Genomic DNA, 113981 nt, shown 5'->3' with positions numbered 1-113981 from the left:
CCCACAGGAGCGACATGTCCCAGCATCCCGACACCCTTGCCGTCCACGCCGGACAGGAGGACGCCGACCCGGCCACGAATTCGCGGGCGGTCCCGATCTACCAGACCACCAGCTACGTGTTCGACGACACCGAGCACGCCGCCGACCTCTTCGCGCTGCGGGTGCCGGGCAACATCTACACCCGGATCATGAACCCGACCCAGTCGGTGTTCGAGACCCGCGTCAACGCCCTGGAGGGCGGCATCGGCGCGCTCGCGACCGCGTCCGGCGCCGCGGCGATCACCTACGCCGTGCTGAACCTGACCTACGCCGGCGACAACATCGTGTCGGTCTCGACGCTGTACGGCGGCACCTACGCGCTGTTCGCGCACACCCTGCCGCAGTACGGCATCGAGGTCCGCTTCGTCGACCCCGACCACCCGGAGAAGCTGGCCGAGGTCGTCGACGAGAAGACGAAGCTGGTCTTCGGCGAGACGATCGGCAACCCGGCGATCAACGTCCTCGACCTCGACGCGTGGTCGGAGGCGGCGCACGCGGCGGGCCTGCCGTTCATCGTGGACGCGACCGTCACCACCCCGATCCTGGCGAAGGTGTTCGACCATGGCGTCGACGTCGCCGTCCACTCGGCCACCAAGTACATCGGTGGCCACGGCACCAGCGTCGGCGGCATCATCGTCGACTCCGGGAAGTTCGACTGGACCGCGCACTCCGACCGCTTCCCCGGCCTCACCCAGCCCGACCCGGCCTACCACGGCGCGGTGTGGACGGACGCCGCCGGCCCGGCCGCCTACATCATCAGGGCGCGCACCGTACTGCTGCGCAACACCGGCGCGGCGGTGTCGCCGTTCAACTCCTGGCTGTTCCTGCAGGGCCTGGAGACCCTGCACCTGCGGATCGACCGGCACTCGGCGAACGCGCTGGCCGTGGCGCAGTACCTGGAGAGCCACGACAAGGTGGCCTGGGTGAACTACCCGGGGTTGGATTCGTCCCCGTCCAAGCCCGTCGCCGACCGGATCTTCACCGGCCGCGGCTACGGCGGCCTCCTCGCCTTCGGGCTCAAGGCGGGTCGCGAGGCGGGCTCGAAGTTCATCGAGTCCCTGCAATTGTTCTCCCACCTGGCGAACATCGGTGACGCCAAGTCACTGGCGATCCACAACGCGACCACGACACACTCTCAGTTGACCGAGGAGGAGTTGGTGGCGGCAGGGGTCGCGCCGGAGATGGTGCGGCTGAGCCTGGGTATCGAGTACGTCGATGACCTGATCGCCGACCTGGACCAGGCGCTGGCCCAGGTCTGACCACCGAGAACTCCCAGAACAGGAAGAGGACACATGGCGTACTTCGAGGACGCGACCCAGCTGATCGGCCGCACCCCGCTGGTGAGGATCAACCGCCTGTACGGCGACTCGCAGGCAATCGTGCTGGCGAAGCTGGAGTTCTACAACCCGGCCAACTCGGTGAAGGACCGGATCGGCGTGGCGATCATCGACGCGGCCGAGGCGTCCGGCGAGCTGCAGCCGGGCGGGACGATCGTCGAGGCCACGTCCGGCAACACCGGCATCGCGCTGGCGTTCGTCGGCGCGGCCCGCGGCTACAAGGTCGTCCTGGCGATGCCCGAGACGATGTCCAAGGAACGGCGCGCGCTGCTGCGGGCGTTCGGGGCCGAGCTCGTGCTCACTCCGGGGGCAGAAGGCATGAAGGGGGCCGTTACGCGCTCCGAGCAGATCGCCGCGGAGACCCCCGGCGCGATCCTGGCCCGGCAGTTCGCCAACCCGGCCAACCCCGACATCCACCGCAGGACCACCGCGGAGGAGATCTGGGCGGACACCGACGGCGCGGTCGACTACGTGGTGGCCGGCGTCGGCACGGGTGGCACGATCACCGGCGTCGGGCAGGTGCTGAAGGAGCGCAAGCCCGAGGTGAAGATCGTCGCCGTCGAGCCGGCCGAGTCCCCGCTGCTGTCGGGCGGCTCGCCCGCACCGCACAAGATCCAGGGGATCGGGGCGAACTTCATCCCCGAGATCCTCGACCGTTCGGTGATCGACGAGGTGCTGCCGCAGAGCTCGGAGACCGCGATCGAGTGGGCGCGTCGGGCGGCCCGCGAGGAGGGCCTGCTGGTCGGGATCTCGTCCGGTGCGGCGCTGGCGGCCGCCGGTGAGCTGGCCGCGAGGGAGGAGAACGCGGGGAAGACGATCGTCGTGATCATCCCGTCCTTCGGCGAGCGCTACCTGTCCACCGTCCTGTACGCCGACCTGCTCGACTAGTGCAGGACCTGCTCCGGCGGGTGTGGGCGCGCATCCAGGAGGACCTCGACACGGCCATGCGGGAGGACCCCGCCGCCACGTCGAAGCTCCTGGTCGCGCTCACCTACCCGGGCATCCACGCGGTGTGGAGCCACCGGTTGTGCCACCGGCTCTGGACGCGGTCGGTGGCGCTGCAACCAGTGGCCCGGATCCTCTCGCAGTGGTCGCGCGGTTTCACCGGCATCGAGATCCACCCGGGCGCGGTGATCGGGCGGCGGTTCTTCATCGACCACGGCATGGGTGTGGTGATCGGGGAGACCGCGGAGATCGGCGACGACGTCCTGATGTACCACCAGGTCACGCTGGGCGGACGCAGCCGGGGCCGCTTCAAGCGGCACCCCACGATCGGCAACCACGTCCTGCTGGGCGCGGGAGCCAAGATCATCGGCCCGATCACGATCGGTGACGGCAGCCGGATCGGCGCGAACGCGCTAGTGGTCAAGGACGTCCCCCCGAACTCGGTGGTGACCGGCATCCCCGCCAACACCACCCCGGGCGACGTCATCGCGTAAGTGCCGCGTCCCAGCTCCCTCAACCCACAAACGCTCCCGAAACTCGCAGACGCTCCCGAAATTTCGGGAGCGTTTGCGAGTGTCGGGAGCGTTTGTGTGGAGAGCGGCGGGTGGCGCGAAAGCGGGGACGGTTCTCGTTTCGCGCCACTTCCATGGCGACTCCGCGCGGTAGGTCGGGACGCGAGGACTGCGCGGCGGACGCGGACGCTGCGGCACTAGGCTGTGCGCGTGCAGAGCGACCCTGAACTCGAGCGGCTCCGCGGCTCCATCGACAACCTGGACGCGGCGATCATCTGCCTGCTTGCCGAGCGGTTCAAGATCACCCAGCAGGTCGGCGTCCTCAAGCGCGACCGCGGGCTGGCCGCGGCCGACCCGGAGCGCGAGGTGCAGCAGATCGAACGGCTGCGTGACCTCGCCCAGCGCGCGCACCTCGACCCCGAGTTCGCCGAGAAGTGGCTGACCTTCGTCGTCGCGGAGGTCGTCCGCCACCACGAGGCGATCGCCGCCGACTGATCGGCGGGTCGTGGCCCGCGTCTCGTCCACCACAAAGTGGACGGATCGTCGCGAGTACGCCGCAGAACCGCCCACCTTGAGACGGCCCGCGTCCCCGTCCACCACAAAGTGGACGGATCGTCGCGAGTACGCCGCAGAAGCGTCCACCTTGAGACGGCCCGCGTCCCGTCCACCACAAAGTGGACGCATCGTCGCGACTACGCCGCAGAACCGTCCACCTTGAGACCGCCCGCGTCCCCAGCCACCACCGACTAACGGCTGGCGCCAGCGACCAGCCAACCGTCGCCGCGGACGCGGTACCACAGGAAGGCCCAGCGGATCGCCATGAAGGCGGTGAACACCACCCACAGCACCGCGACGGCGAGCGGTGCGCCCTGAGCGGCCAGCCACGGCGTGAACCAGCGCACGGCGAGGACCAGCGGCAGGTAGGCCGCGAGCGTCGCAGCCATCGCGCCGGCCAGCCAGCGTCCATCGCCCGCCCCGATCAGCACCCCGTCCGCGACGAACACCAGGCCGGAGAGCCAGCTGGTCAGCCCGATCACGACCAACGCCGCGCCGAGCGCCTCCCGGACGCCGGGATCGGCGGTGAACAGCGCGGGGAGCACTCCATGGACGGCGACCAGCAGCGCACCGAGCACCACTCCTGCCCATACTCCCCAGCGAAGCATGGTGGACGTCGCGCTGCGGACGGCCGCCACGTCGCCGGCGCCCAACGCCTTGCCCGTGATCGCCTGGCCGGCGATCGCGAGCGCGTCCAGCACGAAGGCGAGGAACGACCAGATCGTGCCGGCCACCTGGTGCGCGGCCAGCGGGACGTCGCCCAGGCCGGCAGCCACCCACGTCGTCACCAGCAGGATCGCCCGCAGCGCGAGCGTCCGCACGAGCAGGGGGACGCCGGTCGTGGCTGCCCGCAGGACGCGTCCGGGCTCGGGACGCAGCGGAGCGCGCCCGGCCAGCGCCCTGCGGACGACGACCGCGACGAGCCCCACGCCCATCCCAGTCTGGGCGATCACCGTGCCCCACGCCGAGCCGGCGATCCCCCAGCCCAGGCCGAGGACGAGGAGCAGGTTGAGGGCGATGTTCGCCCCGAACCCGAGGACGGAGGCGACCAGGGGCGTCCGGGTGTCCTGGAAGCCGCGCAGCGCGCCGGTCGCGGCGAGGACGGCCAACATCGCGGGGATCCCCCCGGCGGAGATGCGCAGATACGTGGCGGCGAACCCGACGGCCTCCGGCGACGCGCCGAACACCCCGCACAGCGGCTCGGCGGCGAACCCCACCACGAGCGCGGTCGCAACGCCGAGCAGGAGGGCGAGCCAGATCCCGTCCAGCCCGGACGCGAGCGCGGCCCGCTCGTCGCCCGCCCCGACCTGCCGGGCCACGACCGAGGTGGTGCCGTAGGCGAGGAACACGAAGACGCCGGCGGCGGTGACGAGGATCGAGCTCGCCACGCCGAGTCCGGCCAGCTGGGCGGTGCCGAGGTGCCCGACGATCGCGGTGTCGGCCAGCAGGAACAGCGGCTCCGCCACCAGCGCGAGGAAGGCCGGTACGGCGAGGGCGAGGATCTCCCTGCTCTGGCTGCCCGGCGTGCGCACCCCGCCACGGTAGAGGACGTGGACGGCGCCCCGGGCGCGTCCCGCCATCACGGGAGCGGTCCTCGAGAGGTCGGTCCCGTCACCCCGGGTGCCGGACCGAGATCCCGGGTCAAGCCCGGGATGACAAGAAGGCACCTGTCATGCCGGGCTCGACCCGGCATCTCACCACGGACTCGACCGCACCCACACCTCCCCCGGGACGCGGGGGCGCGCCGCCCTAGACTGGGCGGCGACCACCCACCACAGGAGCCCGCCATGACCGTCAGCCCGGCGTCGGCGCTCCGTTCGGGGTGGGTGTGGCTCGGGTTCGTCGGGACCGTCGCGGTCGCGTGGGGCAGCTGCCACCCCGAGTTCTCGTTCTCGCCGGACGGGTGGCCCGCGGCCTGGGTGAACGCCGTCGGGCTGACCGCGCCGCTGCCGTGGAACCGCGTCCTCCTCGTCGCCGGGGTGGTCGCCCTCGCCGTGTCGTGGTGGCGGATCCGGCCGACCCGCACCCGCCAGCCCGTCCGCGCCGGCACCACGCTGGCGCTGTGGGCACTGCCGCTCCTCGTCGTACCGCCCGTGCTCAGCCCCGACGCCGTCCTGTACGCCGACCTCGGCTGGACGCTGTCCACCGGCGCCAACCCCTACCACGTCGGGCTCGCCACCTCCGGCGGCCCGTTCGCCCCCTTCGTCGACCCGCTCTGGGCGGGCAGCGGCGTCGCGTACCCGCCGCTCACCCTCCGGCTCAACGAACTCGTCGTCACCGCCACCGGCGCGCAGGCCTACTGGTCCGTGGTGGCGATGCGGATCCCCGCCCTGCTCGCCGTGGCCGCCATGCTGCTCCTCGTCCCGCGTATCGCGTCCCTGCTCGGGCTGCCGCGCCGCGGCGCCGTCTGGCTGGGCGTCCTCAATCCCCTGCTCGTCCTGCACTTCATCGGCGCGGCCCACAACGACGCCCCGATGGTCGCCGCCTCTCTCGCCGCCATCTGGGTCGCACTCCGCTGGCGCACGACCTGGGCGGCGTTCGCCCTCGCCCCCCTGCTCGTCGCCGTGGCGATGGCGTTCAAGCAGCAGGGCGGGCTGACCGTGATCGCCGTCGCCGGTCTCCCTGTCGCGGCAACCCTCGCCCGGCTCCCGCTGGCCCGCCGGCTGTGGCTGCTCGGGTGGCGCACCGCCGTGGTCACGGCCGTCGCGCTGGGCGGCTTCGTCGCGATCAGCATCGCGTCCGGCCTGGGCTTCGGCTGGACGGAGTGGCTCGACCTGATGGGCCTGGCCGGGACGCCGGCACCGCTCGCCCTGCTCTCCAAGGGCGGGGCGATCCTCTGGGCGAACGCCGGCGGCTCGTACACGGGGTTCCTGATCGTCGCGGGACGCGTAGGCACCGTCATCCTGCTCCTCGTCCTCGCCTGGATCGGCGTCCGCTTCTCCGACCGTCCGCTCAGCCTCGTCGCCTGGGGTTCGCTCGCCATCGCCGTCCTCGGCCAGGCCCTGCACCCCTGGTACCTGCCGTGGAGCCTCGCGCTGCTCGGCCTCGTCCCGCTGACCCGCCGCCAGCGCTACTGGGTGTTCGGTTTCGCCGTCGCCTTCTGCGTCTGGAACGCCCTCCAGACGGCGATCTGGCACGGACAGACGTGATCCCCGCCTTGTCCGCGGGTGGCAGGATCGCCACATGCGCGTAGCGATCGGAGGAAGTTCGGGCCTGCTCGGCACCGCGCTGTCACGCCGGTTGGTGGCGGGCGGCCACGAGGTGGTCCGGCTCGTCCGCGGCGACGTCACCGGCTCCGGCCAGCGCCGCTGGGACCCGGACGCCGGACGCATCGACGGCCCCGGCCTGGACGACGTGGACGCGGTCGTGAACCTCTCCGGTGCCCCGATCGCGGGCGCTCGCTGGACGAAGGACCGCAAGGTCGAGATCCGCCGCTCCCGGATCACGTCCACCCTGACGATCGTCACGTCGCTGGCGCCGGGCGGACGCTGCCAGCGTCTGCTGAACGCGTCCGCGATCGGCTACTACGGCAACACGGGCACCGAGATCGTCGACGAGTCCATGCCGGTCGGACGCGGCTTCCTGGCCGAGGTCGTCGCCGACTGGGAGGCCGCCGCCGCCCACTCGCCGGTCCCGACGGCGGTGCTGCGGACCGGGCACGTGCTGGCCAGGGAGGGGGGCTACCTCGCCCTGCAGTGGCCGATCTTCGCCCTCGGCCTCGGTGGGCGGGTGGGAAACGGCCGCCAGTTCCTGTCCTGGATCAGCCTCGCCGACCACGTCCGCGCGATGGAGTTCCTGCTCGCGTCCGACCTCACCGGCCCCGTGAACCTGGTCGGCCCGAACCCGGTGAGCAACGCCGAGTTCACCCGTGCCTTCGGACGCCACCTGCACCGGCCCACGCCGATGCCGCTCCCCCTGACCGCCGTCGGAGCGATCTTCGGGCGCGAGTTCGTCACCGACGCGCTCCTGGCCAGCCAGCGCATCCGCCCGGCCCGGCTGCTGGACGCCGGCTTCGAGTTCGAGCACCCGCGGGTCACCAAGGCGCTCGCCGCGCTCGGCTGACCGCGGCCGGGGAGACGTCGCGGCCGGGATAGAATGTCCACTCCACCGTGCTGACGACGATTGGGGACCTGTTGACCCTCCCGCTCACTCCGTCGGGCGTCCCGGAGCCCTTCGCTCCGCTCGGCCTCACCTTCGACGACGTGCTGCTCCAGCCCAACGAGAGCGACGTGATCCCGTCCGCGGCCGACACCACCACCCGGATCAGCAAGCGGATCGAGTTGCGGCTCCCGCTGGTGAGCGCGGCGATGGACACCGTCACCGAGTCCCGAATGGCGATCGCCATGGCCCGCGAGGGCGGGATGGGCATCCTGCACCGCAACATGTCCGCCGAGGACCAGGCCAGCCAGGTCGACCGGGTGAAGCGGTCCGAGGCCGGAATGGTCGACCAGCCGATCACCACCACCCTGGACGCGACGATCGGCGAGGTCGACGAGCTGTGCGGCCACTTCCGGATCTCCGGGGTGCCCGTCGTGGACTCCGACCTCAAGCTGCTCGGCATCGTGACCAACCGCGACATGCGCTTCGAGGACGACCCGAACCGTCCGGTCGGCGAGGTGATGACCCCGATGCCGCTGGTCACCGGCTGGCCGGGGATCAGCGCGGAGGAGGCCCTCCAGCTGCTCGCGAAGCACAAGATCGAGAAGCTGCCGCTCGTCGACGGGGACGGCCGGCTGCGCGGCCTGATCACGCTGAAGGACTACGTGAAGTCCGACAAGTACCCGCTGGCCAGCAAGGACCCGCAGGGACGCCTGCGCGTCGGCGCGGCGATCGGCTTCTTCGGGGACGCGTGGGAGCGCGCGATGATGCTCGTGGACGCGGGGGTGGACGCGATCATCGTGGACACCGCGCACGGCCACTCCCAGGGCGTGCTCGACATGATCCGCAGGCTGAAGGCCGAGCCGGCCGCCGCGGAGGTCGACATCATCGGCGGGAACATCGCCACCTACGCCGGCGCGAAGGCGCTGGTTGAGGCCGGCGTGGACGGGGTGAAGGTCGGCGTCGGGCCCGGCTCGATCTGCACGACCCGCGTGGTCGCCGGCGTCGGCGTCCCCCAGGTCACCGCGATCTGGGAGGCCGCCCAGGCCTGCCGCCCTGCCGGCGTCCCCGTGATCGGTGACGGCGGCCTGCAGTACTCCGGTGACATCGCCAAGGCGCTCGTCGCCGGCGCCGACACCGTGATGCTCGGCTCACTGCTCGCCGGCTGCGAGGAGAGCCCCGGCGAACTGGTGTTCATCAACGGCAAGCAGTACAAGTCGTACCGCGGCATGGGGTCGCTGGGCGCGATGGCCGCCCGCGGCCGCAAGGCGTCCTACTCCAAGGACCGCTACTTCCAGGGCGACGTGACCAGCGACGACAAGCTCGTGCCCGAGGGCATCGAGGGCCAGGTCGCCTACCGCGGCCCGCTCGCCGCCGTCGCGTACCAGCTCGTCGGAGGCCTGCGGCAGTCGATGTTCTACACCGGCGCGGGCACCATCGACGAGCTGCACGCCAAGGGCCGCTTCGTCCGGATCACCGCCGCAGGCCTGAGGGAGTCGCACCCGCACGACATCCAGATGACCATCGAGGCCCCCAACTACACCGCGCACTCCTGAGCAAGGGAGCTCAACCACCATGATCGAGATCGGCCGTTCCAAGCGTGCCCTGCCCGTCTACGGGTTCGACGACATCGCCATCGTCCCGACCCGGCGCACCCGCGGCATCGAGGAGGTGAACCTCGCCTGGAAGATCGACGCCCTCACCTTCGACTTCCCGATCGTCGCCGCACCGATGGACTCCGTGATGTCGCCGGTCACCGCGATCGCGATGGGGAAGCTCGGCGGCCTGGGCGTGCTGAACCTCGAGGGGCTGTGGACGCGCTACGCCGAGCCCGAGCCGCTGCTGGAGGAGCTCGCCGCGATCGAGGACCAGGTCGCGGCCACCCGGCGCATGCAGGAGATCTACGCCGAGCCGATCAAGGCCGAACTGATCACCGAGCGGATGCGGGAGATCAGGGAAGCGGGCGTCCCGGTGGCCGGCTCGCTGTCCCCGCAGACCTGCGCGGAGTACGCGAGCGTGGTCGAGAAGGCCGGTGTCGACTTCTTCGTGATCCGCGGCACCACCGTCTCGGCCGAGCACGTCTCGACCGTGTCCGAGCCGCTCAACCTGAAGAAGTTCATCTACGAGCTGGACGTCCCCGTGATCGTGGGCGGCTGCGCGACCTACCAGTCCTCGCTGCACCTGATGCGCACCGGCGCGGCCGGCGTCCTGGTCGGCTTCGGCGGCGGGGCGACCAAGCGCACCCGCAACGTGCTGGGCGTCGAGGTGCCGATGGCCTCCGCGCTGGCCGACGTCGCCGAGGCGCGCCGGGACTACCTCGACGAGTCGGGCGGCCGCTACGTGCACGTGATCGCCGACGGCGCGCTCGGTCGCTCCGGCGACATCGCCAAGGCGATCGCCTGCGGCGCGGACGCGGTGATGGTCGGCACCCCGCTGGCGAGGGCCACCGAGGCGCCCGGCCACGGCTACCACTGGGGCCCTGAGGCATGGCACGCCACGCTCCCGCGCGGTGAGCGGGTGAAATTCGGGGCCGTGGGCAGCTTCGAGGAGGTCCTGCTCGGTCCGTCCCACGTCGCCGACGGCACGATGAACCTCGTCGGCGCCCTGCGCAGGGCGCTGGCCACGACCGGGTACTCCGACGTGAAGGAGTTCCAGCGGGTCGAGGTCGTCGTCCACTCCTGACCCCGGACGTTCCCCTCCGCGCCCGGTAGGGTGCAGCTACCACGCGATCACCCCCGGCGAACTGGAGGCGTGCATGCCCCGGAAGCCGAGCGCCCCACCGCTGTGGGACATTGAACTACAGCTGCTGCGGGAAGGATCGGCGGCCTCGTGAAGCTGAAGCTTGAACTCCGCCAGGCGGACGGCGGGTTCCGTGCCGTCGCCATCACCGCCGAGGCCACAGCGACGGTGGCGGACGTCGCAGTCGCGATCAGGGCGGACCAGCTGCACCTGCCCACGCCGGCGGACGCCGGGCTCACCCTCCAGGTGCTGGGAGCCGACGACGGGGGCAAGGGGGTGCTTCCCCCTCGTGCCCTGCTTCCCGAGGCGGGCCTGCGCTCGGGCCAGCGCGTCCGGGTCGTGCAGTGGACGGACGCCGAAGGCGTGCCGCACACCGCGGCGGTCGCCGAACTCCGGGTCGTGCGCGGCCCGGACACGGGCAGGACCTTCCCGCTCTATCCCGGACCCAACGTGGTCGGGCGCCAGAGCGGCTGCGACGTGATGCTGAGCGACCCGCTGGTGTCCCGCAGGCACGCCCGCGTGAACGTCACCGAGGTGGTCGAGGTCATCGACGTCAACTCCGCCAACGGTGTGCTCGTCGACGGCGACGCGGTCGAGGCGCGCGTGCTCGGCCCCCGGGACGTCGCCAGGGTCGGCGACACCGAGTTCACCGTCCGGCTGACCGCGCCGGAGGCACAGGGCAGGGCCGGTTTCGACCCTGACTTCAACCGCTCACCACTGGTCCGCGTCCGCTACGAGGGCCGCACCTTCCAGGCGCCGAAGCCGCCGGGGCGTCCGAACCCCGGCCGGTTCCCGCTGATCGCAATGGCCGCCCCACTGGTGATGGGCGCGGTGCTGTACGCGTTCACCCAGAACCTGCTCAGCATCGTCTTCGTCGCGCTGAGCCCGCTGATCGCGATCGGCACCTGGCTCGACCGCCGCTGGACCGACGGCAAGAGCCGGAAGGCCTCCCGGGAGCGGTTCGGAGAGGACCTCGCCACGCTGTCCGCCGAACTGGACGAGGCGGCCCGCGCCGAGCAGGCCGCCCGGTGCGCGGAGGTGCCCGCCCTCGACGCCGTGCTCGCCGCCGCCGAGGAGCGCAACCCCGACCTGTGGTACCGGCGGCCCGAGTCCGACGACTTCCTCGCCCTCAACCTCGGCTACGGGCGGACCGCGTCCCGCAACCTGTTCACCCTCCCCGAGCGTGGCGAGACCGGCGCGGAGGACTGGGCGGCGCTGGAGGAACTGCGCGCCCGCGCGGAGTTCGTCGACGACGTCCCGATCGTCGCCCACCTGCGGGAGAGCGGGAACCTGGGCGTCGCAGGAGTCCCCGAGTGGCTGGTGCCGGTCGCCCGAACGCTCGTGGCCCAGCTCGCCTGCCTCCACTCCCCCGCCGAGCTCGTGGTCGCGGCGATCGCCGGCTCGGAGAGCTCCGCGCGCTGGGAGTGGCTGATGTGGCTGCCGCACGTCGGCTCCGCCCACTCCCCGCTCCACGGTCCCCACCTCGGGTCCGCCCCCGGCACGGTGCAGGCCCTGGTCACCGGGCTGGAGGAACTCGTCGCCGCTCGCAGGGAGGCGAAGGGATCGGTGCCGGCCGTGGTGCTCCTCGTCGAGGACGACGCCCCCGTCGAGCGCGGCCGCCTGGTCAGCCTGGCCGAGGACGGGCCCGCCGTCGGCGTCCACCTGCTCTGGCTGGCGGATCGGCACGAGCAGCTGCCCGCGGCCTGCCACGCCTACCTCGTCAACGACGACGTCGCCAAGACAACCACCGCGGGCTTCGTGAAGGAGACCCGCACGGCGGCGATCAGCCGCGTCGAGCCGCTGTCGGCAGAACGTGCCGGAGCCCTCGCCCGCCAGCTCGCTCCGGTCCTCGACGCCGGCGCACCCGTGCTCGACCAGTCCAGCATCCCGCGGACGGTGTCGTTCCTCGGGATGGCCGGGAACGCGCTCGCGACGGACGCCGGGGTGACCGTGGAGCGGTGGACGGAGGGCGGCTCGGTCGGCAGCGCCGCCGTCCGGGGCACAGCGAACCTCCGGGCCCTCGTCGGCCACGGCTCGATGGGCGAGCTCTCCCTCGACCTCCGCGCGCAGGGCCCGCACGCCCTCGTCGGGGGCACCAGCGGCGCGGGCAAGTCGGAGTTCCTGCAGACGTGGGTGCTGGCGATGGCAGCCGGCCACAGTCCCCGGCGCGTCACGTTCCTGTTCGTCGACTACAAGGGCGGGTCGGCCTTCGCCGACTGCGTGAACCTTCCGCACAGCGTCGGGCTCGTCACCGACCTCTCCCCGCACCTGGTCCGGCGCGCGCTGACCTCCCTGCGGGCCGAGCTGCGCTACCGCGAGCACCTCCTGAACCAGAAGAACGCCAAGGACCTCGCCTCCCTCGAGCGGACCGGTGACCCCGACTGCCCGCCGTCGCTGGTGATCGTGGTGGACGAGTTCGCCGCACTGGTCACCGAGGTCCCCGAGTTCGTCGACGGCGTCGTGGACGTCGCGCAGCGTGGCCGCTCGCTCGGCCTCCACCTGATCCTGGCCACCCAGCGGCCGGCCGGCGTCATCCGTGGCAACCTGCGGGCGAACACCGCGCTGCGGATCGCCCTGCGGATGGCCGACGAGTCGGACTCGGTCGACGTGATCGACTCCCCGCTCGCCGCGGAGTTCGACCCCCGCGTCCCCGGCCGTGCCGCCGTCCGCACCGGTCCGGGACGGATCTCCCTGTTCCAGACGGGCTACGTGGGCGGGTGGACGTCCACCGAACCCGAGCCGGCGCGGATCGAGATCGAGACCATGGCGTTCGGTGCGGGGATTCCGTGGGAGATCCCGACGGCACGGCCCGCGTCCGCTGTGGCGGAGGAGGGTCCCACCGACATCGCCCGGGTGGTCGCCCGGATCGGCGAGGCGGCCCGGAGGTGCGCCCTGCCCGCGCCCCGCAAGCCGTGGCTTCCCGAGCTGGACACCGCCTACCGGCTGGAGGAGCTGCTGTCCGGGACAGCCGGACGCGCGTCGGGCTTCCCGCTGCTGCTCGGCGTGGCCGACGACCCGCAGCACCAGGCCCAGCACCCGGTCGCCTGGAGCCCGGAGACCGAGGGCAACCTCGCCGTGTTCGGCGTCAGCGGCTCGGGCAAGTCCACCGTGCTCCGTTCCCTGGCCTTCGCCGCCGCCTTCCAGACCCGCGCCGAGCCCACCCACGTCTACGGGCTCGACTTCGGCACGGCGGGACTGTCGATGCTGGAGTCACTGCCGACAGTCGGAGGAATCATCGACGGGGCCGATCGAGAACGGACCGACCGGCTGCTGCGTCGTCTCGTCGAGACGCTCGACGACCGCGCAGCCCGCTTCGCCGCAGCCAGGGCGGGCTCCCTCCAGGAGTACCGCGGCCACGCCGGACGCGGCGACGAGCCGCGGATCCTGGTCCTGCTGGACGGGTTCGCCGCGTTCCGCGACGAGTACGAGACGACCTTCACGTCCTCGGCCACCTACGCCCGGTTCGGACGCCTGCTCACCGAGGGCAGGGGCGTCGGCATCCATGTCGCCATCGCCGCCGAGCGTCCCAACGCCCTCCCGCCCGTCGTGGGTGCGAGCGTGCAGCGTCGGCTGGTGCTGCGCCAGGCCGACGAGAACGCCTACGCCGGCCTGAACGTGCCCAAGGACGTGCTCACGTCCGCGCCCCCCGGCCGCGGGGTCTTCTCCGGCGAGGCCAACGAGGTGCAGGTCGCCGTGCCGGGCGGCTCGGCCACCCCGGCGAACCAGTCCGCCACGATCGACAAGCTGGGCGAGTGGCTGACCGGCCAGGGCGTCCCGCCGGCCCCGCAGGTGGGCCGGCTGCCCGGCCTCGTCCGGCAGTCCGAACTGCCGGACAGCGTGGACGGCCTGCCCGTGCTGGGGCTCGGCGAGGCGGAGCTCGCCCCGGTGAGCTTCCCCGCGCAGGGCGCGTTCCTGATCGCCGGCCTGCCGGGTTCCGGCCGCACGACAGCGCTGCGGGCGGTCGCGCACGCGCTGCACCGTTGGCGTCCGCTGCTGCCCCTCTACTACGTCGGCCCGCGGCGCTCGACCGTGCACTCCGAGCCGCTGTGGACTCAGGTGGCGACCGACCAGGACGCGATCGCGGCGCTGGCTGCCACCCTGAAGCCCCTGGTCGCCGTTCCCGCTGACGGCGAGGTCGAGCCGGGCCTGGTGCTCTTCTTCGAGGGCATCGGGGAGTTCGTGGGGACGCCGGTCGAGACCCCGCTGCTCGACGTCCTGAAAGCGGCCCGCCGCAATGGACACCTCGTCGTCGCCGAGCAGGACACCTCGGCGTGGGGCTCGGGGTGGCCGATCATCTCCGAGGTGCGGAACAGCCGCCACGGCCTGGTCATGCAGCCCGACTCCGCCGACGGCGACATCCTGTTCCGGATGCCGCTGCCGCGGGTCAAGCGCAGCGACTACCCCCCGGGCCGCGGCGTCTACGTCCGCGCAGGCAAGCAGTGGACCGTGCAGGTACCCCTGCCCGACTAGCTCCACCAGCCAGAACCCTGGACACGGTGCACCGTTGTTGACCGAACTCGGGCAGAAACGGTGCACGACGAGCCCCTACAGCGATCCCTGCTCGGACCACTGCCGGTCGTCCTTCGCCGCCGCGATCCACCGTCCCTGCAGCACGAGGGTGTCGGCCAGGGCCGTGATCGCGTCCCCCGCGTCCAGGTGCGGGGTGGAGAAGGCCACGTGGGCGACGGCGCTGGGACGCGGACCAGGCACGCCGATCCAGTAGTCCACCAGGAGCACGGGGACGTCGCTGCCACCGAGGTCCGGCTCGCCGGCGCGCACCCGGCTGTGCCGCAGCACCTGATCGCCGTCGACCCGGAGCCGGACGAGTTCGTCCGCCTCGCCGGCGTGGGCGAGCAGGCTCCCTGCCACTCCGTCGAGGGGGTCCACCCCGCCGACGCCGGGCCCGAGGTCGTGCCAGTAGGTCACCACGCTCACCGCAGCAGCCGCCTCGCTGGTGCGGGCGACCAGGAACGCGTACTGGCGCCCCCCGGCGGACGCGGCCTGCGCGGTCGAGCGACCCAGCCACTCCCGCATGTCGTGGCGCAGCGCGGCCCCGCGGTCGGAGAGCACCCTGGTCTGGTCCTTCACCAGTTCCTTGATCCGGCCCCGCCGCGACGCCTCGTCCGCGGTCAGGTCGATCGTCGCCCAATGGCCGTCCAGCGGCAGGGCGAACCCGACGACCTCGCCCCCGGGCTCCGCGGCGGGCCCGCTCCCGGGGTCGTCGGCGGGCACGTCGAGGATCGCCCGGAAGAGGTCGGCGGGGAGCTCGAGCGGCCGGGGTCCCGCCGCGTCGAACACGACCCGGGCGAGGTCGGACGCGTGCGCGGAGGCGAACTCGACCAGTGCCGCGCCCGGTCGGACCACGAACAGCCGCTCGTTCATCCCGGTGGGGAAGCGGGCGAAGGCCTCCGCTGACGAGAACACGTGCAAGTCGGGGGCGGCGTCCGCCTCGTCGGCGAATGCGCACGCCTCCAGGCCGCCGCCGGAGAGCAGCGCCGGCACGACCACGACGTCGTGGGCGAGCGCCTCCAGGACGGAGGGCAGGTCATCGGCCGCCAACGCGGCAGCGAGCCGGGGCGAGCCCAGCTCTGGCAGCGGCGCCACCGGGACGGCGCCCCGGAGCACGGCCGCGCGGGCGTCTCCGAGCGAGCCCGTGCCCTCCGGGTCGAGCAGCCGGAAGATGAGGTCGGAGTTGGTCTCCACAGTGCCCCCGACCATGCGGCCGCCCGGGGTCCCCTCCGCAGGTGGCGTCGTGATCAGCGAGGCGGCCGCGCCGGCACCTCCGGGCAGGTCGCCCAGGCCGAGGGCGCGGGCGGGTTCGGTGGCTCGCACCGGGAGCTCCTCTCCGCCGCTCGGGCGGGGCCTCGGGATCACTCCGCCCTGGGCGAGTTCGAGCCGGGGGGCTGCTGGCCGGTGCTCGTGAGCGCGTCCGCCCCCTGCTGGTCGAGGTCGACCCAGTTGTCCGCGACCGTGATCGCGGCGTCCCCCAGGGCGTTCATCGCGTCGACCATCTTCCCGCGGGTGTCGTCCCAGCCATGGGCGAAGTCACGGACGGTGTCGGCGAGACCGGGGTGGCCGACCGCGTCCGCGATCGCGTCGGAGTTGGCGTTGGCGCCGTCGAACTCCGCGGCCACGGACTTGAGGTCGTTCCCCATCGTCCGGATCGCGTCCACCTCGACGATCAGCGTCATGCCTTCTCCCGTCTCATTCGAATCTCGCGTTGGGGCGCAGGTGCCGCAGCCGGTCGATGACCAGAGCGGTCTGCGGCGTCCCCACCGACATTATTCCCCGACCCTCGTCGGTGCGGAGGACGAGGACCACCCGTCCGAACATCGTCGAGACGGCCACCCCCGGCTGGGTCTGGCCGAGGAACGCCCCCGACCCGGGCGCGATGTCGATCACGTCCTCCCAGCGCAGGGCGAGCACCGGCGCGGCATCGGTCCGGCGGGGATCGAACAACCGCAACCCCGGTCTTCCGGCCGCCAGCACGACCTCCCCGCGCGGCGGCCTGGCCACACCCACGTTCTGGAGTTCGGCATCGACCAGGTAGCCACCCAGGACCAGGTCCCACTCGTCACTTGCCAGGACCACACCGATGCAGCGGGCGAAGACCCTGCGGTCCCACAGCCACCACAGCAGGAGGGCGCCGAGCGAGCCGACGACGCCGATCCCCACGACCAGGGGAACCGTCCAGGCCCCCTGGAGGACGCGGACGAGGATGAGCACCAGCGCGCCGACACCGACGACCACTGCGCCCCACGGGGCCGACCTGTTCACGGCGCCGGGTTGGGCGAAGGACTCAGCCGCGGAGCGCGCTGCCCATCTGGTTGTCCATCTCGACGACGGCCTGCGCGTACTGGCTGAGGAACTTGCCCAGCGGCTCCATGTTGTCGGAGACCTGCTTGAGGCCGGTGGACAGCGCCTGGAACTGCTCGGAGTAGGCGCCGGAGGCGACGGCGGTGGTGAAGCCGGAGCCGATCAGCCCGTTCACGGCGTTCTGTGCCTCGGTGATCTTGCCGTCGATCTCGCCCTTAATCGCCACCAGCTGCTTGCCGATGGTGTCCATCTGCTCGGGGGTGTAGCCGTAGGTGTTGGACGACATTGCTGGCGGTCCTTCCGTTGACATCATTGGGGTGGGCCGGGGCCCGGTGCCTCGCAGGCTAGCACAGCGATTTTCGGGGTCCCGGAGAGTGGCGGGCGGTAGTGTTCGCCGCATGCGGGTCCTGCGGGCGCTCACCTACGACATCGTCCTGGTCTTCCTGTTCGCCGCCATCGGGCGGTTGAGCCACGGCGAGGACCTGTCGATGCTCGGCGCGACCGCCTGGCCCTTCGTGATGGCCGCGACCGTCGGTTCGCTGGTCGCGACGTGGCGCGAGGGCCGTTGGTGGGTGCAGGGCCTGACGGTGTGGGCGATCACCGTCGCGGGCGGCACCCTGCTCCGGTTCGTGAGCGGCGCCGGCGTGCAGCCGGGGTTCGTGGTCGTCACCGCACTCACGCTTGCGCTCTTCCTGATCGGCTGGCGGGCGGTGCTGCGCACCCAGCTCACGGACTCCGCGGAGGGCACGCCCTAGGCTGGTGGCGTGACGCTACAGCTCTCCTCCCCCGCCCTGCCGAGCCTCGACGGTGCCGACGTCGTGGTGCCCGCACCGGATTCCGGGCCGGGGAACTGGGCCGGGGCGCCGGCCGCGATCCTCGTGGACGGCACCTTCTGGCTGGCCTACCGGGTGCGCCGTCCACTGACGTCCGGACGCGGCGTCACCACGGTGGTCGCCCGATCGAGAGACGGTGTGGCCTTCGAGACGGTGTGCGAGCTGCACAGGGAGAGCTTCGGCGCCGACTCGTTCGAACGGCCCGCCCTGGCCCACCTCGCCGACGGGCGGTGGCGGATCTACGTGTCCTGCGCGACACCCGGCTCGAAGCACTGGTGGGTGGAAGCGATCGACGCAGCCACCCCGGAGGGCTTCGCCGAAGGGACGCGGACGGTCGTCCTGCCCGGGAGCGACGAGGTGGGTGTCAAGGACCCGGTGGTGGTCAGGGACGGGGACGCGTGGCACCTGTGGCTGTGCTGCCATCCGCTGGACACGCCGGGTGCGGAGGACCGGATGACGACCCGCTACCTGACCAGCGACGACGGCCTCGCCTGGACGGACCGCGGCGTGGCCCTCGCGCCGGAAGGTGAGGGCTGGGACGCCCGGGGCACCAGGGTGACGACCGCGTTGTCGCTGAACCCTGTGCAGGTGCTGTACGACGGCCGTCCGGATGCGGCGAGCAACTGGTTCGAGCGGACGGGCCTGGCCGAGGCGTCCGCCCCCGGCGACGTCCGGCTGCACCCGATGGGCGATGGCCCAGTGGCGACGTCCCCCGCGTCCGACGGCGCGCTCCGCTACGCCGCAGCCGTCCCCCTCCCCGACGGCTCGACCCGCTTCTACTTCGAGGCCGCCCGCCCCGACGGCGCCCACGACCTCCTGACGTCCCTCGCCCACTGAGGACCTCGGCGGGCCGGGCCCGGCGGCCCTTCGTGACGCTCGCTGCGCTCGCTCCTCAGGGACCGTTCACCCCCACACGCACCTGACCGCACGTCAGCGAGCGCGGGCGGCGAAGGAGCCGGCGCTCTGGTCGCGGCGCCAGTCGCTGAAGTCCTTGCCGGTGAGCTGCTCGAGCAGGCCGATGTCGTCGGAGAACTGCTCGACCAGACGAGAACGGTCGGACGGGTCGAGGTGGGGACGTGTGGCCGCGCCCCGGGCCTGGCGCAGCCCGATCAACGGTGCGCTGGCCCGCCTCCACACCTGGGGCGGGAAGAAGGCGCCGAGCGCCGCGCCGGCGCGCACCGTCCGCGCCCACACCGTTGTCGCCGGACCGGGCGCGACGTACGGGCGGGAGTTGTCCGAGGGGATGCCCGCCACCACGCCCTGCGTCAGACCGAGGAACGCGCACACCCGGTCCAGCGTGATCGCCGGCTCCCTGACCAGCTCCGCGTACCGCAGGACGAAGACGCGCTCAGGGTCGACGTGCCGGTACAGGTCCTCGAGCTGGCGTCCGTAGAGGCCCAGTCGTCGGTAGTGCCAGAAGGGCGCCCACCCCGCCCGGACCCGTTCATCCTCCTTCGCGAAGGCGGCCAGGAAGTCGGCCTCGGGCTCCAACCCGTCCGACCACAGGTGCATCCAGTTGGAGTACGCGCGGTCGACCGGGTCGCGGACGACGACGATCAGCCGGGCCTCGGGCAGTTCCTCCGCGATCCGCAGCCGCGCGTTGCGCAGGTACAGGTAGAAGGGGGTCGACTCGATCCGCACCTGGTCGTCCCGGGCGGGCTCGAAGAGGCGCTCGTAGTCCTCGCGGCGCCAGATCCACTCGCGCTGGCTGTGCGCGTCCCCCGGGCCGCAATAGGCCGGGGGCGGCGCGTCGGCACAGAGGTAGTACTTGGGCTCCTTGGGACGCGAGGAGAACACGTCCGGGTGCAGCGCCAGCGCGGCATGGAGCGCGCTGGTGCCGGCCTTCGGAGCCCCGATCAGCAGGGCGTCGGGGCGGGGTGGGCGTCGGTTCGCCATGCGCCGATGCTAGGACCAGCGAACCCGTCCATTCCTACTATCTCAGTATGAATTCGCAAGAGACGCCGGACAGGCCAGGCCCTCAGGCCTCAGGGCTCAGGCCTTCTCGCAGGCGATGCCGTCCTTGTCGCGGTCGAGGCCCTTGTTGTGCTTCATCGCCTTCTTGTACAGCGCCGTGCTGTGCTTGAAGTTCGTCACCGGGGTGCCGCTGGTCTTGTCCTTGGCCCCCTTCTTCCCGACACCGTGCGGGTAGACCTTGTTCAGCTTGGTGCAGTTCTTGAAGGTCGAGGCCTTCACGGCCATTGGCGTCACCACGGTCGTCGTGGCGAGCGTGGGCGCAGCAGCCGCGGCCTCGATCGACGCGGCCGGGACGATGGCGAACGCCGCGACGAAGGCGGCGAGGGCGAGGGGGACGGTGCGGCGCACGGCTACTCCTGGGCTGGGTCTGATTTCCTCAAAAGAGGATATCGCCGGGTTCACCCCGCCGCAGGCACTTCGCCCGGACGCAGGGCGGCCCCCACCCTTCCGGGTGGGGGCCGCCGTGGTCAGGCTCAGCTCAGTGGCTGTGGCCGTGCTCGTCCTCGTCCTCGGCCGGCTTGTCGACCACCGAGGTCTCGGTGGTGAGCAGCAGGGCCGCGATGGACGCCGCGTTGGCCAGCGCCGAGCGGGTGACCTTGACCGGGTCGATGACGCCCGAGCCGACCAGGTCGCCGTACTCGCCGGTCGCCGCGTTGTAGCCGTTGCCCGGCTCCATCTCGGAGACCTTGTGGACGATCACGTAGCCCGGCTCGCCGCCGTTCTCCGCGATCCAGCGCAGCGGCTCGCCGACCGCCTTGGCCACGATGGCCACGCCGGTCTTCTCGTCGCCGGCCAGTCCCAGGCCGTCGGACAGCACGCGGGCGGCGTGGACGAGGGCGGAGCCGCCACCGGCGACGATGCCCTCCTCGATGGCCGCACGGGTCGCGGACACCGCGTCCTCGATCCGGTGCTTCTTCTCCTTGAGCTCCACCTCGGTGGCGGCGCCGACCTTGATCACGCAGACGCCGCCGGCGAGCTTGGCGACCCGCTCCTGCAGCTTCTCGCGGTCCCAGTCCGAATCGGTGCGCTCGATCTCGGCGCGCAGCTGCGCGACGCGACCGGCGACCTCCTCGGCGGAGCCGGCACCCTCGACGATCGTGGTGTTGTCCTTCGTCACCACGATGCGGCGGGCGCGACCCAGCACGTCCAGGCCGACCTGGTCGAGCTTGAGGCCGATCTCGGGGGCCACGACGCGGCCACCGGTGAGGATCGCGATGTCCTCCAGCATGGCCTTGCGACGGTCACCGAAGGCCGGGGCCTTGACCGCGAGCGAGGTGAAGGTGCCCTTGATCTTGTTCACCACGAGGGTGCTCAGGGCCTCGCCGTCCACGTCCTCGGCAACGATGAACAGGGTGCCACCGGCGCCGATGACCTTCTCCAGCAGCGGGAGCAGGTCGTTCATCGAGGAGATCTTGCCCTGGTTGATCAGGATGTAGGGATCCTCGAGGACGGCCTCCATGCGCTCCGGGTCCGTCACGAAGTACGGGGACAGGTAGCCCTTGTCGAACTGCATGCCCTCGGTGAACTCCAGCTCGGTGCCGAAGGTGTTGGACTCGTCGACGGTGATCACGCCGTCCTTGCCGACCTTGTCGAACGCGTCGGCGATCAGGGCGCCGATCTGCTCGTCACGGGCGGAGATGGTGGCGACGTGGGCCATGTCGTCGGTGGTCTCGACGTCGCGGGCGAGCCGCTTGAGCTCGGCCTCGACGGCCTGGACCGCCGCGTCGATGCCCCGCTTGAGGCCGATCGGGCTGGCGCCGGACGCGACCGCGCGCAGGCCCTCGTGGACGAGCGCCTGGGCGAGCACGGTCGCCGTGGTGGTGCCGTCACCGGCCACGTCGTTGGTCTTGGTGGCGACCTCCTTGGCGAGCTGGGCGCCGAGGTTCTCGAACGGGTCCGAGAGCTCGACCTCCTTCGCCACGGTGACGCCGTCGTTGGTGATGGTCGGTGCGCCCCACTTCTTGTCCAGGACGACGTAGCGTCCCTTCGGGCCCAGCGTGACCTTCACGGCGTTGGCGAGGGTGTCGACGCCACGCTCGAGCGAGCGGCGGGCCTCCTCGTCAAACTGGAGGATCTTCGGCATGGATCGGTGTCCTTACTTGGTGACGACGGCGAGGATGTCGCGGGCGTTGAGGAGCAGGTACTCCTGCCCGTCGTACTTGACCTCGGTGCCGCCGTACTTGCTGAAGATGACGACGTCACCCTCGGCGACATCGAGCGGAACGCGGTTGCCGTTGTCGTCGATGCGACCCGGGCCGGTGGCGAGCACCTTGCCCTCCTGCGGCTTCTCCTTGGCGGTGTCGGGGATGACCAGCCCGGAAGCGGTGGTCTGCTCGGCCTCGAGCGGCTGGACCAGGATGCGGTCCTCGAGCGGCTTGATCGTGACTGCCACGTCAAAACCCTTTCGTAGAAGTGGGCGGGTTTCGCCCTGTGTGGTCAGGTTCTGCGCCTCGGCGTCGTCGCGGTGCCACCAGAGGCCTTTCGTTGGCACCCTCGTACTGCGAGTGCTAACTCCGAATCTATCGCGGGCTTAGCACTCGTTCAAGCCGAGTGCCAAGAAGCCCGGCGTGCCACCAGGGCGCGGGCGCCCTCGGCCGTCGGGGTGAGCACCAGCGTGGCGGACGCGGGCCCGCGCGGCTTCAGCCGCCGCCGCAGCACGGCCGGGTCGACGTCCAGCCCGCGCACCTTGATCTCCAGGATCCCGACCCCGGACTCCCGCACCCACGCGCGCAGGGCCCGATCGTCGGCGGGGAGCACGTCCAGGACCTCGAACGTGGTCGCGAACGGGGTTCGGACGGGGCTGTCCGTGAACAGGTAGGCGATGCCGGGACGCGGCGCCCTGGCGTCCAGCCGCTCGGCGAGGACGCCGACGCCACAGGCCCTGATCACCGCGGGGTCGGGTTCGTGGAGGAAGCCGCCGACGTCGCCCACCGGCGGGTCCCGACGCTCCCCCGCGTCCAGCTCGTCGCCGGCGGGGAGCAGCACGGCCGTCCTCGATCCGGGCTCCCATGCGCCCGACCACAGCGAGGCCTCGACGAGGTCGCCACGGTGGCTCACCCAGGTGGCCGCCACGCCGTCCGGGATGAGCGGGGACGGCAGCCCGGGCGCGGCCTTGAGGCAGCCGGTCCGCCCGTCCAGCAGGCCGGTCGCCACGTCCCAGGGCGGGGAGAAGTCGGCGACCCGCCAGGTGCGACCGGACGCCGTGCGCCGGGCCGGGTCGAGGAACACGGCGGCGCCGTCCGCGAGCAGGCCGTCGGCGAGTTCGACGGCGTCGCCGCACAGCACCGTCGGACGCTGACGGTCTCCGAAGCGGAGATCCCGGCCTTCGCCGGGATGACAGGGTGGGGTGGCGCTGTCATCCCGGGCGCCACTTCTGTCATCCCGGGCCCCGCTTCTGTCATCCCGGGCCTGACCCGGGATCTCTCGGGCGCCGACCGCAGCCCGCAGGTTCGCCTCGGCGAACACGGCGGTGGCGGGGTCGGCGTCCACGGCGACCACAGCGATCCCGGCGTCGAGGAAAGCGAGCGAGTCGGCGCCGAGGCCGCAGCCGAGATCGACGACCTCGCGCACGCCCGCGGCGGCGAACCGGGCGGCCCGCCAGCGCGCCACGTCGGCGCGGGTGGCCTGCTCGAGGCCGTCCCTGGTCAGGAACAGCGACGCAGCGCGCTCACCGAACTTGCCCACCGCCCTGCGCCGCAGTTCGACCTGGCCGAGCGCAGCGGCCGCCCGGTCGGCGGGCCAGTGGCGGCGCAGCGCCGTCGCCGCGGCCAGCGAGGAGGGGTCGGCCTGCGCGGCGGCCTCGTCCAGCGCCGGCGCGGCCTCGTCCGAGACCAGCCAGCGTGCGAGTTCGGCGTCCACGGGAGAAAACCTACGCAATCCTCCGCGTCCGGACCCGCGCGGGCTGCGCCGGCTCCCCACAACCAGGCTGTGCGTGGCCTATCCTGCGGCCATGAAGGTACTCAAGGTCATCCTTCTCGTGCTCGGTCTGGTCGCTGCCGCGACGGCCGGGGTGATGCTGTTCATGGCGATGAACGTCGAACTGAAGGTGATCTGGGAGATCGCGACCCGGTACTCCACCGACACCGACCTTCGCGACCCGCGCCCGAACCTTCTGATCATCTCCGGCATCGTCCTCGGCGCCGGGCTGCTGCTCGGCCTGGGCCTCGGCCTGCCCGGAAGGCTCAGTCCGTCCCAGAAGAAGCTGGACGACCTGGTCGAGACCCGGGTGGAGGAACGGCTGCGCGGGGCGAGCGATCCGGGACCGACCACCTGAAAACTCAGGCCAGCCAGCGCTGGACCAGCACGACCAGGCCCCAGGCTCCGGCTGCGGCCAGCAGGAAGAGGTAGGTCAGCACCAGCCTGGTGTCGCGGAGGTAGCACCGGGACCGGGTCAGGCCGGCCCGCCGCGCCCTCCAGTAGCCGGCGAAGCCGACGGCGGCGAAGACCAGCACAGCCAGCGGCCCGAACAGCCAGCCGAGCAGCGCGATCGTGGCGAAGATGCACAGCCGCAGCGGGTCGAACGGTTTCGCAGCGTCGGCGGGTGCTCCCGCTGCCCCGTCCGGAATGAGCGAGGACGGGGCCGGCCCCCTCGCGATCCGGGACGCTGCCTCCTCCGGTGTCTCACTCATGGCTGGCGCTCCCCTGTGCGGTCTCGACAGGCTCGACCAGCCGGCCGGGCCGGACCGGGACGGGGAGTGTCCCGTGGCCCCGGGAGGTGCTCGCGCGCTGGCGGCCCAACGGACCCCAGGCCTGCACCGCACAGAACGGTGCGCACTGGGGGTCGCCGTCGTCGCTGAACGTCCCGACGTGCACGCAGCACTGGGTGAGCCGTTCCTCCAGCATCGTCGAGATGTCCTGGAACGGCTTCACCGTGATCCGCTTCACGCGCTCGGCGAGCAGGTTGCGCATCCGTTGCTCTCCACCGGGCAACTTGCTGGACGCGAGGGTCGCCAGGGTGGAGATCCCCAGGTCGCACTGCGTGCAGATGTTGCGCCACAGCTGACCGGTGCGTGGGTTGGTCAGGGCCGCCTGCTCGCTGAGCAGGTCGAGCATGGAGTTCTTCACCAGCTCGCGCAGTTGGGCGGGCAGCTCGCGATCGGCCACCCGATTCGCAAGATGCTCGGGGTCGAGATCGAGCCAGCGCAGCAACTCGTCGTGCCCCACCAGCGCAGTCAGCGAGCGCCAGACGCCCGCGTCGTCCTTCAGCAGGTACCCGACCGAGGAACAGTGTGGGTGCGAGCACGGCAGGGCGGTGAGGTCGTGCCACTGCACCACCCCGTCCGTCTGCGGTCCGAGCCGGGCCAGGACACCGGTGTGGGTGAGCCGGTCCATCGGGTCGATGCCGTGGTTGCGTCCCGAACCGAACACCGGCTGGATCGCCACCCCGCCGACGAACGGGGTGTCCAGCGCCTTGAGCACGACAGCACCGATGTCGTCGTCGTTCACCCCCAGCGCTGCGGTCATGACCAGCGTGGTGAAGATTCCCGCCTCGCTCAGCCGGGCGATCGCCGCCTCCTTGAACCGGGTCAGGTCCGCTCCCCGGTGGAAGGTCGAAGCCTCCGCCGACGGCCCGTCGTACTGCAGGTAGACCTCCAGCCGCTCCCGGTGGCTCTTCAGCAGGGCCAGCAGGTCGTCGTCCTGGGCGATCAGCAGCCCGTTGGTGTTCACCATGATCCGCACGATCGGACGCTCGACCAGTTCGGCGAGCAGTTCGGGCAGCCGCGGGTAGAGCGTCGGTTCGCCCCCGGACAGCATCAGCACGTCGAGCCGACCCTCCTCGCGGGACAGCTTCGCGTCCACGTTCGCGAGGATGTCCGCCAGCGGCGCCACCCCGGTGAGCGCGGGCCCGGACGCGGTGAAGCAGGTCGGGCAGCGCAGATTGCAGTGCTCGGTGACGTCCTGGATCAGGATGCAGGTGTGCTGGGTGTGGAAGGCGGGCAGGCCGTAGGCGAACGCCTCCGGCATCGGACGGAAGTTGTCGGCGTGGTCGGGCACGTGCACCTTGGTCGGCGCCTGCCACTGCTCCAGGTAGCGCAGGATGGTCGGATTCTCGTCGTAGAGCGTCCGCACCATGCCGTGGACGCGGCAGGCGCGCTCCAGCCACACCCGTTCGTCCCGGATCACGAGGATGCCGGACAGTCGCTGCACGCCGGCCAGCGGCGCGTCCGGGTCGTGGCACTGCGGACAGTACGCGGTCACGTACTTGTGGATCCGGTCGCCGCGTAGTGGCTGGCCGGGGCCCAGCGTGCGCGTCCCGAGCGGGGTGTGCGAGGAGTTCGTCACGTCTTCTGCAGCCTTTCCGGACTCAGCGCCCGTACATGGTCTGGAACTGGATCAGGATGACCACGCAGAGCCCCCCGGCGATCAGGATGGCGGCTCCGAAGCCGATCAGGATGCCCGCTCCGGTGCGTCGGGTCCTTGCACGCGAGGCGAGCACCACCCCGACCACGAAGAGGACGAACGGCAGGTAGGTGCTCACGACGCTGGTGAGCAGGCGCGCGATCTCCGACGAACCGCCGTAGCCGAACAGGGCAGTGGCACTGATGGCCAGGCAGACCAGCGAGATGACCAGCCCGATGACGACGGAGCCGCCGCTGCGGGTCTGCTGCGCCCGCGGATAGGCGGCGGGCGGGGAAGCTGCCGGGCCCTGGTACTGCCCCGGCTGCGGGTAGCCGAGCGGCGGTGGGCCGGCCTGTGGGTCGATCGGCGGGGACGGTACCGGGACGGGGTCGACCGGCGGCGTGGGATCCTGGCCGGCCGGCGGCTCGAAGTCGGGCCGTCCGGACGGTGCATCAGTCATCTCGACCTCCGATCAGGGCAACAGTCGGACGGGACTGTCGCGCGCGCCAGATCCGGCTGATCCGCCAGGTCAGCACCGGAAGCATGCAGAGCAGGAACCACTGCGGCCGGGTCAGCCCGAGCCACACCTGGTCGTTCGCGCGCACGAACTCGACCGCGAACCGGAACAGCGCGTACCCGGCGACGTAGCAGATGAACAGGTCGCCGGGCTTCGCCAGCCGGTCGCGATACCGCCGCAGCCAGACGAAGGCGGCGGCCTGGAACGCGATCTCGTAGGCGAAGGTGGGGTGCAGCGGCACCCCCGCCGGACCGCCCACCAGCACGGCCTGCTGCGGGCTCAGCACGATGCCCCATCCGGCCCCGGTGGGATGCCCGGGGAGCTCGGTGAGCAGGCAGCCGACCCGTCCGATCGCCATCGCCAGTGCGACCGCGGGAGCGAACAGGTCGCCGGTCGACGGCTTGTAGCCGGTGATCCACTTGCCCACGTACACACCGATCCACGCTCCGACCAGGGCGGCGAGGATGCTGCGGTTGCCGTCGTTCCACCATTGGAGGATCGGCTCGTTCTGGCTGGGGTCGAGCTGCTGCCACCAGGTGCCCACGCGGGACGCCACCGCGCCGAGCGCGAGGCTCGTCCCTGCGATCACCCAGAGCCGGTCGTCGCGAAGCCCGCGGCGCCGGATCTCCCCGGCGAACACCAGCAGGCCGGCCGCGATGCCGAGCCCCATCAGGAGCCCGTGCACGACCCCGTTGCCCGCCAGCGGTAGCCCGACCATGGAGACACGCTAGTGTCCTGACGCCCCGCCCGGGCCCCGGCGGCCCGGTCCAGACCTGAAGTCGTACGCGCCCGACCGCCTCACGGTGCGGTCGTGTAGCTCCAACTCGCCGGACGCCCGTCCACGTACGGCATCACGCCGTGGAAAGCCGGACCGTCGCCGAAGACGAGCGGGAGCCAGTAGCGGTCGCCCTCCCACATCGGCAACGCGGCGAGTTCGTCGATCGCGTGCCAGGCCAGCGGCCCGTCCTCATTGCGCTCGGGTGGCGTCCCCGTCCAGCCGTCGACCAGGAAGACGAAGCCGAACCAGTCCTCGCCGTCGGCAACCGTCGGAGATCCCGGGTCGGGCCCGGGATGACTGGAGGTGGGGGCGCCGAAACCCGGCCACGAGATCGTGCCGCGCAGGCGGGCGGACGTGACCTCGATGCCGGCCTCCTCGCGGAGTTCGCGGCACAGGCAGGTGTACACGTCCTCGTCCGGCTCGAGCTTGCCGCCCAGGCCGTTCCACTTGCCGGCGTGCTGGTCACCCTGCCGCGACCGGTGGACGAGCAGGACGCGGGTGCCGTCGGTGCTGAGCACGTAGCCGAGGGTGCCGATGACGGGGGTGAACATCAGACCAGGACGGTGCTGACCGGCAGGCCGGAGTTCGCGCCGAAGTCCAGCGAGGACGGACGCAGGCCCGCCTTCACCACCTCGACCCCGAGCGCGGCGATCATGGCGCCGTTGTCCGTGCACAGTCCCGGACGCGGCCGGCGCAGGGTGATGCCGGCGGCGGCCGTCCGCTCCTCCAGCAGCGTGCGCAGCCGCGAGTTCGCGGCCACTCCCCCGCCGAGCAGGATGTCGTTCGTGCCGAGGTAGGTGCACGCGTCCACGGCCTTGGCGGTCAGCACGTCGCAGACCGCCTCCTGGAAGGACGCGGCCACGTCGGCGACCGGGACGTCCAGCCCGTCCCTGCGCCGGGTCTCCACCCAGCGCGAGACCGAGGTCTTGAGCCCGGAGAACGAGTAGTCGAACCGGTGCTTCGCCTGGTCCTTGGGCGCCGTCAGCCCGCGCGGGAACGCGATCGCGGTGGGGTCACCCTCCGCGGCGGCCCTGTCGATGACGGGACCGCCGGGGTACGGCAGGCCCAGCAGGCGCGCGACCTTGTCGTACGCCTCGCCCGCGGCGTCGTCGATCGTCGCCCCGAGTTCGACGATGTCACCGGTGATGTCGTTGACCGCCAGCAGCGAGGTGTGGCCGCCGGAGACCAGCAGCGCCGCGCACGGCTGGGGCAGCGGCCCGTGGTCGAGCAGGTCGACGGCGACGTGGCCGACGAGGTGGTTCACGCCGTAGAGGGGCTTGTCCAGGGCGAGGGCGAGGGCCTTCGCGGCGGCGACGCCCACGACCAGCGCGCCCATCAGCCCGGGTCCGGCGGTGACGGCGATCGCGTCCACCTCGGACAGGTCGACGTCCGCCTTCTCGCACGCGCGGTGCAGTGCGGGAACGATCGCCTGCAGGTGAGCGCGGCTGGCCACCTCGGGCACGACGCCACCGAAGCGGACGTGCTCCTCGACAGAGGACGCGACCTCGTTGGCGAGCAGGTCGTGCCCGCGGACGATGCCGACGCCGGTCTCGTCGCAGGAGGACTCGATGCCGAGGATCAGCGGTTCGGACGTGCTCTGCGGGGTGCTCATGCGGACTCCACCTCCACCGCCCACTCGTCGTCGACCGCGAGGTGGCGCAGCATGACCACGGCGTCCCTGCCCGGGCCGTAGTAGTCGCGGCGGGTGGTGACCGGGGCGAACCCGAGGTTGCGGTACAGCGCGACGGCGGCCTCGTTGTCGGGACGCACCTCCAGCAGCATCCGCCGGCCCCCGACGGCGGCGGCCCAGTCCAGGCCGGCCCGCAGCAGGGACGCCGCGACGCCCTGCCCGCGGAACTCCGGCCGGACGACCACGCGGTGCAGGTCGGCCATGTCGGCCACGCAGCTGAAGGTGGCGACGCCGATCACGCGGGCTTCGCGGTCGAGGCGGGCGAAGACGTAGCGGTCGGGGGCGGCAAGCTCCTCTGCCCAGGCGGCCTCCGACCACTGCTCGGCCGCGTCGAAGCCGGCGCGTTCGAGCTCGAGGATGTCGGCGAGGTCGGTCTCGCGGGCGTGGGTGATGATCATCGGTTCCCCATCATGGCCAGCCGCGGTTGCAGCAGGGTCGACTTGCGGGCGGTGGGCACCTCGGCGTCCGGGCGCCGCAGGTAGAGCGGGACGAGGCCGGCGTCGGCGAGCCGGTCGGCGGAGGCGGCCATCAGCCCGGCGTCGATGGCGTCGGGGCCCACGCACTCGCGTCCGGTCAGGGTGGCGCCGGGGCCGGCCAGCGGCAGGTCGGGGACGTCGGAGGGGGCGGTGACGAACGGGCCGTCGACGCGGGTGCCGTCGCCGGAGTAGCGCGCCCAGTAGACCTCCTTGCGGCGGGCGTCCGCGACGACGGCGAACGCCGCGGGGGCGTCCCCGCGAGTGGCCCACTCGAGGGCGACGACGTCGAGGCTGCACACGCCCGTGACCGGAACGCCGAGCGCCTCGGCCATGGTGATCGCAGCGGCCACCCCGACCCGGAGCCCTGTGAACGGGCCCGGCCCGACGCCGACGACGATCCCGGTCAGGTCGGCCGGCTTCGCGTCCGCCTGTGCGAGCACCCGCTGAACGAGCGGAAGGAGCTGCTCCGCGTGCGCCCTCCGGTCGGCGACGACGCCCGCGGACGCCACGACGCCGTTCCTCGCCACTCCGGCGCGGACGTCGGTCGCGGTGTCGATCCCCAGCACGACAGGGGTCGCGGATGTGGGCGTCACAGTGCCTCCAGTTCGGCGCGGACGGACGTCCAGCGCTCACCGATCGGGGTCAGGAAGATCCAGCGGGTGTCGTCGGCGGGATCCAGCGTGCGGCGGATGTCCACCTCGAGGTAGTCCTCGGCGAGGCCCTCGGCCACGCCGGCGCCCCATTCGACGAGCGTAACCGAGTCGTCCAAGGACACGTCCAGGTCGAGGTCCTCCAGCTCGGCGGCGGAGCCGAGGCGGTACGCGTCCACGTGCACGAGGGCGGGGCCACCGACGGTGGACGGGTGCACGCGGGAGAGCACGAAGGTCGGGGAGATGATCGAACCGGCCACCTCGAGCCCCGCGCCGATGCCCTGGGTGAGCGTAGTCTTGCCCGCGCCGAGGTCGCCGGAGGCGATCACCACGTCGCCGGCACGCAGGACGCGGGCGAGGCGGCGTCCGATGGCCTGGGTGTCCTCGGCGGTCGGGGCGGCCAGCCGCACGGGCAGCTGCCGGGCCAGGGTGAGGCTGGTGCCTTGGCGGGCGACCTCGACGAAGCCGTGCCGACGCCACCACGAGACGACCTGGGGGAACTCCTCGCGGGCGACCAGCTCGACGCCGGAGGTGCCACGGAGCGTGAGCAGCTCGATCGCCACCTCGACGAGGGCGGACGCGATGCCCTGCCGCTGGTACTGCGGCCGGACCGAGACCCGGTGGATGCCCGCCATCGGGCCGTCCACGCTCACGATCACGACGCCGGCCGGTTGGTCGTCGACCAGGGCGAGGACGCCGAAGCCGCCGGCGAGGGCAGCGATGACACCCTCGGGCGTCTCGGAGAGCGCGGGCGGCGGCGGGTCGACCACCGGACGGTTGCCGAACGCCTCCCGGATCAGGCCGCAGATCGCCTCCGCGTCGGCAGCGGTGGGTTCGACGATGCGCAGCGCACGACCGTCCCCGAGCAGGGTCTCGGCGAGCACACTCATCGACCACCTCCAGATACCGGTCCGGCGCGAATCAGCCCGAAGCATGCTACCCCGGCCGGATGAGACCGCTACCATCGCCCGCTCCGCCGCAGACGGCACGTTAGGAACCGTCCCCATCGTGCCCAACCGTCCTGTCATCCCGGGCTTGACCCGGGATCTCCACGTCCATGCCGTCCGCCACGTCCCCGAGATCCCGGCCTCCGCCGGGATGACAAGACGGGACGGGGCCCGACCCCTTGTCATCCCGGGCTTGACCCGGGATCTCCGCGTCCACGCCGCCAGCCACGTCCCCGAGATCCCGGCCTCCGCCGGGATGACAAGACGGGACGGGGCCCGACCCCTTGTCATCCCGGGCTTGACCCGGGATCTCCGCGTCATGCCGTCCGCTGAGGATCGATGGGGACGGTTCCTGTCGTGCCGCTTCAGCCGGCCTGGCGGGCCTGCACGACGGCGAGGAGGTCGGGGTGGAGCGGGTGGTCGGGGGTGATCCCGGTCACCTTCGCGACGACCTCCTTCGCGGTGGCGGACGCGAGGAGCGCCTGCAGTTCGACGGCCTCCGGATCCTCGGCGGGATCGAACCGCAGGCCGGCGCCGATCGCCTCCAGCAGCGCCTCTCTGCCCAGGCCGCGCTCGGCGAGCTGGGACGCGGGGCTGATGAACCGGTCGTTGCGGCTGAGCTTGCGCAGCGGCGCCCGTCCCACTCGCAGCGTCGTGTCGGGAAGGTAGGGGTTGGCGAAGCGCTTCAGGATCTTCTCGACGTAGGCGGCCTGGGTGGCCGCGTCCACGCCGTGCTTGACGACGACCAGGGACGCGGTCTCGACGAGCGCCGCGCGCACCTTCGCCGCCACGCCGGGGTCGGCCAGCGCGTCCGAGATCTTCTCGATGCCTGCCGCGTACCCGAACCAGGCAGCGGTCGCATGCCCGGTGTTCACCGTGAACAGCTTGCGCTCGATGTACGGCTCGAGGTCCGGCACCCAGGTCACGCCGGGGATGTCCGGGTGGGTGGCGCCGAACGGAGCGGTCTCGATCACCCATTCGTAGAAGTTCTCGACGGTCACGTCGAGGCCCGCGTCGGGATCCTGGTTGGGGACGATCCGGTCCACCGCGGTGTTGGCGAAGACCGCCTTCGCGTCGAGGTCGTCCCCGACGTAGGACTTCAGCACCTCGCCGGCAAGGATGTCGGTGCCGTTGATCGCGTTCTCGCACGCCATCACCGCCACCTTGGGCGACCCGGCCGGACGCGCGGCGATGCCGGCAGCGATCGCGGGTGCCACGAACCTGAGGATGTGCGCGCCGACGGCCGTCGTGACGATGTCGGCGGACGCGATGGCCGCGGTCAGGGCCTCGCCCTGCGTGGCGGAGTTGAGGGCGGAGAACCCGCGGACCTCATGGGTCCGCGGGTCCTCCCCGACTTCGTGCACGACGTAGCTGTCGGCCGCCGCGAGGCGCTGGATCAGCGCCTCCGCGACGTCGGCGAACACCAGCTCGTAGCCGGCGTTGTGCAACAGCAGGCCGACGAAACCGCGGCCGATGTTCCCTGCTCCGAAGTGCACTGCCTTCATGATTACCCGTTCACCTTTCCGAACGTGTCGGCGATCTCCTGGGCGGTGGTGGCCTTCTCCAGGGCCGCCACCGAGTCGGCGTCGAGGAACACCTCGGCGATCTTGCTGAGCAGTTCCAGGTGCTCGTCGTTCGCCCCGGCGATGCCGATCACGAACTTCACCGGGTTGCCGTTCCAGTCGATGGCCTCGGGGTAGCGGACCACAGAGATCGCCGAGGACTGGATCAGCCCCTTCGCCTCGTTGGTGCCGTGCGGGATCGCCAGGTAGTTGCCCATGTAGGTGGACACCGAGTTCTCCCTGTCGTGCATCGAGGCGATGTACCCCTCCTCGACCGCACCGGCGGCGACCAGCAGCTTGCCGGCCTCGTCGATCGCCGAGGCCTGGTCACCGGCCGTCCCGGACAGGACGATCGAGGACAGCTTCAGCACGCCGTCGGACGCGTCCGCCGGAGCCGCCGTCTCCGCGACCACGGGGGCCACGGCCGCGGCAGCCACCGGGGCGGCCACCTCGGGAGCGGGTTCGTCGACGATGGCCCGCGCCGGGGCGGCCGGAGCCGCTACCGGTTCGGGCTCAGACGCTTTTGGGTCGCTGTTCGCCTCCTTGACCATCTCCACGACCTCGTCGTACCGCGGGGAGGCCATGAAGTTGTCGACCGCGACGTGCACGGCGGACGGGGTCTTCTGGGCGGCCCTGTCCATCAGGTCCTTGTGGGAGACGACGATCTGGTAGCTGTCGTCCAGGCTGGAGATGGCCTTGTTGACGACCTTGACGTCGCTGAAGCCCGCGGCCTGGATCTTCTTGCGCAGCACGGACGCGCCCATGGCGGACGAGCCCATGCCCGCGTCGCACGCGAACACGATCGACTTCACGGCACCGGCCGGGACGGCGACGCCGCCCGCGCGCAGGCCGGCCAGGGCGTCCGAGCCCTTGCCCTTGTTGGCCTCGGTCGCGCTGATCGCCGCACCGAACGAGTCGCTGCCGGCGGCCTCGGCGGCCAGGTCACGGGAGCGGGACGCCCGCAGGATGATCGCTGCGATCACGAACGTCACCGCGGCCGAGAGGATGACCGACAGGAACACCGGGACGTACTTGCCTGGTGCGATCTGGGCGGCCACGGCGAGGATCGAGCCCGGCGCGGCGGGCGCCCGCAGGGCACCTCCGAGCAGCATGTTGGTCGTGACACCGGTCATGCCGCCACCGATCAGCGCGAGGATCAGGGTGGGCTTCATCAGCGCGTAGGGGAAGTACACCTCGTGGATGCCACCGATGAACTGGATGAACGCCGCGCCCGGGGCGGACGCCCTGGCCGCACCGATCCCGAAGAACGTGAAGGCGAGCAGCAGGCCGACGCCGGGGCCGGGGTTGGCCTCGAGCAGGAACAGGATCGAGCTGCCGGTGTCGGCGGCCTGCTGGGTGCCCAGGGGGGTCAGCACGCCGTGGTTGATCGCGTTGTTCAGGAAGAACACCTTGGCCGGCTCGATGATGATCGAGGTCAGCGGGAGCAGGTTGTGCGAGACCAGCCAGTTGACGCCGGTGCTCAGGCCGGACATGACGCCGTTCACGATCCACGCGATCGGGTAGAAGCCGATCAGCAGCAGGACGAAGCCCCAGATGCCGGCGGAGAACATGTTGACCAGCATCTCCAGGCCGGCCTTGATCTTGTCCTCCCAGAGGCGGTCGAGCCAGCGCATGCTGTAGGCGGAGATCGGGGCCATGATCATGGCGCCGATGAACATGTGCACCTGGCCGAGCTCGGAGAACTTGGTCGCGTCATTGCCCGCGGCGACCCACGCCTCGAGCAGCCGTGCGTTCTCCTGGGCGATCAGGTAGTCCGAGCCGGCGATCGCACCCATGACGCCGATGGCCGCGACGATGCCGCCTCGGGCCCCGTAGACCATGTGGCCGCCGGTGTAGGCGATCACGATGGGCAGCAGGTAGTGGATCATCGGGCCGACGATCGTCGAGATCGCCGAGTTCGGGGTGAAGCCGGCCGGGATGAAGAACATGGTGACGATGCCCCACGCGATCAGCGCGGGGATGTTGGGCATGATCATGCCGGACAGGAAGGTGCCGAACTTCTGCACCGCCACCCGTACTGAGCCCGGAGCGGGTGCTGTGGTTGCTGACATGAGTTGTCGATTCCTCTCTTACGGTGGAGCCGGGTCCCGCGTCCATGCGGCCGGCGAGGGTGATCAGTGAGGTTCGCCCGGATCGTGCCTTGCGGTCCCATCCTGTACCGCGGTCCCGATCCTGGCCAGCATCCGGGTGCCGTCGACGTCCGCGAACGCGTCCGCGTCCATCAGGACGACGCCCACGCCGTGGGGGGCGGCGAGCTCGGTGATCCGGTCCAGATGTGGCGCGAGGTGGGGACCGAGCAGGACGAGGTCGCTGGACGCGATCTCGTCGGCAAGGGACACCTCGTTCGTCGCGACCGCGAGCCAGGCCAGGCCCTGCGCGCGGGCGGCGCCGTTGATGCGCTGTGCGACGAACGTGCTCGACGCCCCCGCACCGCACACCACAAGGATCCTCACTGATGCCTCCTTCGCCCACATCCTCGGGGGCGGAGGCCACCGCCTCAACCACGACAGTTTCCGCGGGGGCGGAAGGAACCGTCGGACCGCGTGTTGCCCTTTCGCACGCTCGCCGACGCGGGCCGGGGCGCAATAATGCCGCGACGCGTCCCGGCGGGGGGAACACATCGCCGTGCCCCGGGCGTGTTTGACTGGTGGTGCACGAGGCGTCGCAACGGCGCCCCGGGCGGCTCCGCGCGGGAGGTCGGAACGTGTCGAGGTCTCGGCAGAACAGGCTCCTCACCCGGCTGGTGGGTGCGGAGAGCTGGGTGACCGCTGCCTCCCTCGCCGACTACCTGGGGGTGACGCCCCGCTCCGTGCGGACCTACGTCGCCGCGCTGAACACCCGCGTCACCGACGGCGTCGTGGTGGAGTCGGGAGCCCTGGGCTACCGCGCCGGGCCCGCAGCCCGCGCCGCGCAGCAGGAGGACGCTGTCGAGCCGGGCACCCCGCGGGCCCGCCTGCACCAGCTGGTCCGCCGGCTCCTGGAGTCCGAGGTCCCGCTGGACGTCCACGACACCGCGGACGAGATCTACGTCTCTTCCGCGACCGTGGAGGGCGACCTGGCCCGCGTCCGCTCGTTCGTGAGCGGCAGCGGCCTCACCCTCGAGCGGCGGGGATCGCTGGTCTGGTTCCAGGGCACGGAGATGGCGCACCGCCGCGTGCTGAGCCGGCTGGTGCACGACCAGACCGAGATGAAGTCGCTGGACTTCCCGGCGCTGATGCGCGTCCTCGGCGAGGGTCGGGTTGGGGCGGACGCCTACGCACGGTTCAAGGCCGACCTCGTCGAGGCGCTGGGCCGGCTGGGCTACTTCGTGAACGAGTACGCGATCGCCGACGTCCTGATGCACGTGGCGATCGCCGCCGACCGGATCTCGCGCGGGCGCCCGCTGACCACCGGGGTCGCCGACCTGCGCGGGGACGCGGTCGCAGTCGGCGAGGTGCTGGACGAGCTGGCCATCCGGCACTTCGGGATCCGCTTCAACGAGGGTGACCGGGAGTTCCTCTCCGCCGTCGTGCTGAGTCGGCTGGCCGCCCCGCGGCTGGAGTCCGTGCAGGCCGTCGCCAGGGAGCGGGTGGACCCGCGGGTCCGGCAGGCCGTGCAGGACGCGTGCGATGCGGCCGCCGCGGAGTTCCTCGTCGACCTGTCGGGCGAGGACTTCACCTGGCGGCTCGTCCTGCACGTGCAGAACCTGGTCGAGCGGGTCGCGGACGAGGCGTGGTCCCGCAACCCGCTGACCCGCACGCTGAAGGCGTCCTACCCGATGATCTTCGAGGTGGCGGTCTACATCGCCACCCGGCTGCAGGAGCGGCTCGGCATCCCGCTGGTCGACGAGGAGATCGCCTACATCGCCATGCACGTGGGCGCCCGCCTGGAGCGCAACCGCTCGGACGGGTCGCCGCCGACGGCGACGATCGTCTGCCCGGGCTACCACGACCTGGACAGCCTGCTGCGGTCGAGCCTCGACCGGTCCCTCGGTCGGACGATCCAGGTGGTCAGGGTGGAGACGCGCGCCGATCCCGACTGGGACGGGCTGGACACCGACCTCGTCCTGACCACGATCGCGCCGCCGGAGCGCAACGACCGGATCGTGCCGATCCCGCTGTTCCTCACCGACGCCGACGTCGAGCGCGTCCACACCGCAGCCATGCGGGTGCGCAGGATCCGCCGGCTGGCCCGCCTCCGCGCCGAACTGGAGAAGTACTTCGCTCCCTCGTCATTCGTCCGCGACCTCGACCCGGACGCCGGCGAGGAGGCGATCATCCGTCGCCTCGGCGCCCACCTGGTGGCCGAGGGCGTGATCGACGACAGCTACGTCGAGCGGACCATCGAGCGCGAGCAGATGTCGTCCACGGCGTTCACCGACGCGCTGGCCGTCCCGCACGCCCTGAGCATGACCGCGAGCCGGACGGCGATCGCGGTGGGGATGGCCGACCGGCCGATCCCGTGGGGCGAGTCGCGCGTGCAGGTGGTCGTGATGGTGGCCTTCTCCGAGAGCGACCGTGCCGCGTTCCAGACCGTGTTCGAGCAGCTGGTCGAGGTGTTCAGCGAGCACGACAGCGTCCAGCGGCTCGTCCATCGCGGCACCGACTTCCCCGCCTTCCTCGACGAGCTGGTCGCGGTCATCGACGGCTGAGCCGTCACTCGGCGCAGGCGGCGTCCAGCAGGGCGAACAGCTCGGCGGACGTGGTGGCAGCGGCCAGCCGGTCGACCTCGGCCGCATCGGAGAAGATCACGGCGATCCGGGCCAGCAGCGGCAGGTGCTCGGTGCCCTTCCCCGCGATGCCCACGACGAAGGTGACCGGGTGGCCGTCCCAGTCGATCCCGCCGTCGTAGCGGACGAAGGTGATCGCCGTGCCGAGCACGGTGTTCTGCAGCTCGCTCGTCCCGTGCGGGATCGCCAGGCCGTGGCCCATGTAGGTCGAGACCGCCCGCTCGCGGGCCTGCATGGCTGCGTAGTACGCGGGAGTTACCGCTCCCGCGGCGATGAGGAGCTCGGTGGCCTCCCGCAGCGCAGCGTCCCTGGTCGCAGGGCCGGCGTGGATCCGCACCCGCGTCGGCGAGAGGAGGGTCAGGCTCGCCGCGCGGTCCGGCTCCGGGACCGGGGCCGGCGCGGGGACGACCGGCGGCGCGGGTACGGCGCGGGTTGCGGCCTCCTCGCGAAGCAACGCGACGATGTCGTCGTACGCCGGGGACGCGATGAAGTCGTCCACGGAGACGTGCACGGCCCCCGGTGCGCGGCGCCGCGCCCGCTCGGTGAGGCGCGACTGAGTGACCACCAGGTCGGCGGTCGCGTCCAGCCGGCCGATCGAGGAGTTCACGACGGCGACGTCGCTGATCCCCGCGGACTCGATCCTCCTGCGCAGCATGCTGGCGCCCATGGCGGACGACCCCATGCCGGCGTCGCAGGCGAACACGATGGTGCTGACCGGTCCGGTCGGTCCACCGAGGAGTCCCGCGACGGAGGAGCGGCGTCCCTTCAGCTCCTCCATCCGGGCCGCTGCGGCGGCGAGGTCGGCGCCGGTCTGCTCCGCCCGGCGGTCGAGGCCGAGCAGGAGGGACGCCACCACCATGCTGACGGCCGCCGACCCGGCCATGGCCAGGGTGACGCCGGCGTAGCTGTCCGGCGCGGTCTGCAGGTACACGGCGAACACCGAGCCGGGGGCGGCGGGCGCGCGCAGCCCCACCCCGAAGGCGACGTTCAGGAAGACGCCGGTCATGCCGCCGGCGATCATGGCGAGGATCAGGACCGGACGCATCAGGACGTACGGGAAGTAGATCTCGTGGATGCCGCCGAAGAAGTGGATGATCGCGGCGCCCGGGGCGGACGCCTTCGCGGTCCCCTTCGCGAAGACCATGTGAGCGAGCAGCAGGCCGAGGCCGGGCCCGGGGTTGGCTTCGAGCAGGAACAGGACGGACTTGCCGGTCAGGGCCGCCTGCTCGGTGCCGAGCGGGGTCAGGATGCCGTGGTTGATGGCGTTGTTGAGGAACAGCACCTTGCCGGGTTCGATCAGGATCGACGTGAGGGGCAGCAGCCCGGACGCGACGAGGACGCCGACGGCGGAGCTGAGGGCGTTCGAGACCACCGCGACGACGGGTCCGACGACGAAGAACCCGAAGACGGCGAGGACGCCACCCCAGATGCCGACCGAGAAGTTGCCGACCAGCATCTCGAAGCCGGGCCGGATCCGGTGCTCCCACCGCGCGTCCAGTTGCTTCATCGTCCAGCCGGCCAGGGGGCCCATGATCATGGCGCCAAGGAACATCGGCACGGTGGTGCCCGTGATGACGCCCATGGTGGCGATCGCGCCGGCGACGCCGCCGCGGGTCTCGTGCAGGAGTTTGCCCCCGGTGTACCCGATCAGCAGCGGCAGCAGGTAGGTGATGGACGGACCGACGATGCCCCTGCCGTCGAACGCCCCCCAGCCGCCGAGCATGGCGACCCAGCCGTCGTCGGGCTGCGGGACGAGCAGGTTGATCCAGCCGTCCTTGATGAACAGGGCGGTGATCAGCCCCCACGCGATGAACGCGCCGATGTTGGGCATCACCATCGCGGAGAGGAACGCGCCGAACCGCTGCACGGCGACGCGGGCCGACCCCGGCCCCACCGCTGTTGTGGTCGTCATCCGGCTCCCCATGAATGGACGTGTGCCGGTGGCACGCCGCCCTGCGCGCGGCCCGACGCGTGGCCGCCACGGAGCAGGTTAGCCGTTGCGCCGGCCGCGGATGCACGGACGGACAAGCGCCCACCCCCTGTCATCGCTGCCGCCACCTGTCATCCCTGCCCCCGCCCCTGTCATCCGTGCGCCCACTCCTGTCATCCGTGCGCCCACTCCTGTCATCCCGGGCTTGACCCGGGATCTCGTCCCCACCCCGGGAAGGACGGCAGAGCAGGAACCGTCCCCCGCGTGCCAGCCCGTGTTCCCCGGCTCTGGCGCGAAGAGTTGTTCGAGCGTGTCGGCGACGCCCTCGCGGCTGGCCGGTCTGGGGGTCGGCGCCGCAGCTGTGGGCGTCCTACGTCCCCTATGCACACGGAATCCAGATCGTGAACGACAGCCAGCTCACCAGAGCCAACGACCTGTCGGCCTGGCACGTCGAGACCGTCGCACCCGGACGCCACCTGGTTCGCGCCAACGACCTTCGCCCCTGGCTCGAAACGATTTAGCCAACAGACGACTCGCCATTCTTTCGCCAAGTGCTACCGTCCGAACCTGTGCTGCAGAGGGCACGACAAGACTTCGGCGAAATGATCCTCATGTCGGACGTTGCTGACCCGTTCGCACCCGACGAACAAATCGGATTCAGCACTTGAGGTGGAATCTGTTGTGGGTTCGTGGTTTTCGGTTGGGGTCGACGCGTTTCGGCAGCAGGATTTCGGACACACCGTCGGCCCTCAGCCGGATGGTCCAGCGGTCGGCGGTGGGGTCGTGGCCGGGTTCGACGATGCCGTGGTGGTGCGGGCACAACAGTGCGAGGTTGTGCAGGGCGGTCGTCCCGCCGACCCACCAAGGTGTGAGGTGGTGGGCGTGGCAGTCCCGGGGAGGCTTGTCACAGCCGGGGAACACACAGCCGGCGTCGCGCTGCTCGAGCGCGACCCGGATCTCGGGGGTGACCAGCCGCTGGGTACGCCCCACATCCAGGACCTCCGAGGGGCCACCAAGCACGACGGGCAGCAGGTCGGCATCACACAACCATTGGCGCAGCACCGAGGCTGCGACCGGCTCCCCGGACCCGACCAACTGCCCGGCGGGGAACCCGTGGTCGATCGCGGTCTTCGCCAGCGTGTCGTAGGACACGGTCAGGGTGATCCGGGGCCGGTCCCCACCATGGGCGGGGGCGAGCGCGTTCTGGGTGTGTTGGTGGACCATGGCGAGCAGGGCGTCGGCCCGCCACATCGCGGCGGTAACGTGCTCGGCGAGCGGATCGAGCCGGTCCAGCCCCCGCTTCGCCTGCGCGGCGTACGCGTCGAGGATCTGGATCCACGGTTCGGCCTCGGCCACCGGCAGGCTACCCCGGAACCACACCTGACCATGTCCATCGTGGGTGAAGCTCAGGTGCCGGTTCCGCACCGCCAGCGTGTGCTCCTGCTCCAGCCGTTCCGCCTCCCGGGCATCGGCACCGGCAGGGTCGAGAACCTCGACCAGATGGTGGGTGAGCCGCCGCAGTTCGGCCGAGTTGTGGCTGCCGGCGAAGCCGACCATCAGTTCTTGAGCCTCCTGGACAGACTCCACGGGAAGCTCATCGGGCAGCAGATCGAGCACACCCGTGATCGCTTCCGCCTGCCCCGGCAACACCACACCAGCCCGGGCAGCCTGCGCCACCGTGTCGAACCGGGCCAGACCCTGCCCGGCCGTGATGATCCGGCCCGCCTCCCTCCGGGTCAGGTTCAACCGGTCAGCCAGCCAGGTGCTGGTCGAAGTGCCGTACTCACGCCACGCCACCTCACCGGCCTCCACGTGCGCGGCGACACCCACCTGCCAGGCATGCAGCCGAGCCCCCAGCCGCACCGCCGCCTCGAGCAGGTCCAACTGTTCCCGATCACCCGCCAGCCGCACCCGGTCATCGGTTAGGGCGTCCAGCGCAGCATTCATCACGGCGACCAGATCGCCGTCCGCATACTGCTCGAACCCCATTTCCATAACAACGACGCTACACACCGCCACTGACATTTCTTTCCCGGCCGAAGCCCATTCCCGGGCACCGGGCAAGAATGCGCATTAATGCCTATCCTGCATCATTACTGTCGATGGCGGCGGCCCAACGCGGGCACTCGCTGGCGCTCGCTCCTCAGGGACCGTCCCCGGCATGCCGGCCGGTCATCCCGCGCCCATTCCTGTCATCCCGGGCTTGACCCGGGATCTCGTCCCCACCCGGGAAGGACGGCACGGCAGGAACCGTCCCCAGCGTGCCGTCCCGTTGCCCGCCGGCTCTGGTCTCCGACGCCGAGGGCCACCGTTCCCGTCGAGCGCCACCGTTCAAACACGGGCTCTCGACGCGAAGGGTGGCTCTCACGCACGAACGATGGTCCTCGGCGAGAAGGCCGGACGCCACAAGGCGGGGTCGAACCGGGACGGCGGCACGACAGGAACCGTCCCCAGCGTGCCAAACCCGTCGTCGGCCTGAAGCCTCACTCCGGGTCGGCTCAGAGCGGCAGCGGGAGTCGCAGGTCCTGGGGCGGCACCGGGCCGGGCGACCGGGACGCGGCGAGCGCCTGGATGCTCGCACCGGCGAGCGCGGCCTTCCGCGCGGGAAGGCCCGCGGCCAGGAGCGCGCCGCAAATGCCGGCGAGGACGTCGCCGGAGCCGGCCTGCGCAGTCCAGCCCGGACCCGGCAGCGCCAGCCACAGCCGGTCGTCCAGCGGCGAGCCGACGTACTGGCTGGCACCTTTCAGCAGCACCGTGCAGCCGGTCGCCGCGACGGCGTCGCGGACCGCTGTCACCGGGTCGGCCTCGACCTTGTCGCGCGAACGGTCCAGCAGCCGGGCGAGTTCGCCGGCGTGCGGGGTGAGCAGCACCCCCGCGTGGCCCGGCCCGGCGAGGTGACGCAGGCCGTCCGCGTCCACGACGAGCGGCACACCGGCGCTCACCGCACGGGCCACCACGCCCCGGTCCTTGCGGTCCCCCCAGCCCGAGCCGAGGACGAGCGCCTGCACGCGTCCCTGCCCCACGATCACGTTCGGGAACCGGTCGAGGATCCGTGCCCCCACCTGCGGCGACCCGAAGTACCGCACCATCCCGGCCCCGGCGTGGACGGCCCCCGACGTGCCGAGGACGGCCGCGCCCGGGTAGTCGACCGAGCCCGTGTCCAGCCCCACCACGCCGCGCGAGTACTTGTCGCTGCGGGCGTCCGGGACGGGCCAGGCCGCGGCGAGGTCGGCCTCCTCCCACTGGCTCGCGGCCGGCTCGCCGAGGTCGAGGCCGATGTCGACCAGCTCCACCTCGCCGCAGTCGGTCCGCGCGGGCTCGAGCAGCTGGCAGAGCTTGAGCCCGCCGAAGGTCACCGTGAGGTCGGCGACGAAGTGCTCCGCGTCGGTGAACGGCGGCTCGGGCGCCAGCCCGGACGGGAGGTCGACCGCCACCACCGGCACGCCCTGCGCGCGGCAGGCCGCGGCGAGCGCGGCCACCTCCGGCGCCAGTCCCGGCCGCGACCCGATCCCGGCCACGCCGTCGACGACGAGGCGCTGCGCCGGCAGCCCCGCCAGGGCACCAGCGGCGTCCACCTCACGGCCACCGGCGGCCAGGAACGCCGTCCAGCCCGCCTCGTGCACCCCGGAGCCGGCACGCGAGGCTGTGACCCGCACCCCCCGGCGAGCGAGTGCCGCGCCCGCGAACAGCGCGTCGCCGCCGTTGTTGCCGGAGCCGACGACCAGCAGCACCCGCGACCCGTAGGTACGTCCTGAGCGCCGCCCTTCGTGACGCGCCGCTCGTTCCTCACGGCGCTCCTCAGGGACCGCTCTCTCTGGGCGCAGCCGTCGCAGGATCGCGGCCGCCAGGCCCGCGGCGGCCCGCTGCATCAGGGCGTCGGGGCCGGCGACGGCCATCGCGCGCGCCTCGGCGTCCCTGATCGCAGCGACGGTCCAGGCGTGCCGCATCGCGAGGGCCTACGACTCGCAGACGACAACGGCGGCGGCGATCCCGGCGTCGTGGGTGATCGAGAGGTGGATGGACGCGATCCCGCGTTCCGCGACGAGCGCCGCGACCGTGCCCGAGCAGGAGAAGTAGGGCTTGCCCTCCGCGTCCTTGCGCACCTCGACGTCCGTCCAGACCAGGCCCGTGGGAGCGCCGAGCGCCTTGGCGAAGGCCTCCTTCGCCGCGAAACGCCCGGCCATCCGCTGCATGGACGTGTCGTGCTCGCCCGGGGTGAAGATCTTGTCGAGCAGGCCCGGCGTCCGCTCCGCCGCCTCGCTGAACCGGGACACCTGGGTGACGTCGATGCCGAGCCCGAGGATCATCTCAGTTCACTCGACCGTGACGCTCTTGGCGAGGTTGCGCGGCTGGTCCACGTCGTAGCCCTTCAGGGTGGCCAGCTCGCACGCGAACATCTGCAACGGGACGGTCGCAACGAGCGGCTGGAGCAGCGTCGAGACCTTCGGCAGCCGGAACAGCACGTCGGCGTACGGTTCGACCTCCGTGTCCCCCTCCTCCGCGAGGACGACGGTCAGCGCACCGCGCGCCCGCACCTCCTGGATGTTGGAGACCACCTTGTCGTGCAGCTGGTCGCGACCCTGGGGCGGCACCACGATGAAGATCGGCACGCCCTCCTCCACCAGCGCGATCGGACCGTGCTTGAGTTCGCCGGCGGGGAACCCCTCGGCGTGCAGGTAGGCGATCTCCTTCAGCTTCAGCGCCCCCTCCAGCGCCACCGGGTACCCCACGTGGCGGCCGAGGAACAGCACCGACTTCTTGCCGAGGAAGTCGGCGGCCAACTGCTTGATCGGGTCGAGCTCGTCGAGCACCCTCTGGATCAGCGGCGGAGTCGCGGCCAGTTCGCCCATCACCGAGCGGATCTCGTCGTCGTACATGGTCCCGCGCACCTGGGCGAGGTACAGGCCGAGCAGGTAGCAGGCCGCCACCTGGGTGAGGAAGCCCTTGGTGGACGCGACGCCGATCTCGGGGCCGGCGTGGGTGTAGATCACCGCGTCCGACTCCCGCGGGATGGTGGCGCCGTTGGTGTTGCAGATCGCGATCACCTTGGCGTGCTGCTCGCGGGCGTGCCGGATCGCCATCAGGGTGTCGGCGGTCTCGCCCGACTGGCTGAGCGTCACCACCAGCGTCGAGCCGGTGATGATCGGGTCGCGGTAGCGGAATTCACTGGCGATCTCGACCTCGCAGGCGATTCGCGTCCAGTGCTCGATCGCATACTTGGCGACCAGCCCCGCGTAGTACGCCGTACCACAGGCGACGATGATGATCTTGTCGATCAGGCGAAGTTCGGCCTCCGGGATGTGCAGCTCGTCGAGCTTCAGCGAGCCGTCCGGGTTGTAGCGTCCCAGCAGCGTGTCGGAGACGGCCCCCGGCTGCTCGTAGAATCTCCTTGCGCATGAACCAGTCGTAGCCGGCCTTCTCCGCGGCCGACAGGTCCCACGTGACCTCGAAGGGATGCGTCTCGGCCGGATCGCCCGCGAAGTCGGTCACCGTGATGGACGTCGGCGTCACGTCGACGACCTGGTCCTGGCCGAGCTCGATCGCGTGCCGGGTGAACTCGATGAACGCCGCCACGTCGGACGCGACGAAGTTCTCGCCCTCGCCGACCCCGACCACCAGCGGCGAGTTCCGCCGGGCGGCGACCAGCCGGTCGGGCTCGGCCGCGTCCACGGCGACCAGGGTGAAGGCGCCCTCCAGGCGCGCGCACACCGCGCGCATGGCGTCGGCCAGGTCGGTGCCGGCCTCCACCTCCCGGCCGAGCAGCTGCGCTGCCGCCTCGGTGTCGGTCTCCGACGCGAACAGCACGTCGGCGGCCTGCAGCTCGGCGCGCAGCGTGGCGAAGTTCTCGATGATCCCGTTGTGGATCAGCGCGACCCGTCCGTTCGCGGACACGTGCGGGTGCGCGTTGGCGTCCGTCGGCCCCCCGTGGGTCGCCCAGCGGGTGTGTCCGATGCCCAGGCCGGCGTCCGGGAGCGGGTGGACGGCGAGTTCGGCGTCCAGGTTGGTGATCTTGCCCGCCTTCTTGCGGTACTCGATCCGCCCGTCGGACACGATTGCGACGCCGGCGGAGTCGTAGCCCCGGTACTCCATTCGCCGGAGGCCCGCGATCACCACATCCCGCGCGACACGAGGACCGGTGTAACCGATAATTCCGCACATGTCGGTCACTGTACCGGCGGTGTCGCTCATACTTGGGCCCTGATCGAAGATGACAACCAGGCACGAGTCGAGGTGGCGATGACCGCAGCAGCCGGCTTCTACGAGGAGGCCGACGCGCCCGAGGACCACCCCTACGGGCCGTACGTGACCCTCGACCGCGACCACTGGGCGTCCCTGGCCGCGACCAGGGGCGACAAGCTGGACGCGGCGACACTCGACCGGTTGCGTGGCCTCGGCGACCCCACCGACGCCGCAGAGGTGCGGGAGGTCTACCTGTCGCTGACCGACCTGCTCAGCCTCTACATCGAGCGCACCGGCGACCTCTTCGCCGACAGCCACCGGTTCCTCGGGCTGGGGGGACGCCCCACGCCGTTCGTGATCGGCGTCGCCGGGTCGGTCGCGGTCGGGAAGTCGACCGTGTCCCGGTTGCTGCGGGAGCTGCTGTCGCAGCTGCCGTCGCGTCCGCGGGTCGACCTGATCACCACCGACGGCTTCCTCTACCCGAACGCGACGCTGGACCGGATGGGGATGCTCGACCGCAAGGGTTTCCCCGAGTCGTACGACCGGCACCGGCTCGTCCAGTTCGTGATGGACGTGAAGTCGGGCGCCCCCGAGGTCACAGCCCCGGTCTACTCGCACCTCGTCTACGACATCGTGCCCGGTGAGGCGATCACCGTGTCCCAGCCCGACATCCTGATCGTGGAGGGACTGAACGTCCTGCAACCCGCGCGACGCCGGACCGACGGCACCACCGGGCTGGCGGTCAGCGACTTCTTCGACTTCTCCGTGTACGTCGACGCCGCGCACTCCGACATCCGCAACTGGTACGTCAACCGGTTCCTGAACCTGCGCGAGACGGCCTTCCAGGACCCGCAGTCGTACTTCGTCCGCTACGGGCAGATGTCGGAGGAGGACGCCGTCGCCGAGGCCGTCGACATCTGGAACCGGATCAACGGCCCGAACCTGGAGCTGAACATCCGCCCGACCCGGGGCAGGGCCACCGCGATCCTCCGCAAGGGCGCGGACCACCAGGTCAGCTGGGTCCGGATCAGGAAGGTGTGATGGTCGAGCCGCTGGGCGGTGACGGGGCGGACGTGGAGGTCGACCAGCTGGGTGACGCCGACACGGACGCCGCCGTCGCGCTCTGGGTGCAGGCGGGCCTGACCCGCCCGTGGAACGACGCGGGCGCGGACTTCGCCCGTGCCGTCGCGGGACCCGCGTCCGTCGTGCTCGGGATCAGGGACGGCGACGAACTCGCCGGCACCGTGATGGTCGGCCACGACGGCCACCGCGGCTGGGTCTACTACCTGGCCGTGGCGGACGCGGCCCGCGGGCGCGGGCTGGGCAGGGTGTTGATGGCGGCCGCGGAGGCGTGGCTCGTCGAGCGCGGCATCCCGAAGCTCCAGTTCATGGTGCGCACCGACAACACGATCGTCCTCGACTTCTACGACCACCTCGGCTACGCGAAGCAGGACGTGCTGGTACTCGGCCGGCGCCTGGACTGAGCGACCCCTGTCCAGAGCCACCCTCCACGCCCGAGAGCCACCCCTCCCGGCCAGAGCCGGCGTCCAGACTCGAGCACTCGACGCGAACCGTGGCCCTCGACGCGCTCTCAGCGAGCGCGGGCCGATCGAGGAGATGAAGTTACGCCTCTCGTCACGGTCCTTCACCCCTCGACCCGGTAGTACTCGCGCTCCACAGTGGCGAGGAGTACACCGTCGGACGCGCGGAGGATCTGCCCCACCGCAGCGCCTGCAGCAACGGCGTCGCCCGTCTCTGACCATGACTCCCCGGATGCTCGGCCGGTCGCGTAGTCCAGCAGGTGGAAATCGTTCGTGTAGGAGTTCGCGAAGTCCAGCCGAACTGTCAATGTCTCGTCGCGGTTGGTGTAGTTGGTGCCCCACAGAAGACCGAAGCCGATTGGCGAGGGCGAGACCCCCGGGGTGGAGGACTCGTAGCGCGAATGACCGGTCGCGTACTGATCGGCCAGGTCGGGCAGCCCGCCGTCGTAATCAGGGTGCCATCCAGCAGCGAGAAACTCGGCGTGCAATCGGCGAGCCAGCTCTTCGAAACAGCCGTCCCAGCCGTAGAACCTCCCCAAGGTCACAGTGCAGACATGCTTGTAGCCCTCGTGAACCTTGAAGTTGTTCTGGCCTCGCGTGCAACCGGCCGCCGCCGTCTCCGGACCCGGGTCCAACAGGGCCGACGAGTCGAGGACCTCAAGTGCCGGACGAATCGCGGCGCGCGCATCCGCTCGTTGCTGGACGAGTGCCGGCGTGTACTGGTTGGGTGCGGGCTGGATGTTCAGCCAGATCGCCCCGGGCCCGCCCTCGACCGCCACGACGAGCCCGACGACAGCGAGCACCGCCAACCCGAGGACGAGCGCAACCACAACGGACAGGACGTCCCGGACCACGCCGGCCCAGCGACGCGGGCGGTCAGCGCCAGGGGTGTCCACCCACTCAGTATTGCGAGTCGGCGAGACTCCCCACAGTCGCCCGGGCGGGCGACATTCAGCGTCCGGCGGGCTCCAGGCTGAGCCGGTCGCGGACGACGTCGGCGAGGCGGTCGGCGACCTCCTGGGCGCGTCCGGCGGTCTCGGCCTCGACCATCACCCGCACCAGTGGCTCGGTGCCGGACGGACGCAGCAGGACGCGACCGTTGCGGCCGAGTTCCCTCGCGGCGGCCGACACCGCGGCGTTGACGACCGGGTCGATGCCCGCGCGGGCCTTGTTCACCCCGGGGACATTGACCAGCACCTGCGGGAGCCGGGTGACCACGGACGCGAGCTTGCGCAGCGACTTGCCCGTCCGGGCCATCTGCGCGGCGACGTGGAGGGCGGTCAGCACACCGTCCCCGGTGGTGGCGAACTCGCTCATGATCACGTGCCCGGACTGCTCGCCCCCGAGGGTGAAACCGTTGGCGTTCATCGCCTCCAGGACGTAGCGGTCGCCCACCTTGGTCTGGTCGACGGCGATGCCCGCGTCGCGCATGGCGTTCAGGAAGCCGAGGTTGCTCATCACGGTGGCCACCACGGTGTCGCCGTGCAGCGTGTGGTCCTCGCGCATCGCCAGCGCAAGGATCGCCAGGATCTGGTCGCCGTCGACGATCGTGCCCATGTGGTCGACGGCCAGGCAGCGGTCCGCGTCCCCGTCGAGCGCGATGCCGAGGTCGGCGCGGTGCTCCAGCACGGCCTCCTGGAGCGAGGTCATGTGGGTCGAACCGCTGTTCAGGTTGATGTTCAGGCCGTCGGGTGACGCGTGCAGCGGGATCACCTCCGCGCCCTGGGCCTCGAACGCCGCCAGCGCGGTCATGCTGGCCGCGCCGTTCGCGCAGTCGATGACGACGCTGAGCCCTTCGAGGCTGGAGTCGGCGCCGAGGCTGGCCACGAGGTGGGCGACGTAGGCCTCGATCGCGCCGGGATCGTCGGTCACCCTGCCCACGCCGGCACCGGTGGGACGCCGCCAGGCCTCGGCCATACGCTGCTCGATCGCGTCCTCGATGTCGTCGTCGAGCTTGACGCCGCCAGTGGCGAAGAACTTGATGCCGTTGTCCGGCATCGGGTTGTGGCTGGCCGACAGCATGACGCCGAGGTCGGCGTCCAGCTGGCCGACGAGGTGGGCGACACCGGGAGTGGGGATCACGCCGAGGCGCACCACGTCCACACCGGCGGACGCGAGGCCCGCAACGACAGCCGCCTCCAGGAACTCGCCGCTCGCGCGCGTGTCGCGTCCGACGAGGGCCCGGGGACGGTGGCCACCGAACGCCCCCGCCTCCGCGAGGACGTGGGCGGCCGCCACCGACAACTCGAGAGCGATCTCCGCCGTCAGCTCGAGGTTCGCGACACCGCGGACCCCGTCCGTACCGAAGAGTCGAGCCACGCCCGACCCCAGGTCAGCGCTTGCTGTACTGGGGAGCCTTGCGGGCCTTCTTGAGGCCGGCCTTCTTGCGCTCCTTGACGCGGGCGTCGCGGGTGAGCAGACCGGCCTTCTTCAGGGCCGGACGGCTGGCCTCGGCGTCCACGGCGTTCAGCGCACGGGCGATGCCCAGGCGCAGCGCACCGGCCTGGCCGGTCACGCCGCCGCCGACGATCGTCGCGATGACGTCGTAGGCGTCGACCACAGCGGCGGTGACGAAGGGCTCGTTCACCGTCTGCTGGTGCAGCTTGTTCGGGAAGTAGTCCTCGAGCGTGCGGCCGTTGATGGAGAACTTGCCGGTGCCCGGGACGATCCGGACGCGGGCGATGGCCTCCTTGCGGCGGCCGGTCGCACCGGCGGGCGCGACGACGGCCGGACGGCCACCGGGCACCGCGGTGCTCGGCTGCGCCTCGGCGCGGTAGGCGATCTCACGTTCGCCCTCAACGAAGGGGACGACCTCGTCGGCCACGGTCTCTTCGGCGGTCTGCGTCACTGTGCTTCCTCGGCTCACTGAGCGATCTGGGTGATCTGGTAGGGCTGCGGCTTCTGCGCGGCGTGGGGGTGCTCGGGGCCGGCGTAGACCTTGAGCTTCTTGATCTGCTGACGAGCGATCTTGTTCTTGGGCAGCATGCCCCAGACCGCGCGCTCGACGGCCTTGCGCGGGTCGGTGGCGAGCAGCTCGCCGTACGGGACGGACTTCAGGCCGCCCGGACGACCGGAGTGGCGGATGGCCAGCTTGTCGGTGGCCTTCTTGCCGGTGAGGGCGATCTTGTCGGCGTTGACGACGATCACGAAGTCACCCGTGTCGACGTGAGGGGCGAACTGGGCCTTGTGCTTGCCACGCAGCAGGGTCGCCGCGGTGACGGCCAGCCGCCCGAGGACAACGTCCTCGGCGTCGATCACGAGCCAGTCCCTGGTGATCTCGCCAGGCTTGGGGCTGTACGTAGACACGGGTCTTCGACCTGCTTCCATGAGTGTGTGCTCTGTCGTGCGGTGCGGGGTCAGCCAGCGGCGGACCACAGCGCAACAGCGCCTTAGATTACCGTGCCCGGATCAGGGGGTCAAAACCGGGCGGCCGGACGTCCGTGCTGCACGAAGGGATCAGCGCAGCGACGACGCGATCTCCACGAGGTCGACCGTCTTCCACGTGCCGTCCGGCTCGCGGCGGGCGATCGTACGGATGTCACACATGACCATTGCCCGGTCTCCGTCCCCGGGGTCGACCACCAGCCTTTGCGCAGAGCACTCCGCGCCCTTGCTCAACTCGGTCCGCCACGTGTGGTCGGGATCCAGCCTGTCGACGAGGTTTCGTTGCGACCCACCGTCGGACCGCTCCGTGTGGGAGAGGTAGCACACGTTGCCGCTCGCGCAGACCAGCGCCGTGCCGCGAGAGGCGCTCGTCGGATAAGGCCTCGGTGCGGCCACCTTGGTCCAGGTGGCGCCGCCGTCGGACGACCCGAGCCAGAGCACGGAATCGTCGGCGAACTTGACGGAGGCGTAGAACGAGCCACCCTGCGAATCCACCCCGATGGCGGCCAGGCTGTCGACAGGCTGCGGGGTCGGAGCAGGCGCCTCCTGGAAGAGCGTCAGCGCGCCGGCGAACAGCAGCGGGGTCCCCACGAAGATGCCGCCCATCACACCAGCCAACACACCGGCCACGCCGAGACAACCGTTGCCGCTGCGCGAGGTCTCTGGCGCGCTCATGGCGCTCCCACCGCCGCGTGCGGGCCCGCGTGCTCGGACCGAAGACCGTCAGGCATCGTCTCCTCCTTCCCAGGAGGGCGCCGCCGCGGTTCGCCGCCGACGCGCCGCGATCGATCTGGCGAGCATCGGAAGCAGCCCAACGGCCAGTACGAGCCACCAGATGCCGATGATCGCGCCGACAGCCGCCGGTCGGCCGAAGGTGGACAGGACGAAGACGAGGAAGCCACCGATCACGTGCGTGACGATCACCCCTCGTACCTTCCCTTCCCGCGGCGCCAGCAACACGCACGCCGTACACGCGAGGAAGAAGCTGAGGAGGACGCCCAGCGGGTTCCCCACCAACCCCACCAGGATGCGCTGCCACCGGGGCGTCGCGATGTCGGTCAGGTCTGTCGCCACCCAGTCGCCGGACGCGTATCGGACGAACACGGTCCGCTCGGGACCGAGCGCCACCACATGCTCGGAGTCAGCAGTGTCGACCGCGATGTCGGCGAACCGGGAATCCTGGGTCGAGAGCATCCCGTCGAACTGCCACGTCGGCCGCTCGACACTCCGCTCGATGAGCAGGGCCCCCCGCTCGCCGCTGTCCAGGGTCCGGAAGCAGACGCCGTCGTCGGCACAGGCCTGCGCATACCGCGGGGCATGCGAGCCGATCGGTTCCCACACGACAGATGCCGTCACGGCCGCCCTGCTCAACGGCGCCCAGCTCCGGCCTCCATCCGTGGTGGCGAGCAGCACATCGTCAAACCCTTCGCCCGGGTCGACCTCGGCGTAGATCGCACCGTCGCCTGAACCCAGGGAGACGAGCGGAACCTCCATCGGCGCGCTCGTGGCCGTCACGGAGAGCGTTCCCGCCAGCAGGCCGACCAGCGCCCAGCCCCTTCGCGTGCGACGCGCCTGGTCGGGGCGCGGGCTGTTCAACCCGAGCCAGAGCGGTGGCAGCACGACGAGCGCCACCAGGTCGGATGGATCCCTGAGCGTGACCCCGCCGAGCAGCGGGGCCGCCGCCTCGGCCACGCCGGGGACTGTCTTCAGCAGGACGAAGGCGAGTCCGGCCACGACCGTTCCGCGGGTCGCCCCCATCAGGACCGCCAGCAGGGTCGCCACCACTGCGACACCGGCGACGTCGCTGAGCTTCCCGGTCAGCCACCCCGGCCAGGCGCCCTTGAGGACGTGGTCGTTCACCGCCAGCACGACGACGGCGACGAAGAACCACGGGCGTCCCAACCAGGCGACCCGATCCCCCCACATGAGCGCCACGCTAGAGACGCCGCGGCCCTCCCACGCGGCATTTCCCCAACCGACACCGATTCGTTATCGGACGGGAGGGGAGAGGCGGGGAGGGCGAGCGAGCACCCCGCCGTCGCGGGTCTGCCCTTCGGGCCACCCGCAGACCGCGACGTTTCCCGGCTTATCGGCAGGGTCTCGCCACCGACACCTCCTGACAGCGACGTTGCCCGGCTTATCCGGCAGCCAGGACGGCGGATAAGCCGGGTAAGTTCGCGGTCATCCCCGAAGCGCGGCATGACCGGGCCCAAAAGCCGGGAAACCTCGCTGGGGCGAGACGCCGCGCAGTCCAGCCCCGCGACTCCCTAGGGTTTGTGCATGGCAGACATCCTCCAGATCCGGCGTCCCGCCAGCGGCACCGAGGCGGAACTGGCGATCACCGAAGCCACCATCCGTGCGACAGAACTGCGCCAGTTCGACATCAGTGGCGAGCCGTTGGCGACCTTCGATCCCGGGTTCATGAACACCGCGGTCTGCCATTCCGCGATCACCTACATCGACGGCGACGCGGGCGTCCTGGAGTACCGGGGCTACCCGATCGCAGAACTGGCCGAGCACTCCACCTACCTCGAGGTCGCCTACCTGCTCCTGAACGGCGAACTCCCGAACGCCGCCCAGCTCACCCAGTGGGAACAGCAGGTCACCGAGCACCGGACGCTGCCCGACAAGCTCAAGACCGTCCTCGCCGGCTTCCCCTACGACGCGCACCCGATGACGATCCTGATGGCATCGGTCGCGGCCTTCTACTCATTCTACCCCGACGCCCGGAACTTCGACGACCCCGAGGCGCGCGACCTCAACATCACCCGGCTGATCGCCAAGATGCCGACCCTGGCGGCCTTCGCCTACCGCAAGGCCAAGGCCCGACCGTACGTGAACCCGGACGACAGCTACGGCTACTGCCACAACTTCCTGGCCATGCTGTTCAAGCAGGCCGAGCGCCGCTACGTGGCCGATCCGCGCCTGATCCGGGCCATGGAGGTGCTGTTCATCCTGCACGCCGACCACGAGCAGAACTGCTCGACCAACGCCGTCCGCTCGGTCGCCAGCTCCGGCAACGACCTGTACACCTGCGCATCGGCCGGCATCGGCGCGCTGCACGGGCCCCTCCACGGCGGCGCCAACGAGGCGGTGCTGAAGATGCTCCGCGAGATCCGGACGGTGGACCGCGTCCCGGAGTTCATCGAGGGCGTGAAGGCGGGCAAGGTGCGGATGATGGGCTTCGGCCACCGCGTCTACAAGAACTACGACCCGCGCGCCAAGATCATCAAGAAGTCCGTGGAGGACGTGTTCGAGGTGACCGGCGTCAACCCGCTGCTCGAGGTCGCCAAGGAGCTGGAGCGCTACGGCCTGGAGGACGAGTACTTCGTCAAGCGCCGCCTCTACCCCAACGTCGACTTCTACTCGGGGTTGATCTACGAGGCCCTCGGCTTCCCGCCGGAGATGTTCACCGTCCTGTTCGCGATCCCCCGCACGTCGGGCTGGGCCGCCCAGTACCAGGAGTTCATCACCGACCCCGAGCAGAAAATCGCGCGCCCCAAGCAGATCTACACCGGGTCGCGGACACGCAGCTACGTCCCGATGGAGGAGCGCGACTGACGCGTGCCCGCGGCCTTGTCAGCGGCAGGGTGGACGAGTTGGGGGCAATCCTCCAAAGTTGGTTGCAGGGGGTACACCTGCGTAGTTAGGTAGTCCCCATGAGTTCAAAGTTGAGCGCTGCCTCCATCCAGGTCACCAGTCCCGACGACGTGCGCAACGTGGTCCTGATCGGAAACGCCGGCTCGGGAAAGACCTCGTTGTTCGAGCAGCTGCTCAAGGCCCGTCTCGCCGGCTACCGCGGCGAGAAGGACGACGCCGAACGCGCCGCCCAGCTCTACCTGGCCTCGATCGTCACCGGCGACGTGCTCGTCAACCTCCTGGACGCTCCCGGCCACCCCGACTTCGTCGGAGAACTCCGCGCGGGCATCCGGGCAGCGGACGCGGCCATCTTCGTCATCTCCGCCGCGGACGGCATCGACGGTGCGGCGCAGTCGCTCTGGGAGGAGTGCGAGGCCGCGCACCTGCCCCGGATCATCGCGCTGACCAAGCTGGACGCGGGCCACGCCGACTTCGACGGCTCGGTCGCCGAGGCACAGGACAAGTTCGGCGAGGGCGTCCTGCCCACCCACGTGCCCACCATCGGTCCGGACGGGATCATCGGCAACATCGGCCTGCTCAGCCTGGAGGAGCACGACTACTCCGCGGGTGAGGTCGTCAACCGCAAGCTCACTGCCGACGACTCCCACGTCGAGACCTGGCGCGGCCCGCTGATCGAGGCGATCATCCAGGAGGCGGAGGACGACTCCCTGATGGACCGCTACCTGGGCGGAGAGGAACTCGACACCGAGTACCTGCTCGACGACCTGCGCACGGCCACCGCGACCGCGAACCTGTACCCGGTGGTGCCGGTCGCGTCCAACACGGGCGTCGGTGTGGAGGAATTGCTGCGGCTGATCGAGCACGGCTTCCCGACCCCGTCCCTGCATCCGAACCCTGCGATCACCGACCTCGCGGGCAACGACCTGCCCAACCCGCCGACCGACCCGTCCGCGCCGCTGGTGGCCCAGGTCATCCGCACGACCACCGACCCGTTCGCCGGCCGGCTGTCGATGGTGCGGATCTTCTCGGGGACGCTGAAGGCCGAGGACCTCGTCCACGTCGCGGGCCACCGCCCGAAGGCCGACGACGCCCACCCCGACCACGACAACGATGAGCGGGTCGGCCTGATCCAGGCCGCTGTCGGCACCGAGCTGAAGCCGCGTCCGTCCGCGATCGCCGGCGAGATCGTGATGGTCCCCAAGCTCACCACGGCGGAGACCGGGGACACGCTGTCGGCGAAGGAGCGTCCCGCCCTGGTCGCGCCGTGGGACCTGCCCGAGCCGCTGCTGCCGCTCGCGATCCGCGCGGCCACCCGCAACGACGAGGACAAGCTGGCCGGCGCGCTGCAGCGGCTGGCCGTGGAGGACACCACCGTCCGGCTCGACCGCGGCGGCAACGACCAGCTCGTCCTGTGGACGACCGGCCAGGCCCACGCGGACCTGCTGATCGCCCGGCTGACCGACCGGTACGGGGTGAAGGTCGAGCAGGAGGAACTGAAGATCCCGCTGCGGGAGACCTTCGTCGCGAAGGCCACCGCGCTCGGACGGCACGTCAAGCAGTCCGGCGGCCACGGCCAGTACGCGGTCTGCAACATCGAGGTCGAGCCGCTGCCCCGCGGCGAGGGCTTCGAGTTCGTCGACAAGGTCGTGGGTGGCGCGGTGCCACGGCAGTTCATCCCCAGCGTCGAGAAGGGCATCCGCAACCAGCTCGAGAAGGGCGTGTTCGCCGGCTTCCCGATGGTGGACGTCCGCGTGACGCTCTTCGACGGCAAGTCGCACTCGGTGGACTCCTCCGACATGGCGTTCCAGCTGGCCGGCTCGCTCGCGATCAAGGAGGCCGCGACGCCGAAGACCGTCGCGCTGCTCGAGCCGATCGACGAGGTGACGGTGGTCGTCGGCGAGGACTACCTCGGCGCGGTGATGACCGACCTGACCGGCCGCCGCGGCCAGCTGCTCGGCTCGGACGCGGAGAACCACAAGGCGATCATCCGGGCGCTCGTCCCGCAGTCCGAACTCAGCCGCTACGCGATCGACCTGCGCGGCATCGCCCACGGCTCCGGCACCTTCTCCCGCGAGTTCCACGGCTACGAGCTGCTCCCCGCCGCGCTGACCGAGAAGTACGCCAAGGCCTGACCGGTCCACGGCACGCAGGGGACAGTCCCCTGCGTGCCGGAATTGCCCGGTGCGGCTCAGGTGAACAGGCAGAACGGGTGCCCGGCCGGGTCGACCATGACCCACACGTCGGTCTGGGGCTGGACGGAGGCCAGCGTCGCCCCGCATTCCAGCGCCCAGCGCCGGGCCGCGTCGAGGTCGTCGACCTGGATGTCGAGGTGCTGGGTGGCGGTCTGGTGGCCGTCGACCGCCGGCCACGTCGGCGGCGTCCAGTGGCGCTCGTGCTCGAAGTTCACCCGGAACCCTCCGGCGTCCAGTTGCGCCCAGCCGGCGCCCTCCGGTTCGCCGGGTGCGGCGGGCTCCGTCGCCACCACCTCCGCACCCAGCAGCCGCGCGTAGAACGCGGCCAGCTCGGCCGGCGCCGGGCAGGAGACGGTGAGCGAGGTCAGCCGGAGGACGGGTGCAGCGGTCATGTCCGAGCTGTACCCCGGCGAGACGCGTCCCGACCGGCCCGCAGGAATGCGAGCGCGCCGACGCGGGTTGCCCCCGGTATGCGCATCGACATCTGGTCCGACATCGCCTGCCCGTGGTGCTACATCGGCCTGACCCGCTTCGGCAGGGCCCTGGAGCGGTTCGAACACTCCGAGGACGTGGAGGTGGAGCTGCACTCGTTCCAGCTCGACCCGACCCTGCCGGAGTCCTTCGAGGGCACGGAGGCGGACTACCTCGCGGCGAGCAAGGGTCTCGACGTGGCGGACGTCCACGCGATGACCCGGCAGGTCAGCGCCGCGGCCGCCACCGAGGGGCTCACCCTCGACTTCGACTCCCTCGTCGTGACGAACTCGCGCCGCGCCCACCGGCTGCTCCAGTACGCGAAGGGGGTCTCCGGGCAGGCCACGTGGGACCTCGAGCTCGCCCTCCTCACCGCGCACTTCACCGACGGCCTCAGCATCAGTGACCCCGACACGGTCGCCGCCCTCGCCGATCGGGTCGGCATCGAGCCGGACGCGGCCAGGGCGGCCCTCGACTCCCCGGAACTGGACGCGGCTGTCACCGCGGACGTCGACGCGGCAGCCCAGCTCGGTATCCGCGGCGTGCCGTTCTTCGTCCTCAACGGGAAGTACGGCGTCTCGGGCGCCCAGCCGCCCGAGCTGTTCGACAGCGCCCTGCAGCAGGTCTGGGACGAGGAGCACCCCGCCTGAGCGCGGGACGACGAGATCCCGGGTCAAGCCCGGGATGACACAACGGCTGGGTAGTCATCCGGCCCTTTCCTGTCATCCCGGCCCCTCCCTGTCATCCCGGCCCCTCCCTGTCATCCCGGCGAAAGCCGGGATCTCGCCGACAGCACGGGCCAAGGGACGGTTCGAACCTCGTCAGTGGGCCTCGATGAAGCCGAAGATGCCGTCGGCGACCATCTGGATGGCGATCGCGCTCAGCAGGAGACCGGCGATCCGGGAGGCGAGCACCGTCCCCGACTCGCGCAGCACGGCCCGGATCAGCCCCGCGTAGCGCAGGAACAGCCAGACGAGCGTCATCACGGCCACCAGCGCGAGCCCGACCGTGATGTAGCCCGTCACGCCGGGAGCCCGCTGGACGGCCAGCATGGTGGCCACGATCGCGCCCGGGCCCGCCATCAGCGGCGTCCCCAGCGGCACGATCGCGACGTTCACCCCGTCGTGGCTGACCGGGTCGTCGCCCTTGCCCATCAGCAGTTCGAGGGCGATCAGGAGCAGCAGCAGCCCTCCGGACACCTGCATGGCCGGCACCGACACCTGCAGGTAGTCGAGGATCTGGCGTCCGAACAGCGCGAACAGCGCGATCACGCCGAACGCGACGGCGGACGCGCGATCGCCCGCGCGGCGGCGCTGCTTCTCACTCAGGGAGTTGGTGAGCCCCAGGAACACCGGGAGCAGTCCGGGCGGGTCGACGATCACCCAGAGGGTGACTGCCGTCGTCAGGAACAGCTCGGCATCGAAGAAGGGCACCACCGATCCAGCCTATGGCCGCGTCCCCCGCGCCAACGAATCGGGGCCGGAGGCAGCACAGCCTCAGAGGCTGTGCAGGGGACGCGCACCCGGCGGCAGCAGGCGGGAGTCGACGATGTCCTTGCCGAACGGGAAGCAGGTCACCGGGATCATCTTCAGGTTCGCGATCGCCAGCGGAATCCCGACGATGGTCACGGCCTGCGCGACGGCGGTGGTGACGTGGCCGATCGCGAGCCACAGACCGGCGATGAAGAACCAGATCACGTTGGCCAGCCCCGACCCGACGCCGGCGGACGGCTTGGCCACGACCGCGCGGCCGAACGGCCACAGCGCGTAGCCGGCCATCCGGAAGGACGCGATGCCGAACGGGATCGTCACGATCAGGATGCAGGCCAGGATTCCGAAGAAGACATAGCCCAGCGCCAGCCAGAGGCCTCCGAAGATGAGCCAGATGAGGTTGAGCAGGGTACGCATGGGGTTTCTCCTTGGTCGTCGCCATTCCATGTAACCCGATCACGGCCCATCGCCATGCCGAGGGATGCCCTGATCCAACCCTGAACGCTCCCCCACGCGCGTCCCATAGAGTTGCCCGCATGCCTGCAGCCGCCCGGATCCACCGCGACGTGGTGTCCTACGTGCGGCGCAGCGGACGCATGAACGACTCCCAGCAGCGGGCCTGGGACGCGCACCACGACGCGTGGGTCGTCGAACTCCCCCGCGGGGAGCGGCTCACCTCCGTCGCCGGTGACGCCCGGATCGACTGGACGGCCGTCTTCGGTCGCGAGGCGCCACTGAAGGTGGAGATCGGCTCCGGCACCGGGCATGCGCTGACCGCGCTCGCCGAGGCCATGCCGGACGCGAACCTGGTCGCCTTCGAGGTGTTCACCCCCGCCGTCGCGTCCACCCTCGGCCGGCTGGCCCGCCACGGCGTCGACAACGTCCGGCTCGTGGTCGCCGACGGCGCCCAGGCGCTGGAGACCGTGTTCGGGGAGGGCACCGTCAGCGAGCTGTGGACGTTCTTCCCGGACCCGTGGCACAAGGCCCGCCACCACAAGCGCCGGCTGGTGGGGCCCGCGTTCGCGCGGCTGGTCGCGTCCCGGCTCGCGCCCGGCGGTGTGTGGCACCTGGCCACCGACTGGGACGACTACGCCGACGCCATGCGCGACGTGCTGGACGCGGAGCCCGCGCTGGTGAACCTCCACGACGGCTGGGCGCCGCGCTACGACCTGCGTCCGGTCACCAAGTACGAGCGCCGCGGCCTGGACGCCGGCCGCACGATCCACGACCTGGCGTACCGGCGCGCATGAGCAGCCCGCACGAGCACCCTGATGAGCACCCCATGACCCGCTACCGGCTCGACATCGCCTACGACGGCTCCCGGTTCCACGGCTGGGCCGGCCAGACCGGGCTGCGCACCGTCCAGGGCGAGCTGGAGACGTGGGTGGGCCGCGTCCTGCGGCTCCCCGAGGCCCCCGTCCTCGTCTGCGCCGGACGCACGGACGCCGGCGTCCACGCGCGAGGCCAGGTCGCCCACCTCGACCTCGCCCTCCCCGAGCCGGACGAAGTGGCAGCCATGCTCGCCCGCCGCCTGCGGCGCGCGCTGCCCGAGGACGTCATCGTGCGCAGGGTGACCGTTCCCCCGGCCGGCTTCGACGCCCGGTTCGCGGCCATCTGGCGCCGCTACGCCTACCGGCTCGCCGACGGCCCCGCCGACCCCTTGCAGCGGCACACCACCGCTGCGGTTCGGGCGACCGTCGACGTGGGCGCGCTGAACGCCGCGGGCGAGGCGCTGATCGGCCTCCACGACTTCGCCGCCTTCTGCCGGGCGCGCGAGGGTGCCACGACGATCCGGCACCTCCAGCACCTGCACGCGGTCCGGCTCGACGACGGACGCGTCGAGATCGGCGTCCGGGCGGACGCGTTCTGCCACTCGATGGTGCGCTCGCTGGTCGGCGCGCTGGTCGAGGTCGGCACCGGGCGCAGGGACGCCGCCTGGCTGGCCGGCCTGCTCGGGGCCGGGTCCCGCTCGTCGGAGGTCCCCGTCCTGCCCGCCCACGGGCTCGTGCTGGAGGAGGTCGGTTACCCTCCGGACGACCAGCTCGCCGCCCGCGCCGTCGAGGCGCGTGCCCGCCGTGACCAGGAGCAACTGCCATGAACGGGGGGCCCGCGTGAGCCACTACTTCCACACCCCGACCGGCGAGGAGAACCGGCGCCGTATCGGCGTCCGGTTCTGGGACACCGACTGGGAGTTCACGACCGCGGACGGTGTCTTCTCCGCCGACGGACTCGACCTCGGCACCTCGGTGCTGCTGCGCGAGTCCACGCCGCCGGCGTCCGCGTCCCGGCTGCTCGACCTGGGCTGCGGCTACGGCGTGCTCGCCGTCGCGCTCGCCACCGCCTGCCCGGACGCGGTCGTGGACGCGGTCGACACCAACGAGCGCGCGCTCGCCCTCTGCGCTGCCAACGCCGCGTCCCACAAGGTCGCCGACCGGGTGCACGCGATCCTCCCGGAGCAGGCGGACCCGGAGGCCCGCTACGACGAGATCTCGGTCGAACCCTCCGATCCGGATCGGCAAGGCGGCCCTGCACGACCTGCTGCTCATGTGGCTCCCCCGGCTCGCACCCGGGGGGGTGGCCCGGCTGGTCGTGGGCAGGAACCTCGGCGCCGACTCGCTCCAGACGTGGCTGGTCGGGCAGGGCTATCGCTGCGAGCGGGTGGCCAGCGCCAAGGGATTCCGGGTGTTCTCCGTCCGCGCGGAATTGACGGACTGACCCCTGCCGCGCCGAGGCTGCGCGGCCTAGGCTTTCAGCGTCCGTCCCACGACAACAGAAGGGCGAGGAATGACCGACGAGAACAACGTCAGCGAAGAGGCCGACAGCTTCCTGAGCGGACTGATGGATGCGGCCAAGGACGCCATCGACAACATCAAGGACTTCGCCGAGGACGCGATCGAGAACGTCAAGGACTTCGCGGGTGACGCGTCGGCGAAGGCGAAGGACCTCGCGGAGGAGTTCCCGGAGAACGCGCAGAAGTTCGCCGACGACGCCACCGCGGCTGTCAAGGACTTCGCCGCGGACTTCCCCGAGAACGCCCAGAAGCTGGCCAGCGACGCGGGCACTGCGGTGAAGGGGTTCGCCGAGGACCTCCCCGACAACGCCAAGAAGCTCGCCGACGACGCGACCACGGCCGTCAAGGGCCTGGTCGACGGCGACGAGGCACCGAAGGCCTGAGGCGTCAACGGCGGGGCGCCCGGAGGGGGCGCCCCGCCGTTCTGCGTCCCGACGAGGGTGACGCGATCCGGCCACGCCGTTCGTCCCAGCTGCACCTGTGGTCACGGATTCGGCCTCCCGTGGCGTGATCGCGACAGGGTCACCCGCCACCGCACCACGGCGACGAGCGCACCCCGTCCCGACGAGGGTGACGCGATCTGGCCACTCCAGCCCAGAAGTGGGACGCGGGCTCACTCGTGGGACCGGAGGTGCGGCGGGATCGCGTCAGCGGACGGGGTAGGCCTCGGTCGCGAAACCACGGAATCGTGCTGGTCAACTGCACAATTCGGTCACGCCTTCGGTCGGGGTGCCCTACCTGGCGGTCGGTGGGTTAGCCTGTCGCCACCTGAACCTTTGCAGGGGAACCCGGTGCGAATCCGGGACTGACCCGCAACCGTGACGGCGGTACCGCCCGCCCAAGTCGGAATGCCTGCACAAGTTCTGGCTCAACAAGAGACCCGTCGTGGCATACGGGGTGAGCTGGACGCGCGAAGTGGCCCGGATCACACACCGGATGCCCCGCGCGAAAGGAACCAGATGTACTCACCCATCAAGCGATGGCTGGCTGTCGGGACTGCGGCAGTCGTCGCGTCGATCGGCCTCGGGCCTTCGTCCACCGCCGCGGCGGCCGAGCTGTCGACCTCCGCGACGAAGGCCGCGGCCTACCTCACCTCGCACCTGCCGACCTCGAAGAGCAGCTTCGACTCGGTGTTCCAGACGACCCTGGGCCTGGCCGCCACCGGTAAGTGCACCTACGCCACCTCGCTCCGGACCCTCGAGGACACGCTGACCACGCTCGCCCCCAAGTATGTGAAGTCGGGCGGAGCGGTCGCCGCGGCGAAGGTCGCGCTCGCCGCCGAGAGCATCGGGGCCGATCCCGAGGCGTTCGCGGGCACCAACCTGATCACCACCATCACCGCCGACCTGCCCTCCAGCGGGCAGGTGGGCTCCAGCGCCAACGGCTTCGGCCAGGCGCTGGCGATCATCGCGCTCTCCCGCAACGGCACCGACGTGCCGGCGAGCATGGTGACCAACCTGTTGGCCTACCAGGGCACGGACGGCGGCTTCGCCTGGCTCGCCTCCGGCGACCCCGACCCCGACACCACGGCGGTCGCGATCCTCGCCCTGAATGCGGCCGGTGGCCACGCCGACGAGGTCGCGGACGCGGTCGACTGGGCGGACAACGCCCAACTCGCCGACGGCTCGTGGGCGGCCAGCTACGACGGCACCGAGCTCTCGCCCGTCGACTCCACGGGGCTGCTCGGCTCGGCACTGTCCGAGGTTGGCGCCGACACCGGGGACGCGCTCAGCTGGCTGACCGCGCAGCAGCTCTCCAGTGGTGCGTTCTCGAACGTGCGCAGTGGCACCAAGGCCAACCTGATGTCGACCTCGGAGGCTCTCTACCTGCTCACCGGGCACTCCCTGGCCAGCGCGCTCGTCGACCTGAACGCGTGCCCGTGGCCGCTGCCTGCGTCCACCACGTCGTGCACCGGCGTCTGGGTCGTGGTCTACCGGGCCGCCGACGACTACTCGGTGCGCTGTGCCGCGAAGTACGCGACCGGCTTCGAAGCGCTGGCGAGCGCCGGCTTCACCGCCGGGCTGAGCTCAGGGTTCCTGAACCGGGTGAACGGCTTCCCCGAGGTGATCGACACCACCTGGACGAATTGGTGGGGCTACTACCACGCCACGCCCAACTCCGACGGCACCTGGGGTGACTGGACCGCCTACGACGTGGGCGGCGACCAGTCGACCCCTGTGACGGGCGAGGCGGAACTGTGGAACTACGGCCCCAACACCTGGGGCGAGACCCCCGACGCGCCGTACCCGCCGCTCGGATACGCCACCGTCGTGACGCCGAAGGTCAAGGGCACTGTGAAGGTCGGCCACAAGCTCACCGCTGTCAGGGGCAGCTGGCTGCCGAAGCCGGACAGCTACTCCTACCGCTGGTACAACGACGGCAAGGCAATCTCGGGGGCCACCTCGAGGACCTACAAGCTGAAGAAGTCCGACAAGGGCGACCGCATCAGCGTGAAGGTGACCGCGAAGGGCAAGGGCCTGCAGACCGTGTCGGTGATGTCGGCGAAGACCGCGAAGGTCCGCAAGTGAGGAAGTTCCTGGTTGCGGCTGCGCTGACGGCGACCCTCGCCGTCGGCGCGGCTGCGGCCACCCCCACCACGGCCGCCCCGATGCCGCAGGCGTCCACCTGCACCGGGGTCTGGGTGGTCGTCGACTACGGGTCACTCGGCGGCACCAGCACGAAGTGCGCGACCAGCTACGGCACCGGACTGGCGGCGCTGAAGAGCGCCGGCTTCAGCGTGACCATCGACGACGGTTTCATCTACAAGATCAACGGCAAGCCGTCCAAGCCGGACACCAACCAGGCGTACTGGTCGTACTGGCACGCCACGAGGAAGGACGACGGCAGCTACTCCGACTGGAGCTACTCCAACCTCGGCGCGACGGACTACCACCCCACCACCGGCAACGCCGAGGGGTGGCGCTACCAGTCGCTCTCGGACGGCAAGGTGCCACCGGCGGTCGCACCGCCGGCAGCCGACAGCACGCCCAGCCCCACACCGACCCCCACGAAGACGAAGACCAGCAAGCCCACGGCCTCGGCGACCGCGACCAGGAAGCCGACCGCGACGGCCACCGCGACCGCCACCAGGACCACGACGTCCGCCAGTGCGTCCCCGACCCCGTCCACCACGGCGACGTCGGCGACGCCGACCACGTCCGGGGTGGCGAGCGAGAGCGCGAGCGCGACGGCGGTCGACACCGCGTCCAGCGAGGTGGCCCAGGATGAGGTCACCGGCACCGCACCCCCGCAGGACGATGCCGGCAGCCCTGTCGGCGCGATCGTCGCGGGGAGCGCCGTCGTCCTCGCCGCGGCGGGGCTCGGCGGTTGGTGGCTGATCCGGAGGAGGCGGCCCTGACCTCACTGCACCCCTGGGCCTGGTGGTGCTGGGCGATCGGCATCGGGATCGCCGTCAGCGGCACCACCAACCCGCTGTTCCTCGCGCTGATCGCCACCGCCATGGTCGCGGTGGTGATGGTGCGCCGCAGCGACGCGCCCTGGGCACGCTCGGTCCGGGCCTACCTGCTGCTCAGCCTGTTCGTGATCGGCATGCGGCTGTTCTTCCAGATGATCCTGGGCGGCGGACGCGGCGAGACCGTGCTGTTCACGCTGCCGTCCGTCCCGCTCCCGGAGTGGGCGGCCGGCATCCAGCTCGGCGGCACCGTCACCGCCGAGGCACTGGCCTCGTCGCTCTACGACGCGCTGCGGCTGGCGGTGATGCTGCTCTGCATCGGCGCGGCCAACGCGCTGGCGAACCCGCGGCAGGCGCTGAGGTCGGTGCCCGCCGCGCTGTACGAGGCGTCCGTCGCGGTGGTGATCGCCCTCAGCGTCGCCCCGCAGCTCATCGAGAGCGTCCAGCGGGTCCGCAGGGCGCGGCGGCTCCGCGGCGACTCGTCCACCTCCCTGCGGGCCCTCGGGACGATCGCGATGCCCGTGCTCGCGGACGCGATCGAGCGCTCGATGTCGCTGGCCGCCGGCATGGAGGCCCGCGGCTTCGCCCGCACCCGTGGGCTGCCCGTGAAGGGGACCCTCCCGGTGATGCTGGTCTCCTCCATGGTGGCCACCGGCGGGGTGTTCCTTCTGCTCAGCACCAGCTTCCGCATCCCCGCCCTGTGGTTCCTCGCCGTGGGGGTGACCGGCTGCGCGGTCGCGCTCCGCGCTGCCGGACGCCGGCTCCGGGTCACCGCGTACCGCCCGCACCCCTGGCGGACGCGGGAGACCCTCGTCGCCACCACCGGGATCCTCGCCGCGGTGGTGGTGCTCGGCCTGGGCTGGGTCGATCCCGACACGCTCAGCCCCGCGCTCGCCGCGCTGCTCGACCCGGGCGCGCTCACCCCCAGCACCTGGCCGCTGGTCTGGCCGCAGCTCACCGCCCCGATGCTGCTGGTGGTCGCGCTCGTGCTGGCCCCGATCCCGCTCACCCGGCCGCGCCGCCGCTCCGAGACCGCGTCCACCCGCAACGACACCAGGGTGCGGTCGCTGCGCCCCCGTGCCGCCGAACCCGAACCGGAGCCGGCATGGCGGTGATCACGTTCGACGAGGTGTCGTTCCGCTACCCCGACGCCGCCCGGCCCGCGCTCGACCGGGTCTCCTTCAGCCTGCCCGAGGGCGACCTCTGCCTGGTGATCGGCTCGACGGGCTCGGGGAAGTCCACGCTGCTCGGCGCCATCAACGGGCTCGTCCCCCACTTCACCGGCGGCACCCTCGCCGGCCGCGTCCTCATCGACGGGAGGGACACCGCCCGGCACCGCCCCCGCGACCTCGCCGACGTCGTCGGCTACGTGGGGCAGGACCCGCTGCGCGGCTTCGTCACCGACACGGTGTCCGACGAGATCGCCTACGGCATGGAACAGCTCGGCATCGACCCGATCGCGATGCGCAAGCGGGTCGAGGAGACCCTCGACCTGGTGGGGATCGCCGACCTCCGCGGCCGTCCGCTCGTCGAGCTGTCCGGCGGCCAGCAACAGCGGGTGGCGATCGCTGCCGTGCTCGCCGCCCAGCCGCGCGTCCTCGTCCTGGACGAACCCACGTCCGCGCTCGACCCCACCGCGGCGCAGGACGTCCTGGCCGCGATCTCGACGCTCGTCCACGACGTCGGGCTGACCGTCGTGCTGGCCGAGCACCGGCTCGAGCGGGTCATGCAGGCGGCCGACTCGATCATCTGGCTGCCCGGCGACGGCTCGCTCGTCCACGGCGCCCCCGGCGAGGTCCTGGCCCGGGCCACCATCACTCCCCCGCTCGCGCAGCTCGCCCGGATCGTCGGCTGGGGCGGCGTACCGCTCAGCGTCAGGGACGCGCGGCGCCGCGCGCTGGCCGAGGACATCGTCCCGTCCACCCCCGAGCCGGCCAGCGGCCCCACCGGCCCCGTCGCGCTGTCGGCCCGCGGGGTGGACGTGCGCTACGGGGCGCTGACGGCGGTGGCCGGCGTCGACCTCGACCTGCACGGCGGCCAGGTCACCGCACTGCTCGGACGCAACGGCGCAGGCAAGTCGTCGCTGCTGTGGGCGCTCCAGGGCGCGCTGACCTGCGCGGGCGAGATCACCGTCGGCGAGCGGGACCCCCGCCGGCTCTCCGCGGCCCAGGCCCGCCGGCTGGTCACCCTCGTCCCCCAGACCGCGGCGGACCTCCTCTACCTGGCCACCGTGGGCGCCGAGTGCGCGCAGGCCGACGCCGAGAGCGACGCCGAGGAGGGCACCACCGCGTCCCTGCTCGCCCGGCTCGGGGTCGACGTGCCCGACGACCGGGACCCCCGCGACCTGTCGGAGGGCCAGCGGCTCGCCCTCGTGCTGGCCATCCAGCTCGCCGCGGAGCCGCCCGTCCTGCTCCTCGACGAGCCGACCCGGGGGCTTGACTACAGCGCCAAGGCCGAACTGCGCCGCATCGTCCAGCGGTTGGCAGCGACGGGGGTGGCCGTCCTGATCAGCACGCACGACGTGGAGTTCGCGGCCGCCGTGAGCACCCGCACACTGTTGATGGCCGACGGGGAGCTGATCGCCGACGGCACCACCGCAGGGCTGCTCACGTCCTCCCCCGCCTACGCACCCCAGATGGCGAAGGTGTTCGCGCCCGTCCCCGTGCTCACGCCCGAGGACGTCGAACGGGGGCTGCGATGAGCGCGCCGGAACTCGTCCGCCCCGTCGCCGGCGCGGGGGCGCGCGGCCTGGGCCTGCGCGGATCGGCGGCGACCACCGCCGCGGTGCTGATCGGCGCGGTGGCGTTCAGCTGGCCGCTGTTCCTGCGCCCCGATTCGGGGATGTCGGCCACGCAGGCCCCGATCATGTTCGCCGTGGTGCTGCCGCTGGTGCTGGCCATCATGCTGTCCGAGATCGCCGGTGGCCGGATGGACGCGAAGGTGCTCGCGATGCTGGGCGTCCTCGCCGCCGTCGGCACGGTGCTGCGTCCGCTCAGCGCGGGGACGGCCGGGTTCGAGCTCGTCTTCTTCCTGCTGATCCTCGCCGGACGCGTGTTCGGCCCGGGGTTCGGCTTCGCGCTCGGGGCGATCACGCTGTTCACGTCCGCCCTGATCACGTCCGGGGTGGGGCCGTGGCTGCCGTACCAGATGCTCGCTGCCGGCTTCGTCGGGCTCTTCGCCGGGCTGCTGCCCCCGGCGAGGGGACGCGCAGAGATCGTGCTGCTCGCCGCGTACGGGATGGTGTCGGCCTTCGCCTACGGCTGGGTGATGGACTTCTCGTTCTGGCCGTTCGGGATCGGCAACGACACCCAGCTCTCGTTCGACCCGAGTCTGGGGCCGCTGGAGAACCTGCACCGGTTCGTGCTGTACAACATCGCCACGTCGATGGGCTGGAACCTGGGCCGCGCGCTGACCAACGCGGTGATGATCGGCCTGGTCGGCACGCCGCTGCTGCGCCTGTTCCGCCGCTCCGCCCGCCGCGCCCTCTTCGTGGACGCCACGCGGACGCCGTCCGCGCCGCCCGTCCGCTGAGATCCCACAGCCGACTCTTCGTGCAGCCACTGGCGGAATAGGGGCTGGAAGCGGCAAGTTGGGGGTAGGTGAATGCCAGACTCAGCAAGGAAGGGAAACCTGATGGCTTACACGCTGCCCGATCTCGACTACGACTACGGTGCCCTCGCGCCCTCGATCGCCCCCGAGATCATGGAGCTCCATCACAGCAAGCACCACGCCGCGTACGTCGCGGGCGCCAACACGGCCCTGGACAAGCTGGCGGAGGCCCGCGACAAAGCCGACTTCGCGTCCATCCCGAAGCTGGAGAAGGACCTCGCCTTCCACCTCGGCGGTCACATCAACCACTCGGTGTTCTGGAAGAACATGTCGCCCGACGGCGGCGGCGAGCCGGACGGTGACGTCGCGTCGGCGATCGACGAGTTCTTCGGCTCCTTCGCCGGCTTCAAGGGCCAGTTCGAGGCCGCGGCCAACTCCCTGCAGGGCTCCGGGTGGGCGCTGCTGGTGTGGGACCCGCTGGGCAAGCGGCTGAACATCAACCAGCTCTACGACCAGCAGAACAGCGTCCCGGTGGGCCAGCTGCCGATCCTCCAGCTCGACATGTGGGAGCACGCGTTCTACCTGCAGTACAAGAACGTGAAGGCCGACTACGTGAAGGCGTGGTGGAACGTGGTCAACTGGGCCGACGTCGCGTCCCGACTGGCGAAGGCGAAGGCGGCCGACGTCCTGTGACGTCCCCCTGCGGGGGACAACTCCCCTAGCCAGACCCAGGTCCCCCGAGGATCTTCCTGAGAGAACTTGACCTATCTCTCAGGATCGTGCAGGCTTTTCTCAGAAATGTGCCAGCCGATCCTCGGGGGACTGTGTCGTGAACAAGGCGATCACCGCCACTGCGCTGTCAGCAGTACTGCTGGCCGGTGGCGTGAGCACCGCCGCGAGCCTGTACAAGGACGTCCAGTTGACCGTGGACGGACAAGTGCTCGAGGCCGACGGGTTCGCGCTCACCGTGGCCGACGTGCTCGCGGCGAAGGGCGTCACGCTCACCGCGTCCGACGAGGTCTCCCCCGCGGTCGACTCGGCCGTCACCAGCGGCCAGGTCGTGACCGTCCGCTACGGCAAGCAGCTCACGCTCAACGTCGACGGCGCCCCGCGGACCTTCCTCACCCACGCGGCCACCCTCGACGAGGCGCTGTCCACCGACGCCATCACGTCCCAGGCGACCCAGCTGGCCGTCACCACACCCCGCGTCAGCCTGGTCGGCGCCCGGACGTCCATCCCGCTGGACGCGACGCTGCCCCGCAGCGGCGTCACCGTCGACGTGACCACCCCCAAGCACGTCGAGCTGGTGGTCGGCGGCCACAGCACCGAAGTGGTCACGACGGCCGCCACCGTGGCCGACCTCCTCAACGAGCAGGACCTGACGGTGGGCGCGACCGACCGGCTCGACCCGCTCACCACGACCGCGGTCACCGAGGACCAGACCATCACCCTCGACCGGGTCGTCGTGTCGAAGAAGACGAAGACCGAGACCGTCCCGTTCGACACGATCAGCAAGAACAACTCCAGCCTGTGGAAGGGCGAGTCGCGCGTCCTGACGGCCGGCAAGAACGGCAAGGCCAAGCGCACCTACGAGATCACCGTCGTGAACGGCAAGGTGACCAAGAAGGTCGTGGTGTCCGAGACGGTCATCACGAAGGCCACCGACCAGGTGACCGAGGTCGGAACCAAGACCTCCGCCAACGGCGTTGGCATCAACCTTGCCCGGGCGGCGATGTGGGACCGGATCGCGCGCTGCGAGTCCGGCGGCAACTGGCACATCAACACCGGCAACGGCTACTACGGCGGCCTGCAGTTCAACATGGCCGCCTGGAACTCCAACGGCGGACGCGACTTCGCCGCCCGCGCAGACCTGGCGAGCAGGGCCCAGCAGATCACCGTGGCCAACCGCTACTACGCCAAGGCCGGCACGAGCCCCTGGACCTGCGCCTGATCCCCCCTCTTTCAGGCGCAGCCGACCCTCCCCTCGGGTCGGGTCGCAGCGGCCCCGAGAACCTCCTCCCCCCTGGTTCCCGGGGCCGTTGACCGTCCCGGTGGCACAGACACGGGAGGCCCGGGTGCGCTGTACTGGAGCCATGACGACAACTCCCGCTCCCGACGACCCGCGTCCGCTGCTCGGCCGCGCGCTCGACCAGGCCGGACGGCTGGTCACCACGACCGACCCCGGCGCCGCCGGCGCCCCCACGCCCTGCGGCGACTTCGACGTCGCCACGCTCGTCCAGCACCTGCTCGCCGTCGAGCGACGGATGGGTGCGGTCGTGCGGGGCGAGCCGTTCGCGTCCGTCCCGCGGTTGTGGCCGAGCGAGGACTGGGGCACCGACTGGGCGTCCGGGCGGGCCTCGACGGACGCGGCGCTGGCCGCGGCCGACCTCGGCGCCCCGGTCCGGGTGCCGTGGGGCGAGGTACCCTCGCGCGGGCGGTGGCGTCCTACGTGAGCGAGATGGCCACCCATTCCTGGGACCTCGCGGTGGCCACGGGGCGCGCCGACGAACTGGACGCCTCGATCGCCGAGGCCGCCCTCCCGATCGCGATGGCGACGGTCCCGGCGGCCGGCCGCGGCCCCGAGACCCCGTTCGCCCCGGTGGTGGAGGTCGCCGACGACGCTCCCGCGTACGACCGCCTCGTCGCCTGGAACGGCCGCGACCCCCGCTGGACCCCCTGACACGGTCGTCCGCACCCCGGGAAGACCGGGCGGGAGCGAGACTCCGGCGGCACGGCACGATGGGGACGGTTCCTAACGTGCCGGTGGCGCGAAAGTAGAACCGTCCCCGAATACGCACCAACCACAGACCCGGCACGATGGGGACGGTTCCTGTCGTGCCGCCGCGGACGCAGAACCGCCCGCCTCCCTCGCGGGAGGCGGGCGGTTCGCTGACGGGTCGGCTCAGGCCTTGTCGTCGTCCTTGCCGTCGAGGACGTTGACGAAGCCCGCGGCCTCTGCGGCCTCGGTCGAGTTGAACCACACCTCGGCGATGGTCTGGTCGTACCACTGCGACTCGGGCGTGTGGAACTTCATGGAGTCCTTGTTGCCCTTGATGTCGTAGCCGGCCGGCGGCTCGTCGCCCACGTAGGAGCCCTCACCGAACTCGGGGGCCTCGTCCGCAGCGGCGACGCCCTTGGCCTCGAGCTCGACGTCGGCGATCTCCTCGGCGGCGGGGGCCTCGACGGCCTCCTCGACGACCTCGGCCTTCGCAGCCTTCTTCGCCGGCGCCTTCTTCTCGGCGGCCTTGGTGGCCGGCTCGGCCTTCTTGGCCGTGCCCTTCGCCTTGGCCTTGCGGGACTCCTCGACGCTCTCGGTCACGATCTCGATCACGGCCATGGGGGCGTTATCGCCCTTGCGCGGCCCGATCTTCGTGATCCGGGTGTAGCCACCCTCGCGCTCGGCGAGCTTCGGGGCGATCTCGGTGAACAGGATGTGCACCACGCCCTTGTCGGTGACCGTCTGCAGGACCTGGCGACGGTTGTGCAGGTCGCCGCGCTTGGCCTTGCTGATCAGCCGGTCGGCCAGCGGCTGGACGCGCTTGGCCTTGGCCTCGGTCGTGGTGATCTTGCCATGCTGGAACAGCTGGGTGGCCAGGTTGGCCAGGATGATCCTCTGGTGTGCCGGGCTACCCCCGAAGCGGGGCCCCTTGGTCGGCTTGGGCATTGTTCGCTATCTCCTGAATGGCTGTGGATCAGTACGAGTCGTCGTAGTCGACGTCCGTGTCGTAGGTGGACAGTGCGCTCAGCGGGTCGAAGCCCGGGGAGCTGTCCTTGAGCGAGAGCCCCATCTCGTGCAGGCGGAGCTTGACCTCCTCGATCGACTTGGAGCCGAAGTTGCGGATGTCCAGCAGGTCCTGCTCGGAGCGGGAGACGAGCTCGCTCACGGTGTGGATGCCCTCGCGCTTGAGGCAGTTGTAGCTCCGCATGGTGAGCTTCAGCTCCTCGACCGGCAGGGCCAGGTCGGCGGCGAGCTGCTCGTCCACGGGGGACGGGCCGATCTCGATGCCCTCGGCGTCCACGTTCAGTTCACGGGCCAGCCCGAACAGCTCGACCAGCGTCTTGCCGGCCGACGCCATCGCGTCCCGCGGCTTGATCGACTGCTTGGTCTCGACATCGACGATCAGCTTGTCGAAGTCGGTGCGCTGCTCGACACGGGTCGCCTCCACCTTGTAGGTGACCTTGAGCACCGGGGAGTAGATCGAGTCGACCGGGATCCGGCCGATCTCCGCGTCCGGGTTCTTGTTCTGGACGGCCGAGACGTAGCCACGGCCACGCTCGACGACCAGCTCCATCTCGATCTTGCCGGTCTCGTTGAGGGTCGCGATGTGCAGGTCGGGGTTGTGCACCTCGACGCCGGCCGGCGGGGCGATGTCGGCCGCGGTGACCGCGCCCGCACCCGACTTGCGCAGGTACATCACCACCGGCTCGTCCTCCTCGGAGGACAGCACCAGCGACTTCAGGTTCAGGATGACCTCGGTGACGTCCTCGACGACACCGGGCAGGGTGGAGAACTCGTGCTGGTTCCCCTCGATCTTGATGCTGGTGACCGCCGCGCCCGGGATGGACGACAGCAGGGTGCGACGCAGCGAGTTGCCGAGGGTGTAGCCGAAGCCCGGCTCAAGCGGCTCGATGACGAACCGGGAGCGGAACTCGTCGACGACCTCTTCGGTAAGGATCGGACGCTGTGCGATGAGCATTCTTGGTGTTCTTCCTCTCCACCGCCCACTATTTGACGGTGATCAGATGCGCCGGACGCCCTGCCCGGCGCGGAGAGTCCCGACGGCCACCCCCTCGATGGGGATGGCCGCGGGACCGACTTCGGCTTACTTCGAGTAGAGCTCGACGATCAGCTGCTCGGTGACGTCGATGGTGATCTGCTCGCGGACGGGCAGCTGGTGCACCAGGATCCGGCCCTTGTTGGGACGGACGGTGAGCCACGCCGGCACGACCTTCTCGTTGTGGGTCTCACGAGCCACGACGAACGGGTAGACGTTCATCGACTTCGGCTTGATGTCGATCACGTCGTAGGCGCTGACCCGGTAGCTCGGGACGTTGACCTTCTTGCCGTTCACGGTGAAGTGGCCGTGGACGACGAGCTGGCGGGCCTGGCGACGGGTGGACGCGAGCCCCGCGCGGTACACGACGTTGTCGAGACGCGACTCGAGGATGATCAGCAGGTTGTCACCGGTCTTGCCGGACAGCCGGTTGGCCTCCTCGTAGTAGCGGCGGAACTGCTTCTCGAGCACGCCGTACGCGTAGCGGGCTTTCTGCTTCTCCTTGAGCTGCAGCAGGTACTCGCTCTCCTTGACGCGGCCGCGGCCGTGCATACCCGGCGGGTACGGACGGTGCTCGAACGCCTTGTCGTTGCCCACCAGGTCGGTGCCGAGCCGGCGGGACTTCTTGGTGATGGGGCCGGTGTAACGGGCCATGGTTCTCTCCTCTTCGGCTCAGGGACTAGACGCGACGGCGCTTCGGCGGACGGCAACCGTTGTGCGGCACCGGGGTGACGTCGGAGATCGGACCGATCTCCAGGCCGACGGCTCCGAGCGAACGGATCGCGGTCTCGCGGCCGGAGCCGGGACCCTTGACGAAGACATCCACCCGCTTCATGCCGTGCTCCATGGCGCGGCGACCCGCGGCCTCGGCGGCCATCTGGGCGGCGAACGGGGTGGACTTGCGGGAGCCCTTGAAGCCGACGGTGCCGGCAGAGGCCCATGAGATCACCGCACCGGTCGGGTCGGTGATCGAGATGATCGTGTTGTTGAACGTGCTCTTGATGTGCGCCTGGCCGGCGACGACGTTCTTCTTCTCCTTGCGGCGAACCTTGCCCTTCGCGGACTTGGCGCTCGCGGTGCGGCCTGCAGTAGCCAATTCAGTTACTCCTGGATCCTTGTCCTAGGCCGCGGTTAGCGGGCCTTCTTCTTCCCGGCGACAGCCTTCTTCTTCCCCTTGCGGGTGCGGGCGTTCGTCTTGGTGCGCTGACCGCGGACGGGCAGGCCCATGCGATGACGACGGCCCTGGTAGGAGCCGATCTCGATCTTGCGACGGATGTCGGCGGCCACCGAACGACGGAGGTCACCCTCGGTCTCGTAGTTGGCCTCGATGTGGTCGCGCAGTGCGACCAGCTGCTCGTCGGTGAGCTGGTGGACTCGGATGTCGCCACTGAGACCAGTGGCAGCCAGGGTCTCCTTGGCGCGGGTACGGCCGATGCCGTAGATGTAGGTGAGGGCGATCTCGAGCCGCTTCTCGCGCGGCAGATCGACCCCGATGAGGCGTGCCATGTGCACTGACCTTTCCGGTTGACGAGTCGGTTCCCCGACCCGCGAAGGTGTCCTGCGTGATGCGTCCCCTCACCATCTGGGTGTGGGCCCCGGCCTTCGTCCGGGGGTGGATCACCGTGGAACAGGTCCCGGTGTTGCGATCACGTTGTGTGGTTATTCAGTTGTGGTCGGCTCCGGGGAGCCGGGTGTTTCCGCGTCCCGCACCGCGGCGGACGGGCGGAGCGAACTCAGCCCTGGCGCTGCTTGTGGCGCGGGTTGTCGCAGATCACCATCACGCGACCGTGCCGGCGAATCACCTTGCACTTGTCGCAGATCCTCTTGACGCTCGGCTGAACCTTCATCGAGCAAGCTTTCTGACTCATCGCCGGGCGCACGGAGAACCGTGGACCGGACTGGTGGTGGATTCTTGCGGTCTGATCACCGGTGCCGGAAGACGATGCGGCCACGGCTCAGGTCATAGGGGGACAGCTCGACGACCACTCGGTCGGCCGGGATGATGCGGATGTAGTGCTGCCGCATCTTGCCGCTGATGGTCGCCAGCACCTTGTGCCCGTTGGCCAGTTCCACGCGGAACATGGCGTTGGGCAGGGCTTCGACGACGGTTCCCTCGAGTTCGAGGGCGCCTTCCTTCTTCGCCATTACTCCCAATCGTTGAGGTTGTGTGGACGCACGCCTGCGCAGGCACAGGTCATGCAAGGGTCAAGACTACGTCACAGGAGGTAACGCCCTCAAATCGGGGGAATGCCGGGGCAGCGCGGACGGTTGTGGGCGGGTGTGCGCGCTGTCGTCTTCTCCCGCTACGGCGGTCCCGAGGTCCTGACCCCCACCGAGGTCGCCGAGCCCACCGCAGGGCCCGGACGGATCCGCGTCCGCGTCCGCGCGGCCGGGGTGAACCCCTACGACTACAAGGTGCGCTCCGGGATGATGTCCAACGGCGCGCAGGTGCCGGACGCGCCGGTCGTGCCGGGGCAGGAGGCCGCCGGCGTGGTCGACCAAATGGGTGAGGGCGTCACCGGTGTCTCGGTCGGGGACGAGGTGTTCGGCCTCGGCAGCCGCGCCTACGCCGAGCGGGCCGTGCTCCGGGCGTGGGCTCCGAAGCCCGCGGGCCTGGACTGGCCGCAGGCCGCCGCGCTGGGCGTCGCCGGCGAGACCGCGACGCGCATCCTGAATGCCCTCGCGCTGCCGCAGGGGGCGACGCTGCTCGTGCACGGCGCTGCCGGTGGCGTCGGGCAGGCCGTCGTCCAGCTCGGACGCGTGGCCGGCCTGCGCGTGATCGGCACGGCCAGGGCGCGCAACCACGACCTGCTGCGCGGGCTGGGCGCGGAGCCGACCACCTATGGCGAGGGCCTGCCGGCGCGGGTGGCCGCGCTCGCACCGGACGGCGTGGACGGCGTCGCCGACACGGCCGGCTCCCAGCTCGACGACCTGATCGCCGTGGCCGGTTCCGCGGACCGCGTCGTGACCATCGCCAACTACTCGGCCGCGGAGCGCGGCGTCCGCTTCACCGGAGGTGGCGAGGACGCGTCCGCGGCGCTCGCGCGGGTCGGCGAACTCGCGGCCCAGGGCCGGTTCGCCGTGCGGGTCGCGGCCACGTTCGACCTGGCGGACGCGGCGGAGGCGCAGCGGCTCAGCGAGGCGCGCGGATCGGGCGGGAAGATCGTCCTGATCGTGCAGTGAGCCCTCACGGGCGCCGCTTTCCCCGGCGGCGTAGACTATTCCGTCGCGCACCTTGAGAAGGGCACCACCTTGGATTCAGCCGCGTCACCCCCGACCGCCCTGGAGCGGGAGCTGGCCATCGAGCAGGCACACGTGGACCTCGTCTACGCCCACCTCGAGCAGGCCACCCGATCCGCCCGGCGGGTCGCGTCCCAGGGCCAGGACCTGTACCGGTCCGACCGGGAGACCTGGGTCAGGGAGGAGGACGGGACCGCCCTGTTCGAGCGGGACGCGTTCGCCTTCCAGGCGGCCCGGCGGCTCGCGATCCTGGACGCCGAGCACGAGGGCCTCGTGTTCGGGCGGCTCGACCACACCGACGGCGAGATCCGTTACATCGGCCGGATCGGCGTGCGGGACGCGGACTACGAGCCGCTCGTGATCGACTGGCGGGCCCGCGCGGCCGAGCCGTTCTACCGGGCCACGGCCAGCGACCCGATGGACGTGGTGCGCCGACGCGTGCTGCGCTGCCGCAACGACATCGTCGTCGGCATCGAGGACGACCTGCTCGACGGTGACCACGGCAGCGAGGACCTGGTGATCATCGGCGAGGGGGCCCTGATGGCCGCGCTGAAGCGGGCGCGCGGCCCGCACATGCGCGACATCGTCGCCACCATCCAGGCCGAGCAGGACGAGGCGATCCGCGCCGACTACTCCGGCGTCACCGTGATCTCCGGTGGCCCCGGCACGGGCAAGACGGTCGTCGCGCTGCACCGCGCGGCGTACCTGCTGTACTCCAACCGGCGGCGGTTCGAACGCGGCGGGATCCTGGTCGTGGGCCCGTCCGGGCTGTTCATGGACTACATCGAGCGGGTGCTCCCCTCGCTGGGCGAGGACTCGGTGACGCTGCGTCCCATCGGCGGGGTGGCGGTCGACACGCTGGGCTTCACCGCGTCCCGGATCGACGCCGCCGACGCCGCGACGATCAAGGGCAGCCTGCGGATGGTGCCGCTGCTGAAGCGGCTGGTGAACCTCCCGCTGCTGGACGCCGGCGCCGAGCAGCCGCCGCTGCGCGTGACCGTGAAGGGCGAGGTGCTCACGCTGCACGCGTCCGAGTTGGGCCGGATCCGCCGTGACGTCCTGACCCGGACGCGGGCGAACGCGGGCCGCGCTGCCGCCGAGGCCGCCGTGATGGACGCGCTGTACGCGCAGCTGCCGGAGGAGCTCGAGCTGGAGAAGGACGTGATGGTCGAGCTCGTCAGCGATTCGGCCGCGTACCGGATGTTCCTCCAGGCCTGGTGGCCCGACCTCACCCCGACCGACGTGTTGCGCCGGTTGGCGTCCGCGTCGGTGGTGGCGCGGGTCGCGGAGGGCATCCTCGACGCGTCGGAGCAGGCCGCGCTCGTCGCGTCCTTCGCGTTCGAGGAGTGGTCGGTGGCCGACACCGCGCTGCTCGACGAACTGGTCGCGATGCTCGGCCCGGTGGAGGAGGACGAGGAGGCCGACGAGCCGATCCTGTTCCTTCCCGACGGCACCGAGATCACCGAGGTCGTCACGACGGCCGACCGGCTCCGCGACGTCCGCGAGGCCGACCCGGGCGCCGATGCGCACGACACGTTTGCCCACCTGCTGGTGGACGAGGCGCAGGACATCAGCCCGCTCCAGTGGCGGATGCTGCGCCGGCGCGGCTCGCAGGCGAGCTGGACGATCGTGGGCGATCCCGCGCAGAGCAGCTGGCCGGACCTGGCCGAGTCGGAGAAGGCGATGGCCGAGCTGATCGGCTCGGCGCCGAGCCGCCGGTTCCGGTTGTCGACGAACTACCGCAGCCCCGCAGAGGTGTTCGAGCTGGCCGCGCAGGTGGTGCACGCCGCGTTCCCCGGCGCCGACCTGCCCGAGGCCGTGCGCTCGACCGGCGTCGACCCGGAGCTGCTGGTCGTCTCGGAGGACGACGTGCCGGTCGCGCTGGACACGAAGCTCGCCGAGCTCGCCGGCCTCGTCCAGGGCACCATCGGCGTCATCGCCGCCCCGTCCCGGCTGCCGTCGCTGGCGCTCGCCGACCTGGCGTCCGTGCGGGACGGCGACGGCCGGATCTCGCTGGTCAGCCCGCTGAACGCGAAGGGCCTGGAGTACGACGCGGTCGTAGTGGTGGGCCCGGACGAGATCGTCGCGGAGTCGCCCGGCGGCGTCCGCGTCCTCTACGTGGCGCTGACCCGACCGACCCAGCGCCTGGTCACGATCGACGTCGGCGACGCCCCCGGCCCCTGGCGCTCGGTCCTCTCCTGAGGCGGCACGACAGGAACCGTCCCCAGCGTTCCATCCCGCGAGTGGCACGCTGGGGACGGTTCCTATCGTGCCATCGGCCCCGGACCAGGAAGAGACTTCAGGCGTGCGGCGGGATCTCCCGCAGCGTGGCCAGGATCTCGGCGGTCGCCTTCGAGCGGTTCTGCGTGTAGAAGTGCAGGCCCGGCGCGCCCCCGGCCAGCAGCCGGTCGCACAGGTCGGTGGCGAGCTCCAGCCCCGCCGCACGGACGGACGCGGGGTCGTCGGCAACGGCCCGCAGCCGCGACACCACGGACGCGGGGAGGTCGGCTCCCGAGAGCGTTGCGAACCGCTCGATCTGGTTCACGTTCGTGACCGGCATGATCCCCGCCACCACCGGCAGGCTGCCGCCCAGCCGGTCCAGCCGCTCGACCAGCCGGAAGTACGCGTCGGCGTCGAAGAACAACTGGGTGATCGCGAACTCGGCGCCCGCCTCCTGCTTCTCGACCAGCACGCGGGCGTCCAGGTCGAGGTCGGAGCGCTCGGGGTGACCATCCGGGAACGCGCCGACGCCCACGCAGAAGTCGCCGCTGGCCTTCACCAGCCGGACCAGCTCCGTGGCGTGGTCGAGCCCCTCCGGATGCCGCTCCCAGACCGCGGTCGGGCCGCCCGGCGGGTCGCCGCGGACGGCGAGGATGTGGGTGACGCCCGCGTCCGCGTAGGCCGCGATCGCGCCCTCCAACTCGCCGACCGACTGGCTGACGCAGGTGAGGTGGCCCATCGTGATCGCGCTCGTTCCGCTGCGGATCAGCCGGGTCGCGTCGATCGTGCGGGCGCGCGTCGAGCCGTTGGCGCCGTAGGTCACCGAGACGAAGTCCGGACGCAGCGCCTCGAGCGCCCCGATCGCCTCCAGCAGCTGCGCCTGGCCGGCGTCGTCCTTCGGAGGGAAGAACTCGAACGACATCGTCGGGTGCCCACCCGTGGCGAGCAGGTCGGCGATGGTCGGTCCGGTCGAGGGCATGCGGGCAAGGGTAGGCCAGCGTCCTCCGGATCCGCGGTCTAGGCTCAGACCGTGGTCAACCTGGACGCCGCCGACCCGCTCTCGGCCGATCTGCGCGACGCGGTGGGCGCCGAACTGGCCGCCTTCCTCGCCGACCGGGGGGACGCGCTGCGCGACCTCGGCCCCGAGACCGGGGACCTCGTCGAGCTGGCCGAGGCGTTCACCGCCGGCGGCAAGCGGCTCCGTCCGGCGTTCTGCTGCTGGGGGTACCTGGCCGCGGCGGGCGGGACCGAAGTGCCCGACCACGTCCTGCGCGCGGCCGCCAGCCTCGACCTGCTGCACGTCAGCGCGCTCGTCCACGACGACGTGATGGACGGCTCCGACACCCGGCGCGGGCTTCCCTCCGCGCACGTGCAGCTGGCCGCGCGGCACGCCGCGTCCGGACGCAGGGGCGACCCGGACGCGTTCGGCAGGGCGGGGGCGATCCTGCTCGGTGACCTGCTGCTGATGTGGTCGGTGGAGCTCTTCAACGCCTGCGGTGCGCCCGCTGAGGCACTGGCGGCGGCGCAGCCGCTGATGGCGGCGGTGCGCTCGGAGGTGACCGGCGGCCAGTACCTCGACATCACCGCGCAGACCCGCGACCCCCTGGACGCCCGCCGCAACCCCGCGTCCGTGCTCGCCCAGGTGCGCAGGGTGGTGGAGTACAAGACCGCCCGGTACACGGTGGTGCGGCCGCTCCAGGTCGGGGCGGCGCTGGGCGGCGCCGGAGACGACCTGCTGGCCGGCCTGGCTGCCTACGGCTCGCCGGTCGGACGCGCGTTCCAGTACCGCGACGACGTACTCGGCGTGTTCGGCGACGAGGCCGTGACCGGCAAACCCGCCGGCGACGACCTGCGCGAGGGCAAGCTCACCGTCCTGATCGCCACCACGATGGCGAACGCGTCGGACGCGGCCGCGGCCCGCCTCGACGGCCTCCTCGGCCGCCGCCTCGATGACCAGGAGCTCGCCGAGGCCCGCTCGGTGATCGTCGACTCCGGCGCGCTCGCCGCCACGGAGGCCGAGATCGCCGCCGCCGTCGCGGACGCGTCCGCCGCCCTGGCGTCCGCCCCCGTCCCCGAGCCCGCCCGCACGGGCCTCGCCACCCTCGCCCGCGTGGCCGCCGAGCGCGCGTCCTGAGATCCCGGGTCAAGCCCGGGATGACGCCCATCCCCGTCATCCCGGTGAAAGCCGGGATCCCGACAACACAGCCGACCCCACCAACACGGAGATCCCGGGTCAAGCCCGGGATGACAAGATGGCAGCACCCCAAGAACGGTCCCTGAGGAGTCGCGGGGCGAGGAACGAGACCCGCGACGTCACGAAGGGCCGCCGCCACCCCAGACCCGCAGCCACGCCCGCGATGACGCCCACCACCCTGTCATCCCGGCGAAAGCCGGGATCTCGACGAGGTCGCGACTCGTTATTGCAGCTTGAAGACCTGGAGGGTCAGGTTGGCCATCGCGGGGTCGGTGTTCCAGGCGTGGCGGAGGCGGTCCTTCAGCGAGATCGCGGCGGCCTCCGGGTTGCCGGCGGCGGTGACGGCGCGGGAGACCGCGATCCGGCGGGCGCCGGCGGAGAGCACCTTGTCGAGCGTCCCCGCCGTGATCCCACCGACCGCGAACCACGGCTTGGCGGACGCGTCGCTCGGCGGGGCCACGCTCGCCGCGTAGCGGACCAGGTCGAGGCCGGAGTCGGGGGTGAGCCCGCCGAACACGGGCCCGACCGTGAGGTAGTTCACGTCGGGGTCGGCCAGCGCGGCGTCCACCTGCTCGGCGGAGTGGCAGGACCGTCCGACCAGCGCCCACTCGTGCAGGTACTCGCGGGCCCTCGCCGCGGTGTCCCCCCGCTCGGGCAGGTGCAGCAGGTCGGCCTGGAACTCCTGCGCCAGCGGCCCTGACTGGTACACGCTGACCAGCCCCTGGTACCGCTGCGCAGCCTTGCGCATCACCCTCAACGCGGCGAGGAGCGCCTCGTCGTCGGCGCTCGGGTCGCGCAACTGCATGATGTCCACGCCGCCGGCGAAGCTGGCGTCCGCGAACTCGGCGAGGTCGCCCTCGTCCTCGCGCGCGCCACTGATCAGGAGCAGTCGTGCGAGTCCGAGCCGGGTGGCCAGTCCGAGAAGGGCGGTCATGGGCCCAGCCTACGACGGCGCGTTGTGATCAACGAACTTGCTGGACACTCCTACAATCGCGTCTAGGTCTGGACGGCCTACTTCCCCGACTTGTCCGGAGCCCCTAGTGACGACCATGAGTGACACCGATCCCCTGCTGGGGCACGTCCTCGACGGTCGGTACGAGATTCTCCGCAAGCTCGCCCGAGGCGGCATGGCGACGGTCTATCTCGCCACCGACCGCCGTCTGACGCGCACGGTCGCGGTCAAGGTCATGCACGACAACCTCGGCAGCGACCAGGACTTCGTCACCCGCTTCGACCGCGAGGCCCGGGCGGCCGCGCGCCTCTCCCACCCGAACGTGGTGTCGGTGTTCGACCAGGGCATGGACCTCGGGCGTCCCTACATGGTGATGGAGTACATCGAGGGCTCGACCCTGCGGCAGCTGATCACCCGCGAGGCGCCGATGGAGCCGCAGCGCGTCCTCGACCTGCTGATCCCCGTCACCGCAGCGGTCGCCGCCGCCCACGAGGCCGGCATCATCCATCGCGACCTCAAACCCGAGAACGTCCTGATCTCGACCCGCGGCCAGATCAAGGTGGCCGACTTCGGGCTCGCGCGCGCCGTGACCGCCAACACCGCGACCGCGCAGGGGATGCTGATCGGGACGGTGTCGTACATCGCGCCCGAACTGGTCACCCACGGCCACGCCGACACCCGCTGCGACGTGTACGCACTGGGCATCCTCGCCTTCGAGATGCTCACCGGGAAGAAGCCGCACACGGGCGAGACGCCGATCCAGGTCGCGTGGAGCCACGTCCACAACGAGATCACCGCGCCGTCCGCGAGCGCGCCCGCCCAGTGGCGCGACACCCGCTCCGGCGTCCCGCCGTACCTGGACGCGCTGGTCATGGCCGCGGCCGCCCGGCAGCCCGCCGACCGGCCCGCGGACGCGAAGGTCCTGCTCGACCACCTCCGCCAGGCGAGGGACGCGATCGAGCGCGGCGTGGTCGACGACCCGCTGCTGACCGCCCGGATGCGCGAGACCGGCCTCGACCCCAGCACCCAGCTCACCGAGCAGGTGCCCGCCGTCGTGGCGATGCCCGGCCAGGACGTGCAGAAGACCGCCACCCTGCGGTTCACCCCGTCCACCCCGATGAGCCCCAGCCATCCCGGCGCGGCCGACGGCATGCCGTACTACGACAGCCTCCCGCTGCCGGTCCCCAGCCCGTCCGCGGTGCCGCTGCAGCAGCGCAGGGCGAAGAAGCACCGCCGCGGCGTCGTGACGCTGCTCGTGCTGTTGCTGGTGACCGTGCTCGCCGGTGTCGGGGCGTGGTACCTGCTGGCGGGCCGGTTCACGACCACGCCGGACTTCACCGGCCTCACCCAGGACAAGGCCGCCGCGCTGGCGGCGAAGGAGGGGGTCGCGCTCGCCCCCGTCCAGGAGTTCAGCGAGACCGTCCCCGTCGGCCAGGTGATCCGCACCGATCCCGCAGCGGGCGACCGCGTGCTGTGGGGCGGGACGGTGACCGCCTACCTCTCGAAGGGGCAGGAGCGCTACGCCGTCCCGTCCCTGGTCGGACGCGACCGCGACGATGCCGTCCAGACCCTCGAGGACGGACACCTCGCGGTCGGCGAGGTCAAGGAGGTCTACGACGAGAGCCTCGCCGTCGGCCTCGTGGTGAGGGCGTCCATCGCGGGCGTGGAGGTCGAGGCCGGGAAGCTGGTCAAGCCGGGCACCGAGGTCGACCTCGACATCTCCAAGGGCCCGGCGCCCATCGAGATCGTCAGCTACAAGAACCGGCCGTTCGACGAGGCCAAGGCGTACTACGAGAGCGCCGGGCTGGTCGTGAACCGGGCGGAGGACAAGTACAGCTCCACGGTGGACGCGGGCAACGTCATCTCGTCCGACCCCAAGGTCGGCGAGAGCGTGGAGAAGGGCGGCACGATCACCTTCACGGTGTCCAAAGGGCCCGAGATGGTGACCGTCCCCGGCGTCCGCGGGCTCAGCGAGGACCAGGCGACGAAGAAGCTCAAGGATGCCGGCTTCAAGGTGACCGTCCGCAAGACCTTCTTCGGGAGCACGGCGTGGGGCACCGACCCCGGCGAGGGCCAGCAGGCACCGAAGGGCTCGACGATCACGCTGATCCTGGTCTGACCGCCCGCCCGGGTCCGATGCTCAGCGGGGCGTCCAGGCGCCCTTTCCCCGCAGGTCGACGAGCTTCGTCGGTGTCATGTCGGTGACCCGGCTGAAGACCAGCGACCAGCCACGCTCGTTCAGCAGCCCGTCATGGATCGGGAAGCCGATCGGGGCCTTCACCTCGCGGGCGAAGTCGACGGTCTCCTTCATCGCCGCCCATGGGCCGTAGGCCGGCACGGCCAGCACGTCGACGCCCGGCGGGATCGTCGCGAGGCTGTCGCCGGGGTGGAACAGCGTGGGCTCTCCCGGCGCCTGCACCACCAGCCCGACGTTGCCGATCCGCGGGATGTCCTTGTGGATCACCGCGTGCAGGCCGCCGACGGCGTCCACCCGCACCCGGCCCAGTTCGACGGACGTGTCGGCCGCGATCGGCTCCGCGCGCTCCAGCGGCACCGCGTCGAGCACCCCGGGCTCGACGAGCACGCGGGCGCCCGGGTTGGCCGCGACCAGCGCGGGCGCGTGCTCGGGATCGACATGGTCGGGGTGCAGGTGCGTGACCAGGATCAGGTCGAGGTCGGTGAACCCGTGCCAGGTGTCGGAGAAGTTGCCCGGGTCGATCAGGATCCGCGTCCCCTCGACCTCGACGAGCACACAGGAGTGCCCCAGGTGGGTGAGCTGCATGTCAGTCCTCCTGCAGGGTGTGGATGACGAAGTCCATGGCCATCGTGTACCCATAGGTGCCGAAACCGGTCATCACCCCGACCGCGATGTCGGACAGGTACGAGTGCTGCCGGAACGACTCCCGGGCGTGGACGTTGGAGATGTGCACCTCGCAGAACGGCAGCGCCACCGCGGCGAACGCGTCCCTGATCGCCACCGAGGTGTGCGTGAACGCCCCGGGGTTGATGATCACGAAGCGGGTGCCGTCGTCGCGCGCGGCGTGCAGCCGGTCGATGATCTCGCCCTCGTGGTTGCTCTGGAAGGTGTCCACGGCGAGGCCCGAGCCGGCGCCCTGCGCGATCAGCCCCGCCTCGATCTCCGCCAGCGTCGTGAAACCGTAGATCTCCGGCTCGCGGGTGCCGAGCGTGTTCAGGTTGGGCCCGTTGATGACCAGCACGTCCATGGGGTTACTCTCCCACGCCCGCATGCCTGGCGTCCCGGCGAGCGCCGCAGCCCACGGCCGTGCCGACACCACCGACGCGGAGATCCCGGGTCAAGCCCGGGATGACAAGCAGCACGGCGGGTTCAGGTCGTCGCCACCCGGAGGTCGCCTGCCGTTCAATCGGCGTGCCTACGCTCGGGTCGACCGAAGGGAAAGGAGCGGGCTTGCCGCGAGAAGTGCTGCTGGTCGCGGCCTACGACTCCCAGCTGAAGTGGGCGATGGGGATCGCCGCGGAGTTCGACGCACGCGGCTGGCGCTGCTCGGTCGTCACCCCCAGCGACATCCGTAGTTCATTGTCGGACGAGCAGGTCACCGCTGCGGGCGGGGCCGACGTCCAGCGCGTCCCGTGGGACGACCTGCTGCGGCGCGCGCGCACCGTGGACTGCGTGGTCCTCGCCGTCCAGGGGACGCTCGTGGCGCGGTTCACCGACGAGCTCGAGCTGCTCCGTCGTGCCGAGCCGTCCCACCACGAGCCGGTCGTCGTGACCGGGTGGGTGGGCATCATCATCGAGAAGCTCGTCGCGGGCTACCTCGACCGCGCCGGTTCGGACGTGATCGCGGTCAACTCCGCCGACAACCTGCGGGAGTTCACTGCGGCCGGACGCCACCTCGGCGTCCCGCCGGACAACCTCCTGCTGAGCGGCCTGCCCCTGCTCCCCGCCACGCCCGCGCCACCCGCGGACGGCCCGATCCGCACCATCGTGTTCGCCGACCAGCCGACCGTCCCCGGCTCGCGCTGGGACCGCGCCTACGTGTACCACCGGTTGCTCGACCACGCCCGCACGCACCCCGGCCAGCAGGTCCTGCTCAAGCCGCGGCACCGGCCCGGCGAGGGCACCTTCCACGTCATGCACGACCACCCGGAGACGATCGTGGCGAAGCTCGGCAGGACGCCGGCCAACTTCGCGATCACCTACGACACGATCGCCTCGCTGCTCCCCCGCACCGATCTCCTGCTGACCGTCTCGTCCACGGCGGGCCTGGAGGCGATCGGTGCAGGCGTGCGGACGGTGTTCGTCTCCGACCTCGGCGTCCACGAGAAGCACGGCAACCAGGTGCTGGTCCCCTCCGGCCTGCTCGCCACCTTCGACGACGTCGCCGCCGGCCGGATCCCCATCGCGTCACCCGCGTGGCTGGCCGACGTGTTCGTCGGCGGCGGCGTCTCCCCTGTCGCGCGGATCGCCGACCGCGTGGAGGAACTCGTCGGGGTGCCCGCCGCGCAGCGTCCGGGACGACGGGTGGCCGCCGGCCCCTACCTCAGCGGACGCGTGGCCGTCCGCAGTGCTCGCGCGCTGATGCCGGAACTGGCCCGCGACCCCGCCGCGGGCGGCCCGCCGTCGGCCACGACCCGCAGGGCGCTCCCCGTCCTGCTGCCCCTGGCCCGGCGCGCCGACCTCGCCCTCCGGGCCTTCCTTCCCGCGAGCTGGCACCGCGCCGCACGCGCCGGCTGGTACCGCCTGCGCGTCAGCTGACGCCGCGTCCGCCCACAACGCTCCCGAAACACGCAGAAGCCACCGAAATTTCGGGAGCTTCTGCGCGTTTCGGGAGCGTTTGGCCGGAGTCAGGACCAGCCGGCCGGCGGCTGGTCGATCCGGACGAGGTTTCCCGCCGGGTCGCGGATCGCACCGTCCCGCGTCCCCCACGGCTGTTCGGCCGGCTCCTGGACGATCTCGGCTCCGACGCTGCGCAGGTGCTCGAAGGTGGCGTCCAGGTCGGCGGTGTGGAAGTGGACGCCGTTCATCGCGCCCTTTGCGAGCAGCGCGGCCACCGTGTCGTTGTCGTCGGGACTGCCGTTCACGTAGTTGGTGATCACGATCGAGACGCCTGGCTGGGCGGGCGAGCCGACCGTGATCCAGCGGGACGCGCCGCGGGCGACGTCGTTGCGCACCTCCAGGCCGAGCGCGTCGCGGTAGAAGGCGAGGGCCTCGTCGGGGTCGGTGACCTGGACGAAGCAGGTCGAGAGGGTCAGGTCCATGCGCCCAACCTAGGCTCCGGCGGCCGTGGACGCTTCTTCGTTCCTGCTCGATCTCCTCCGCGGGCGGGTGACCTGCTTCGCCACGCAGCCCGGGACTGCGGCCAGCTCGACGTGGGAGCGGGCCCGGTAGGCCGTCGGGGTCTCCCCCACCAGCTCGGTGAACCGCGCGCTGAACGAACCCAGCGAGGAACAGCCGACCGCCAGGCAGACCTCGGTGACGGTCAGGTCGCCGCCGCGGAGCAGCGCCTTCGCGCGCTCGATCCGCCGGGTCATCAGGTAGGAGTACGGCGTCTCGCCGTAGGCCGCCCGGAACCGCCGGGTGAAGTGCGCGGGCGACATCAGGGCCGTCCGCGCGATCTCCGCCACGTCGAGCGGACGCGCGTAGTCGCGGTCGATCAGGTCACGCGCCCGGCGCAGCCGCGCCAGGTCGGCCAGGTCCTCCCGCGTCACGCAGCGAGCATAGGACGGGCCTCAGGCGTTCGCGACGGCCTCCACCAGGGCGGCGTTGAAGGCCGGCAGGTCGCGCGGGCTGCGGCTCGTGACCAGGTTGCCGTCCACGACCACCTCCTGGTCGACCCAGTGGGCGCCGGCGTTCTTCAGGTCGGTGGAGATCCGGGTGGTGGACGTGAGCGTCCGGCCCGGCACCACACCGGCCTCGATCAGGATCCACGGCCCGTGGCAGATCGACGCGACCGGCTTGCCCGCGTCCATGAACGCCCGGACAAAGGCGATCGCCTTGGGGTTGGTGCGGATCTTGTCGGAGTTCAGCGTCCCGCCGGGCAGCACGAGCGCGTCGTAATCCTCCGGGTCGGCCTCGTCGAGCGTGAGGTCCACCGCGAAGTCGTCCCCGCGGTCCCAGTCGCCGATCAGCGCCGTGATCGTCCCCGGCTCCTCCGAGACCAGGACGGGCTCGGCGCCCGCGCTCTCCAGGGTCGCCCAGGGCTCGGTCAGTTCCGGCTGCTCGACGCCCCGCTTGAGCAGGAACGCCACCTTCTTGCCACTCAGGTCGGTCATGGTGCCAACCTACCCAGACTCGCTGACGGTGGGGGGACCGAGTGGGGAACCGTCCCCCACTCGGTCCGCGAGCTGTGGCGAGTCAGACGCCGAAGCGGGTCCTGCGGACGAGCTCGCCGTCGGTCCAGTTGGACGTGGGGACGTGGCCGGGCAGCGGCAGGATGCGCTCGTGGATCGCGTCCAGGAACCACTCCGGCTGCGGGAAGAACAGGTCCTCCAGCTCGGGGGCCGGCGTGATGTGGTTGCGGGCGCCGACCACGACGACCGGGGCGTCCAGGGCGTCGAACGCGAGGTTCTGGACGTCGGTGGCGACCGTCTGCAGGAAGCTCCCCCGGGCGACGGCGTCGGAGGCGAGCACCAGACGTCCGGTCTTCTGGACGGACTCGACCAGCAACGTGTAGTCGAGCGGTGCCACGAAGCGCAGGTCGATCACCTCGGCGGAGATGCCGTACTTCTCCTGCAGGGTGTCGGCGGCTTCGAGCGCCCGGTACAGGGTGGCGCCGAGCGTCGCGATGGTCACGTCGGTGCCCTCGCGGCGGACGACCGGCTGGCCCTCCGGGGTCTCGTAGTAGCCCTCCGGGACGCCGTCGGCCTCGAACTGCTCGCCGATGTCGTACAGCAGCTGGGATTCGAGGAACACCACCGGGTCGGTGCCGGCCAGCGCCAGGTTCAGCATGCCCTTGGCATCGGTCGGGGTGGACGGGAAGTACACCTTCAGGCCCGGGATGTGCGAGACGAGCGCCGACCAGTCCTGGGAGTGCTGGGCGCCGTACTTGTTGCCGACGGAGACCCGCAGCACCAGCGGCATCTTCAGCAGGCCGGCGGACATCGACTGCCACTTGGCCATCTGGTTGAACACCTCGTCGCCGGCGCGGCCGAGGAAGTCGCAGTACATCAGCTCGACGACCGCACGACCACCGGACAAGGCATAACCCACACCGGCACCCACGATGGCGGCCTCCGAGATCGGCGAGTTGAACAACCGGCGGTACGGCAGCAGCTCGGTGAGTCCGCGGTAGACGGCGAACGCGCCGCCCCAGTCGCGGTTCTCCTCGCCCCACGCGCACATCGTCGGGTCGATCGCGTACCGGTGCGCCATCGCCTCGAACAGGCCGTCGCGGAACTGGTACATCTTCACCTTGGAGACTGGCTTGCCGTCCGCGTCCTTCGCGGTGCGCACCTTCTTGGCGATCGCCTTCACCCGGGCGTTCTCGGCCAGGGGCTCGAGCAGTTCCGGCTCACCCGCACCGAACGCCTCGACGTGCTCGTTGGAGAGCATCTTCGACTCGATGTAGGTCGCGTCCACCCGCTCCAGGTCGTCGCTGGACGCCAGCGCGAGCACCTTCGTCAGGCGCTCGACGATCCGTCCGCGCAGGTCGTCCACGTCCGCGTTCTTCAGGACGCGCTTGCTCACCAGCAGGTCGGAGAAGGACGTGATCGAGTCGGCAGCCTCCCAGGCCTCGATCTCCTCGCGCGTCCGGTAGCTGGAGGCGTCGGACGGGGAGTGCCCGGAGATCCGGTAGGTGATCGTGTCGAGCAGGACGGGGCCCTTGCCGGCGAGCAGGAGCTCCTTCTTGCGGGCGATCGCATCGGCGACGGCGAGCGGGTTGTAGCCGTCCACCCGCTCGGCGTGCATGGCCTCGGGGTTCACGCCCGCGCCCACCCGGGCGAGGATGTCGTAGCCCATGGTCTCGCCGTCGGTCTGGCCGCCCATGCCGTAGAAGTTGTTGAAGAAGTTGAACAGGATCGGCGGGTTCCCGCCGTCCTCGGGACGCCACAGCTGGCGGTACTGGTCCATGGCGGCGAACATCATCGCCTCCCACACCGGCCCGCAGCCCATGGACGCGTCGCCGATGTTGGCGATCACGATGCCGGGCTCGCGGTTCACCCGCTTGAACAGCGCCGAGCCGTTCGCGATCGGGGCCGAGCCGCCGACGATGGCGTTGTTGGGCATCGAGCCGAACGGGGTGAAGAAGGCGTGCATCGAGCCGCCCATACCCCGGTTGAAGCCCACCTTGCGGGCGAAGATCTCGGCCAGCGTGCCGAACAGGATGAAGTTCTCGGTGAGCTCATCGGCCGTCTCGTAGCCGATCTTCTCGGCGTAGCGCAGGGTGTCGCCGCCGAGGAAGGTGCTCATCGTGTCGGCGAGCTTCGACGCGTCCATCTTCCGGGCCGCGGAGAACGACTTGGCCGAGGATCTCGCCGTGGCTGCGGTGGCTGCCGAAGATGTAGTCGTCGGCGTCCAGCTCGGCGGCCTGCCCGACCGCCGCGGCCTCCTGGCCGGCGGACAGGTGCGCGGGGCCCTTGTGGTTGTACTCGATGCCCTGCCACCCGCCGGTGGTCTTGATCGAGTTCAGCATCGACTCGAACTCGCGGATCGCGATCATGTCGTGCAGCATCGCGACCAGGCCGTCCGCGCCGTACCGCTTCCTCGCGGCGGTGAAGTCGAGCTTGTACGCGTTCACCGGGATCGGCGGGACGGTGATCGTCGAGGCCTTGCGGACCTCGGCCGGGTTCACTGCTAGTGACTTGGGCATCTCTTCCTTCGCTTCTCTGGATCAGTCGTTGAGGGCCCAGGCAGCCTCGCGGATGCCTTCGGACACGGTCGGGTGGGGGAAGACGACCTGGCGCAGGTCGTCCACGGTGAGTTCGGTCTCGAGGACGGCGGCCGCCCCCCAGATGGTCTCGGGGGCGTAGCTGCCGAGCATGTGGACGCCGAGGACGGCGCGAGTGTGCTTGTCGGCGATCAGTTTCACCGCACCGGGGCCACGGACGCCGTTCTCTGCGACGAAGCGTCCGGACACCGCCAGCGGGACGGTCGCGGTGACGACATCGTGGCCGCGTTCGGACGCCTGCGCCTCGGTGAGCCCTACGCCGGCGGCCTCGGGGATCGAGTAGACCGCCCACGGGATGGTGTCGGTGCGCAGCGTCTGGCCGGAGTTGGCGGCCTTGACCGGGTCGATGATGTGGGCCGCGGCGACCTCGCCCATCCGGTAGGCGGCGTGGGCGAGCAGGCTGCGTCCGGTGACGTCGCCGACCGCCCAGACGTTGGGCAGGTTGGTGCGCATGGTGTCGTCGACGACGACCCCCCTGGGCCCGACCTCCAGCCCGGACTCCTTCGCCCCCCAGCCGTCGACGAGCGGACGCCGTCCGACCGCCATCAGCACGAGGTCGGCCTCAGCGCGCTGCTCGGCGCCCTTCGCGTCGGTGTAGACGACCGTCGCACCCTCGATGCCGGTGACCCGGCAGCCGAGCCTGAACGTGACGTCCGACAGCGCCTTGCGGAGCTTCGCGGCGAGGTCGTCGTCCATGAAGGGGACGATCTCGGGCAGCATCTCGATCACCTCGACCTGCGCGCCGAATGCGGCGAACAGGGACGCGAACTCCAGCCCGATCACGCCGCCGCCGATCACGGCGAGTCGCTGCGGGACGGCGTCGACGGCCAACAGCCCGGTCGAGTCGACGACCAGTGGGTTGTCCTTCGCACCGGGGATCGGCGGCATCGCCGGCACCGAGCCGGTGGCGATGATCACGTGGTCGGCGGTCTTCCGGGTCTTGGCCGACAGGTGCTTGTCATCCCGGGCTCGACCCGGGATCTCCTCGTCGGCGCGACTCCCTGCGTCCGGAGATCCCGGCTTTCGCCGGGATGAAAGGGGGGTGAGTTCGACCACGCCCGGGCCGACGAGCGTCCCGTGCGCGTTGGCGACCTCGACGCCGGCGCGCTTCTCGGCCATCCCGACGCCGCCGACGAGCGTCTTGACCACGTCCGCCTTCCACGACTGGACGGTCGCCCAGTCGAAGCTGACGTTCTCCGCGGTCACGCCGAACTGCGCGGAGTGCTGCGCGTGGGCGTACAGCTTGGCCGAGTTCAGCAGGGACTTGGTCGGGATGCAGCCCACGTTCAGGCACGTGCCGCCCAGGGCCTCCTTCTCGACCAGCAGCACCTTCTTGCCGGCATGGCCGAGGCGCTCGGCGGCGATGTAGCCGCCGGGGCCGCCGCCGAGGACGATCACGTCGTAGTCGCTCATCAGTGATCCCCTCAGCCCAGAACCGTCAGGTCGATGTCGGCCACGGCCGCGCACAGGTCCTTCAGGAAGCGTGCGGCGTCCGCACCGTCGATCACCTGGTGGTCGGCGGTCAGCGAGAACCCGATCCGCTGCTCGGCCCCCACGCTGCCGTCGGCGTTGATCACCGCGCGCGGGAAGATCGCGTCCACCCCGAGGATCGCCACCTGCGGCACGTTCAGCAGCGGGGTGAACCACTCGATCCCGAACGCCCCCAGGTTGCTCACCGTGAAGCTCGCCCCACCCAGCAGGTCGGGGCTGATCGAGCCGCCGATCGCTGCGTTCGCCAGCGCCTTGCACCGGACGGAGAAGTCCCGCAGCGTGAGCGTGTCGGCGAACTGCAGCGTCGGCACCAGCAGGCCGCGCGGGGTGTCCACGGCCATGCCGAGGTGCACGGACGCGAACTCACGCAGCACGCCGCCGGACAGGTGGGCGTTGACCACCGGGTGCCTGAGCAGCGTCCGGACGGCCGCGTACCCGACCATGTCGCCGATCGTGACCGCGGCGAGCTCCGGGTCGGACGCGCCCTTCAGCCGCTTGCGCAGAGCCAGCAGCCCTGCGGCCGGCGCGGTCGCGGTGTAGGTCAGCTGCGCGGACGTCGCCAGCGAGTTCATCATCCGCTCGGCGATCACCTTGCGGATCCCCTTCAGCGGCGTGTCGGTGTAGGCGCCCGGGAACTCGCTGCCCTGCGGGCTTCGTGACGCCGGCTCGTTCCTCGCCGGCTCCTCAGCCACCGTTGTGGTGGCGGCCAGGTCGGCGCGCGTCACGCGCCCACCGATGCCGGTGCCCGCCGCGCCCGGCACGAAGCCGGACGCCTCCGCGCGCGCCCCGGCGGTCAGGCCCGGGCCGGCGGCGATGGCCTCTTGGACGTCGCGTTCGATCACGCGTCCGTGCGGACCGGTGCCCGCGAGTAGGTCGGCGGCGATGCCCTGGGAGGCGGCCAGCGCGCGGGCCCGGGGCGAGATTCCTTCAGCGGGAGTGTCCGTGACGGCGGCCCTTCGTGACGCCGGCTCGTTCCTCGCCGGCTCCTCAGGGACCGTTCCGGAAGCCGGCTCAACCCCCTCCGGCTCGTCAGGGAGCGTTGCAGGGGCCGCGCCACCACCGACCAGCCCGGCGATGTCCTCGCCCGGCTCGCCGACGATCACCAGGGGCTCCTTGACCGGGACGTCGTCGCCCTCGGCGGCGAGCAGCGCGAGCACCGTCCCTGCGACGCCGGACGGCACCTCCATCGACGACTTGTCGGTCTCGATCTCGCACAGCAGGGTCGAGGCGTCGACCACGTCGCCGACCTTCACCAGCCAGGCGGTGACCAAGCACGACTCCACCGTGTTGCCGAGCTGTGGCATCACCACTACCTGTGCCATGGGTTCTCCTGTTCCTAGACGATGCGGACTTCGACGCCGCTGTTGCCGAGTTCGGTCCGGGCGTCCTCGCCCAGGCCGGAATCACTGATCACGCCGGCGAGGTCGGCCAGCGGCATGACGCTGACGAACCCTGCGCGCGCGTACTTGGACGCGTCCGCGACGAGCCACGACTCGGTCGCCCGCGCCTTCATCGCGCGGATCACCTCCGCGCCCTCGGCGAAGGCCGTGGTCAGGCCGCGTTCGGCGCTGAAACCGTCCGTCCCGAAGAAGGCCAGCCGGACGTTGAAGTCCTCGATGGACGCGAGCGCACCCGGGCCGACGAGCGACTCGCTGCTGCGGTGGAACGTGCCCCCGGTGAGGACGACCGTCAGCGAAGGGTGCAGCCGCGCGTAGCGCAGCACCAGCGTGGAGTTCGTGAGGATCCGCACACCGCGACGTTCGCCGAGGTGGGCGACGATCTCCGCGCAGGTCGTGCCCGCCTCGATCATCACCACGTCGTCGTCACGGATCAGTTCCGCGGCCGCGGCGGCGATCCGTCCCTTCTCGCCCGCGTGCTGGAGCTGGCGCTCGAGGACGTTGCGGTAGCCGGTGGCCTCGGCACCGCCGTGGGTGCGAGCGAGCATGCCGCGCTCCTCCAGGGTGCGCAGGTCGCTGCGGACGGTGACCTCCGAGACGCCGAGCTGGCGGGACAGTGCGGCGACCGACAGCGATCCCTCTCTGGCCAGACGCGCCAGGATCAGGGACTCGCGCTCGTTGCGCTCGATCGACATCGACCGGTCCTTTCGAATGATCTTCGAACTAGATCCTATAACGATTCAATCGTAAGCTAGTGCCAGCGATCCCGCAAGCGTTGCTGAAGCGGCTCCCGAGCGGGACGCGTCCGTCCGCACCCCAGCGAGGAACCCATGGAGATCCTGTTCGACACCGCCAACCTGGCCGCCATCGAGGAGATGACGCCGCTCTACCCCGTGGCGGGGGTGACCACCAACCCGACCATCATCAAGGCCGAGGGCCGGATCGACTTCTACGCCCACTTCCGCAGGATCCGCGAGATCATCGGCCCGGACCGGACGCTGCACATCCAGGTGCTCGCGCAGGACGCGGACGGCATCGTCGCCGACGCGCACCGGCTGCTGGCAGAGATCGACGGCAGCGTCTACGCCAAGATCCCCACGACCGAGCAGGGCATCCGGGCAATGCGCCTGCTGAAGGACGAGGGCGTCGGCGTGACCGCCACCGCCATCTACTCCAAGACGCAGGGCATGCTGGCCGTCGCGGCGGGCGCGGACTACATCGCGCCGTACTTCAACCGCATGGAGAGCCTCGACATCGACACCAGCGCCACGATCAAGAGCCTGGCGAAGTTCATCGACCGGCACGGCGCGGACTGCAAGATCATGGCGGCGAGCTTCAAGAACGTCGCCCAGGTGAGCGCGGCCTTCGAGGCCGGGGCCGCGGCGGTGACCCTGCACCCCGACCTGCTGCGGGCCGCCCTGTCGAGCCCCGACATCACGCAGGCCGTGGACGCCTTCGCGCAGGACTGGTTCGACACGTTCGGCACCACGACGCTCCCCTGAGTTCGGCGGTCAGCGGCGTTCGCGGCCGAGCAGCCACAGCCGCAGCGACGTCGCAACCGCCCGCTCGAGGTCGGCGGCCGCCCCGGCGAGGGCGGACGCCAGGTCGCGGGGGCCGGGGCTGATCGGCACCACCGCGGCGAATCCGCGTCCGACCAGGTCGCCGGCACCGTCGCCCAGCGACCCCGCGAAAGCGATCACGGGGACGCCGTGTCGCGCGGCGACGTCGGCCACCCCGGCCGGCGTCTTGCCCGACAGCGTCTGGCGGTCCAGCGATCCCTCTCCGGTGAGCACGAGGTCGGCACCCGCGACGGCCTCATCGAGGTGGGCCGCGTCCGCGACGACCTCCACGCCGCGGCGCATCCGTCCGCCGAGGCACAGGAACGCCGCGCCGAGGCCACCGGCAGCCCCCGCGCCGGGGAGGGCGCGGACGTCCGGCAGCCCCGCGGCGACGAGGGCGTCGGCGATCCGGGCCAGGGTGGCGTCCAGCACCGGGACCTGCGCGGGCGTCGCGCCCTTCTGAGGACCGAACACGGCGGCCGACCCCTCGGGGCCGAGCAGCGGGTTCGTGACGTCGCAGGCGAGGTCGATCGTGACGTTGGGCAGCCGCGGGTCGAGCCCTGACAGGTCGACGCGGTCCAGCATCGTCAGGCCGTCGGGTGTCGGTTCGAGCGGCATCCCGTCGGCGGCGAGCCACACCGCGCCGAGACCAGCGAGCAGGCCGGCGCCGCCGTCGGTGGTCGCGGATCCGCCCAGGCCGACGATGATGCGGGTCGCACCCGCGTTGAGGGCGTCCTGGACGAGGTCGGCCACGCCGAGCGAGGTGGACCGCATCACGTCACGCGCGGACCGGGCGATGAGCCCGATGCCGACGGCCGCGGCGACCTCGACCACCGCCAGCCCGTCCGCGCACAGCCCGTAGCGGGCCTCGAGCGGACGACCCAGCGCGTCCACGGTGGCGACCGTGCGCCACTCCCCCGCCAGCGCGTCGACCAGTGCCTGCGCCGTGCCCTCGCCGCCGTCGGCCATCGGCACCGCGACGCAGTCGGCGTCCGGCAGCACGGCGCGGACGCCGCGGGCCATCGCCGCGGCGGCGTCCGCTGCGCTCAACGACTCCTTGAACGAGTCCGGGGCGAGCACCACCTTCACGACGCCAGCCGACCACTCCGACGCGCTCTTGTCGAGCCGGGCGCCGTCATTCCTGGCCCATCGAGGGCCACCGTCCAGCGCCCAGAGCCACCCCTCACGTCGACAGCCCCTGTCCAGACGCAGGCCCTCGACGCGAACAGAGGCCCTCGACGCAGGACGCGGGCCCTCAGTGCGGGCGGCCGGGCGGCCTCAGCGCTGGCTGGCGAGCAGGGCCGCCTCCGCGGCCTTCGTCCAGCGTCCGTCGACCAGTTCGGCCGCCACCTCGGGCAGCGTGTCCGCCAGTGCCTCGAGGGTGACCAGACCGAGGTCGGGGAGCATCGGGTAGACCATGATCTTGCCGCCGGACGTGCGGTTGTTGACGCTCTCGATCCCGTCCGCGACGCCGGCCATGCCGGTGACGGCCCACAGCGACACGTTGGTGTCCAGGGTGCCGTCCTCGACCTTGGCGAGCATGGTCTTCATGTCCTGGATCCGCGACCCCGAGGTGCCGACCAGGTAGACCCCGTCCGTCGCGATCTTCGTGAGGTCGAGCTCGGCCATCGTGCCGATGGCGAACCCGGCGAACGCGTTCACGATCGCACCCTCGGTGGCGATGTCGACGGCCTGCGCGATCAGGAACGGCGCGGGGACCATCGCGGCGATGTAGCTGTACCCGGTCTCCAGCGGCTCGGTCTTCGAGTTCCGGAAGGACGCGGGGACGCCGTTCGCCTCCGCGACGGGCGCCACGACGGCGGCCAGGTGCGCGAGCCGGGCGTCGTCGACGTCCACGGCGTCCATCGTGATGCCCGGGACGCCGCTGACGGCCGTCCGCACGGTGTGCATGAGCCCCATCGGGCCGGCGGCGCCGACGATCGCGATCCGCTCCCCTTCCCGCAGCTCGCACTGCGCGGGGATCCGCGCGTAGCCCGCGGCCGCGTCCGTGCCCGCGGTGCCGGTGTAGCGGATCAGGTCGTAGTGGACGCGGCCGACGTCGATCTTGACGAGCCGGTCGAACGACCCGCCGGCCAGCACGACGTCCAGCACCGCGCCGAAGCCGAGCTTCGCGCCCAGCGCCTCGGCGACGTCGGCGTCGGACCCGACGTAGACGATGTCGTCGAACGTGCCCTCCAGCTCCGCCAGCGAGGCGGCCACGGTCGCCCCGGGCACCTCCGCGGCCCCAACGACCGTGATGGACGCGGGCGCGGCCTGCGCGAGCAGCGTGTCGAGCCCCTCGACCGCGTCGGCGACGACGAGCAGCCGTCCGCCCGGCTTGAGCGTCTGCCGCTCGCCCCACGCGTACGCGGCCTCGACGCAGGCCCACGGCTCGATCAGCGCGACGGCGGACGCGGACGGGCCCTCGCTGACCGGGATCAGGAAGCGCTCGCCGGTCGCCGGGTCCATGATCACCCGCTCGTCGAGGACGACGTACTCCTGGAGCGCCCCCTCGAAGTTGTAACCGAAGGCGGCGTTCGAGCTGGCGGTGGGCAGGTGCCGGTAGTCGGTCTGGACGAGCACGCGCTCGCCGACCCGGTGGTGCTGCACGTCGGAGCCGACGGCGACGATGCGTCCCACGGGCTCGTGACCGGGGACGCCGGCGGCGTCGCCAGGGCGGTAGCTGGGGATGGTCGCCAGCTCGGCGGCACTCAGCCCGCTGCGCACCTCGCTCTTGCGGGGGTGGTTGCTGAAGGCGTGCAGCAGCTTGGTGTCGGAGAAGCAGATACCGCACGCCTCGGGAGCGAGCAGCAGCTGCGTCGGGCCGAGGTCGTACATCGCCTTGGCCTCGTTGTGCACCACCTGGTCGGCGCCGACGAACTGGATGGCGTGCTGGGTGGCGGGGAGATCCTGGGTCATGGGTGCGTCCTTCACGTTCAGTTGAGCATGTTCTGGCCGCCGGTCACCGGGACGGCCTGGCCGGTTTCGTAGGCCTGGTCGACGATGTAGTACACGGCCTTGGCGAGGTCGGACGGCAGGCAGCCGCGGCCCATCGGGACCTTGTCCTCGTAGGACCGGCGGACGTCCTCCACGGTCGTCGCGCCGGGCACCTTGCCCGCCTTCAGGTACTGCACGAAGAGCCCCCGCTCGGGATCGGTCCACAGCGGGCCGTCGAGGTAGTTGCCGGGACAGATCGCGTTCACCTTGATGCCGTACTCGATCAGCTCCAGGGCGAAGCTCTGGGTGAGTCCGATGCCGCCGAACTTGGAGCCGGCGTAGGCGAAGTTGCGCTTCGACCCCTCCAGCCCCGACTTGGAGTTGATCTCGATGATGTCGAACAGGGCCTCGGGACGGGCGGCGCGCTGCGCCGCCATGACCGGTGCGACCGCCCGCACCCCCAGGAAGTAGCCGCGGTAGTTCACGTTGGTGACGAGGTCGAAGTCGGCGACCTTCTGCGTCATCACGCCCTCGGCGCGCAGGACGCCGGCGTTGGAGATGAACACGTCCACGCCGCCGTAGGTGGCCACGACCTCAGCGATCGCGTCCAGCTGGGACTGCTCGTCGCTGACGTTGACCCCGACCGCGACGGCCCTGCCCTCGCCGTAGCGCGCGGCCAGCTCGGCCGCCTGCCTGCCGGCGAGGTCGATGTTGAGGTCGGCGAGCACGACCTGGGCGCCCTCGGAGAGGAGTTCAGTCGTGATGCCCAGCCCGAAGCCCTGCGCAGCGCCGGTGACCACGACGACCTTGCCGTCCATCCGGCCCTTGCGCGCGGACGCGGCCACCGCCTTGCGGTAGCTCTCCGCCTCCCAGTTCTCGATGAACCCACGCTCCCGCGCGTCCATGCACCGCACGGTGCCGATCCGGTCGGCGTCGCGGGCGACCCGCAGCGCGTCGGTGAACGTGGCCAGTGCCGTGCGGGCGGCGGCGAGGTCCGCGCCCGCGCCGAAGGCGACCACGCCGGGGACCACGGCGATGACCGGGTCCTTGCCGTGCTGCGCGCGGTAGGCGGCCACCGCGGCGGTCACGGCCTCGGCGTCGGCGTCGGCGGGCAGGACGAGCGGCAGCGAGCCCGCGTACACGATCTGGTCGGGGATCAGCGGCCCGTCGGTGAGGATGGCCTCCCCGGCGCGCGTCGTGGTGACAGCCCGGACGAGGTCGGACGCGTCCGAGGTGACCACGGCGAGGCGGTCGGGCGTGCCGAGCAAGCCTCGCAGGGTCGGCGCGATGGTGCTGATGAGTGCGGCCGGCTGTTCGGCCTCGGCGGGCGTGGCGAGCGGCTCACCGGCATCGATCGCCGCGGCGATGGTCGCGGTCAGGCGCTCGGCCCGCTCGGTGAGCTCGGCGGCGGAGTTGCCGGAGACGATGATGCCGTGGTTGCCGAGCAGGGTGATGCCGGGGGCCGGACGCCCGGTGCGCGCGGTGTACGCGTCCCTGACCTCACCCACCGTGCGGGCCAGCGGGACGCCCGGATCGGTGTAGGGGACGAAGACGGCCTCGTCGCCGAACAGCCGCTCGACCAGCGCCGCGGCGTCGGTATTGCAGGTGACGGCGTTGGCGACCAGCGGGTGCGTGTGCAGGACGAGCGCGTCCGGAATCAGCGCGTGGAACAGGATCTCGACGCTCGGCCGGCGCCCGCCGGGAGCGTCGACCAGTGCCTTCGCCGCCGCCGCCTGCACGGGGTCGCCCTCGACGGGTTCGTCGGAGGCGAGCGCGGCCAGGAGGACGTCGTTGCGCAGGCCGACGAGGTCGGCGGCGGTCAGGGTGGCCAGCGGGACGCCGGACGGCTTGATCCGCAGGATCCCGTCCACCTTCACCGACGCGTTGCCGCCGCCGGCGCGCGAGTACTCGGGGTCCGCCCCGAACGCGTTCGCGACCTGGATCAGCTCGTCGACCAGGCTCATCAGTTCTCACTCCTCGGTTCGTCTTCTGCCTGCTGTGGGGACCCCTGCGCGCTCCGGGACGAGGCACCGGGGTCGATCAGTGTGCTGCCCAGGGCCACCAGCTCCGCGGTGGGGACGTGCGTGCGGGCCCCGCTCGCGTCCACGTAGCCGGGCCGGCCCTGGCTGACCTCGTGCTGGTGGGCAGCGACCACGCAGGTCGCCTCCCAGAACGCGGTCCGGGCCGTGTCCGAGACCGGTCCGTCGACACACGCGACCTCGATCGGGATCCGGTCGAGCGTGTTGTGCTCGGTGCCGCCCATCACGATGATCCCCGCGTCCGTGAACGCCTTCACGTAGGCGTCGACGCAGGCGGAGGTGTTCCGGATCGGGATCAGCTCCGCGGCGTGGATGCCCCGCTCGACGAGCTGCTGCGCGAGGTGCTCGGCCGGGTCCTCGAACGGGCAGACCGGCGTCACCCCGTCGGCGAGCGTCGGGTAGGTGGGGATGCCGCCCATCTCCAGGACGTAGCGGTAGGCGTCGGCGAAGCTCAGCGGGACCTCCGCCACGAACCCGGGCGTGCCGACCTTGATCAGCCGCGAGCGGAGCTCGCCCTGCAGGGCGACGGCATCGTCCACGTCCACACCGGACGGCGCGCCGTAGGCGCGGGTGAGGACGGCTTCCCGCTCCTCGCGGGGAAGCGTGGCGAGCGCCTGCTGGAAGGCCTGGGCGACGTGCCGCTCCTGCAGCGAGACCCATTCGACGGGGACCTGCGCCGACGCCGCGACGGCCGCGGCAATGCGCGGCGCGTCCAGCCCGGTGTCCAGGCCGGACGCAGCGAAATGGGCGGCGAGTTGCGCGACCATGGCCGTGGCCCGCTCGTCGTTGCCCTCGCGGATCTCGCGCGCGATCCGCGCGGCAGCGTCGGACTTGCGCGCGAAGGGTGCGATGCCCTTGCCGCACAGGTACATCCGGCCGGGGTTCGCCGGGTCGTTCACGCGGACGCCGGCGGCGGCGAGGTCGGGCTCGAGGGTGATGAACTCCAGCCCGTACAGCGGGACGATGCCGGCGGCCTGGGCCTGCTCGGCGAACACCGCGTAGACCTGCTGGTCGAAGAAGTTCGAGATCCCCACCGCACGGGCGCCCTCGGACGCGGCCGCGCCGATCGCGTCGGCGACCGTGGAGAAGGCCGAGAAGTTCGGGGGGAAGTGGACGTGGGTGTTCACGACGGGGAGGCGGCCCCCGGCGTCCGGGACTGCACTGTCGGTCATCTGCCGTACCTGTCTGCTCGCTGCCGGCGGCCTCGGTGCCGTCCGATTGGAACGATTCAAGAGCCTAGCATCAATCCCCGGCGCGCAACAGCCGTCGTCCATCGACGACCGCCGGCCGCGCCCTGCGGGCAGGCCTCCACCGCCGCGCGGCAGGCGAGTGTGCCATCGCCCCAGCCTGAACAGAAATCGATCTCAGAATGGTAACGATTCAGCGCGGGAGGGTGACAACGCCCGACGAATCTCCCTACGATGCTGAAATCGATTTCTCAGATGGAGGCAACGATGCTGCTCAATCTGGACCCTGTGCTCACGGGACGGCTCCTGCTCGCCCTGGACGAGATGGGCCACGGCGACGCTGTCGTCATCGCCGATGCCCACTTCACCGCGTCGAAGCTGGCGAAGAAGCACCTGGTCGACCTGCCCGGCCTCGGCTCCCCCCGCGTCCTGCGCGCCGTGCGCTCGGTCATGGTGCCCGACACCTACGGCCCCGCCCTGGACCTGATGGAGAGCCCCGACGGCCTGCTGCCGGTCCAGTCCGAGCTGATCGAGGCCGCCCGCCTCGACGGTGAGGAGCACCGCCTGGTCGAGCGGTTCGCGTTCTACGACCTGGCGGCGCAGGCCGAGCTGATCATCCGCACCGGCGAGACCCGCACCTACGGCAACGCGTTGTTCCGCAAGGGCGTCACCCCGGTCAGCGCGGCGTTCGCATGACGGCGAGCGGGCCCGTGGCGACCGGGGTGCACGATCCCGACCTGCTCCTCCAGGTCGAGGGCGTCGAGAAGAGCTTCCCCGGGGTGAAGGCGCTCGAGGGCATGCGCCTCGACCTGCGCAAGGGCGAGGTGCTCGGCCTGGTCGGCGAGAACGGTGCCGGCAAGTCCACCCTGATGAAGCTGCTCACCGGCATCTACTCGCGCGAGGCGGGCGAGTTCTGGTTGAACGGCGAGCCCCTCGACGTGCACACCCCGAAGGAGGCGCAGGAGGCCGGCCTCTCGATCATCCACCAGGAGTTGAACCTCGTCCCGCACCTCAGCGTCGCGGAGAACATCTGGCTGGGCCGCGAGCCGGTCTCGGGCGGCTTCTTCACCCGTCCCGGAGAGCAGGTCCGCCGGACGCGGGAACTGCTGGCCGGCCTGGGCATGGTCATCGACCCCCGCGCCGTGGTCTCGACCCTGAGCGTGGCCCAGCAGCAGATGGTGGAGATCGCGAAGGCGCTGTCGTTCGAGGCGACCAAGGTCCTGATCATGGACGAGCCGACCGCGGCGCTCAACGACGCGGAGGTCGCCAAGCTGCACGACCTGATCCGCCGGTTCATCACCCCGCAGACCGGGGTCGTCTACATCTCCCACCGGATGGCTGAACTCAAGCGGATCGCGGACCAGATCACGGTGATCCGCGACGGCCACTACATCGACACCATGCCGATGGCGGGCACCACGATGGACGAGGTCATCTCCCGGATGGTCGGCCGCGCGATCAACACCGAAGCCCGGCCGGAGAACGTGCGCGACGACCGCCCGATGGTGCTGAGCGTCTCGAACCTTTCCACGAAGGCGCTGCTGAAGGACGTCAGCTTCGACCTGTACCGGGGCGAGGTGCTCGGGTTCGCCGGCCTGATGGGCGCCGGACGCACCGAGGTCGCCCGCGCGATCGTGGGCGCCGACCCGATCACGTCCGGCCAGATCCTGCTGAACAGCAACCCGGTGACGATCCACTCCCCCGCGCGAGCCGCGGCGCTCGGCATCGGCTACCTCTCCGAGGACCGCAAGCGGCTCGGCCTGATGCTGTCGCTGTCGGTGGCGCACAACATCACGGTCAGTTCGCTGGAGACCCGGTTCTCCTCCGGCTCGTTCGTGAACGACAAGGCCGTGCGCGAGGCCGCAGAGGCGTCCCGGAAGCTGCTGAACATCAAGACGCCCAGCGTGAACCAGCTGGTCAAGTACCTCTCCGGCGGCAACCAGCAGAAGGCGATCATCGCGCGCTGGCTCGTCAAGGACTGCGACGTGCTCATCTTCGACGAGCCCACCCGCGGCATCGACGTGGGCGCCAAGGAGGAGATCTACCAGCTGCTCAACCGGCTGGCCGCCGAGGGCAAGTCGATCGTCATGATCTCCTCCGAACTGCCCGAGATCCTCCGCATGTCCCACCGCGTCGTCGTCATGGCGGAGGGCCGCGTCACCGGCGTCCTCAGCGCAGAAGAGGCGAACCAGGAGTCGATCATGCGACTCGCCACGCACCGCGAGGAGACCGTCCTCGCCGACCCCGTCCAGAAAGCAGGCCGATGATGTCCTCCCCCACGACCACCGAAGCCGAGGCGACCGGCGGCTCCCGGTTCGGCGGCCTGCGCAACCAGCTCCAGCAGCTGTTCGCCTTCCTGGGCCTCGTCCTGATCTTCGCCGTCTTCTCGATCGCCCAGCCCTCCGTCTTCCCGACCTACTCCAACATCACCGGCAACATCCTGTTCTCCGCCGTCGTGATCGGGCTGCTGGCCCTGGGCGCGACCCTGGTCATCATCACCAGCGGCATCGACCTGTCGGTCGGCACCGGGATGACCCTGTGCGCGGTGATGTCGGCCACGTTCATGGTCAACTGGCACCTCCCGGTCTGGCTCGGCCTGATCCTCACCCTGCTGTTCGGCTTCGCGCTGGGTGCGGTCAACGGGACGAACGTCGCAATCCTCGGCCTGCCGCCGTTCATCGCAACCCTGGCGATGATGCTGGTGGCCCAGGGGCTCGCCCTGGTGATCTCCAACGCCGCCCCGATCTACTTCGACGCGACCGGCGCGCATGCGTCCCTGATCTGGCTCTCCACCGGGAACCTCATCCCCGGCGTCAAGTTCCCCAACGCTGTCCTGGTCTTCCTGCTGGCGGCCGTGGTCGCCTACGTCCTGCTCAACAAGACCCTGCTCGGACGCTACGACATCTCGATCGGCAGCAACGAGGAGGCCACCGCCCTGTCCGGCATCAACACGAAGAAGTGGCTGATCCTGATCTACGCCGTCGCGGGGGTGTTCACCGCCCTCGGCGGGATCATGATCTCCGCCCGCCTCGGCTCCGCGCAGCCGGCCACCGGCGCCGGCTACGAGCTCCAGGCGATCGCCGCGGTCGTGATCGGCGGCACCTCGCTGTCCGGCGGCAAGGGCACCATCGTCGGCACCGTGATCGGCGCGCTGATCATCGCGGTGATCAACAACGGCCTCCAGATCATGTCCGTCCGCCAGGAGTGGCAGAACGTGATCCTCGGCCTCGTGATCCTGGTCGTCGTCTTCATCGACCAGTTCCGCGCCCGCCGGCTCGCAACCTCCTAGGCCCCACCCCCCGCACGTCCCGTCCCACCACCCAACCTCCGCACCACACCCAACGAAGGAGAACCCATGCGGAAGATTTCAGTCGGCCTCGCCGCGCTCGGCGTCGCGGCCTCGATGAGCTTCGCAGCCTGCTCATCCGGCACCCCTGCGGCCACCGGCAGCGCCGGCGGTGGCGACACCTCGGGCGCCAAGCCCTACATCGCCATCGTCTCGAAGGGCTTCCAGCACCAGTTCTGGCAGGCCGTGAAGAGCGGCGCCGAGGCGAAGGCCAAGGAGCTCAACGTCGAGATCAGCTTCGAGGGGCCGTCGGCCGAGACCGAGGTCGAGCAGCAGATGACGATGCTCCAGAACGCGCTGGCGAAGAAGCCGGCAGCGCTCGGCTTCGCCGCCCTGGACAGCAAGGCGTCCGCGTCCGTGCTGCAGCAGTTCAAGGACGCGAGCATCCCGGTGATCGCGTTCGACTCCGGTGTCGACTCCGACATCCCGCTCACCACGGCGGCGACCGACAACAAGGCCGCGGCGGCCGAGGCGGCCAAGCACATGTGCGAGCTGATCGGCAGCACGGGCAAGGTCGGCCTGATCGTCCACGACCAGACCTCGAAGTCCGGCACCGACCGCCGCGACGGCTTCATCGAGGGCATCAAGGCCAACTGCCCCAACGTCACACTGCTCGACCCGCAGTACGGCGCCGGTGACCAGGCCAAGAGCGCGGACATCGCCAAGAGCATGATCCAGGCGAACCCCGACATCGCGGGCATCTTCGGCTCCAACGAGGGCTCGGCCATCGGCGCGCTGAAGGGCGTCCAGGAGGCCGGCGACGCGGCGAAGAACGTCAAGCTGGTCGGGTTCGACTCCGGCCAGGCCCAGATCGACGCGATCACCAACGGCACCATGGCCGGCGCGATCACCCAGAACCCGGTCGGCATGGGCGAGGCGGTCGTGCAGGCCGCGGTGGACGCGATCAACGGCAAGTCCCTGGAGAAGACCATCGACACCGGCTTCTACTGGTACGACAAGACGAACATCGCCGACGAGAAGATCCAGGCCGTTCTGTACAAGTGACCGCCTGACCTCCTCCCTCACTCCGGGGGCGGCACCCACGCGGTGCCGCCCCCGGACCATCATCGGGACCGTCCTGCCCGGGGCGTCCCTGCCCTTCCGGAGAGGAACACGATGCAGGACACCGCGGCCAGGGATGCGCCTAGGCTCTCCCTCGTGAACACCGTTCTTCCGCAGCGGGCCGGGGAGGGCCGCGGATGATCACCATCTACGACGTCGCCGCGAAGGCAGGGGTGTCGCCCGCGACGGTGTCGCGCGTGTTCAACGGCATCAAGGTCACGCCCGAACGGGCCGAGGCGGTGCGGGCCGCGGCGACCGAACTCGGCTTCGTCCCCAACCGCAACGCCCGTCGGCTGCGCACCAGTTCCTCCGAGATCATCGCGATGATGGTCCCCGACATCGAGAACCCGTTCTTCACCGTGATGACCAGGGCGGTCGAGGACGTCGCCCGCGCCGGCGGCTACTCGGTGATGCTGTGCAACACCGACGAGGACCCCGAGCGCGAGCAGGACTACCTGCGCGCGGCGGTCAGCGACCCCGTGGCCGGGATCGTGATCGTGCCGAGCAGCCGCACCACCAACCTCGACCTCCCGCTGGAGCGCGGCGTCCCCGTGGTCTGTGTCGACCGGCGCGCCCCCGGCTACCAGGTGGACGCGGTCGTCGCCGAGAACGTCGCCGGCGCCACCGCATCGGCCAGGCAGCTGTTCGCCTCCGGCTACCACCGGGTCGCGTGCATCAGCGGCCCTGAGGGCGTGGAGACCGCCGACGACCGCGCACGCGGCTGGGCGGCCGCCGTCCGCGAGGTCACGGGCGCCGACCCCGAACCGGCCCTGGTCGTCCGCACCACCTACACCGTCACCGGCGGGGAGGAGGCCACTCGCCAACTGCTCGCCCTCCCCGACCCGCCGGACGCGGTGTTCGCCGCGAACAACCGGCTCGCCTCCGGCGCGATCCGGGTGCTGGCGGAGGCGGGCCTGCTGCCACCGGCCGTCGGCGTCGCGTCCTTCGGGGGGTTGCCGCTGGTGCTGCTGATCCCCGCCGGCATCCAGGTCGCCCACCTGCCCGCCCGCGAGCTCGGGTTGACCGCTGCGACCATGCTGCTGGAGCGCATCCGGGGGCTCGACGCCCCGGCCAGGGAGGTCGTGCTGCCGGTCGCCTTCAGCGACGAGGAGTCGACCATCTCCGTCCTCGAGGGCCGCACCGCCGTGGCGTCCACCGAGGCCTGAGAACCCGGGTTCCACCACCCTCTCGAGTCCTTCTGACCTTGACTCTGAAATCGATTGCTGCAAGCATGGATCCCGGCTCGTCCCTGTCGTTCAGCGTGGTGCGCGGGGCTTCGGCGATGAGTGAGAACCCGACCAAGGAGTGAGCTGTGACCACCTATCGCATGCCGGAGATCGCCCCGCGTCCGGCCGCAGAGCCGAAGACCGTCTACACGATCGCGAACGGCGACCTGCGCCTGACCACCAACGTGAAGACCTGGGACATGCAGCGGCAGGTCGAGGGTGAGTTCGCCGCCGCCGTGGAGTCGCTGGGGTGGAGCGTCCAGCGCGCCCACGGCGTCAACCCGGCCACCGGCCACGGCTTCATCGACAGCCAGCGCCGGGGCATGGAGGTGTTCAAGAACGTCCCCACCGACGCCCCGCTGGTCGTCGTGGAGGCCGTCTGGCAGTACAGCCACCACGTCCTGCACGGCCTGCGCTCGCACACCGGCCCGATCCTGCTGGTCGCCAACTTCGCCGGCGACTTCCCCGGCCTGGTCGGCATGCTGAACCTGCACGGCTCGATGGTGAAGGCCGGCATCCCCCACGCCACCCTGTGGAGCAAGGACTTCACCGACGAGTGGGCGCGGACGAAGCTCGCCGAGTGGCTGGAGACCGGCGCGATCGTCCACGACACCTCCCACGTCCGCGACCTGCCCGCGCTGCCCGACAGCGAGGAGAAGGCGCTCGGTGAGGCGCTGGCCGCCCAGCTGAAGGCCGACAAGGCGATCATCGCTGTCTTCGACGAGTACTGCATGGGCATGTACAACGCCCTGATCGACGACGAGCTGATGAACCCGGCCGGCATCTACAAGGAGCGCCTCTCCCAGAGCGCGCTGGTCGCCGAGATGAACAAGGTCACCGACGAGGAGGCCAACGCCGTCCGCGCGTGGCTGGACGAGGCCGGCATGACCTTCCACATCGACAACGACGGCGACTGGAAGGAGAACCTGACCGACGAGCAGGTGCACTCCCAACTGAAGATGTACGTCGCCGCCGTCCGGATGGCCGACGACTTCGGCGCAGACGTGGTCGGCATCCAGTACCAGCAGGGCCTGAAGGACATGGTGCCCGCGTCCGACCTGGTCGAGGGGCTGCTGAACAACGTCGAGCGTCCCCCGGTGACCTCGCGGGACGGCTCGCGGGTGCTGTACGAGGGCGCTCCCGTCCCGTGTGCCAACGAGGTCGACCAGGGCGTGGCGATCGACGCGCTGGTCACCAACCGGGTGTGGACGGCGATGGGCCTCGACCCGGCGACCACCCTGCACGACGTCCGCTGGGGCGACGACTGGGAGGGCCAGTTCGTCTGGGTGTTGGAGATCTCCGGCTCCGTCCCTGCGTCCCACCTGGGCGGCTACGACAAGGCCCACGCCTACCGGCAGAGCTACTACTTCTTCCCGCTCGGCGGCGCGACCCTCTCGGGCGTCTCGAAGCCCGGTGAGATCGTCTGGTCGCGCGTGTTCATCATGGACGGGGTCCTGCACGTCGACCTCGGTCGCGGCACCTGCATCGAGATGCCCGAAGCAGAGGTGCAGCGCCGGCTGGACTCCACCAACAAGGAGTGGCCGATCATGAACGCCGTCCTGCACGGTGTCGACCGCGACCAGCTGATGGCCCGCCACAAGGCCAACCACCTCAACGTGGCCTACGCCCCGGACGCCGCCACGGCCGATGCGGCCCTCACCGCCAAGGCCGCGATGTTCGCGGCAATGGGCTACCAGGTGCACCTGGCCGGAGAGGTGCTCACCGACCTCGCCTGAACGCTGACGCCGGTACGCCCGCTGGCCGGGCGTGCCGGCGTCAGCGTCCGGCGCGGGCCCTGCGTTCGGCGTCGTCCCAGTCCCGGGGCCCGATCGGCAGCACTCCGGGACGGTAGGTCGTGAGCTCTGAGGACGCGATCGCCACCTCGCGCAGCGCCGTCCGGTCGCCGCTCAACGCCCCGCACGCGCGGGCCTGGACCAGCAGGTTGCCCAGCGCCGTGCCCTCCGCGGGCCCCGCGACGACCGGCAGGCCGGTGGCCTCCGCGGTGAGCTGGCACAGCAGCGTGTTCTGGCAGCCGCCGCCGACCACGTGGACGACGCCCACCTCGCGTCCCGCCAGCGCGCAGGCCGTGCGGATCGCGTTGCGGTAGGCCAGCGCGAGCGAGTCGAGGATGCAGCGGCAGATCGCGACCGGGTCGTCGGGCAGGTCCTGGCCCGTCTCGGCGGCCATCGTCCGCAACCGCGACGGCATGTCACCGGGGGGCAGCAGGCGGTCGTCGGTCATGTCCAGGACGCAGGCCAGACCGGGACGGTCCGCGGCGGCCTCCAGGAGCGGGAGGAGTTCGACGTCACGTCCGGCGGCCTGCCAGGTGCGGACGCTCTCGCTCAGCACCCACAGGCCCATCACGTTCTTGAGGTAGCGGACGGTGCCGTCGATGCCCAGTTCGTTGGTGAAGTCGGCCGCCCGGCTCTCCGGGCTGAGCACCGGCTGCTCGAGTTCGAGGCCGACCAGCGACCACGTCCCCGAGGAGATGAACGCGAAGTCGGTGCCGCGGGCGGGGATGGACGCGACTGCCGAGGCGGTGTCGTGGCCCCCGACCGCCACGACCTGCAGGGGGCGCGAGAACAACCCGTCCCTGGTCGGGCCGAGGATCGTGCCGGGCTCGACCAGCTCCGGCAGGACCCGGGGCACCGGCAGGCCGTAGCTGTCGGCGAGGTGCGCGCAGGTGGACGCCGACCAGGTGCGGGACGCGACGTCGAGCAGCCCCGTGGTGGAGGCCATCGTGACCTCCGCGACCTCGCGTCCGCTCAGCCAGTAGGACATCAGGTCGGGCATCAGCAGGACCCGCGCGACCTCGCCCCACCGGTCGTCCTCGCGGGCCGCGACCAGCTGGAAGAGCGTGTTGAACGCCATCACCTGCAGCCCGGCGGCCGCGTACAGCTCCTCGGCGGGCAGCCCGGCGAAGACGAGTTCCGGCACGCCCAGCGTCCGGTCGTCGCGGTAGTGGAAGGGTGCCTCGAGCAGCTCACCCGCGGCGTCCACGCGTCCGTAGTCGACACCCCAGGTGTCCACGCCCACCGACTCCAGCGCGCCACCGGACGCCTCGATCGCCGCCTCGATGCCCGCCCGGACGTGGGCGAACAGGCCGCTCGCGTCGGTGTGGATGCCGTCCGTGGCCTCGACGGGGCCATTGCCGAACCGTCCGGTCTGGCTGAGCTCGAAGCGTCCGTCCTCGAGCCTGCCGAGGATCACGCGTCCGCTGGACGCACCGAGGTCGACAGCGGCGAAGTAGCGGGCGGTCACCGGGCCGGCCCCGGCATCGCGGGCCACTGCAGAACCAGCTCCATCGCCGCTCCTTCCTTCGAGACGTGTTGAATCGTTTCATAGCCTACTGGCCCGCCCGCGGCGCCGTCAAGGCCGCTCGTCGCCGCGCGCGAGCGCCGTTCCTGCTCCCGAAAGGCGGCCTTGCTCCCGGAATCCGGGGAGCAAGGCCGCCTTTCGGGAGCAAACGCGACCGGGGTGACGGGTGGGACGGCCAGCGTCCGGGCGGCCGGCCGCGGAGCCGCGGCCCCGCGACCTCAGCGGCCGGCAGCCTCGAGCTGGTCCTCGAGGTTGAAGACCTCCTCGATCCGCTCCCAGGCCTCGTCGGGGGCGCCCTCGGACGCGAACAGGCGCGCCATCTCCGCCTGCCACTTCGCGTTGATCTCCGTGGCGGCGACGCGCTGCTGCGCCTCGTCCAGGTCGTCGGCCTCGCAGTAGCCGATCAGCAGGCCGTCCGGGCGCAGGAACAGCGAGTAGTTGCGCCAGCCGGCGTCCCTGAGCGCGACCAGCAGCTCTGGCCACACGGCGGCGTGCCGCGCCCTGTACTCGTCCAGCTTCGCCGGGTCGACGTGGCCCAGCAGGCAGTACCTCGCCATCGTGGTCTCCGGGGCTCAGGCGCCCCAGCCGGCCTGGGTGCCGCCGACGCGGTCGGCGGCGATCTTGCCCAGGTAGCCGGACGCGGCGAACGCGGCCATCGGGTCGGCCGGCAGGCCGCGGGACTCCCGCCACGCGGCGAGGTCGGCGCGGACGTCGGTGTAGAACGCGTCCATCAGGATCCCGTTGGCGCCCAGCACGTCGCCGGCGGCCTGCGCGGCGGCCAGCGCATCGTGGTCGACGAGCATCGCCTTGGCCGTCATCTCCTGCACGTTGAGGACGGAGCGGATCTGCCCGGGGACCTTGTCCTCGACGTTGTGGCACTGGTCGAGCATGAACGCAACGCCGGAGTCGGGGCCGTAGCCACCGCCGCGGATCACCTCGTAGAGGATCCGGAACAGCTGGAACGGGTCGGCCGCGCCCACGATCAGGTCGTCGTCGGCGTAGAAGCGGGAGTTGAAGTCGAACGAGCCCAGCTTGCCCAGCCGCAACAGCTGCATGACGATGAACTCGATGTTCGTGCCCGGCGCGTGGTGGCCGGTGTCGAGGCAGACCATCGCCTTCTCGCCCAGGGCCGCGCACTGCGCGTACGAGGTGCCCCAGTCGGGCACGTCGGTGTGGTAGAACGCCGGCTCGAAGAACTTGTACTCCAGCACCAGCCGCTGCGCGGGGCCGAGCCGGTCGTAGATCGTGGCCAGCGAGTCGGCGAGCCGATCCTGGCGCCCGCGCAGGTCGGCCTGGCCCGGGTAGTTCGAGCCGTCGGCCAGCCAGATCTTCAGGTCGCGGGAGCCGGTCGCGTCCATGATGTCGATGCACTCGAGGTGGTGGTCGATCGCCTTCTGGCGGACGGCCGGATCGACGTGGGTCAGCGAGCCGAACTTGTACGCCTCGTCCTGGAACGTGTTGGAGTTGATCGTGCCCAACGCGACGCCCAGGTCCTTCGCGTGGGCGGCGAGGGCGGCGTAGTCGTCCACCTTGTCCCACGGGATGTGCAGGGCGACCGTCGGGGCGAGACCTGTGAACTTGTGCACCTGCGCGGCGTCGGCCAGCTTCTCCCACGGGTCGCGCGGAGTGCCCGGGGTGCCGAACACCTTGAACCTGGTCCCCGAGTTGCCGAACGCCCAGGAGGGCAGCTCGATGGCCTGCACGGCCAGTTGGTCTGTGATTTCTGCGAATGTCGTCATCTCGGGGCTTCTCTTCTTCGGGTCTCTCGGTAGGGGGGTGGGTTCGTGGTGCCCGGCCGCGGGGGCCGGGCACCACGGGTTCAACTCAGAAGTCGAACTGGTCGATGTTGTCCTTGTTGAACTTGTAGGGCTGGCCGAGCAGGACGGTCTTGTCCGCCCCGACGGTGAACTCGCCCAGGTCGCCGGCGGTGAACTTGTCACCCTCCGCACCGGTGATCTCGCCCTTGATCAGGGCCGCGGCCGCGTAGGTGGCCAGGGTGCCCAGGTCCTGCGGGTTCCACAGCGCGAACTCGGTCACGGTGCCGTCCTTGACGTACTCGCGCATCTGGTTCGGGGTGCCCAGACCGGTCAGCGCAACCTTGCCCTTGGAATCCGACTTCGACAGGTAACGGGCCGCAGCGGCGATACCGACCGTGGTCGGGGAGATGATGCCCTTCAGGTTCGGGTGCGACTGCAGCAACGCCGAGGTCTTGTCGAACGAGGTCTGGTCGTCGTCGTTGCCGTACACGGTGTCCACCAGCTTGATGTTCGGGTGGTTCGCCGCCAGGTCGGCCTTCATCATCTCGATCCACGCGTTCTGGTTCGTCGCGTTGGCCGAGGCCGACAGGATCGCGATCTCCCCGGAATCACCGATCTGGTCGGCGATCATGTCGACCTGCACCTTCGCGATGCCATCGGCGGTCGCCTGGTTGATGAACAGGTCACGGCAGTCGGCCTCGGTGTCGGAGTCGAACGTCACCACCTTCACCCCCGCGGTCATCGCCTCCTTCAGCGAGTCGCAGATCGCCGACTTGTCGTTCGCCGAGACCAGCAGCGCACCCACCTGCTGCTGGGTCGCGGTATTGATGTAGGACACCTGACCGGCCGGGTCATCACCCTTCGCCGGGCCGACCTGGTTGACCGTGGCGCCCAGCACACCGGCCGCGGCCTGCACACCCTTGTAAGAGGTGTCGAAGTAGGCGTTGCCGAGGTTCTTCGGCAGGAACGTCATGGTCAGATTCGCCGCAGGAGCAGAGGACGCCGCCTCCGACGCTGCCGGAGACGTCGACGTCGCCGCCGACGAACAACCCGCCAGCAGCAGGCTCGACGCCGCCACCGCAGCCAACGCACGCAGTCCCAGACGGGACTTACCGAGCATCATGGGTGATCCTTTCGTTCTGGTCGGGCCCCACGTTGGGACCGACGGTGTGGGTGGGGCGAGCCCCGGTTTCCATCAGGAGGTCTTCACGGACGCGGTCGCGGGCCGCACCCGTCTGGATTGCGCCCAGGCCACGACGCTGCCGGCGATCACCGACAGGACGAGCAGGACGCCGGTGATGATGCTGACGACGTCGGAGGTGATGTTGACCAACTGCAGCGCCTTGGACAGGACGCCGATCAGCAGGACGCCGGCGACGACGCCGTGCAGCGCCCCGCGTCCGCCCCACACGGAGACGCCGCCGAGGACGACGGCCGCGATCACCTGGAGCTCGAGCCCGGTCGCGTTGTCGCCGCGCGCGGAGTTGTAGTACAGGGCGTAGTACACGCCGGCGAGCGCGGACATGAGCCCCGAAAGGACGAACAGGACGAGCCGGGTGCGCTGGACGTTGACGCCGGAGAAGGCGGCGGCGTCCTTGCTCAGGCCGATCGCGAACACGCCCCGTCCGAACGGGGTGAAGTGGAGCATCACCACGAACGCGGCCAGCAGCACGACGAAGAGGATCATCACCACGGGGATGCCGGTGCTGCCGATCCGCGCCTTGACGAGCGCCGTCCACCACTTGTCGAACTGGGTGATCGCCGTCGTGCCGAGCAGGCCGACCGCGATCCCCCGGTACAGGGCGAGCGTGCCGATCGTGACCGCGAGGGCCGGGAGCCCCACCCTCGTCACCAGCAGGCCGTTCACGATCCCGCCCAGGGCACCGACCACGAGGGCGGCGACGATGGCGACCGGGATGCCCAGGCCCGCCTGGGAGCACGAGCCCGACCACGACGCTGCTCAGGCCCACCATCGAGCCGACCGACAGGTCGATGTCGCCGGTGATCATGACCGGCGCCATGGCGAGGGCGATGAACAGCAGCGGGGTGATGTCGGAGAGCAGGTAGCCCAGCGTCACCGGGGTGGCGAACTTGGGGACGCGCAGGGCGGCGACCAGCACGACGACGACCAGCAGCGCGATGATCGCCATCTCCCTGCTGAACAGGATCCGCCGCCAGGCCGGGCGGCCGAAGTCGGCGTAGGTGCGGGGACCGGCGTCGGGACGGTCACTGGTGAGCGTGCTCATACCGCACTCCTCTCCTCGTGAAGTCGTTTCGACTGGCGCACGGCCAGCACGCGGTCCAGCACGATCGCGCCGAGGATCAGTGCGCCGACCAC

The 113981-nt window shown here is 71.0% G+C and carries 106 protein-coding genes, 3 pseudogenes and 1 riboswitch (1 of these 110 only partly in view); of the genes and pseudogenes, 44 read left to right on the top strand and 65 right to left on the bottom strand.

Annotated elements, in window-relative coordinates; genetic code table 11:
* The first annotated feature begins 14 nt into the window (after positions 1-14).
* From QM779_RS17520 to QM779_RS17505, 4 genes are all read left to right on the top strand, one after another.
* The gene (locus QM779_RS17520) at positions 15-1298 is read left to right on the top strand and encodes an O-acetylhomoserine aminocarboxypropyltransferase/cysteine synthase family protein (RefSeq protein WP_428538025.1); all 1284 of its coding nucleotides are present in this window, start codon (positions 15-17) and stop codon (positions 1296-1298) included.
* A gap of 33 nt (positions 1299-1331) precedes the next feature.
* Positions 1332-2264: a cysteine synthase A gene (gene cysK / locus QM779_RS17515; protein WP_428538022.1), complete on the top strand. Its 933-nt coding sequence runs from the start codon at positions 1332-1334 to the stop codon at positions 2262-2264.
* Positions 2264-2815 carry a serine O-acetyltransferase EpsC gene (epsC, locus tag QM779_RS17510; RefSeq protein ID WP_428538019.1) on the top strand — a complete coding sequence of 184 codons (552 nt, stop codon included), beginning with the start codon at positions 2264-2266 and terminating at the stop codon, positions 2813-2815. The genes cysK and epsC overlap by 1 nt, the downstream gene beginning before the upstream one ends.
* Before the next feature lie 228 nt (positions 2816-3043).
* Positions 3044-3328, top strand: a complete 285-nt coding sequence (locus QM779_RS17505; protein WP_428538016.1) for a chorismate mutase — start codon at positions 3044-3046, stop codon at positions 3326-3328.
* A gap of 251 nt (positions 3329-3579) precedes the next feature.
* On the opposite strand, the gene QM779_RS17500 is transcribed toward QM779_RS17505, so the two are convergent.
* The gene (locus QM779_RS17500) at positions 3580-4968 is read right to left on the bottom strand and encodes an MATE family efflux transporter (protein ID WP_428538013.1); all 1389 of its coding nucleotides are present in this window, start codon (positions 4966-4968) and stop codon (positions 3580-3582) included.
* Positions 4969-5175: 207 nt separating this feature from the next.
* On the opposite strand from QM779_RS17500, the gene mptB reads away from it, so the two are divergent.
* The 5 genes from mptB to QM779_RS17475 all read left to right on the top strand — a co-directional run bounded on the left by mptB (position 5176) and on the right by QM779_RS17475 (position 14695).
* A complete protein-coding gene (gene mptB / locus QM779_RS17495) occupies positions 5176-6537 on the top strand; it encodes a polyprenol phosphomannose-dependent alpha 1,6 mannosyltransferase MptB (protein ID WP_428538010.1) in 1362 nt (453 codons plus the stop codon).
* 34 nt (positions 6538-6571) lie between these two features.
* Positions 6572-7450 carry a TIGR01777 family oxidoreductase gene (locus QM779_RS17490; RefSeq protein WP_428538007.1) on the top strand — a complete coding sequence of 293 codons (879 nt, stop codon included), beginning with the start codon at positions 6572-6574 and terminating at the stop codon, positions 7448-7450.
* 71 nt (positions 7451-7521) lie between these two features.
* Positions 7522-9042: an IMP dehydrogenase gene (gene guaB / locus QM779_RS17485; protein WP_428538501.1), complete on the top strand. Its 1521-nt coding sequence runs from the start codon at positions 7522-7524 to the stop codon at positions 9040-9042.
* A 19-nt stretch (positions 9043-9061) separates the two neighbouring features.
* Complete coding sequence (locus tag QM779_RS17480) at positions 9062-10168, top strand: GuaB3 family IMP dehydrogenase-related protein (protein ID WP_428538004.1); 1107 nt, start codon at positions 9062-9064, stop codon at positions 10166-10168.
* A gap of 147 nt (positions 10169-10315) precedes the next feature.
* A complete protein-coding gene (locus QM779_RS17475) occupies positions 10316-14695 on the top strand; it encodes an FtsK/SpoIIIE domain-containing protein (RefSeq protein WP_428538001.1) in 4380 nt (1459 codons plus the stop codon).
* 75 nt (positions 14696-14770) lie between these two features.
* Here QM779_RS17475 and QM779_RS17470 read toward each other — a convergent pair whose 3' ends face one another.
* Genes QM779_RS17470 through QM779_RS17455 form a run of 4 tightly spaced genes read right to left on the bottom strand, consistent with a single transcriptional unit; the run spans position 14771 to position 17327 of the window.
* Positions 14771-16057 carry a hypothetical protein gene (locus tag QM779_RS17470; protein ID WP_428537998.1) on the bottom strand — a complete coding sequence of 429 codons (1287 nt, stop codon included), beginning with the start codon at positions 16055-16057 and terminating at the stop codon, positions 14771-14773.
* A gap of 38 nt (positions 16058-16095) precedes the next feature.
* On the bottom strand, positions 16096-16416 hold the full coding sequence (locus tag QM779_RS17465; RefSeq protein ID WP_428537995.1) for a hypothetical protein: 321 nt from the start codon (positions 16414-16416) through the stop codon (positions 16096-16098).
* Positions 16417-16429: 13 nt separating this feature from the next.
* The gene (locus QM779_RS17460; protein WP_428537992.1) at positions 16430-17002 is read right to left on the bottom strand and encodes a hypothetical protein; all 573 of its coding nucleotides are present in this window, start codon (positions 17000-17002) and stop codon (positions 16430-16432) included.
* A 22-nt stretch (positions 17003-17024) separates the two neighbouring features.
* Complete coding sequence (locus QM779_RS17455) at positions 17025-17327, bottom strand: WXG100 family type VII secretion target (RefSeq protein ID WP_428537989.1); 303 nt, start codon at positions 17325-17327, stop codon at positions 17025-17027.
* A 112-nt stretch (positions 17328-17439) separates the two neighbouring features.
* Here QM779_RS17455 and QM779_RS17450 point away from each other — a divergent pair, with 112 nt between their 5' ends.
* Positions 17440-17796, top strand: a complete 357-nt coding sequence (locus QM779_RS17450; protein WP_428537986.1) for a DUF3054 domain-containing protein — start codon at positions 17440-17442, stop codon at positions 17794-17796.
* Between the two features lie 9 nt (positions 17797-17805).
* Positions 17806-18711: a hypothetical protein gene (locus tag QM779_RS17445; protein WP_428537983.1), complete on the top strand. Its 906-nt coding sequence runs from the start codon at positions 17806-17808 to the stop codon at positions 18709-18711.
* Between the two features lie 93 nt (positions 18712-18804).
* Here the strand turns inward: QM779_RS17445 and QM779_RS17440 are convergent, their stop codons facing one another.
* The 5 genes from QM779_RS17440 to QM779_RS17420 form a co-directional block, all read right to left on the bottom strand.
* Positions 18805-19770 carry a sulfotransferase family protein gene (locus QM779_RS17440; protein ID WP_428537980.1) on the bottom strand — a complete coding sequence of 322 codons (966 nt, stop codon included), beginning with the start codon at positions 19768-19770 and terminating at the stop codon, positions 18805-18807.
* 96 nt (positions 19771-19866) lie between these two features.
* Positions 19867-20196 carry an excalibur calcium-binding domain-containing protein gene (locus QM779_RS17435; protein WP_428537977.1) on the bottom strand — a complete coding sequence of 110 codons (330 nt, stop codon included), beginning with the start codon at positions 20194-20196 and terminating at the stop codon, positions 19867-19869.
* Positions 20197-20326: 130 nt separating this feature from the next.
* Positions 20327-21931: a chaperonin GroEL gene (groL, locus tag QM779_RS17430; RefSeq protein WP_428537974.1), complete on the bottom strand. Its 1605-nt coding sequence runs from the start codon at positions 21929-21931 to the stop codon at positions 20327-20329.
* Between the two features lie 12 nt (positions 21932-21943).
* A complete protein-coding gene (gene groES / locus QM779_RS17425) occupies positions 21944-22240 on the bottom strand; it encodes a co-chaperone GroES (protein ID WP_331543862.1) in 297 nt (98 codons plus the stop codon).
* 149 nt (positions 22241-22389) lie between these two features.
* Positions 22390-23706 (bottom strand): THUMP-like domain-containing protein, encoded by a 1317-nt coding sequence (locus tag QM779_RS17420; protein ID WP_428537970.1) that lies wholly within the window; start codon positions 23704-23706, stop codon positions 22390-22392.
* Between the two features lie 91 nt (positions 23707-23797).
* Between QM779_RS17420 and QM779_RS17415 the strand changes: the two genes are divergently transcribed.
* Positions 23798-24121: a hypothetical protein gene (locus tag QM779_RS17415; protein ID WP_428537967.1), complete on the top strand. Its 324-nt coding sequence runs from the start codon at positions 23798-23800 to the stop codon at positions 24119-24121.
* Positions 24122-24125: 4 nt separating this feature from the next.
* Here QM779_RS17415 and QM779_RS17410 read toward each other — a convergent pair whose 3' ends face one another.
* The 12 genes from QM779_RS17410 to QM779_RS17355 form a co-directional block, all read right to left on the bottom strand.
* The gene (locus QM779_RS17410; RefSeq protein ID WP_428537964.1) at positions 24126-24476 is read right to left on the bottom strand and encodes a hypothetical protein; all 351 of its coding nucleotides are present in this window, start codon (positions 24474-24476) and stop codon (positions 24126-24128) included.
* Positions 24469-26130, bottom strand: a complete 1662-nt coding sequence (locus QM779_RS17405) for a radical SAM protein (RefSeq protein WP_428537961.1) — start codon at positions 26128-26130, stop codon at positions 24469-24471. The genes QM779_RS17410 and QM779_RS17405 overlap by 8 nt, the downstream gene beginning before the upstream one ends.
* 22 nt (positions 26131-26152) lie before the next feature.
* Entirely contained in the window at positions 26153-26647 is a 495-nt protein-coding gene (locus QM779_RS17400) for a hypothetical protein (protein ID WP_428537958.1), read from the bottom strand.
* Entirely contained in the window at positions 26640-27422 is a 783-nt protein-coding gene (locus QM779_RS17395) for a prolipoprotein diacylglyceryl transferase (RefSeq protein ID WP_428537955.1), read from the bottom strand. The genes QM779_RS17400 and QM779_RS17395 overlap by 8 nt, the downstream gene beginning before the upstream one ends.
* An 80-nt stretch (positions 27423-27502) precedes the next feature.
* Positions 27503-28033, bottom strand: coding sequence for an NUDIX hydrolase (locus tag QM779_RS17390; RefSeq protein ID WP_428537952.1), 531 nt, complete (start codon positions 28031-28033; stop codon positions 27503-27505).
* Positions 28033-29094 carry a tRNA (adenosine(37)-N6)-threonylcarbamoyltransferase complex transferase subunit TsaD gene (gene tsaD / locus QM779_RS17385; RefSeq protein ID WP_428537949.1) on the bottom strand — a complete coding sequence of 354 codons (1062 nt, stop codon included), beginning with the start codon at positions 29092-29094 and terminating at the stop codon, positions 28033-28035. The genes QM779_RS17390 and tsaD overlap by 1 nt, the downstream gene beginning before the upstream one ends.
* Complete coding sequence (rimI, locus tag QM779_RS17380) at positions 29091-29570, bottom strand: ribosomal protein S18-alanine N-acetyltransferase (protein ID WP_428537946.1); 480 nt, start codon at positions 29568-29570, stop codon at positions 29091-29093. Before rimI ends, tsaD begins: the two co-directional genes overlap by 4 nt.
* Positions 29567-30241 (bottom strand): tRNA (adenosine(37)-N6)-threonylcarbamoyltransferase complex dimerization subunit type 1 TsaB, encoded by a 675-nt coding sequence (gene tsaB, locus QM779_RS17375; protein ID WP_428537943.1) that lies wholly within the window; start codon positions 30239-30241, stop codon positions 29567-29569. The genes rimI and tsaB overlap by 4 nt, the downstream gene beginning before the upstream one ends.
* Positions 30238-31188, bottom strand: coding sequence for a tRNA (adenosine(37)-N6)-threonylcarbamoyltransferase complex ATPase subunit type 1 TsaE (gene tsaE, locus QM779_RS17370; RefSeq protein ID WP_428537940.1), 951 nt, complete (start codon positions 31186-31188; stop codon positions 30238-30240). Before tsaE ends, tsaB begins: the two co-directional genes overlap by 4 nt.
* A gap of 422 nt (positions 31189-31610) precedes the next feature.
* Positions 31611-32750 carry a mannitol-1-phosphate 5-dehydrogenase gene (locus QM779_RS17365; RefSeq protein ID WP_428537937.1) on the bottom strand — a complete coding sequence of 380 codons (1140 nt, stop codon included), beginning with the start codon at positions 32748-32750 and terminating at the stop codon, positions 31611-31613.
* Between the two features lie 2 nt (positions 32751-32752).
* The gene (locus tag QM779_RS17360; RefSeq protein ID WP_428537934.1) at positions 32753-34879 is read right to left on the bottom strand and encodes a PTS sugar transporter subunit IIA; all 2127 of its coding nucleotides are present in this window, start codon (positions 34877-34879) and stop codon (positions 32753-32755) included.
* A gap of 63 nt (positions 34880-34942) precedes the next feature.
* Positions 34943-35281: a PTS sugar transporter subunit IIB gene (locus QM779_RS17355; protein WP_428537931.1), complete on the bottom strand. Its 339-nt coding sequence runs from the start codon at positions 35279-35281 to the stop codon at positions 34943-34945.
* A gap of 194 nt (positions 35282-35475) precedes the next feature.
* Between QM779_RS17355 and QM779_RS17350 the strand changes: the two genes are divergently transcribed.
* Positions 35476-37458, top strand: coding sequence for a BglG family transcription antiterminator (locus QM779_RS17350; RefSeq protein WP_428537928.1), 1983 nt, complete (start codon positions 35476-35478; stop codon positions 37456-37458).
* A gap of 4 nt (positions 37459-37462) precedes the next feature.
* Here QM779_RS17350 and QM779_RS17345 read toward each other — a convergent pair whose 3' ends face one another.
* The 5 genes and pseudogenes from QM779_RS17345 to glmS form a co-directional block, all read right to left on the bottom strand.
* Positions 37463-39448, bottom strand: coding sequence for a PTS mannitol transporter subunit IICBA (locus tag QM779_RS17345; protein ID WP_428537925.1), 1986 nt, complete (start codon positions 39446-39448; stop codon positions 37463-37465).
* 675 nt (positions 39449-40123) lie between these two features.
* Positions 40124-41530: a DUF222 domain-containing protein gene (locus QM779_RS17340; protein WP_428537922.1), complete on the bottom strand. Its 1407-nt coding sequence runs from the start codon at positions 41528-41530 to the stop codon at positions 40124-40126.
* Between the two features lie 434 nt (positions 41531-41964).
* A complete protein-coding gene (locus QM779_RS17335; RefSeq protein ID WP_428537919.1) occupies positions 41965-43413 on the bottom strand; it encodes a bifunctional ADP-dependent NAD(P)H-hydrate dehydratase/NAD(P)H-hydrate epimerase in 1449 nt (482 codons plus the stop codon).
* A 9-nt stretch (positions 43414-43422) separates the two neighbouring features.
* Positions 43423-43773 (bottom strand): holo-ACP synthase, encoded by a 351-nt coding sequence (locus QM779_RS17330; protein WP_428537917.1) that lies wholly within the window; start codon positions 43771-43773, stop codon positions 43423-43425.
* Between the two features lie 6 nt (positions 43774-43779).
* Positions 43780-45625: pseudogene (glmS, locus tag QM779_RS17325) on the bottom strand (glutamine--fructose-6-phosphate transaminase (isomerizing)).
* Positions 45626-45703: 78 nt separating this feature from the next.
* Between glmS and coaA the strand changes: the two are divergent.
* Both coaA and QM779_RS17315 read left to right on the top strand, forming a co-directional pair.
* On the top strand, positions 45704-46687 hold the full coding sequence (coaA, locus tag QM779_RS17320; protein WP_428537914.1) for a type I pantothenate kinase: 984 nt from the start codon (positions 45704-45706) through the stop codon (positions 46685-46687).
* Positions 46687-47130 carry a GNAT family acetyltransferase gene (locus QM779_RS17315; protein ID WP_428537911.1) on the top strand — a complete coding sequence of 148 codons (444 nt, stop codon included), beginning with the start codon at positions 46687-46689 and terminating at the stop codon, positions 47128-47130. The genes coaA and QM779_RS17315 overlap by 1 nt, the downstream gene beginning before the upstream one ends.
* Before the next feature lie 161 nt (positions 47131-47291).
* On the opposite strand, the gene QM779_RS17310 is transcribed toward QM779_RS17315, so the two are convergent.
* The 6 genes from QM779_RS17310 to QM779_RS17285 all read right to left on the bottom strand — a co-directional run bounded on the left by QM779_RS17310 (position 47292) and on the right by QM779_RS17285 (position 52497).
* The gene (locus QM779_RS17310) at positions 47292-48083 is read right to left on the bottom strand and encodes a hypothetical protein (protein ID WP_428537908.1); all 792 of its coding nucleotides are present in this window, start codon (positions 48081-48083) and stop codon (positions 47292-47294) included.
* Between the two features lie 55 nt (positions 48084-48138).
* The gene (gene glmM / locus QM779_RS17305) at positions 48139-49506 is read right to left on the bottom strand and encodes a phosphoglucosamine mutase (RefSeq protein ID WP_428537905.1); all 1368 of its coding nucleotides are present in this window, start codon (positions 49504-49506) and stop codon (positions 48139-48141) included.
* 13 nt (positions 49507-49519) lie between these two features.
* Entirely contained in the window at positions 49520-50035 is a 516-nt protein-coding gene (rpsI, locus tag QM779_RS17300) for a 30S ribosomal protein S9 (RefSeq protein ID WP_428537902.1), read from the bottom strand.
* 14 nt (positions 50036-50049) lie between these two features.
* Positions 50050-50493 (bottom strand): 50S ribosomal protein L13, encoded by a 444-nt coding sequence (rplM, locus tag QM779_RS17295; protein ID WP_428537899.1) that lies wholly within the window; start codon positions 50491-50493, stop codon positions 50050-50052.
* Positions 50494-50643: 150 nt separating this feature from the next.
* On the bottom strand, positions 50644-51246 hold the full coding sequence (locus QM779_RS17290; protein WP_428537896.1) for a hypothetical protein: 603 nt from the start codon (positions 51244-51246) through the stop codon (positions 50644-50646).
* A 48-nt stretch (positions 51247-51294) separates the two neighbouring features.
* Complete coding sequence (locus QM779_RS17285) at positions 51295-52497, bottom strand: hypothetical protein (RefSeq protein WP_428537893.1); 1203 nt, start codon at positions 52495-52497, stop codon at positions 51295-51297.
* 354 nt (positions 52498-52851) lie between these two features.
* Between QM779_RS17285 and QM779_RS17280 the strand changes: the two genes are divergently transcribed.
* Both QM779_RS17280 and QM779_RS17275 read left to right on the top strand, forming a co-directional pair.
* On the top strand, positions 52852-54132 hold the full coding sequence (locus QM779_RS17280) for a citrate synthase (protein WP_428537890.1): 1281 nt from the start codon (positions 52852-52854) through the stop codon (positions 54130-54132).
* A gap of 98 nt (positions 54133-54230) precedes the next feature.
* Entirely contained in the window at positions 54231-56303 is a 2073-nt protein-coding gene (locus tag QM779_RS17275; RefSeq protein ID WP_428537887.1) for an elongation factor G-like protein EF-G2, read from the top strand.
* 56 nt (positions 56304-56359) lie between these two features.
* On the opposite strand, the gene QM779_RS17270 is transcribed toward QM779_RS17275, so the two are convergent.
* Positions 56360-56755, bottom strand: coding sequence for a VOC family protein (locus QM779_RS17270; protein WP_428537884.1), 396 nt, complete (start codon positions 56753-56755; stop codon positions 56360-56362).
* Positions 56756-56833: 78 nt separating this feature from the next.
* Here QM779_RS17270 and QM779_RS17265 point away from each other — a divergent pair, with 78 nt between their 5' ends.
* The gene (locus QM779_RS17265) at positions 56834-57484 is read left to right on the top strand and encodes a DsbA family oxidoreductase (RefSeq protein ID WP_428537881.1); all 651 of its coding nucleotides are present in this window, start codon (positions 56834-56836) and stop codon (positions 57482-57484) included.
* 171 nt (positions 57485-57655) lie between these two features.
* Here QM779_RS17265 and QM779_RS17260 read toward each other — a convergent pair whose 3' ends face one another.
* The gene (locus QM779_RS17260; RefSeq protein WP_428537878.1) at positions 57656-58270 is read right to left on the bottom strand and encodes a MarC family protein; all 615 of its coding nucleotides are present in this window, start codon (positions 58268-58270) and stop codon (positions 57656-57658) included.
* Between the two features lie 60 nt (positions 58271-58330).
* A complete protein-coding gene (locus QM779_RS17255) occupies positions 58331-58741 on the bottom strand; it encodes a YccF domain-containing protein (protein ID WP_428537875.1) in 411 nt (136 codons plus the stop codon).
* A gap of 119 nt (positions 58742-58860) precedes the next feature.
* Between QM779_RS17255 and trmB the strand changes: the two genes are divergently transcribed.
* The 13 genes and pseudogenes from trmB (at position 58861) to QM779_RS17190 (ending at position 70756) form a co-directional block, all read left to right on the top strand.
* Entirely contained in the window at positions 58861-59574 is a 714-nt protein-coding gene (trmB, locus tag QM779_RS17250; protein ID WP_428537872.1) for a tRNA (guanosine(46)-N7)-methyltransferase TrmB, read from the top strand.
* Positions 59575-59606: 32 nt separating this feature from the next.
* Positions 59607-60422, top strand: coding sequence for a tRNA pseudouridine(38-40) synthase TruA (gene truA, locus QM779_RS17245; RefSeq protein ID WP_428537869.1), 816 nt, complete (start codon positions 59607-59609; stop codon positions 60420-60422).
* Positions 60423-60435: 13 nt separating this feature from the next.
* Positions 60436-61039 (top strand): annotated as a pseudogene (locus QM779_RS17240) (class I SAM-dependent methyltransferase).
* Between the two features lie 69 nt (positions 61040-61108).
* Positions 61109-61498, top strand: coding sequence for a hypothetical protein (locus tag QM779_RS17235; RefSeq protein WP_428537866.1), 390 nt, complete (start codon positions 61109-61111; stop codon positions 61496-61498).
* A gap of 346 nt (positions 61499-61844) precedes the next feature.
* Positions 61845-62017, top strand: a riboswitch (cobalamin riboswitch).
* 57 nt (positions 62018-62074) lie between these two features.
* Positions 62075-63643, top strand: a complete 1569-nt coding sequence (locus tag QM779_RS17230) for a hypothetical protein (RefSeq protein ID WP_428537863.1) — start codon at positions 62075-62077, stop codon at positions 63641-63643.
* Positions 63640-64473, top strand: coding sequence for a hypothetical protein (locus QM779_RS17225; protein ID WP_428537860.1), 834 nt, complete (start codon positions 63640-63642; stop codon positions 64471-64473). The genes QM779_RS17230 and QM779_RS17225 overlap by 4 nt, the downstream gene beginning before the upstream one ends.
* Complete coding sequence (locus QM779_RS17220) at positions 64446-65642, top strand: energy-coupling factor transporter transmembrane component T (protein WP_428537857.1); 1197 nt, start codon at positions 64446-64448, stop codon at positions 65640-65642. The genes QM779_RS17225 and QM779_RS17220 overlap by 28 nt, the downstream gene beginning before the upstream one ends.
* On the top strand, positions 65633-67228 hold the full coding sequence (locus tag QM779_RS17215) for an ABC transporter ATP-binding protein (protein WP_428537854.1): 1596 nt from the start codon (positions 65633-65635) through the stop codon (positions 67226-67228). Before QM779_RS17220 ends, QM779_RS17215 begins: the two co-directional genes overlap by 10 nt.
* On the top strand, positions 67225-68058 hold the full coding sequence (locus QM779_RS17210) for an ECF transporter S component (protein WP_428537851.1): 834 nt from the start codon (positions 67225-67227) through the stop codon (positions 68056-68058). Before QM779_RS17215 ends, QM779_RS17210 begins: the two co-directional genes overlap by 4 nt.
* 99 nt (positions 68059-68157) lie before the next feature.
* Entirely contained in the window at positions 68158-68769 is a 612-nt protein-coding gene (locus QM779_RS17205; RefSeq protein ID WP_428538498.1) for a superoxide dismutase, read from the top strand.
* 136 nt (positions 68770-68905) lie between these two features.
* Positions 68906-70027, top strand: coding sequence for a transglycosylase family protein (locus tag QM779_RS17200; protein ID WP_428537848.1), 1122 nt, complete (start codon positions 68906-68908; stop codon positions 70025-70027).
* 142 nt (positions 70028-70169) lie between these two features.
* Positions 70170-70529: a maleylpyruvate isomerase N-terminal domain-containing protein gene (locus QM779_RS17195; protein ID WP_428537845.1), complete on the top strand. Its 360-nt coding sequence runs from the start codon at positions 70170-70172 to the stop codon at positions 70527-70529.
* Entirely contained in the window at positions 70514-70756 is a 243-nt protein-coding gene (locus QM779_RS17190; RefSeq protein WP_428537842.1) for a hypothetical protein, read from the top strand. The genes QM779_RS17195 and QM779_RS17190 overlap by 16 nt, the downstream gene beginning before the upstream one ends.
* 222 nt (positions 70757-70978) lie before the next feature.
* Here the strand turns inward: QM779_RS17190 and rplQ are convergent, their stop codons facing one another.
* The 7 genes from rplQ to infA form a co-directional block, all read right to left on the bottom strand.
* Positions 70979-71740 (bottom strand): 50S ribosomal protein L17, encoded by a 762-nt coding sequence (rplQ, locus tag QM779_RS17185; RefSeq protein ID WP_428537839.1) that lies wholly within the window; start codon positions 71738-71740, stop codon positions 70979-70981.
* Between the two features lie 28 nt (positions 71741-71768).
* Complete coding sequence (locus QM779_RS17180) at positions 71769-72773, bottom strand: DNA-directed RNA polymerase subunit alpha (RefSeq protein WP_428537836.1); 1005 nt, start codon at positions 72771-72773, stop codon at positions 71769-71771.
* Between the two features lie 126 nt (positions 72774-72899).
* Positions 72900-73505 carry a 30S ribosomal protein S4 gene (gene rpsD, locus QM779_RS17175; protein ID WP_428537833.1) on the bottom strand — a complete coding sequence of 202 codons (606 nt, stop codon included), beginning with the start codon at positions 73503-73505 and terminating at the stop codon, positions 72900-72902.
* A gap of 25 nt (positions 73506-73530) precedes the next feature.
* Complete coding sequence (gene rpsK, locus QM779_RS17170) at positions 73531-73947, bottom strand: 30S ribosomal protein S11 (protein WP_415151820.1); 417 nt, start codon at positions 73945-73947, stop codon at positions 73531-73533.
* A 35-nt stretch (positions 73948-73982) separates the two neighbouring features.
* Positions 73983-74357, bottom strand: a complete 375-nt coding sequence (rpsM, locus tag QM779_RS17165; RefSeq protein WP_428537829.1) for a 30S ribosomal protein S13 — start codon at positions 74355-74357, stop codon at positions 73983-73985.
* A 227-nt stretch (positions 74358-74584) separates the two neighbouring features.
* Positions 74585-74698: a 50S ribosomal protein L36 gene (gene rpmJ, locus QM779_RS17160; RefSeq protein ID WP_020490683.1), complete on the bottom strand. Its 114-nt coding sequence runs from the start codon at positions 74696-74698 to the stop codon at positions 74585-74587.
* Between the two features lie 76 nt (positions 74699-74774).
* The gene (gene infA, locus QM779_RS17155; RefSeq protein WP_083851572.1) at positions 74775-74996 is read right to left on the bottom strand and encodes a translation initiation factor IF-1; all 222 of its coding nucleotides are present in this window, start codon (positions 74994-74996) and stop codon (positions 74775-74777) included.
* Between the two features lie 102 nt (positions 74997-75098).
* On the opposite strand from infA, the gene QM779_RS17150 reads away from it, so the two are divergent.
* Together QM779_RS17150 and QM779_RS17145 are read left to right on the top strand one after the other, a co-directional pair.
* Positions 75099-76034, top strand: coding sequence for an NADP-dependent oxidoreductase (locus tag QM779_RS17150; RefSeq protein WP_428537824.1), 936 nt, complete (start codon positions 75099-75101; stop codon positions 76032-76034).
* Positions 76035-76103: 69 nt separating this feature from the next.
* Positions 76104-78293: a HelD family protein gene (locus tag QM779_RS17145; RefSeq protein ID WP_428537821.1), complete on the top strand. Its 2190-nt coding sequence runs from the start codon at positions 76104-76106 to the stop codon at positions 78291-78293.
* Positions 78294-78390: 97 nt separating this feature from the next.
* Here QM779_RS17145 and metF read toward each other — a convergent pair whose 3' ends face one another.
* Complete coding sequence (gene metF / locus QM779_RS17140; RefSeq protein WP_428537818.1) at positions 78391-79290, bottom strand: methylenetetrahydrofolate reductase [NAD(P)H]; 900 nt, start codon at positions 79288-79290, stop codon at positions 78391-78393.
* A 51-nt stretch (positions 79291-79341) separates the two neighbouring features.
* Here metF and QM779_RS17135 point away from each other — a divergent pair, with 51 nt between their 5' ends.
* Positions 79342-80445, top strand: coding sequence for a polyprenyl synthetase family protein (locus QM779_RS17135; RefSeq protein ID WP_428537815.1), 1104 nt, complete (start codon positions 79342-79344; stop codon positions 80443-80445).
* Positions 80446-80728: 283 nt separating this feature from the next.
* Here the strand turns inward: QM779_RS17135 and QM779_RS17130 are convergent, their stop codons facing one another.
* Positions 80729-81439 carry a thiamine phosphate synthase gene (locus tag QM779_RS17130; RefSeq protein WP_428537812.1) on the bottom strand — a complete coding sequence of 237 codons (711 nt, stop codon included), beginning with the start codon at positions 81437-81439 and terminating at the stop codon, positions 80729-80731.
* A 115-nt stretch (positions 81440-81554) separates the two neighbouring features.
* Here QM779_RS17130 and pknB point away from each other — a divergent pair.
* Both pknB and QM779_RS17120 read left to right on the top strand, forming a co-directional pair.
* Positions 81555-83171 (top strand): annotated as a pseudogene (gene pknB / locus QM779_RS17125) (Stk1 family PASTA domain-containing Ser/Thr kinase); the annotation flags it as partial.
* A 3-nt stretch (positions 83172-83174) separates the two neighbouring features.
* Complete coding sequence (locus QM779_RS17120) at positions 83175-83576, top strand: PASTA domain-containing protein (protein WP_428538495.1); 402 nt, start codon at positions 83175-83177, stop codon at positions 83574-83576.
* 21 nt (positions 83577-83597) lie between these two features.
* On the opposite strand, the gene QM779_RS17115 is transcribed toward QM779_RS17120, so the two are convergent.
* Both QM779_RS17115 and aroQ read right to left on the bottom strand, forming a co-directional pair.
* Positions 83598-84239, bottom strand: coding sequence for an MBL fold metallo-hydrolase (locus QM779_RS17115; protein ID WP_428537809.1), 642 nt, complete (start codon positions 84237-84239; stop codon positions 83598-83600).
* 1 nt (position 84240) lies between these two features.
* Positions 84241-84681 carry a type II 3-dehydroquinate dehydratase gene (gene aroQ, locus QM779_RS17110; protein ID WP_428537806.1) on the bottom strand — a complete coding sequence of 147 codons (441 nt, stop codon included), beginning with the start codon at positions 84679-84681 and terminating at the stop codon, positions 84241-84243.
* A 203-nt stretch (positions 84682-84884) separates the two neighbouring features.
* Between aroQ and QM779_RS17105 the strand changes: the two genes are divergently transcribed.
* Positions 84885-86192 carry a DUF6716 putative glycosyltransferase gene (locus tag QM779_RS17105; protein ID WP_428537803.1) on the top strand — a complete coding sequence of 436 codons (1308 nt, stop codon included), beginning with the start codon at positions 84885-84887 and terminating at the stop codon, positions 86190-86192.
* 89 nt (positions 86193-86281) lie between these two features.
* Here the strand turns inward: QM779_RS17105 and QM779_RS17100 are convergent, their stop codons facing one another.
* From QM779_RS17100 to QM779_RS17065, 8 genes are all read right to left on the bottom strand, one after another.
* Positions 86282-86695 carry a VOC family protein gene (locus QM779_RS17100; protein ID WP_428537800.1) on the bottom strand — a complete coding sequence of 138 codons (414 nt, stop codon included), beginning with the start codon at positions 86693-86695 and terminating at the stop codon, positions 86282-86284.
* A gap of 9 nt (positions 86696-86704) precedes the next feature.
* Complete coding sequence (locus tag QM779_RS17095; RefSeq protein WP_428537797.1) at positions 86705-87145, bottom strand: helix-turn-helix transcriptional regulator; 441 nt, start codon at positions 87143-87145, stop codon at positions 86705-86707.
* Positions 87146-87166: 21 nt separating this feature from the next.
* The gene (locus tag QM779_RS17090; protein ID WP_428537794.1) at positions 87167-87709 is read right to left on the bottom strand and encodes a type 1 glutamine amidotransferase domain-containing protein; all 543 of its coding nucleotides are present in this window, start codon (positions 87707-87709) and stop codon (positions 87167-87169) included.
* An 82-nt stretch (positions 87710-87791) separates the two neighbouring features.
* Entirely contained in the window at positions 87792-89873 is a 2082-nt protein-coding gene (locus QM779_RS17085; protein ID WP_428537791.1) for a thiamine pyrophosphate-dependent enzyme, read from the bottom strand.
* Positions 89779-90246, bottom strand: coding sequence for a thiamine pyrophosphate-dependent enzyme (locus tag QM779_RS17080; protein ID WP_428537788.1), 468 nt, complete (start codon positions 90244-90246; stop codon positions 89779-89781). The genes QM779_RS17085 and QM779_RS17080 overlap by 95 nt, the downstream gene beginning before the upstream one ends.
* Before the next feature lie 21 nt (positions 90247-90267).
* Positions 90268-91737: a dihydrolipoyl dehydrogenase gene (gene lpdA / locus QM779_RS17075; RefSeq protein ID WP_428537785.1), complete on the bottom strand. Its 1470-nt coding sequence runs from the start codon at positions 91735-91737 to the stop codon at positions 90268-90270.
* Between the two features lie 11 nt (positions 91738-91748).
* A complete protein-coding gene (locus QM779_RS17070) occupies positions 91749-93137 on the bottom strand; it encodes a dihydrolipoamide acetyltransferase family protein (RefSeq protein ID WP_428537782.1) in 1389 nt (462 codons plus the stop codon).
* A gap of 14 nt (positions 93138-93151) precedes the next feature.
* Positions 93152-93907, bottom strand: a complete 756-nt coding sequence (locus QM779_RS17065; RefSeq protein WP_428537779.1) for a DeoR/GlpR family DNA-binding transcription regulator — start codon at positions 93905-93907, stop codon at positions 93152-93154.
* A 135-nt stretch (positions 93908-94042) separates the two neighbouring features.
* On the opposite strand from QM779_RS17065, the gene QM779_RS17060 reads away from it, so the two are divergent.
* Positions 94043-94714: a fructose-6-phosphate aldolase gene (locus tag QM779_RS17060; protein WP_428537776.1), complete on the top strand. Its 672-nt coding sequence runs from the start codon at positions 94043-94045 to the stop codon at positions 94712-94714.
* A gap of 9 nt (positions 94715-94723) precedes the next feature.
* Here QM779_RS17060 and QM779_RS17055 read toward each other — a convergent pair whose 3' ends face one another.
* From QM779_RS17055 to QM779_RS17040, 4 genes are all read right to left on the bottom strand, one after another.
* Complete coding sequence (locus QM779_RS17055; RefSeq protein ID WP_428537773.1) at positions 94724-95860, bottom strand: glycerate kinase; 1137 nt, start codon at positions 95858-95860, stop codon at positions 94724-94726.
* 189 nt (positions 95861-96049) lie between these two features.
* Complete coding sequence (locus QM779_RS17050; RefSeq protein WP_428537770.1) at positions 96050-97690, bottom strand: alcohol dehydrogenase catalytic domain-containing protein; 1641 nt, start codon at positions 97688-97690, stop codon at positions 96050-96052.
* 17 nt (positions 97691-97707) lie between these two features.
* A complete protein-coding gene (locus QM779_RS17045; protein WP_428537767.1) occupies positions 97708-99672 on the bottom strand; it encodes an SDR family NAD(P)-dependent oxidoreductase in 1965 nt (654 codons plus the stop codon).
* A complete protein-coding gene (locus QM779_RS17040; protein ID WP_428537764.1) occupies positions 99672-100919 on the bottom strand; it encodes a hypothetical protein in 1248 nt (415 codons plus the stop codon). Before QM779_RS17040 ends, QM779_RS17045 begins: the two co-directional genes overlap by 1 nt.
* Before the next feature lie 282 nt (positions 100920-101201).
* On the opposite strand from QM779_RS17040, the gene QM779_RS17035 reads away from it, so the two are divergent.
* The 6 genes from QM779_RS17035 to QM779_RS17010 all read left to right on the top strand — a co-directional run bounded on the left by QM779_RS17035 (position 101202) and on the right by QM779_RS17010 (position 108304).
* Complete coding sequence (locus tag QM779_RS17035) at positions 101202-101630, top strand: RbsD/FucU family protein (protein WP_428537761.1); 429 nt, start codon at positions 101202-101204, stop codon at positions 101628-101630.
* Complete coding sequence (locus tag QM779_RS17030; protein WP_428537758.1) at positions 101627-103201, top strand: sugar ABC transporter ATP-binding protein; 1575 nt, start codon at positions 101627-101629, stop codon at positions 103199-103201. Before QM779_RS17035 ends, QM779_RS17030 begins: the two co-directional genes overlap by 4 nt.
* Positions 103201-104223, top strand: a complete 1023-nt coding sequence (locus QM779_RS17025) for an ABC transporter permease (RefSeq protein WP_428537755.1) — start codon at positions 103201-103203, stop codon at positions 104221-104223. Before QM779_RS17030 ends, QM779_RS17025 begins: the two co-directional genes overlap by 1 nt.
* A gap of 66 nt (positions 104224-104289) precedes the next feature.
* On the top strand, positions 104290-105285 hold the full coding sequence (locus QM779_RS17020; RefSeq protein WP_428537752.1) for an ABC transporter substrate-binding protein: 996 nt from the start codon (positions 104290-104292) through the stop codon (positions 105283-105285).
* A gap of 194 nt (positions 105286-105479) precedes the next feature.
* Positions 105480-106508 carry a LacI family DNA-binding transcriptional regulator gene (locus tag QM779_RS17015; RefSeq protein WP_428537749.1) on the top strand — a complete coding sequence of 343 codons (1029 nt, stop codon included), beginning with the start codon at positions 105480-105482 and terminating at the stop codon, positions 106506-106508.
* 146 nt (positions 106509-106654) lie between these two features.
* Positions 106655-108304 carry a hypothetical protein gene (locus tag QM779_RS17010; protein WP_428537746.1) on the top strand — a complete coding sequence of 550 codons (1650 nt, stop codon included), beginning with the start codon at positions 106655-106657 and terminating at the stop codon, positions 108302-108304.
* Positions 108305-108344: 40 nt separating this feature from the next.
* Here QM779_RS17010 and QM779_RS17005 read toward each other — a convergent pair whose 3' ends face one another.
* The 6 genes from QM779_RS17005 to QM779_RS16980 all read right to left on the bottom strand — a co-directional run.
* Entirely contained in the window at positions 108345-109856 is a 1512-nt protein-coding gene (locus QM779_RS17005; protein ID WP_428537743.1) for a rhamnulokinase, read from the bottom strand.
* Positions 109857-110104: 248 nt separating this feature from the next.
* On the bottom strand, positions 110105-110443 hold the full coding sequence (locus QM779_RS17000; protein WP_428537740.1) for an L-rhamnose mutarotase: 339 nt from the start codon (positions 110441-110443) through the stop codon (positions 110105-110107).
* A 15-nt stretch (positions 110444-110458) separates the two neighbouring features.
* Complete coding sequence (rhaI, locus tag QM779_RS16995; RefSeq protein WP_428537737.1) at positions 110459-111625, bottom strand: L-rhamnose isomerase; 1167 nt, start codon at positions 111623-111625, stop codon at positions 110459-110461.
* Between the two features lie 85 nt (positions 111626-111710).
* Positions 111711-112766, bottom strand: a complete 1056-nt coding sequence (gene rhaS / locus QM779_RS16990) for a rhamnose ABC transporter substrate-binding protein (protein WP_428537734.1) — start codon at positions 112764-112766, stop codon at positions 111711-111713.
* 72 nt (positions 112767-112838) lie between these two features.
* Positions 112839-113534, bottom strand: coding sequence for an ABC transporter permease (locus tag QM779_RS16985; protein ID WP_428537731.1), 696 nt, complete (start codon positions 113532-113534; stop codon positions 112839-112841).
* 351 nt (positions 113535-113885) lie between these two features.
* Positions 113886-113981, bottom strand: partial view of an ABC transporter permease gene (locus QM779_RS16980; RefSeq protein ID WP_428537728.1) — the 3' end only. It continues 933 nt past the right edge of the window; the window shows 96 of its 1029 coding nt (coding positions 934-1029); its start codon lies off the right edge, out of view; it ends in the stop codon at positions 113886-113888.

The sequence above is a fragment of the Propionicimonas sp. genome (genome assembly GCF_049840635.1).
Classification (GTDB): domain Bacteria; phylum Actinomycetota; class Actinomycetes; order Propionibacteriales; family Propionibacteriaceae; genus Propionicimonas.
This window is presented reverse-complemented; position numbering and strand designations above follow the sequence as displayed.

Bases quoted from the DNA above. Each gene is read 5' to 3' on its own strand.
- QM779_RS17040 (WP_428537764.1), bottom strand. From the start codon at position 100,919: ATGACCGACAGTGCAGTCCCGGACGCCGGGGGCCGCCTCCCCGTCGTG.
- QM779_RS17490 (WP_428538007.1), top strand. From the start codon at position 6,572: ATGCGCGTAGCGATCGGAGGAAGTTCGGGCCTGCTCGGCACCGCGCTG.
- rplQ (WP_428537839.1), bottom strand. From the start codon at position 71,740: ATGCCCAAGCCGACCAAGGGGCCCCGCTTCGGGGGTAGCCCGGCACAC.
- QM779_RS17500 (WP_428538013.1), bottom strand. From the start codon at position 4,968: ATGGCGGGACGCGCCCGGGGCGCCGTCCACGTCCTCTACCGTGGCGGG.
- QM779_RS17000 (WP_428537740.1), bottom strand. From the start codon at position 110,443: ATGGCGAGGTACTGCCTGCTGGGCCACGTCGACCCGGCGAAGCTGGAC.
- QM779_RS17015 (WP_428537749.1), top strand. From the start codon at position 105,480: ATGATCACCATCTACGACGTCGCCGCGAAGGCAGGGGTGTCGCCCGCG.
- tsaD (WP_428537949.1), bottom strand. From the start codon at position 29,094: ATGAGCACCCCGCAGAGCACGTCCGAACCGCTGATCCTCGGCATCGAG.
- infA (WP_083851572.1), bottom strand. From the start codon at position 74,996: ATGGCGAAGAAGGAAGGCGCCCTCGAACTCGAGGGAACCGTCGTCGAA.
- QM779_RS17215 (WP_428537854.1), top strand. From the start codon at position 65,633: ATGGCGGTGATCACGTTCGACGAGGTGTCGTTCCGCTACCCCGACGCC.
- QM779_RS17230 (WP_428537863.1), top strand. From the start codon at position 62,075: ATGTACTCACCCATCAAGCGATGGCTGGCTGTCGGGACTGCGGCAGTC.
- QM779_RS17265 (WP_428537881.1), top strand. From the start codon at position 56,834: ATGCGCATCGACATCTGGTCCGACATCGCCTGCCCGTGGTGCTACATC.
- QM779_RS17090 (WP_428537794.1), bottom strand. From the start codon at position 87,709: ATGACCGACCTGAGTGGCAAGAAGGTGGCGTTCCTGCTCAAGCGGGGC.
- QM779_RS17025 (WP_428537755.1), top strand. From the start codon at position 103,201: ATGTCCTCCCCCACGACCACCGAAGCCGAGGCGACCGGCGGCTCCCGG.
- aroQ (WP_428537806.1), bottom strand. From the start codon at position 84,681: ATGGACGTGCTGGTCATCAACGGGCCCAACCTGAACACGCTCGGCACC.
- metF (WP_428537818.1), bottom strand. From the start codon at position 79,290: ATGCCCTCGACCGGACCGACCATCGCCGACCTGCTCGCCACGGGTGGG.
- QM779_RS17060 (WP_428537776.1), top strand. From the start codon at position 94,043: ATGGAGATCCTGTTCGACACCGCCAACCTGGCCGCCATCGAGGAGATG.
- QM779_RS17065 (WP_428537779.1), bottom strand. From the start codon at position 93,907: ATGTCGATCGAGCGCAACGAGCGCGAGTCCCTGATCCTGGCGCGTCTG.
- QM779_RS17480 (WP_428538004.1), top strand. From the start codon at position 9,062: ATGATCGAGATCGGCCGTTCCAAGCGTGCCCTGCCCGTCTACGGGTTC.
- QM779_RS17465 (WP_428537995.1), bottom strand. From the start codon at position 16,416: ATGACGCTGATCGTCGAGGTGGACGCGATCCGGACGATGGGGAACGAC.
- QM779_RS17285 (WP_428537893.1), bottom strand. From the start codon at position 52,497: ATGTGGGGGGATCGGGTCGCCTGGTTGGGACGCCCGTGGTTCTTCGTC.
- QM779_RS17030 (WP_428537758.1), top strand. From the start codon at position 101,627: ATGACGGCGAGCGGGCCCGTGGCGACCGGGGTGCACGATCCCGACCTG.
- QM779_RS17415 (WP_428537967.1), top strand. From the start codon at position 23,798: ATGAAGGTACTCAAGGTCATCCTTCTCGTGCTCGGTCTGGTCGCTGCC.
- QM779_RS17070 (WP_428537782.1), bottom strand. From the start codon at position 93,137: ATGGCACAGGTAGTGGTGATGCCACAGCTCGGCAACACGGTGGAGTCG.
- rpmJ (WP_020490683.1), bottom strand. From the start codon at position 74,698: ATGAAGGTTCAGCCGAGCGTCAAGAGGATCTGCGACAAGTGCAAGGTG.
- QM779_RS17045 (WP_428537767.1), bottom strand. From the start codon at position 99,672: ATGAGCCTGGTCGACGAGCTGATCCAGGTCGCGAACGCGTTCGGGGCG.
- QM779_RS17255 (WP_428537875.1), bottom strand. From the start codon at position 58,741: ATGCGTACCCTGCTCAACCTCATCTGGCTCATCTTCGGAGGCCTCTGG.
- QM779_RS17180 (WP_428537836.1), bottom strand. From the start codon at position 72,773: ATGCTCATCGCACAGCGTCCGATCCTTACCGAAGAGGTCGTCGACGAG.
- trmB (WP_428537872.1), top strand. From the start codon at position 58,861: ATGCCTGCAGCCGCCCGGATCCACCGCGACGTGGTGTCCTACGTGCGG.
- truA (WP_428537869.1), top strand. From the start codon at position 59,607: ATGACCCGCTACCGGCTCGACATCGCCTACGACGGCTCCCGGTTCCAC.
- QM779_RS17020 (WP_428537752.1), top strand. From the start codon at position 104,290: ATGCGGAAGATTTCAGTCGGCCTCGCCGCGCTCGGCGTCGCGGCCTCG.
- lpdA (WP_428537785.1), bottom strand. From the start codon at position 91,737: ATGAGCGACTACGACGTGATCGTCCTCGGCGGCGGCCCCGGCGGCTAC.
- QM779_RS17195 (WP_428537845.1), top strand. From the start codon at position 70,170: ATGACGACAACTCCCGCTCCCGACGACCCGCGTCCGCTGCTCGGCCGC.
- coaA (WP_428537914.1), top strand. From the start codon at position 45,704: ATGACCGCAGCAGCCGGCTTCTACGAGGAGGCCGACGCGCCCGAGGAC.
- rimI (WP_428537946.1), bottom strand. From the start codon at position 29,570: ATGATCATCACCCACGCCCGCGAGACCGACCTCGCCGACATCCTCGAG.
- mptB (WP_428538010.1), top strand. From the start codon at position 5,176: ATGACCGTCAGCCCGGCGTCGGCGCTCCGTTCGGGGTGGGTGTGGCTC.
- QM779_RS17400 (WP_428537958.1), bottom strand. From the start codon at position 26,647: ATGACTGATGCACCGTCCGGACGGCCCGACTTCGAGCCGCCGGCCGGC.
- QM779_RS17410 (WP_428537964.1), bottom strand. From the start codon at position 24,476: ATGAGTGAGACACCGGAGGAGGCAGCGTCCCGGATCGCGAGGGGGCCG.
- QM779_RS17360 (WP_428537934.1), bottom strand. From the start codon at position 34,879: ATGTCAGCAACCACAGCACCCGCTCCGGGCTCAGTACGGGTGGCGGTG.
- QM779_RS17345 (WP_428537925.1), bottom strand. From the start codon at position 39,448: ATGACGACCACAACAGCGGTGGGGCCGGGGTCGGCCCGCGTCGCCGTG.
- QM779_RS17115 (WP_428537809.1), bottom strand. From the start codon at position 84,239: ATGCAGCTCACCCACCTGGGGCACTCCTGTGTGCTCGTCGAGGTCGAG.
- QM779_RS17290 (WP_428537896.1), bottom strand. From the start codon at position 51,246: ATGAGCGCGCCAGAGACCTCGCGCAGCGGCAACGGTTGTCTCGGCGTG.
- rpsM (WP_428537829.1), bottom strand. From the start codon at position 74,357: ATGGCACGCCTCATCGGGGTCGATCTGCCGCGCGAGAAGCGGCTCGAG.
- cysK (WP_428538022.1), top strand. From the start codon at position 1,332: ATGGCGTACTTCGAGGACGCGACCCAGCTGATCGGCCGCACCCCGCTG.
- QM779_RS17050 (WP_428537770.1), bottom strand. From the start codon at position 97,690: ATGACCCAGGATCTCCCCGCCACCCAGCACGCCATCCAGTTCGTCGGC.
- QM779_RS17275 (WP_428537887.1), top strand. From the start codon at position 54,231: ATGAGTTCAAAGTTGAGCGCTGCCTCCATCCAGGTCACCAGTCCCGAC.
- QM779_RS17080 (WP_428537788.1), bottom strand. From the start codon at position 90,246: ATGCCCAAGTCACTAGCAGTGAACCCGGCCGAGGTCCGCAAGGCCTCG.
- QM779_RS17520 (WP_428538025.1), top strand. From the start codon at position 15: ATGTCCCAGCATCCCGACACCCTTGCCGTCCACGCCGGACAGGAGGAC.
- tsaE (WP_428537940.1), bottom strand. From the start codon at position 31,188: ATGAGTGTGCTCGCCGAGACCCTGCTCGGGGACGGTCGTGCGCTGCGC.
- QM779_RS17085 (WP_428537791.1), bottom strand. From the start codon at position 89,873: ATGGACGCGTCGAAGCTCGCCGACACGATGAGCACCTTCCTCGGCGGC.
- QM779_RS17035 (WP_428537761.1), top strand. From the start codon at position 101,202: ATGCTGCTCAATCTGGACCCTGTGCTCACGGGACGGCTCCTGCTCGCC.
- QM779_RS17315 (WP_428537911.1), top strand. From the start codon at position 46,687: ATGGTCGAGCCGCTGGGCGGTGACGGGGCGGACGTGGAGGTCGACCAG.
- rhaI (WP_428537737.1), bottom strand. From the start codon at position 111,625: ATGACGACATTCGCAGAAATCACAGACCAACTGGCCGTGCAGGCCATC.
- QM779_RS17365 (WP_428537937.1), bottom strand. From the start codon at position 32,750: ATGAAGGCAGTGCACTTCGGAGCAGGGAACATCGGCCGCGGTTTCGTC.
- QM779_RS17235 (WP_428537866.1), top strand. From the start codon at position 61,109: ATGACCGACGAGAACAACGTCAGCGAAGAGGCCGACAGCTTCCTGAGC.
- groL (WP_428537974.1), bottom strand. From the start codon at position 21,931: ATGCCGAAGATCCTCCAGTTTGACGAGGAGGCCCGCCGCTCGCTCGAG.
- QM779_RS17335 (WP_428537919.1), bottom strand. From the start codon at position 43,413: ATGCGGCACGCCTGGACCGTCGCTGCGATCAGGGACGCCGAGGCGCGC.
- QM779_RS17130 (WP_428537812.1), bottom strand. From the start codon at position 81,439: ATGACCGCCCTTCTCGGACTGGCCACCCGGCTCGGACTCGCACGACTG.
- rhaS (WP_428537734.1), bottom strand. From the start codon at position 112,766: ATGATGCTCGGTAAGTCCCGTCTGGGACTGCGTGCGTTGGCTGCGGTG.
- rpsD (WP_428537833.1), bottom strand. From the start codon at position 73,505: ATGGCCCGTTACACCGGCCCCATCACCAAGAAGTCCCGCCGGCTCGGC.
- QM779_RS17210 (WP_428537851.1), top strand. From the start codon at position 67,225: ATGAGCGCGCCGGAACTCGTCCGCCCCGTCGCCGGCGCGGGGGCGCGC.
- QM779_RS17270 (WP_428537884.1), bottom strand. From the start codon at position 56,755: ATGACCGCTGCACCCGTCCTCCGGCTGACCTCGCTCACCGTCTCCTGC.
- QM779_RS17455 (WP_428537989.1), bottom strand. From the start codon at position 17,327: ATGTCGTCCAACACCTACGGCTACACCCCCGAGCAGATGGACACCATC.
- QM779_RS17390 (WP_428537952.1), bottom strand. From the start codon at position 28,033: ATGTTCACCCCCGTCATCGGCACCCTCGGCTACGTGCTCAGCACCGAC.
- QM779_RS17100 (WP_428537800.1), bottom strand. From the start codon at position 86,695: ATGGACCTGACCCTCTCGACCTGCTTCGTCCAGGTCACCGACCCCGAC.
- QM779_RS17330 (WP_428537917.1), bottom strand. From the start codon at position 43,773: ATGATCCTCGGGCTCGGCATCGACGTCACCCAGGTGTCCCGGTTCAGC.
- QM779_RS17450 (WP_428537986.1), top strand. From the start codon at position 17,440: ATGCGGGTCCTGCGGGCGCTCACCTACGACATCGTCCTGGTCTTCCTG.
- QM779_RS17150 (WP_428537824.1), top strand. From the start codon at position 75,099: ATGCCGGGGCAGCGCGGACGGTTGTGGGCGGGTGTGCGCGCTGTCGTC.
- QM779_RS17280 (WP_428537890.1), top strand. From the start codon at position 52,852: ATGGCAGACATCCTCCAGATCCGGCGTCCCGCCAGCGGCACCGAGGCG.
- QM779_RS17440 (WP_428537980.1), bottom strand. From the start codon at position 19,770: ATGGCGAACCGACGCCCACCCCGCCCCGACGCCCTGCTGATCGGGGCT.
- QM779_RS17395 (WP_428537955.1), bottom strand. From the start codon at position 27,422: ATGGTCGGGCTACCGCTGGCGGGCAACGGGGTCGTGCACGGGCTCCTG.